A 115,343-nucleotide genomic window follows, 5' to 3' on the forward strand; every position below is an offset into this window, starting at 1 on the left:
GGGGCCATAGCTCAGCTGGGAGAGCGCCTGCCTTGCACGCAGGAGGTCAGCGGTTCGATCCCGCTTGGCTCCACCACTACTGCTTCTGAAGTTTGAAAGCTTAGAAATGAGCATTCCATTGTGATGATGGTGAATGTTGATTTCTAGTCTTTGACTAGTTCGTTCTTTAAAAATTTGGGTATGTGATAGAAAGATAGACTGAACGTTACTTTCACTGGTAACGGATCAGGCTAAGGTAAAATTTGTGAGTTCTCTTAGTTGAGAAATTCGAATTTTCGGCGAATGTCGTCTTCACAGTATAACCAGATTGCTTGGGGTTATATGGTCAAGTGAAGAAGCGCATACGGTGGATGCCTTGGCAGTCAGAGGCGATGAAAGACGTGGTAGCCTGCGAAAAGCTTCGGGGAGTCGGCAAACAGACTTTGATCCGGAGATGTCTGAATGGGGGAACCCAGCCATCATAAGATGGTTATCTTGTACTGAATACATAGGTGCAAGAGGCGAACCAGGGGAACTGAAACATCTAAGTACCCTGAGGAAAAGAAATCAACCGAGATTCCCTTAGTAGTGGCGAGCGAACGGGGACTAGCCCTTAAGTGGCTTTGAGATTAGCGGAACGCTCTGGAAAGTGCGGCCATAGTGGGTGATAGCCCTGTACGCGAAAATCTCTTGGTCATGAAATCGAGTAGGACGGAGCACGAGAAACTTTGTCTGAATATGGGGGGACCATCCTCCAAGGCTAAATACTACTGACTGACCGATAGTGAACTAGTACCGTGAGGGAAAGGCGAAAAGAACCCCGGAGAGGGGAGTGAAATAGATCCTGAAACCGTATGCGTACAAGCAGTGGGAGCAGACTTTGTTCTGTGACTGCGTACCTTTTGTATAATGGGTCAGCGACTTATTTTCAGTGGCGAGCTTAACCGAATAGGGGAGGCGTAGCGAAAGCGAGTCTTAATAGGGCGTCTAGTCGCTGGGAATAGACCCGAAACCGGGCGATCTATCCATGGGCAGGTTGAAGGTTGGGTAACACTAACTGGAGGACCGAACCGACTACCGTTGAAAAGTTAGCGGATGACCTGTGGATCGGAGTGAAAGGCTAATCAAGCTCGGAGATAGCTGGTTCTCCTCGAAAGCTATTTAGGTAGCGCCTCATGTATCACTGTAGGGGGTAGAGCACTGTTTCGGCTAGGGGGTCATCCCGACTTACCAAACCGATGCAAACTCCGAATACCTACAAGTGCCGAGCATGGGAGACACACGGCGGGTGCTAACGTCCGTCGTGAAAAGGGAAACAACCCAGACCGTCAGCTAAGGTCCCAAAGTTATGGTTAAGTGGGAAACGATGTGGGAAGGCTTAGACAGCTAGGAGGTTGGCTTAGAAGCAGCCACCCTTTAAAGAAAGCGTAATAGCTCACTAGTCGAGTCGGCCTGCGCGGAAGATGTAACGGGGCTCAAACCATACACCGAAGCTACGGGTATCATCTTCGGATGATGCGGTAGAGGAGCGTTCTGTAAGCCTGTGAAGGTGAGTTGAGAAGCTTGCTGGAGGTATCAGAAGTGCGAATGCTGACATGAGTAACGACAATGGGTGTGAAAAACACCCACGCCGAAAGACCAAGGTTTCCTGCGCAACGTTAATCGACGCAGGGTTAGTCGGTCCCTAAGGCGAGGCTGAAAAGCGTAGTCGATGGAAAACAGGTTAATATTCCTGTACTTCTGGTTATTGCGATGGAGGGACGGAGAAGGCTAGGCCAGCTTGGCGTTGGTTGTCCAAGTTTAAGGTGGTAGGCTGAGATCTTAGGTAAATCCGGGATCTTAAGGCCGAGAGCTGATGACGAGTTACCCTTTGGGTGACGAAGTGGTTGATGCCATGCTTCCAAGAAAAGCTTCTAAGCTTCAGGTAACCAGGAACCGTACCCCAAACCGACACAGGTGGTTGGGTAGAGAATACCAAGGCGCTTGAGAGAACTCGGGTGAAGGAACTAGGCAAAATGGCACCGTAACTTCGGGAGAAGGTGCGCCGGTGAGGGTGAAGGACTTGCTCCGTAAGCTCATGCCGGTCGAAGATACCAGGCCGCTGCGACTGTTTATTAAAAACACAGCACTCTGCAAACACGAAAGTGGACGTATAGGGTGTGACGCCTGCCCGGTGCCGGAAGGTTAATTGATGGGGTTAGCTAACGCGAAGCTCTTGATCGAAGCCCCGGTAAACGGCGGCCGTAACTATAACGGTCCTAAGGTAGCGAAATTCCTTGTCGGGTAAGTTCCGACCTGCACGAATGGCGTAACGATGGCGGCGCTGTCTCCACCCGAGACTCAGTGAAATTGAAATCGCTGTGAAGATGCAGTGTATCCGCGGCTAGACGGAAAGACCCCGTGAACCTTTACTATAGCTTTGCACTGGACTTTGAATTTGCTTGTGTAGGATAGGTGGGAGGCTTTGAAGCGTGGACGCCAGTTCGCGTGGAGCCATCCTTGAAATACCACCCTGGCAACTTTGAGGTTCTAACTCAGGTCCGTTATCCGGATCGAGGACAGTGTATGGTGGGTAGTTTGACTGGGGCGGTCTCCTCCTAAAGAGTAACGGAGGAGTACGAAGGTGCGCTCAGACCGGTCGGAAATCGGTCGTAGAGTATAAAGGCAAAAGCGCGCTTGACTGCGAGACAGACACGTCGAGCAGGTACGAAAGTAGGTCTTAGTGATCCGGTGGTTCTGTATGGAAGGGCCATCGCTCAACGGATAAAAGGTACTCCGGGGATAACAGGCTGATACCGCCCAAGAGTTCATATCGACGGCGGTGTTTGGCACCTCGATGTCGGCTCATCACATCCTGGGGCTGAAGCCGGTCCCAAGGGTATGGCTGTTCGCCATTTAAAGTGGTACGCGAGCTGGGTTTAGAACGTCGTGAGACAGTTCGGTCCCTATCTGCCGTGGACGTTTGAGATTTGAGAGGGGCTGCTCCTAGTACGAGAGGACCGGAGTGGACGAACCTCTGGTGTTCCGGTTGTCACGCCAGTGGCATTGCCGGGTAGCTATGTTCGGGAAAGATAACCGCTGAAAGCATCTAAGCGGGAAACTTGCCTCAAGATGAGATCTCACTGGAACCTTGAGTTCCCTGAAGGGCCGTCGAAGACTACGACGTTGATAGGTTGGGTGTGTAAGCGCTGTGAGGCGTTGAGCTAACCAATACTAATTGCCCGTGAGGCTTGACCATATAACACCCAAGCAATTTGCGCTTAAAAGCCAGATTGCGGTGTGTGAAGACGAAACGAACCGAAAGTTCGATGTTCACAAACACCGAAAGCTGTCACATACCCAATTTGCTGAAGCGAGGCCAACTGGCCACGATTCGGTACCCGAATTTCTTGACGACCATAGAGCGTTGGAACCACCTGATCCCATCCCGAACTCAGCAGTGAAACGATGCATCGCCGATGGTAGTGTGGGGTTTCCCCATGTGAGAGTAGGTCATCGTCAAGATTAAATTCCGAAACCCCAATTGCGAAAGCAGTTGGGGTTTTGTTTTGTCCGCAGGAAAGTTTTTGAGCGTTTTCGGGGCAACTCTAACCATGATTCGTTGTTGCGTCGGGGCAGCGCCAGTGTTACTCCCCAGCGGTGCCATCTGCGACATTAGCCATAGAGTCCTAAGGCCGTCCACGTGCGCGTAGCAGCGCGCCCGCGATGTGACCAGCGCAACGAGTCGCTATTCGCTCAGCAGTCCTCTTGCGAGCCTCTGTAAGGGGCTGTTCGGACAGATGCGCTTGGCGGCCCTGTGAGGGCGGCAGAAGAGTGTGTAGCGGAGCTGTGCTTGCTTGGTTGAAGCATAAGGGCGATGCCCGAGCTATTAGGCAATGTGTCTTGCTTCTCGGTTGTCTGGAGGCTTTGATTTGCGAGCGAGTGAGGTGGGCGTGACTGTGCGCTCCGGAGTCTGCAGAGCACTTGCAAAAAGAAACTGTCTTGCGAGGGGGGGGTGAAATTCCGGAAACAAAAAAGCCCGCAGTCAGCGGGCTTTAGAGGTGTTACGTAGACGCTGGTACTCGTCTATGTCTTGCAAATGGTGCCCCGAGGGAGACTCGAACTCCCACTCCTTTCGAAAACGGATTTTGAATCCGCCGCGTCTACCAATTCCGCCATCAGGGCTCAATGGCGGCGAAGTATAGAGATGAGATTACCGTTGGTCAATCACGTTTCATGGTCTATTTTCGATATTTCCGCTAAACTTTCCGGCCCTGCTAGACGAACCCCATCATGCGCGTTGCTGACTTTACTTTCGAGCTCCCTGATTCGCTGATCGCCCGCCACCCTTTGGCCGAGCGTCGCGGTAGTCGCCTGCTGACCCTTGACGGGCCGAGCGGCGCTCTCGCACACCGTCAATTCACTGATTTGCTTGAGCATTTGCGCCCGGGCGATTTGATGGTGTTCAACAATACCCGGGTGATTCCGGCGCGGCTGTTCGGGCAGAAAGCGTCCGGCGGCAAGCTGGAAATTCTCATCGAACGTGTGCTCGATACACATCGCGTATTGGCTCATGTGCGCTCCAGCAAGTCGCCAAAACCGGGTTCGAAGATCCTTATCGACGGCGGCGGTGAGGCAGAAATGCTCGCGCGTCACGATGCGCTGTTCGAACTGGCCTTCGCTGAAGAAGTGTTGCCGCTGCTCGACCGTGTCGGGCACATGCCGTTGCCTCCCTATATCGATCGCCCGGATGAAGGTTCGGATCGCGAGCGTTATCAGACCGTGTACGCCGAGCGTCTGGGCGCGGTGGCGGCGCCGACCGCCGGGCTGCATTTCGATCAGTCGCTGATGGAAGCGATTGCCGCCAAGGGCGTCGAGACCACGTTCGTCACGTTGCACGTTGGCGCGGGGACGTTTCAGCCGGTGCGTGTCGAGAAGCTTGAAGATCACCACATGCACACCGAGTGGCTGGAAGTCGGCCAAGACGTGGTCGACGCGGTCGCGGCGTGCCGTGCGCGCGGTGGCCGAGTGATTGCGGTCGGCACTACCAGCGTACGTTCGCTGGAAAGTGCCGCGCGCGATGGCGTGCTCAAGCCCTTCAGCGGTGACACCGATATCTTTATCTTCCCGGGCCGACCGTTCCATGTGGTCGATGCCCTGGTGACTAATTTCCATTTGCCGGAATCCACGCTGTTGATGCTGGTTTCGGCATTTGCCGGTTATCCCGAGACCATGGCTGCCTACAAGGCCGCCGTCGACAACGGTTACCGCTTTTTCAGCTACGGTGATGCGATGTTCATCACCCGTAATCCCGCACCGACTGCCCCTGAACAAACAGGCCCAGAGGAAACAGAATGAGTCGCGAATGTCGCATGTCCTTTGAACTTCTGGCCACCGATGGCAAGGCCCGGCGTGGTCGCCTGACCTTCCCGCGTGGCACCGTCGAGACCCCGGCGTTCATGCCGGTGGGCACTTACGGCACGGTCAAGGGCATGTTGCCGCGTGACATCGTTGCCACCGGCGCAGAAATCATTCTGGGCAATACCTTTCACCTGTGGCTGCGCCCTGGCACTCAAGTGATCAAGGAACACGGCGACCTGCACGATTTCATGCAGTGGAAAGGCCCGATCCTCACTGACTCCGGCGGTTTTCAGGTGTTCAGTCTCGGCGCGATGCGCAAGATCAAGGAGGAGGGCGTGACCTTCGCCTCCCCGGTCGACGGCGCCAAAGTGTTCATGGGGCCGGAAGAATCGATGCAGGTGCAGCGCGATCTCGGCTCCGACATCGTGATGATTTTCGACGAATGCACGCCGTATCCGGCTGACGAAGACGTCGCGCGCGTATCGATGGAGTTGTCGCTGCGCTGGGCCCAGCGTTCGAAAAATGCTCACGGTGACAACACCGCCGCATTGTTCGGCATCGTTCAGGGCGGCATGCACCAGGATCTGCGCATGCGCTCGCTCGAAGGCCTCGACAAGATCGGCTTCGATGGCCTGGCCATTGGCGGTCTGTCGGTGGGCGAACCGAAACACGAGATGATCAAGGTTCTGGATTATCTGCCAGGCATGATGCCGGCTGACAAACCTCGTTACCTTATGGGTGTTGGCAAACCGGAAGATCTGGTTGAGGGTGTGCGCCGCGGTGTGGACATGTTCGATTGCGTGATGCCAACCCGTAATGCCCGCAATGGGCATCTGTTCATTGATACCGGCGTGCTGAAGATCCGTAACGCGTTCCATCGCCATGATGAATCGCCGCTGGATCCGACCTGCGATTGCTATACCTGCCAGAACTTCTCCCGCGCTTATCTGCATCACCTGGACAAGTGCGGCGAAATGCTGGGAAGCATGCTCAATACCATCCATAACTTGCGCCATTATCAGGTGCTGATGGCTGGTTTGCGCGAGGCTATTCAACAGGGTACATTGGCCGCCTTTGTCGATGCCTTCTACGCCAAACGCGGGCTCCCCGTTCCGCCTTTGGACTGAGTTTTCTGACCCCAAGATTCAACATTTGCAACTGGAGTGCTAAATGAGCTTTTTTATCTCTAACGCCATGGCTGACGCGGCTGCACCGGCTGCTGCCGGCCCAATGGGCGGCGGTTTCGAGTGGATTTTCCTGGTCGGCTTTCTGGTCATCTTCTACCTGATGATCTGGCGTCCACAGGCCAAGCGCGCCAAAGAGCAGAAGAACCTGCTGAGCAGCCTGCAGAAGGGCGACGAAGTTGTGACCACTGGCGGTATCGCCGGCAAGATCACTAAAGTTGCCGATGACTTCGTGGTTCTGGAAGTTTCCGACACCGTGGAAATGAAGTTCCAGAAAGGCGCCATCGCCGCCACGCTGCCAAAAGGCACGCTGAAAGCGATCTGAAGCAACAACTTCTACTCAATCGACGGGGCGCGCAAGGCGCCCCGCGTTCATAACGGGCGGCGTGATGCTGAACAAATATCCTCTGTGGAAATACATTCTGATCCTGGCGGTGCTGGCGATCGGTCTGATTTATTCCGCTCCGAATCTATACCCCGATGACCCGGCCATTCAGGTCAGCGGTGCAAGCACTGCGCTGCAAGTCAATCAGGCTGATCTGGATCGTGTGAGCACTGCGCTCAAGGAGTCCGGGATCAACGTCAAAGCAGCCACGCTGGCCGCCAACGGCAAGGGCGGTCTGATCCGTCTGAGCAAGGCTGAAGACCAGTTGCCGGCCAAAGACGTTGTGCGCAAGGCGTTGGGTGATGACTACGTCGTCGCGCTGAACCTGGCACAGACCACCCCGCAATGGCTGCGCAATCTGGGCGCGCACCCGATGAAGCTGGGTCTGGACTTGTCCGGTGGTGTGCACTTCCTGCTGGAAGTGGACATGGACAAAGCCCTCGATGCACGCCTAAAAGTCTACGAAGGCGACGTCAAGAGCCTGCTGCGCAAAGAAAAACTGCGTTATCGCAGCCTGCCGCAGCTGGGCGGTGCCATTCAGTTGGGCTTCAGCGATGAAGACTCCCGCGAACAGGCCCGTGCACTGATCCGCAAGAACTTCAACGATTTCGACATTGTTCCGGCCGACCTCAACGGTCAACCGGTGCTGCGTCTGGCGATGACCCCGGCCAAGCTGGCGGAAATCCGTGAATACTCCATCAAGCAGAACTTGACCACGGTACGTAACCGCGTCAACGAGCTGGGTGTTGCCGAACCGATCGTTCAGCGTCAGGGCGCCAACCGCATCGTGGTTGAGCTGCCGGGCGTGCAGGACACTGCCGAAGCCAAGCGTATCCTCGGCAAGACGGCCAACCTTGAGTTCCGTCTGGCCGCAGAGCCGGGCGCTTCGAAAGCCACTTCGGAAACGTTCGAGTTCCGTGAAGGCAAGCGTCCGCCAGCACAGATCGAGCGTGGCCTGATCATCACCGGTGACCAGGTTACTGACGCCAAGGCCGGTTTCGGCGAGCACGGCACACCTGAAGTGAACATCCGTCTGGATGGTCACGGTGGTGAGCTGATGAGCCGCGCAACTCGTTCCAACGTCGGTCGCAGCATGGCGGTGATCTTCATCGAGCAGCGTCCGGTCACCACTTACACCAAGCAAGTGGTCGATGGCGTCGAGAAAGACGTTGCGGTGCAAACGTTCAAAGAAGAGAAGAAGATCATCAGCCTGGCGACCATTCAGTCGCCGCTGGGTGCTCAGTTCCGCATCACTGGCCTGAACGGTCAGGGTGAGTCGTCCGAACTGGCGCTGCTGCTGCGTGCCGGTGGTCTTGCCGCACCAATGTACTTCGCTGAAGAGCGCACCATCGGCCCGAGCCTGGGTGCTGACAACATCACCAAAGGTATCGATGCGTCGCTGTGGGGCATGCTGTTCGTGTCGCTGTTCATCATCGCCATCTACCGCTTCTTCGGCATCATCGCCACTGTCGCACTGGCAGTGAACATGGTGCTGCTGCTGGCCTTGATGTCGCTGCTGGGTGCAACGCTGACCCTGCCGGGTATCGCCGGTATCGTGTTGACCATGGGTATGGCGGTCGACGCCAACGTGCTGATCTTCTCGCGGATTCGTGAAGAGATCGCCGCTGGCATGACCGTGCAGCGTGCAATCAACGAAGGCTTCGGCCGGGCATTCACCGCGATTCTCGACGCCAACCTGACTACCTTGTTGGTCGGCGGGATTCTCTTTGCCATGGGCACCGGCCCGGTCAAAGGTTTCGCAGTGACCATGTCCCTCGGGATCTTTACCTCGATGTTCACGGCCATCATGGTGACCCGCGCAATGGTCAACCTGATCTTTGGCGGGCGTGACTTCAAGAAGTTGTGGATTTAAGGGGCTGCCATGTTACGTACAATCAACTTCATGGGCGTTCGCAACTTCGCGTTCGGCGTCACAGTATTCCTCACCTTGCTGGCTATGTTCAGTGTCGCTACCAAGGGCATGAACTGGGGGCTGGACTTCACCGGCGGTACGCTCATCGAGCTGACCTACGAGCGTCCGGCCGATGTCACCAAGGTGCGTGAAGAGCTGGTAACTTCCGGTTACCACGAAGCCATCGTGCAGAGCTTCGGTGCCACCACCGATCTGCTGGTGCGCATGCCGGGTGAAGACCCACAACTGGGCCATCAGGTCGCGGAAGCGCTGCAGAAGCTCGGCGGTGACAACCCGGCGACGGTCAAGCGTGTCGAGTTCGTTGGCCCGCAGGTCGGTGAAGAGCTGCGCGACCAGGGCGGCCTCGGCATGCTGCTGGCGCTCGGCGGCATCCTGATCTACCTGGCTTTCCGCTTTCAGTGGAAATTCGCAGTTGGCGCCATCGTTTCGCTGATTCACGACGTGATCGTGACCATCGGTATCCTGTCGTTCTTCCAGATCACCTTCGACCTGACGGTGCTGGCGGCGGTACTGGCGATCATCGGTTACTCGCTGAACGACACCATCGTGGTATTCGACCGGGTTCGTGAGAACTTCCGTGTCCTGCGCAAGGCTTCGCTGATCGAGAACATCAACATCTCGACCACTCAGACTCTGCTGCGGACCATGGCGACGTCGATCTCCACTTTGCTGGCGATCGCGGCACTGCTGTTCTTCGGTGGTGACAATCTGTTCGGCTTCTCGATCGCGCTGTTCATCGGTGTTCTGGCGGGTACCTACTCGTCGATCTACATCGCGAACGTGGTACTGATCTGGCTGAACCTGACTACCGAGGATCTGATTCCTCCGGCGAACACCGAGAAGGAAGTCGACGACCGTCCATAACGGCCATCGTTTTCCCGGCTGTCAGCCCAAGAAAGGCGCGAGTTGAACTCGCGCCTTTTTTTATGCTCCAAGGCTGGGAGAAGCGCGGGCGTGTCCCGCATGTGATGGTCAGGAGGTTCATGTGAACAAGTCGTTGCTGGTTGGTGCGGTATTGGGTGCTGTCGGTGTGACTGCCGGGGGCGCTGTTGCCACCTACAGCCTGGTTAAAAGCGGCCCTGAGTATGCGCAAGTGTTGGCCGTTGAACCGGTTAAAACACAGATCAAGACTCCACGTGAAGTGTGCAAGGACGTGACAGTGACTCGTCAGGCACCGGTAAAAGATCAGCACCAGATTGCCGGTACCGTCGTCGGTGCGCTGGCAGGTGGTTTGCTGGGTAATCAGATTGGCGGCGGCACCGGCAAGAAAATTGCCACGGTAGCCGGTGCGGTCGGTGGCGGTTATGCGGGTAACAAGGTGCAGGAAGGCATGCAAGAGCGTGACACTTACACCACTACACAAACCCGCTGCAACACGGTCAATGACATCAGCGACAAGGTCGTCGGTTACGACGTGCGTTACTCGCTCGATGGCAAAGAAGGCAAAGTGCGGATGGATCGCGATCCGGGCAACCAGATTCCGGTCGACAAGGAAGGCAAGCTGATTCTGTCGCAGAATGAGCCGGGTCAGTAAGGACCGACTGTTTTAACAAGAAGCACCCTGCGGGGTGCTTTTTTTGTGCCCGCCATTTAAGTCACGCAACAAATCCCTGTAGGAGTGAGCCTGCTCGCGATAGCTATTTATCATTCGATGCAGGTGGTGGCTGATACATCGCTATCGCGAGCAGGCTCACTCCTACATTGGTCCCGTGGTGTGGCGGGTGACGAATTCCAGACATAAAAAAAGCACCCCGAAGGGTGCTTTTTTCGTTTCGCGGGAAGCTTAGCGCTTCAGCGAAGCCGGCAGGTGCGGCTGGATCGCCGTCAGTACTGCCTTGAAGCATTTGGTGTTGCCGGCAACGATGTGACCTTTTTCAAGGAAGTCGTGACCGCCGGTGAAGTCGCTCACCAGGCCGCCAGCTTCTTGAATCAGCAGGGCGCCTGCAGCCATGTCCCATTCGGACAGGCCCGACTCCCAGAACGCATCGAAACGACCGGCAGCGACGTAAGCCAGGTCGAGGCTGGCGGAACCGGCGCGGCGGATGCCGGCAGTCTGGCCAACCAGGGCGCGGAACATGCCCAGGTAGTTGTCGAGGTTGTCCATCTGGTCGTCACGGAACGGGAAGCCGGTACCGAGCAGGGCGCCGTCGAGGCTGGTGCGACCGCTGACGCGCAGGCGACGACCGTTCAGTTGAGCGCCGCGACCACGGCTGGCGGTGAATTCTTCCTGGCGAACCGGATCCAGAACAACAGCGTGTTCCAGGCGACCACGGTATTTGCAGGCAATGCTGACAGCGAAGTGAGGAATGCCGCGCAGGAAGTTGGTGGTGCCGTCCAGCGGATCGATGATCCACAGGTACTCTTCGCCTTCGATGCCGGTGCCAGCGTGCAGGCCGGTCTCTTCACCGCGGATGGAGTGGTTAGGGTAAGCCTTGCGCAGCGCGTCGATGATTTTCTGTTCGGCGGCGCGATCGACCTCGGATACATAATCCTTGGCGTCTTTTTCGTCGACCTTGATGGTATCCAGGCGCTCGATGGAGCGGAAGATCAGTTCACTGGCGCTGCGGGCGGCGCGCAGCGCGATATTCAGCATGGGCTGCATGGATGTGTCACCTAAGGTTGTTAAAGAAAGCCGCGCATTCTATCAGAACTTTTCTTCAGGTGAAGGACGCTGTTCGCTTTCATAGCTTAACGGTAGGCTGTTCTGTAAGATTTGCACCCCTTTCCTGTGTCCGAGAGCGCCTCCCTTGCTGCAGAACATTCGTGTCGTCCTGGTCAATACCAGCCACCCCGGCAATATCGGCGGGGCCGCGCGCGCCATGAAAAACATGGGTCTGTCGCGATTGGTGCTGGTCGAACCGCGCCTGTTTCCGCACCACGAGGCCGATGCTCGCGCCTCCGGTGCCGGTGACATCCTTGAAAACGCGCAAGTCGTCGCTACCTTGGAAGACGCTTTGGTCGGCTGCAATCTGGTGCTTGGCACCAGCGCCCGTGACCGTCGAATCCCCTGGCCGCTGCTGGACCCTCGCGAATGCGGAACCAAAGTGGTTGAGGAGGCCGGGCAGGGCGCTGAAATTGCGCTGGTGTTTGGTCGTGAAGATTCCGGTCTGACCAATGACGAACTGCAGCGATGTCACTTTCACGTGCATATTCCCTCCGACCCTGAGTTCAGCTCGCTGAACCTCGGCGCGGCGGTGCAGGTGTTGAGCTACGAAGTGCGCATGGCCTGGCTGGCCGCACAAGGTCAGCCGAGCAAGATCGAGAAAGAAGAAGTGGCCTCGGTGAAAAGCGCCGAGCTGGCGACCATGGATGAACTGGAGCGCTTTTATGAGCATCTGGAGCAGACGCTGGTCGCCATCGAGTTCCTCGATCCGGAAAAACCACGGCACTTGATGGCGCGCCTGCGCCGGTTGTACGGACGCAGCTCGGTCAGCCGGGCGGAAATGAATATTTTGCGTGGCATCCTCACGGAAACCCAGAAAGCGGCCCGTGGTGAGCTTCTTAAGCGGAAGGACTAAATGATGTTTGAGCGTTTGCGTGAAGATATCCAGAGCGTGTTCCATCGAGACCCGGCAGCGCGTAACGCTTTTGAAGTTCTGACCTGCTACCCCGGCATGCACGCGATCTGGATTCATCGATTGGCCGGCATGCTGTGGCGCAACGAACTGAAATGGCTGGCACGGCTGGTTTCGAACTTCGGTCGCTGGTTGACCGGGATCGAGATTCATCCGGGGGCCAAAGTCGGTCGTCGTTTCTTTATCGACCACGGCATGGGCATTGTCATCGGTGAAACCGCTGAAATTGGCGATGACGTGACCATTTATCAGGGCGTGACCCTCGGCGGCACCAGTTGGAATAAAGGCAAGCGTCACCCGACGCTGGGTGATGGTGTGGTGGTCGGTGCGGGCGCCAAAGTGCTCGGTCCGTTTACGGTCGGTGCCGGTGCCAAGGTGGGTTCCAACGCCGTGGTGACCAAAGAAGTGCCGCCGGGCGCCACTGTTGTCGGTATTCCAGGTCGAATCATCGTCAAGTCCGATGAAGAGCAGGATGCCAAGCGCAAGGCCATGGCCGAGAAGATCGGTTTCGATGCCTACGGTGTCAGCGAAGACATGCCTGACCCGGTGGCGCGCGCCATCGGTCAATTGCTCGATCACCTGCAAGCGGTGGACGGGCGTCTGGAGGGTATGTGCGGCGCGCTGAAGGATCTGGGCAGTAATTACTGTGCGAAAGATCTGCCTGAGCTGCGCGAAGAAGACTTCGCCTGCGTTAAGGATAAGGATCAGAGTCAGGCTAGCTAAACCGCGCCGCTGCCTTCGCGAGCAAGCTCGCTCCCACAATGGAATGTATTGTCCTTGTGGGAGCGAGCTTGCTCGCGAAGAACGATCACGCGGTACCGCTGGCTGCATGCCGCCAGCCTTTGCTATGATGCGCGCGCTCTTTTGCGGGTAATCCTGACTAAAGTACTAGGTCTTAAAGTTGACTTAAATACTCGGGAATTGCATACTCGCCCCATTCTGAACTCCGTGGTAACTGTCCATGCGACTGACTACAAAAGGCCGATACGCCGTGACCGCCATGCTTGACCTGGCGTTGCACGCGCAGCACGGGCCCGTGTCCCTGGCCGATATCTCCGAGCGCCAAGGCATCTCCCTGTCCTACCTCGAACAGCTGTTCGCCAAGCTGCGTCGCAGCAACCTGGTTTCCAGTGTTCGCGGCCCGGGTGGTGGCTACCAGTTGTCCCGCGACATGCAGGGCATTCAGGTCGCTCAGGTGATCGATGCGGTAAACGAATCGGTCGATGCCACCAAATGCCAGGGCCAGGGCGATTGCCATTCCGGCGACACCTGCCTGACTCACCATCTGTGGTGCGACTTGAGCCTGCAGATTCACGAATTTCTAAGTGGTATCAGCTTGGCTGATCTTGTGACTCGCCGTGAGGTGCAAGAAGTAGCCCAGCGTCAGGACCAGCGCCGTTGCAACAGCAAGGCGCCACGCCTGGACAAGATTGAAGCGTCCGCCGTCGAATGACAGCCAAAGAGCTAGCGGCACGCCAGCCCTGATTTAGGAGATAGTCCATGAAATTGCCGATTTACCTTGATTACTCTGCGACCACCCCGGTTGATCCGCGTGTTGCGCAAAAAATGAGTGAATGCCTGCTGGTCGACGGAAACTTCGGTAATCCGGCGTCCCGTTCCCACGTATTCGGCTGGAAAGCTGAAGAGTCCGTCGAAAACGCCCGTCGTCAGGTGGCCGATCTGGTCAACGCCGATCCGCGCGAAATCGTCTGGACCTCGGGCGCTACCGAATCCGACAACCTGGCAATCAAGGGTGCGGCGCATTTCTACGGCTCCAAGGGCAAGCACCTGATCACCTCCAAGATCGAGCACAAGGCTGTCCTCGACACCATGCGCCAACTGGAGCGTGAAGGTTTCGAGGTCACTTACCTCGAGCCGACCGAAGACGGTCTGATCACTCCGGCCATGATTGATGCGGCACTGCGCGAAGACACCATTCTGGTCTCCGTGATGCACGTGAACAACGAAATCGGCACCGTCAACGACATCGCCGCGATCGGCGAAATGCTCCGCGCCAAGGGCGTTCTGTTCCACGTCGACGCCGCTCAGTCCACTGGCAAGGTCGAGATCGACCTGCAGAAACTGAAAGTCGACATGATGTCGTTCTCCGCCCACAAAACCTACGGCCCTAAAGGCATCGGCGCGCTGTACGTCAGCCGTAAGCCGCGTGTGCGCATCGAAGCGACCATGCACGGCGGCGGTCACGAGCGCGGCATGCGTTCCGGCACCCTGGCGACCCACCAGATCGTCGGCATGGGCGAAGCGTTCCGCGTAGCCAAAGAAGACATGGCTGCCGAAAACGTCCGTATCAAAGCCTTGAGCGACCGCTTCTACAAGCAGGTCGAGCACCTGGAAGAGCTGTACGTCAACGGCAGCCTGACCGCCCGCGTTCCGCACAACCTGAACCTGAGCTTCAACTACGTTGAAGGCGAGTCGCTGATCATGGCGCTCAAGGATCTCGCGGTATCGTCCGGTTCGGCGTGCACCTCGGCGTCGCTGGAGCCTTCGTACGTACTGCGCGCCCTGGGCCGCAACGACGAACTGGCACACAGCTCGATCCGCTTCACCTTCGGCCGTTTCACCACCGAAGAAGAAATCGACTACGCCGCGCAGAAAGTCTGCGAGGCCGTTACCAAGCTGCGCGCTTTGTCGCCGCTGTGGGACATGTACAAAGACGGCGTCGATATCTCGAAAATCGAGTGGGCGGCACACTAAATATAGAAGCCGCCAGATACAGATCCTGTAGCGACGCGGCGGTTTACGCAGCGCAGTTGCAGGGTCTCAAGAGCGGCCCTGATGAGTGAGGATTGAGAATCATGGCTTACAGCGAAAAGGTCATCGACCACTACGAAAACCCGCGCAACGTCGGCAAGATGAACGCGGAAGATCCTGATGTCGGCACCGGCATGGTCGGCGCTCCGGCGTGCGGCGATGTGATGCGTCTGCAAATCAAGGTCAACGACGCTGGCATCATCGAAGATGCCAAGTTCAAGACCTACGGCTGCGGTTCGGCTATCGCTTCCAGCTCCCTCGCCACCGAGTGGATGAAGGGCAAGACCCTGGACGAAGCAGAAACCATCAAGAACACTCAGCTGGCCGAAGAACTGGCCCTGCCGCCAGTGAAAATTCACTGCTCGGTACTGGCTGAAGACGCTATCAAAGCGGCTGTTCGCGATTACAAGCAGAAGAAAGGCTTGATCTGACTTTCTGGATTTGGCGACGAGTAAGGAGTCACCGATGGCTATCAGCATGACAGAAGCGGCTGCTCGACACGTGCGGCGCTCCCTCGACGGGCGCGGCAAAGGTGAAGGGATTCGTCTGGGTGTTCGCACCACAGGCTGTTCCGGCCTTGCCTACGTGCTGGAGTTTGTCGACGAGGTGGTTGCAGAGGATCAGGTGTTCGAAAGTCACGGCGAAAAAGTGATCATCGACCCGAAAAGCCTCGCCTACCTGGACGGCACCGAGCTCGATTTCGTCAAGGAAGGGTTGAACGAAGGCTTCAAGTTCAACAACCCCAACGTACGCGGTGAATGTGGCTGCGGCGAAAGCTTCAACATCTGAGGCTTGTCGTGGGTATTCCTTGTCATTTCGCTTTATTCGAGCTGCAACCGGGTTTCCGTTTGGATCTCGAGCAGTTGGCCACGCGCTATCGTGAGTTGGCGCGCGGCGTTCATCCTGACCGTTTTGCCGACGCTTCCGAGCGTGAGCAGCGGTCGGCACTCGAGCAGTCTGCACGGCTCAACGACGCCTATCAGACGCTCAAGAGTCCGGCCCAGCGCGCACGCTACCTGCTGACCATCAGCGGGCATGAAGTGCCGATGGAAGTCACTGTGCATGATCCCGAGTTTCTTCTGCAGCAGATGCAATGGCGCGAAGAGCTCGAAGACCTCCAGGACAGTGCCGACCTCGACGGCGTCGCCGTGTTCAAGCGGCGCTTGAAATCGGCTCAGGAAGAACTCAATGAAAGCTTCGCAGCCTGTTGGGATGACGCAGCGCAACGTGAGCAGGCCGAACGCCTGATGCGGCGCATGCAGTTCCTCGACAAGCTCACCTACGAAGTGCGCCAGTTAGAAGAGCGCCTCGACGATTAACCCAGTGCCGCTCCGGTCGCACGCCTGATATACAGATAAGTCCTGATCACGATGGCCCTACTGCAGATCGCCGAACCCGGCCAAAGTCCTCAACCGCACCAGCGTCGTCTGGCTGTGGGGATCGACTTGGGCACTACCAATTCGCTGGTCGCTGCGTTGCGCAGTGGTCTTTCCGAGCCGTTGGCCGACGCAAACGGGCAGGTCATCCTGCCGTCCGCTGTGCGTTACCACGCCGATCGCGTCGAAGTCGGCGAGTCGGCCAAGCTGGCTGCCGCTTCCGATCCTTTGAATACTGTGCTGTCGGTCAAGCGCTTGATGGGTCGTGGTCTGTCCGACGTCAAGCAATTGGGCGAACAACTGCCATACCGCTTTGTCGGTGGCGAATCGCACATGCCGTTCATCGACACCGTGCAGGGCCCGAAAAGCCCGGTCGAAGTCTCCGCTGATATCCTCAAGGTCCTGCGTCAGCGCGCCGAAGCGACCTTGGGTGGCGAACTGGTGGGTGCGGTGATTACCGTTCCGGCGTATTTCGACGATGCTCAGCGTCAAGCCACTAAAGATGCGGCGAAACTCGCGGGTCTGAACGTGCTGCGTCTGCTCAATGAGCCGACTGCGGCCGCTGTGGCGTACGGTCTGGATCAACACGCTGAAGGCCTGGTAGCCATTTATGACCTCGGCGGTGGCACCTTCGATATTTCGATTCTGCGTCTGACCGGTGGTGTTTTCGAAGTGCTGGCCACTGGCGGCGACAGCGCGCTGGGCGGCGATGACTTCGATCACGCGATTGCCGGCTGGATCATCGAGAGCGCCGGCCTGTCCGCCGATCTCGATCCGGGTGCGCAGCGCAATCTGCTGCAAACCGCCTGCGCAGCAAAAGAAGCCCTGACCGATGCGGCGAGTGTTGAAGTTGCCTACGGTGACTGGAAAGCCCAACTGACTCGCGAAGCCTTTGATGCGCTGATCGAGCCAATGGTCGCGCGCAGCCTCAAAGCCTGCCGCCGCGCCGTTCGCGATTCCGGTGTTGAGCTGGAAGACGTGCACGCCGTGGTCATGGTGGGCGGTTCGACCCGCGTTCCACGCGTTCGTGAAGCCGTTGCCGAAGCCTTCGGTCGTCAGCCTCTGACTGAAATCGATCCGGATCAAGTGGTGGCCATCGGTGCCGCGATCCAGGCAGATACCCTGGCTGGCAACAAGCGCGATGGCGGCGAACTGCTGCTGCTCGACGTGATTCCGCTGTCCCTGGGGCTGGAAACCATGGGCGGTCTGATGGAGAAGGTGATTCCACGTAACACCACCATCCCCGTCGCACGTGCGCAAGATTTCACCACTTATAAAGACGGCCAGTCGGCCATGGCGATTCACGTTTTGCAAGGTGAGCGCGAGCTGATCAGCGACTGCCGTTCCCTGGCGCGCTTCGAATTGCGCGGCATTCCAGCAATGGTCGCCGGTGCAGCGAAGATTCGCGTGACCTTCCAGGTCGACGCCGACGGTCTGCTCAGTGTTTCTGCCCGTGAACTGGGTTCGGGCGTTGAGGCGAGCATTCAGGTCAAACCGTCTTACGGTCTGACCGACGGCGAAATCGCCAAAATGCTCAAGGATTCGTTCCAGCACGCCAATGACGACAAAGTTGCCCGCGTTCTGCGTGAGCAGCAAGTCGATGCCCAGCGCCTGATCGAAGCGGTGCAGGGCGCTCTGGAGGCGGACGGCGAGCGTTTGCTCGACGCCGAAGAGCGCATGGTCATCGACCTGCAGTTGCAGGAACTGGCCGAACTGATGAAAGGTACTGATGGTTACGCCATCGAGCAACAGACCAAGCGTCTGTCGCAAGTGACCGATGCTTTTGCTGCCCGCCGCATGGATCTGACGGTGAAAGCCGCTCTGTCGGGGCGCAACCTGAATGAAATCGAGGATATCTGATGCCGCAGGTCATTTTTCTGCCCCACGAGAAGTTCTGCCCTGAAGGCATGGTGGTCGAGGCTGCGCCCGGCACATCGATTCTCGAATTGGCCCACGAACACCACATCGAGATGGAAAGCGCCTGCGGCGGCGTCTGCGCTTGCACCACCTGCCACTGCATCATCCGCGAGGGTTTTGACTCGATGGAAGAGGCTGACGAGCTGGAAGAAGACTTCCTCGATCGTGCATGGGGCCTGGAAGCGCAATCGCGTCTGGCCTGTCAGGCTATCGTTGGTGAAGAAGACATCACCGTCGAAATTCCGAAATATTCGCTTAACCATGCGGCTGAAGCGCCGCACTGACTGGTAAGACTGTCATGAGCTACGGTTGGAATGATGTTCAACGTATTGCAGAAGAATTGGCCGAGGCCAAGCCGGGTGTAGATCCGTTTTCTGTCAATTTCGTCGATCTGCAGCAATGGATCAAAGAGCTGCCGGATTTCGACAATACCTCTGGCCGTGTTGGCGAGAAGGTGTTGGAAGCGGTTCAGACGCTCTGGGCTGAAGAATTGGACTGATCGTCCTCGCAGGTTAGGCAATACCCAAGAACCCGCGTATAATTCGCGGGTTTAATTTTTCGCAAATTACCGTTTCTGGAGTTACACCATGGCTGTTCAACGCACTTTCTCCATCATCAAGCCTGACGCTGTTGCAAAAAACGTCATCGGCGAAATCACCACTCGTTTCGAAAAAGCCGGCCTGCGCGTTGTAGCTTCGAAACTGAAGCAACTGTCCAAAGCTGAAGCTGAAGGCTTCTACGCTGAGCACAGCGCTCGTGGTTTCTTCGGCGACCTGGTTGCTTTCATGATCTCCGGTCCTGTTGTTGTTCAGGTTCTGGAAGGCGAAAACGCTATCGCTCTGAACCGTGAGCTGATGGGCGCTACTAACCCTAAAGAAGCTGCTGCCGGCACCATCCGCGCTGACTTCGCTGATTCCATCGACGCCAACGCTGTTCACGGTTCGGACTCCGAAGCCGCAGCTGCTCGTGAAATCTCGTACTTCTTCGCAGCTACTGAAGTAACCACTCGCTAAGCATTGGCTTAAGAGTGAAGGTGAATCCATGACTACATCGACTGTAAAAACCAACCTGCTGGGTCTGACTCAACAGGAAATGGAAAAATTCTTCGACTCAATCGGGGAGAAGCGTTTCCGTGCCGGTCAGGTAATGAAATGGATTCACCACTTTGGCGTCGATGATTTCGACGCCATGACGAACGTCAGCAAGGCCTTGCGTGACAAGCTCAAGGCTATTGCTGAGGTCCGTGGTCCGGAAGTGGTCAGCGAGGACATCTCCAGCGACGGCACCCGTAAGTGGGTGGTGCGCGTGGCGTCCGGCAGCTGCGTCGAGACCGTATACATTCCCCAAGGCAAACGCGGCACTCTGTGCGTTTCGTCCCAGGCAGGCTGTGCCCTGGATTGCAGTTTCTGCTCCACCGGCAAGCAAGGCTTCAATAGCAACCTCACCGCCGCCGAAGTTATTGGCCAGGTGTGGATTGCCAACAAATCTTTCGGCAGTGTCCCGGCAACCGTCGACCGTGCCATCACCAACGTGGTGATGATGGGCATGGGTGAGCCGCTGCTGAACTTCGACAACGTCGTTGCCGCCATGCATCTGATGATGGATGACCTCGGCTACGGGATCTCCAAGCGCCGCGTGACCCTGTCCACCTCGGGCGTGGTGCCGATGATCGATGAGCTGGCCAAGCACATCGACGTGTCCCTGGCGTTGTCGCTGCACGCACCGAATGACGCATTGCGTAACCAATTGGTGCCGATCAACAAGAAATATCCGCTTAAGATGCTGCTCGAGTCGTGCCAGCGCTACATGTCCGCCCTTGGCGAGAAACGTGTGCTGACCATCGAGTACACCTTGCTCAAGGACATCAACGACAAGGTTGAGCACGCCGTCGAGATGATCGAGTTGCTGAAGAACATTCCGTGCAAGATCAACCTGATTCCGTTCAACCCGTTCCCGCATTCCGGGTACGAGCGGCCAAGCAACAACGCGATCCGTCGTTTCCAGGATCAGTTGCATCAGGCCGGTTTCAACGTCACTGTCCGCACCACCCGTGGTGAAGACATCGACGCCGCATGTGGTCAATTGGTAGGGCAGGTGCTGGATCGCACCCGTCGCAGCGAACGTTATATCGCCGTGCGTGAGTTGAGCGCCGACAGCGATCTGGCACAGAACGCCGCGAACACAAATTAAGAGAGGATCTCTATGTCCCTGCGCTTTGCGCTGCTGTTGCTGTTGGCCAGCCTGTGTGCTGGTTGTGTCCTGTCGGGTGACTACAACCCGATGAAGACCAGCAAGGGCCGCGATGAAGCGCGGGCTGCCTACGTGCAGTTGGGGTTGGGATACTTGCAGCAGGGCATGAGCGAGCGGGCCAAGGTGCCGCTGAAGAAGGCGCTGGAAATCGAAGGTTCCGATCCTGATGCCAACGCGGCCCTCGGTTTGGTGTTCCAGTCCGAAATGGAGCCGGAGCTGGCCGACGAACACTTCCGCAAGGCTTTGTCCTCCCGTCCCGCCGATGCGCGCATCCTCAACAATTACGGCAGTTTTCTCTACGAACAACAGCGTTATAAAGAAGCCTACGAGCGTTTTGAACAGGCTGCTGCCGATACCCTGTATCCTGAGCGTTCGCGTGTGTTCGAGAACCTCGGCATGACGGCGGCGAAGCTCGGTCAGCGTGATCTGGCGCAGCAACAGCTGGAAAAGGCACTGCGTTTGAACCGCCAACAACCACGCGCATTGCTGGAAATGGCTGAGTTGTCCTTCGAAGACAGGCATTATGTGCCCGCGCGTGACTATTACGACCGTTTCAGCCTGCTGACCGAACAAAATGCACGTAGTCTATTGCTCGGCGTTCGGCTGGCAAAAGTGTTTGAAGATCGCGACAAGGCCGCCAGTTATGGCCTGCAATTAAAACGACTCTATCCCGGTACGCCGGAATATCAGCAATACCTGTCGGAGCAATGATGAAAGCGGCGCATCCCGAAGTTGTAGCAGCGAATCGCGTTAACCCCGGTGAGACCCTGCGCCAGGCCCGCGAAAGCAATGGCTGGTCGCTGGCCGAAGTGGCCCTCAAGCTCAACCTCACCGTGACTTCCCTGAGCAATCTTGAAGCCGGCGCTTTCGACAAGCTGCCGGGGCATACCTTCGCTCGCGGTTACATTCGCGCCTATGCCAAATTGCTCGGCATGGACCAGACCGTTCTGGTTCAGCAATTCGACCAGTCCACCGGCACCGACTCCCAGGGCAGCAATGTTCACGCCCTTGGTCGTATCGAAGAGCCGGTGCGGGTTTCCCACACCATTTTGCGTATTGTCAGCCTGCTGTTGCTGATCGCGGTCATCGGCGGCGGTTTCGTCTGGTGGCAGGATCAGACTTCGCAGCGCACCAAGGACCTGACGTCTCTGGCGCCTGAGCACGTTGAAGTCGAAGGGGCTGACGGTACCACCCAGATTCACCCGATCGACGAGCCGGAAGACCAGGCTGTCGAAGAGAATCAGGCCGATACTTCTACAGCGCTGGCGCTGCCTCAGTCGGAAACCACGGCTGAGTCGACTGGTGCAGAAGGCGCTGCTCCGGCAACTGCTCCAGCAGCACCGGCTGCAACGCCGACCGCCCCGGTTCATACACCGGCGCCGGTTGTCGCTACCCCGGCTAACCCCGCGCCAACCGTGCCGACCACTCCAGCGCCGACCGTCACCGCTCCGGTTGTTCCTGCTACACCGGCAGCGACCGCAGAAGCAACCGCTCCGGTGGCTGGCGACGGTCAGGTACAACTGCAGTTCAGCGCCGATTGCTGGGCACAAGTGACCGACGGTCGTGGCAAAGTGATCTTCAGTGGTCTGAAGCATAAAGGCGATAGCGTCACCGTTTCCGGCAAGCCGCCGCTTAACGTGCGTCTGGGTGTTGCCCGCGCCGCACAGGTCAGCTACAACGGCCAACCGGTCGATATCGCTCCGTTCACCAGTGGCGAGACTGCTCGCCTGAAGTTGGGTCAATAAGTCATGCACGGCGAATCTCCAATCAAACGTCGCGTTTCGCGCAAGATCTGGGTCGGCAACGTACCGGTGGGCGGCGATGCGCCGATCGCTGTGCAGAGCATGACCAACAGCGACACCAATGACGTGGCCGCCACCGTTGCGCAAATCAACCGTCTGGAAGCCGCTGGCGTCGACATCGTTCGCGTTTCGGTGCCGGACATGGACGCCGCCGAGGCGTTCGGCAAGATCAAGCAACTGGTCAAGGTGCCGTTGGTTGCCGACATCCACTTCGACTACAAGATCGCTCTGCGCGTGGCCGAACTGGGCGTGGACTGCCTGCGTATCAACCCAGGCAACATCGGTCGTGAAGACCGTGTTCGCGCGGTGGTTGACGCAGCTCGTGATCGCGGAATTCCGATCCGCATCGGCGTCAACGCCGGTTCCCTGGAAAAAGACCTGCAAAAGAAATACGGCGAGCCGACCCCGGCTGCACTGGTCGAATCCGCCCTGCGCCACGTTGAACACCTTGAGCGCCTGAATTTCCAGGACTTCAAGGTCAGCGTGAAGGCCTCCGACGTGTTTATGGCCGTCGAAGCCTACCGCTTGCTGGCGAAAGAAATCGTTCAGCCGCTGCACCTGGGCATCACCGAAGCCGGTGGATTGCGGTCGGGCACAGTGAAATCCGCCGTGGGCCTAGGTATGCTGCTCGCCGAGGGGATTGGCGATACCATCCGCATCTCGCTGGCGGCCGACCCGGTCGAGGAAGTGAAGGTCGGTTACGACATTCTCAAGTCTTTGCATCTGCGTTCCCGTGGCATCAACTTCATCGCCTGCCCGAGCTGCTCGCGGCAGAACTTCGATGTGGTGAAAACCATGAACGAGCTGGAAGGGCGCCTTGAAGACCTGCTGGTCCCGCTGGATGTCGCGGTGATCGGCTGTGTGGTCAACGGCCCCGGCGAAGCCAAGGAAGCCCATATCGGCTTGACTGGCGGCACGCCAAACCTGATTTACATCGACGGCAAGCCGTCGCAGAAACTGACGAATGACAATCTGGTGGACGAGCTGGAAAAGCTGATCCGCCAGAAAGCGGCCGAAAAGGTCGAAGCTGACGCTGCGGTTATTGCGCGCGGCTGAGCCTGACTGAAGCGCCGAACGAATTTAAGGATTTAAAGTGAGCAAGTCTCTGCAAGCCATTCGTGGCATGAACGACATCCTGCCCGAACAGACCCCCCTGTGGCGTTATTTCGAGGGCACCGTTGCGCGTCTGCTGGATAACTACGGTTACAAGCAGATTCGCATGCCGATCGTTGAATTCACCGAGCTGTTCAAACGCTCGATTGGTGAAGTCACTGACATCGTCGAAAAAGAGATGTACACCTTCGAAGACCGCAACGGCGACTCCCTGACCTTGCGTCCGGAAGGTACCGCGGCGTGCGTGCGTGCCGTACTCGAGCACGGCATCACCGGCGGTGGCCAGGTGCAGAAACTCTGGTACATCGGCCCGATGTTCCGCCACGAGCGTCCGCAGAAAGGCCGTTATCGCCAGTTCCACCAGATCGGTCTGGAAGTGTTCAATCTCGACGGCCCGGACATCGACGCCGAGCTGATCACCATGACCTGGCGCCTGTGGGGCGAGCTAGGCATTCGTGATGCGGTCAAGCTTGAACTCAACAGCCTCGGCACCAGCGAGTCCCGTGGGCGTTATCGTGAAGCGCTGGTCGAGTACCTCTCGGCGCACCACGACAAGCTCGACGAAGACAGCCAGCGTCGCCTGAAAACCAACCCGCTGCGCGTGCTCGACACGAAAAATGCCGACACTCAAGCGGTGCTGGTCGATGCGCCGAAAATGGCCGATTACCTCGACGACGAATCCCGTGCGCACTTTGAAGGTTTGAAAGCGCGTCTGGATGCCGTTGGCATTCCTTACGTGCTCAACCCGAAACTGGTGCGCGGCCTCGATTACTACAGCAAAACCGTATTCGAATGGGTCACCGACAAACTCGGCGCCCAGGGCACCGTTTGCGCGGGCGGTCGTTACGACGGTCTGGTCGAGCAAATGGGTGGCAAGCCGACCACCGGCGTCGGTTTTGCCATGGGCATCGAACGTCTGGTGCTGATGCTGGAAACCCTTGAGCAGATCCCGGAAGAAATCTCCCGTCAGGTCGATGTCTATCTGTGCGCCTTCGGTGAAGAAGCCGAGCTGGCCGGTCTGGCTCTGGCTGAACGTGTTCGTGATCAACTTCCAAACCTGCGTCTGCAAGTCAATGCCGGCGCCGGCAGCTTCAAAAGCCAGTTCAAGAAGGCCGACAAGAGCGGTGCGCTGTACGCACTGATCCTCGGTGACGACGAAATGGCCCAGCAAGTGGTAGGTTTCAAACCCCTGCGTGGCCAGGGCGAACAACAAAGCATTGCCTGGGATGCGCTCGCCGCTCACCTGGCCACCTGCGTCGTGCAGGGTTGAAGCTGTCCAAACAGCCGATTTAGCGATTAAGGAGTATTGGGGTGTCGAGTACCGAAGACGAACAGTTGGCGGATTTGAAGGACTGGTGGACACGCAACGGCAAACCTCTGGTCACCGGCGGCCTGTTGGCGTTGGTTATCGTGTTCGGCTGGCAGGCTTATCACAAGTATCAGAGCAACCAGTCGCAAGGCGCCTCGGTGCTCTATCAGCAATTGCTGGAAACCACGCTGACGCCTGACGGCAAGCCTGATGCTGCCCGCGTGGCGGATCTGGCCGGCAAGCTCAACAGCGAATTCGGCGGTTCTGCCTACGCGCAGTACGGCAGCCTGTTCGTCGCCAAAGTGGCGGTCGACAGCGGCAAGCTGGATGACGCCGCGACCGAGCTGAAAGCCATTGTCGACAAACCGGCCAACCCGGCGCTGGGCGAAATCGCCCGTCAGCGTCTGGCGCAGGTGCTGGGTGCGCAGAACAAGGCAGAAGACGGCCTGAAACTGCTCGACGGCGATGCCGACAAAGCGTTCCTGGCCACTCGCGAAGAACTCAAGGGCGACCTGCTGGTACAGCTGGGCCGTACCGATGACGCGAACAAGGCGTATCAAAAAGCCAAGGCGGCACTGTCGGATGAAGCGGCGGTCGGTGGCCTTCAAATCAAGCTCGACGACCTGGCCAAAGGGGATGCGTGACGTGATCCGTTGGAAGCATGCAGCATTGCTGGCTCTGGCCCTTCTGGCCGCGGGTTGCAGCAGCAACAGCAAAAAAGAATTGCCACCGGCTGAACTGACCGACTTCAAAGAAGAAGTGGTTCTGCAAAAGCAGTGGAGTCGTTCGATCGGTGACGGTCAGGGCGAAACCTACAACATGCTGGTGCCGGCGATCGACGGTGACACCATCTACGCTGCCGATGTAACCGGCGTGGTGATGGCCATGGATCGCGGCAATGGCGACGTAAAATGGAAGCAGGATCTTGACCTGCCTGTCTCCGGCGCCGTTGGCGTGGGTTACGGTCTGGTGCTGATCGGTACGCTGCGTGGCGAAGTCGTCGCTCTGGACACCAGCAACGGTGAGGAGAAATGGCGTGCACGCGTCAACAGCGAAGTCCTCGCGCCACCGGCCAACAACGGTGACGTCGTAGTGGTGCAGACTCAGGACGATCGTCTGATCGGTCTGGATGCATCGACCGGTACGCAACGCTGGGTGTATGACAGCACGCCGGCCGTACTGACCCTGCGTGGCACCAGTGCACCGCTGGTCACCAACCGCCTCGCGGTGGCCGGCCTGTCGACCGGTAAAGTGGTCGCTCTGGACATTTCCAACGGCGTGCCGGTCTGGGAACAACGGATCGCGATTCCACAAGGTCGTTCGGAACTGGAGCGCGTGGTCGACATCGACGGCGGTCTGCTGCTGTCCGGCGGTACGCTGTACGTTGCCAGCTACCAGGGTCGCGTTGCGGCACTGGACCTGGAAAGCGGTCGTCAACTCTGGCAGCGCGATGCGTCGAGCTATGCCGGTATCGCTCAGGGTTTCGGCAGCGTTTACGTGAGCCTGTCCTCGGGCACCGTTGAAGGCGTCGACGAGCGTTCCACCACAGCATTGTGGAGCAACGATTCGCTGGCTCGCCGTCAACTGTCGGCTCCGGAAGTGTTCTCCAGCTATGTTGCAGTGGGTGACCTGGAAGGTTATCTGCACCTGCTGAGTCAGGTTGACGGTCGTTTCGTCGGCCGTGAGCGCATCGACAGCGACGGCCTGCGTGCCCGTCCGCTGGTGGTGGGTGACACGATTTATGTATATGGCAACAGCGGCAAACTGGAAGCCCTGACCATCAAGTAACAACTATGCTTGGGGTTAAACCCCCAGGCGGCCCCGGATTCATGGGGCTTGCAGCGCTAACAGGCGTTGCCCCGAGCACCAGCCGCTGCCTCGCAGCGGCTTTTGTATTTTCTGAAATAACGAAGTGGAGAGCCGCATGGTTCCCGTAATCGCCCTGGTGGGCCGACCGAACGTCGGCAAGTCCACCTTGTTCAACCGCCTGACCAGGACTCGTGACGCCATCGTCGGCGACTTGTCCGGTCTGACCCGTGATCGCCAGTACGGTGAGGCCAAGTGGCAAGGGCGTTCCTACATTCTGGTCGACACCGGTGGTATCTCCGGTGACGAGCATGGTATGGACGAAAAAATGGCCGAGCAGTCGCTGCTGGCCATTGAAGAAGCGGATGTTGTGCTGTTCCTGGTAGATGCCAAGGCCGGTTTCACTGCCGCCGACCAGATGATCGCCGAACACCTGCGCAAACGTAACAAGCGTTCCTACGTGGTCGCCAACAAGGTCGACAACATCGACCCGGAAATGGCCCGCGCTGAGTTCGCTCCGTTGGGCATGGGTCACGCGATCCCGATCGCCGGTGCTCACGGCCGTGGCATCACCCAGATGCTGGAAATCGCCCTCGGTGATTTCCCGAAAGACGAAGAAGAGCCGGAAGAAGGCGAAGAAGAGATCGTTGCCGAAGGCGAGGAAGCCAAGCGCATTCCTGGCCCGAGCGAAAAAGACGGGATCAAGATCGCGATCATTGGCCGGCCGAACGTCGGCAAGTCGACCCTGGTCAACCGCATGCTCGGTGAAGACCGGGTAATTGTTTACGACCAGCCAGGCACCACGCGCGACAGTATCTACATCCCGTTCGAACGCAATGAAGAGAAGTACACGCTGATCGACACCGCTGGTGTGCGCAAGCGCGGCAAGATCCACGAAGAAGTCGAAAAGTTCTCCGTGGTCAAAACCCTGCAAGCGATCAAAGACGCCAACGTGGTGATCTTCGTGATGGACGCCCGCGAAGGCGTGGTCGATCACGACCTCAACCTGCTCGGTTTTGCCATTGAGTCGGGTCGTGCGCTGGTCATCGCGATCAACAAGTGGGATGGCATGACGCCGAGCGAGCGCGACTACGTCAAAGTCGAGCTGCAACGTCGTCTGTTCTTCGTTGATTACGCCGACATTCACTTCATCTCGGCCCTGCACGGCACTGGCGTAGGCAACCTCTACGCTTCCGTACAGAACTCGTTCAAGTCGGCGGTCACCCGCTGGCCGACCAACCGTCTGACCCAGATTCTGGAAGACGCGGTTGGCGAGCACGCGCCGCCGATGGTCAACAACCGCCGGATCAAGCTGCGTTACGCTCACTTGGGTGGCGCTAACCCGCCGATCATCGTGATCCACGGTAACCAGATCGAGAAAGTGCCGAAGTCGTACGTGCGCTATCTGGAGAACACCTACCGCCGTGTGCTGAAGCTGGTCGGCACGCCGATCCGCATCGAGTTCAAGGGCGGCGAGAACCCGTACGAAGGCAATAAAACCACGCTGACCGACCGCCAGGTCAACAAGAAGCGTCGCTTGATGTCGCACCACAAGAAAGCCGACAAGAAGCGCCGCGACAAGAAGTGATTTATCACTTCGTGTAGGAGCTGCCGCAGGCTGCGATCTTTTGATTTTGCTTCAAAGACAAGATCAAAGGATCGCAGCCTGCGGCAGCTCCTACATGAGGTCGGCGATAAGAAGGGCGCTCACCAGAGCGCCCTTTTTTTATGGGCGCCGGATGGGCTATCCTCGGGCTCTCCCGCGCCGTCGTCAGAGCCGGGTGTTGAGCAGGGAACCCCCGATGATCACCAGTAAGCTGCCGAATGTCGGCATCACGATTTTCACGCAGATGTCTCAGCTCGCGGCGCAAACCGGCGCGATCAACCTGTCCCAGGGTTTTCCTGATTTTGACGGCCCGCAGTCACTGCGTGATGCAGTCGGTCGACACATCGCCAGTGGCCATAACCAGTATTCGCCGATGACCGGGCTGCCTGCGCTGCGCGAACAGATTGCGGCGAAAATCGCACGCAGCTATGGCGTGCAGGTCAATGCCGACAGCGAAGTGACCGTGACGCCGGGCGCGACCCAGGCGATCTTTTGTGCGATTCAGGCGGTTATCCACAGCGGCGACGAAGTCATCGTGTTCGATCCGTGCTACGACAGCTATGAGCCGGCGACCGAGTTGGCGGGCGGTCGTTGCGTGCATGTGCAGTTGAACCCGGACGACTTCTCCATCGATTTCGACAAACTCGCGGCGGCCTTGAGCCCGCGCACGAAAATGATCGTCATCAACACCCCACATAACCCGAGCGGCGCCCTGATCAGCCGTGCCGAGCTGGATCAACTGGCGGCGTTGATCCGTGATCGTGACATCTACCTGATCAGCGACGAAGTCTATGAACACCTGGTGTTCGACGGCGTGCCGCACGTCAGCGTGCTCGCTCACGAAGAGCTGTATCAGCGCGCCTTCGTGGTCAGCTCGTTCGGTAAGACTTACCACGTTACCGGCTGGAAAACCGGCTACGTCGTCGCACCGCCAGCGCTGACCGCCGAGCTGCGCAAGGTGCACCAGTACGTCAGTTTCTGCGGTGTCACTCCGCTGCAATATGCCCTGGCCGATTACATGGCCGAGCACCCGGAACACGTCGAAGAGCTGCCGGGTTTCTATCAGGCCAAACGTGATCTGTTCTGCGATCTGCTGGCGTCGTCGCGCTTCACCTTTACCCGAGTCACTGGCACCTACTTCCAACTGGTCGATTACTCGCAGATCCGTCCTGACCTGAATGACGTCGAGATGGCCATGTGGATGACCCGCGAACACGGCGTGGCGAGTATTCCGGTGTCGGTGTTCTACCAGAACCCACCGCAAGGCCAGCGCCTGGTGCGTCTGTGCTTTGCCAAACGCGAGGAGACGCTGCGTGAAGCGGCGGCAAAACTATGCGTGATCTGAGTGCGTTACCCGATCTCAACCTGGCGCTGATCCAGACCAGTCTGGCCTGGCACGACCGTCAGGCCAACCTCGAGCATTTCGAGCAGTTGCTGGAGCAGGCGCAGGGCGCGGATCTGATCATCCTCCCGGAAATGTTCACCACCGGATTCTCCATGGAGTCCGAAACCCTTGCCGAAGCCGAGAACGGCCCGACCAGCAAATGGCTGCGGGTTCAGGCGGCGAAGCTCAATGCAGTGATCACCGGCAGTGTGATCATTCAGGCCGCTGACGGCAGCCATCGCAATCGCCTGCTGTGGGCGCGGCCGGATGGCGAAGTGCTGCATTACGACAAACGTCACCTGTTCCGTATGGCCGGTGAGCATAACCACTACACCCCTGGCGAACGTCAGGTGCAGTTCGAACTCAAGGGCTGGCGAATCCGGCCGCTGATTTGTTACGACCTGCGTTTCCCGGTGTGGAGCCGCGACGCGCAAGACACCGATCTGTTGCTGTACACCGCCAACTGGCCAGGCGCGCGACGTCTGCACTGGAATCGCCTGTTGCCAGCGCGAGCGATCGAAAACCTTTGTTATGTGGCGGCAGTGAACCGCGTCGGCACTGATGGCAAGGGTTTCGCTTATACCGGTGATAGTCAGGTGCTGGATTTCCAGGGCGAAACCTTGCTGGCGGCGGGGGAGGCGGATGGTGTGTTCAAGGCTGTGCTGGAAGCGGCTCCGCTCGCGGTGTATCGCGAGCGCTTCCCGGCGAATCTGGATGCCGACACATTCGAGTTCACCTGAAAAGCAAAAGATCGCAGCCTTCGGCAGCTCCTACAGGGTGTACGAAATCCCAATGTAGGAGCTGCCGAAGGCTGCGATCTTTTGATCTTGAACAAAAAGGCCCCGAAGCTTTCACTTCGGGGCCTTTTGCATTTCAGCGGGGATTACGCCGCTTTCGCCTCAGGCTGGCTCAGCGAGCGGTTTAGCGCGCTGAACAGGGCCTTGAAGCTGGCCGTGGTGATATTTTCATCAATGCCCACGCCGTGCACCGCACGTTCGCCGTTCACACGCAGTTCGATGTACGCCGCTGCTTTGGCGTTGGTGCCTGCGCCGATCGCGTGTTCGTTGTAGTCCATGATCTCCACCGGAACCGGCAGGCCGGCGACCAGTGCTTCCAGCGCACCGTTGCCCTTGCCGCGCCAGTGCAGATTGGTTTCACCCTGACCCTTGCTCGCCACTTCCACTTCAACATTGCTGTTGCCGTTTTCTTCCTGCAGGCGATGGCTGACCAGCGCGTACGGGGTGTTGGCTTGCAGGTATTCGCTGATCAACAGCGAGTGGATTTGCTTGGCGGTCATCTCCAGACCGAGGCGATCGGTTTCACGCTGCACGACCTGGCTGAATTCGATCTGCATGCGACGTGGCAGGCTGATGCCGTATTCCTGCTCCAGCAAGTAAGCGATGCCGCCCTTGCCCGACTGGCTGTTGACGCGAATCACCGCCTCGTAGCTGCGGCCAATGTCGGCCGGGTCGATCGGCAAGTACGGCACTTCCCACAGTGCATCTGGCTTCTGCTGGGAGAAGCCTTTGCGGATCGCATCCTGGTGCGAACCGGAGAATGCGGTGTGGACCAGGTCGCCAACGTACGGATGACGCGGGTGAACCTGAATCTGGTTGCACTCCTCGACCACTTTGCGCACGCCGTCGATGTCGGAGAAGTCCAGCTGCGGGTCGAGACCCTGGGTGTACATGTTCAGCGCGACGGTGACGAGGTCGACGTTACCGGTACGCTCGCCGTTGCCGAACAGGCAGCCTTCGACGCGGTCCGCACCCGCCATCAGGCCCAGCTCGGTAGCCGCAACGCCAGTGCCACGGTCGTTGTGGGTGTGCAGGCTGATGATCACGCTGTCACGACGGTTGATGTTGCGACCGAACCACTCGATCTGGTCGGCGTAGATGTTCGGCGTCGCGCATTCAACGGTGGCGGGCAGGTTGAGGATCATCTTGTGCTCAGGCGTCGGGTTCCACACCTCGATCACCGCGTCACAGACTTCCTTGGCGAATTCCAGTTCGGTGGCGCTGAAGGTTTCCGGCGAGTACTCGAAGGTCCACTCGGTGTCCGGCTGCATCGCCGCATATTTGACGAACAGCTTGGCGGCGTTGACCGCGATGGCCTTGATGCCGTCCTTGTCCTGGTTGAAGACGATGCGACGGAAAGACGGCGAAGTGGCGTTGTACAGGTGAACGATGGCTTTCTTCGCACCGCGCAGGGATTCGAATGTGCGCTCGATCAAGTCTTCACGGCCCTGGGTCAGCACCTGAATGGTGGTGTCGTCCGGGATGTGGCCTTCTTCGATCAGGGTGCGTACGAAGTCGAAGTCGGTTTGCGAAGCGGCCGGGAAGGAGGCTTCGATTTCTTTTACACCGACCTGAACGAGGGTTTTCCAGAAGCGCAGCTTCTTCACCGCGTCCATCGGTTCGATCAGCGACTGGTTGCCGTCACGCAGGTCGGAGCTGCACCAGATCGGCGCGGTGTCGATGGTTTTCGATGGCCAGGTGCGATCCGGCAGGTTGATGACAGGAAACGCGCGGTATTTCGAAGACGGATCTTTGAGCATGCTCATCGGGAAATTCCTTATTGTCTGGGCCGAAAAGAGGCGGCCTGCCGGTGTTACGAATGTTCAGGGAAAAGCGTGGGACGAGGTGCCGCGATTCAGCCTGGCAGTCGTGCGCTGACGAGGCACAGGCTGCGGTGCTGGCGAAGCTGAATGAGGGTGTGAGAGGTTTTCATGCCTTCAACCCTAACCGCGAGGGGAGAGGATGGCAAGCAGTCGAAAAAAATTGAGAGGAATACTCGGAAAGCGGCTTTTTGCGGGATTTTATTGCGCTGGAGATCGCCGATTGTTGTGATACTTGCGCGAGGTTTGAATGGGGCGCAATTGGGGTTTATAGCAATTTCTGTAAGTATTGATGTGCTTTATAGGCCGCCTTCGCGAGCAAGCTCGCTCCCACAGGGATTTTTGTTGTGAACGCAATCCAAAGTGGGAGCGAGCTTGCTCGCGAAGGGGCCATCAGCCCATCGACTGTCTTAAGGTTGAAACGCGCCAATGAAAATCGCCGGATCCACCCGCGCATCATTCAGGCTGACGTTCCAGTGCATGTGCGGCCCGGTCGCGCGGCCGGTCATGCCGACCTTGCCGACCACTGCGCCACGCGCCAGTTGATCGCCGACCTTCACATCAATCTTCGACATATGGCAGAACATGCTGATAAAGCCTTGCCCATGGTCGACAAACACTGTGTTGCCGTTGAAGAAGTAATTGCCGGTGAGGATCACTTTGCCCGCCGCCGGGGTCTTGATCGGCGTGCCCGCCGGCACTGCAAAGTCGAGGCCCGCATGCGGATTGCGCTCTTCACCATTAAAGAAGCGGCGCACGCCAAACTTGCTCGACAACGGCCCGTTTACCGGTTTGTCCAACAGCAGATTGCTCGGCGTGTTCGGGCTGAAGCTGCGGTAGGCCTTGATCTGCTCGGCCAGTTCGCCTTCGATGCGCTTGAGGTTCGACTGATCCGGATTGACCTGCTGTTTGTTCTTCAGGGTGATGCGCTGTTCCGGGTACTTCTTGTTGCCCACGGTGAACGTCAGGTTACGCCCACCGCTGCTGATCTGCTGCGCACCCGGCTTCACCGTCAACGGCACGCCGACAATCGCCAGCCAGTTGTTCTGCTCTTTTACCACCAGCACCGGTTTGCCCTGATACGTGGCTTTCGGCGCCTGTGCGGCCGCGCCCAGATCAACCACCGCGACGCCGCCCGGCACCGGTTTGTTCAGCAGTCGGGTGATGTAACTGTCGGCGTGGGCATTGAAGGTCAGACACAGAAGAAACAATGGAGCGAGAAAACGCGGCATGGATCAGTCCAGTAAAGAGAGGGTGACAGGCGTCAGATGATTGTCTTCGACGCGCACTTGCAGTTCGCCTTCGCCGAGTTTGGCTTTCAGGCGCTGACCAGTATGGGTCTGCGCGGCGTTGCGGATGGCATGACCGCGCTCATCGAGCAGAATGCTGTAGCCACGACCGAGCGTTGCCAGCGGGCTGACCACGTGCAGCGTCTGCATCTGGCTGTGCAGTTGCAGACGACGGTTTTTCAGGCCTTCGCGCATGGCCCGGGGCAGACGTTCGGCGAGGCTGTCGAGGCGCTGACGCAACATCGCCAGTTGCCGTCCCGGATGTTGCCCGGCGAGACGGGTTTCCAGGCGGATCAGGCGTTCGCGACGGGTATTGAGATGGCGCTCGAACGCCCGGCGCATGCGCATGTCCAGATCGTCCAGACGCTGCGCCTGCTGGCGCAGACGTTCGCCGGGATGACGCAGGCGACGCGCCATGCCTTCGAGGCGCAGACGATCACGCATCAAGCGGTCACGCATGCGCATCACCAAGCGCCGATGCAGGCTTTCGACCTGACGGATCAGATGACTGGAATCGGGCGCGAGCAATTCGGCAGCCGCAGACGGCGTCGGTGCACGCACATCGGCGACAAAGTCGCTGATCGATACATCGGTTTCATGGCCGACAGCGCTGACAATCGGTGTCACACAGGCATCAACCGCGCGGGCCACGGCTTCTTCGTTGAAGCACCAGAGGTCTTCCAGCGAACCGCCGCCACGGGCAAGGATCAACGCGTCGAAACCACGCGCATCGGCCATTTTTAGCGCGCGGACGATTTGCGCGGTGGCTTCGCGGCCCTGCACGGCGGTCGGAATCAGCGTCAGTTGCACTTGCGGCGCACGCCGGCGGAATACGCTGATGATGTCGCGAATCACCGCGCCGGTCGGCGAGCTGATGATGCCGATGCGCTGCGGATGCGCGGGCAACGGCACTTTGCGTTCGGCACTGAACAGGCCTTCGGCGCTGAGCTTTTCTTTCAGCGCATCGAAGGCCAGACGCAGGGCGCCGTCACCGGCAGGTTCGACGGTGTCGAGAATCAACTGATAGTCGCCACGGCCCTCGAACAGCGAGACCTTGCCGCGCACTTTGACGGCGAGGCCATCCTTGAGTGCCTGACGCACACGCGCCGCGTTTTGTCGAAACAACGCGCAACGCACCTGTGCGCCGCTGTCCTTGAGGGTGAAATAGATGTGGCCGGACGCCGGACGGGCGAGGTTGGAGATTTCGCCTTCGACCCAGATGTTGCTGAACACGTCTTCAAGCAACACCCGCGCGCGGCCGTTGAGCTGGCTGACGGTCAGGACTTCACGGTCCAGGCCAAGTCTTGCAAAGGGATCTTTAATCATGGGGCGCAGTTTAAAGGCATTTGCTGATCAATCTCCATGAATCACCATAAATCCCTGTGGGAGCGAGCTTGCTCGCGAAGGCGGCGTGTCAGTCGACATCTGAATCGCCTGCAACGCCGCTTTCGCGAGCAAGCTCGCTCCCACATGGTTTTGTAAAAGTCTGGATGAAGTGTTGGATCAGTGGAGTGGGATTTTGCCGATAGGCGAGGGCGACGGTGCTTTGGCAGTCGGTATCGGCCAGCGCTACAAAACGCACGCCGGGCGGGGCGATGTCCTGCATCGATTCCGGCAGCAGGGCGATGCCGAAGCCGGCTTGAATCAGTTGTAACTGTGTCGTTTTGCGCGACATCACGCGCGCGGCTTGCGGGAAGAAACCCTGGCGCATGCACAGGTCAGCACACAGATAACTCAAGCCGCCACGCTGCGGATGCGGGATCGAGATGAACGCTTCGTCCTTCAACTGTGCCAGATCGACACGTTCAGCGTCGGCCAAGCGATGACCCATCGGTATCGCCAGTAGCAACCGTTCAGTAAACAGTGGCACGATCTGAATGCCTTCGCGCTGGCGCAACACCGGCAGGCGCAGTAGGCCGATATCGAGGCGTCCTTCGGCCAACTCTTCCAGTTGCGCCTCGGAAGACAACTTGCCGATGTCCAGCGACACACCGGGTTGTTGCTGCAGATACGCGCCGATGTGACTGAGCAAACGGCCGCTGATCGACACGGTGCTGGAGTGGCTGAGGCGTAAGGTGCCGAGTTGGCCATTGCCGACTTCCGTAGCCATGGCGCTGGCCTTGGTCAACTCATTGAGCAGATTTCTGGCGCGCGGCAAAAACGCTTCGCCTGCCGCTGTCAGGCGAGGCTGGCGCGCGGTGCGTTCGAACAGTGGCGTTTGTAGACGTGTTTCCATGTCTTTGATCTGCCGGCTCAGCGCCGATTGCGCGATAAACAACCGTTCGGCTGCTGCACTGAAGCTGCCGCTTTCGGCGATTTCCACGAAGTAACGCAATTGACGGGTTGAAAGCACCGGGTATGCCTTTTTGAGATGGCTGAGCAACTTTGAAGATATTAGTCGCAACCGTCGACGCTGGCTAAAGTCATCCCAGGCTAATTAAGGAAGCGTATCGATGAGCGTGGCGGGGTTGTTGAGCGAGTGGTCGTGGGGCGCTGGCGGCTGGGCGGTGATCGGCTTCGGCATCGCGCTGGCTTACATCGTGTTTGGCATTGCCGGGTTTGGTACGGCGCTGGTGGCGGGGCCGATTCTGATTTTGTTCCTGCCATTGTCGAAGATCGTGCCGCTGCTGGTGCTGCTGGATTTTGTCGCGGCGTTCGGCAATCTGCTGCCGTCGCGGCGGGATGTGGCCAAACCGGAATTGTTACGGCTGCTGCCGTGCATGGCGGTGGGTTGCACATTGGGGGTGATTTTCTTGCTCAACCTCAAATCCGATCTGTTGCTGTTGTTGATGGGGCTGTTTATCAGCGCTTACGCGGTTTACAGCCTGTGGGTGAAAGCGCGGCCGGCGCAATTGTCGGCGGCATGGGCGGTGCCGATGGGGGCGGTGGGCGGGTTGTTCGGGGCGCTGTTTGGCAGTGGCGGCTTTCTCTATGCGATCTATTTGAATAGTCGGCTGCCGAAAGACGCCGCGCGGGCCACGCAAAGTGCGCTGATCAGTTGCAGCACGGTGGTGCGTTTGAGCCTGTTTGCTATCGCCGGTGTGTATGCCGAGCTACCCTTGTTGATGCTGGCCTTGTGTTTGTTGCCGGCCATGGCGCTGGGGCTGTGGATCGGGCGGCGCTTGACCATGAAGTTGTCGCGCGAGGCGTTTGTGCGGTTGGTGACGTGGCTGGTGCTGGCGAGCGGGATTGCGTTGATCGGGCGCTACCTCAGCACTTGACCGGATTTCGTCAGGGATTAAGCTGCCGGCCTTTAGGGCCTCTTCGCGAGCAGGCTCGCTCCCACAGGGAACTGCATTCCATTGTGGGAGCGAGCCTGCTCGCGAAGGCGTCAGCAGCCACACCGCAGGACTCTCCATGAATTCGCAAAGCATCATCGTCCCGAAAATCTCCACCCTGCCGGTCCACGAACCCCGGGCCCGGGCGATCGTGCGCTGGCTGGTGCGCAAGAACATCATCAAGGAAGAGCTGAGCACTTGTGGCCGCACCGGCAACCGCATGGCTTACGCGATTGCCGACGGCGCGCGTGCCGTGGTCCTGCACCCGCAAGCGCTGCCGTTTGGTGAGCCAATCAACGGCCTGGAGATCGTTACCAAACGCTGCATCTACACCCCGGCCAAGGGCTTTCTCGAAGAGGCCGGTTGCGCCGAGTGCCGTCGTGAAGTTGGCGAAGCACTGTTCGAAAGCCTCGAAGAGTGGTTTCCGGGTCGCACCGACAACTTCACCTGCCCCGAATGCGGGCATGAAGATGACATCAACGGCTTTCTGTATTTGCAGGAGTGCGCGTTTTCCAACCTCGGTTTCATCTTCAACAACTGGCTGGAGGCGGGCTTCAAGCAAAGCTTTATCGATGAGTTTGCCGATTGGCTCGATCAACCTGTCTCTTGGGTCAAGGTGGAGCTGTAGGGCCGGGGATTTCCCGTACATCAGCAACATTGATATTAAGCTGAGTTTTACATTGAACAGCAGGGGGTGTCTGACTATAATGGCGCGCTTCCATTTTCCCGCTCGGGAGCCCCCGCGATGCTGCGTATCAGCCAAGAAGCTCTGACATTCGACGACATTCTCCTAGTGCCCGGTTATTCCGAGGTACTTCCTAACGAAGTCAGTCTCAAGACCCGCCTTACCCGTGGCATCGAGCTGAACATTCCTCTGGTTTCTGCCGCCATGGACACCGTTACTGAAGCCCGTCTGGCAATCGCCATGGCTCAGGAAGGTGGCATCGGCATTATCCACAAGAACATGACCATCGAGCAGCAAGCTGCCGAAGTGCGTAAGGTCAAGAAGTTCGAAGCCGGCGTCGTCAAGGATCCGATCACCATCGAGGCTGATGCCACGGTGCGTGACCTGTTCGAATTGACCCGCATGCACAACATTTCCGGCGTTCCGGTGCTGCACGATGGCGACCTGGTCGGCATCGTCACTTCCCGTGACGTGCGTTTCGAAAGCCGTCTGGAAGCCACCGTCCGTGAAGTGATGACGCCCAAAGAGCGTCTGGTCACGATCAAGGAAGGCGCGAGCAAGGACGAAGCACGCGAACTGCTGCACAAGCACCGCATCGAGCGTGTGCTGATCGTCGACGACAAATTCGCCCTCAAAGGCATGATGACCGTCAACGATATCGAAAAAGCCAAAGCCTACCCGCTGGCCAGCAAGGACGATCAAGGTCGTCTGCGCGTGGGCGCTGCGGTCGGTACCGGTAAAGACACCGGTGACCGCGTTGCCGCTCTGGTCAATGCTGGCGTGGACGTCGTGGTAGTCGATACCGCGCACGGTCACTCCAAAGGCGTGATCGACCGCGTTCGCTGGGTCAAAGAGAATTTCCCTGAAGTGCAGGTGATCGGCGGCAACATCGCCACCGGCGCCGCTGCCAAGGCTCTGGCCGAAGCAGGCGCTGACGCAGTCAAGGTCGGTATCGGCCCTGGCTCGATCTGCACCACCCGTATCGTCGCCGGTGTCGGCGTCCCGCAAATCAGTGCCATCGCCAACGTTGCTGCTGCCCTTGAAGGCACTGGCGTTCCGTTGATCGCCGACGGCGGCATCCGTTTCTCCGGTGACCTGTCCAAGGCCATCGTAGCCGGTGCCTCCTGCGTGATGATGGGCTCGATGTTCGCCGGTACTGAAGAAGCACCGGGCGAGATCGAACTGTTCCAGGGCCGTTCATACAAGGCGTATCGCGGCATGGGTTCGCTGGGCGCCATGTCCCAGGCTCAAGGTTCTTCCGACCGTTACTTCCAGGACTCCTCGGCAGGCGCCGAGAAACTCGTTCCGGAAGGCATCGAAGGCCGTGTGCCGTACAAAGGCACCCTGAGCGCGATCATTCACCAGTTGATGGGCGGTCTGCGTTCCTCGATGGGCTACACCGGTAGCGCCAACATCGAAGAAATGCGCACCAAGCCTGAGTTCGTGCGGATCACCGGCGCTGGCATGGCCGAATCCCACGTGCACGACGTGCAGATCACCAAAGAAGCGCCAAACTACCGCGTAGGTTGAGCCTTCAAGCAATAAAGTAAGCAACCGGGGCTGTTTGATTCAGCCCCGAGTTGTTTCTGAATCACGACTGTTTCTGAACGACTTAGACGAGACTGAATCATGGCCCTCGATATTCACGCTCACCGCATCCTGATCCTCGACTTCGGTTCGCAATACACCCAACTGATCGCCCGCCGTGTGCGCGAGATCGGTGTGTACTGCGAACTGCACCCGTTCGACATGGACGAAGATGCGATCCGCGAATTCGCTCCTAAAGGCGTCATCCTCGCCGGCGGCCCCGAGTCCGTGCACGTCGCCGACAGCCCGCGCTGCCCACAGGCAGTGTTCGATCTGGGCGTACCGGTTTTCGGTATCTGCTACGGCATGCAAACCATGGCCGAGCAACTGGGCGGCAAGGTTGAAGGTTCCGAACTGCGTGAGTTCGGTTACGCCCGCGTTGACGTGGTCGGCAAGAGCCGCCTGCTCGACGGCATCGAAGACCACATCGACGCCGACGGCCTGTTCGGCCTCGACGTCTGGATGAGCCACGGTGACAAGGTCACCCGGATGCCGCAAGACTTCCACATCCTCGCCAGCACCCCGAGCTGCCCGATCGCCGGTATGTTCAACGACGACCGTGGCTACTACGGCGTGCAGTTCCACCCGGAAGTGACCCACACCAAACAGGGCGGTCGCATCCTGTCGCGCTTCGTCCTCGACATCTGCGGCTGTGAAGCCCTGTGGACGCCGTCGAAGATCGCTGAAGACGCGATTGCCAACATCCGCGCACAGGTCGGCACCGACAACGTGCTGCTGGGTCTGTCCGGCGGCGTTGACTCCTCGGTGGTTGCCGCGCTGCTGCACAAGGCCATCGGCGACCAACTGACCTGTGTCTTCGTCGACAACGGTCTGCTGCGTCTGCACGAAGGCGAGCAAGTGATGGCCATGTTCGCCGAGAACATGGGCGTCAAGGTGATCCGCGCCAACGCTGAAGAGCAGTTCCTCAACAACCTGGCCGGCGAAGCCGATCCAGAGAAGAAGCGCAAGATCATCGGTCGCACCTTCATCGACGTCTTCGATGCCCAGTCGAACAAACTGGACAACATCAAGTACCTCGCTCAGGGCACCATCTACCCGGACGTGATCGAGTCGGCTGGCGCGAAAAGCGGCAAGGCTCACGTGATCAAGTCGCACCACAACGTGGGCGGCCTGCCGGAAGAGATGAACCTGAAACTGGTCGAGCCACTGCGCGAACTGTTCAAGGACGAAGTCCGTCGTCTGGGCCTGGAACTCGGCCTGCCGTACGACATGGTCTACCGTCACCCGTTCCCCGGCCCGGGCCTGGGCGTGCGCATCCTCGGTGAAGTGAAAAAGGAATACGCCGACCTGCTGCGTCGTGCTGACCACATCTTCATCGAAGAACTGCGTAAAGCCGACTGGTACCACAAGGTCAGCCAGGCCTTCGTCGTGTTCCAGCCAGTGAAATCGGTTGGCGTTGTTGGCGACGGTCGTCGTTACGCCTGGGTGGTTGCCCTGCGTGCCGTGGAAACCATCGACTTCATGACCGCACGTTGGGCACACCTGCCTTACGAACTGCTGGAAACCGTTTCCGGTCGCATCATCAATGAAATCGAAGGCATCTCTCGCGTTACTTACGACGTGTCGAGCAAGCCGCCGGCGACCATTGAGTGGGAATGATGCCCCCGGCCTCAGGGCCGATCGGCTGAAACAAAAAATGCCTGGTGCTTATGCATCAGGCATTTTTTTTGAGTTTCTCATAGTGCTCTGGAGCGAACGGCCACTCAGTGAGGCTGACTGCCATTTTTGGGTGGGAGCACCGAAGCAAGGGTCGTAGTTCTCAATCGATCGCAAACGCTGGCATACGTATCAGAGAAACCGCGATCGAATCAAATCCGTATCGAACGGCGTTATCCCTTGATCAGGTGCAAACACCGCCTCTGCCTGTTGCGATGAGATCACTCGTTCCCCCCGTGCTCGAACATGCAAGTCGAATAGGGTTTCCAGATCCGGACGTGGTGTGTGCACTAAGGCCTGCAGCATCAGCGATACCCCACTGAGGTTGTTCCCGACGTTGTTCCAGCGCGGCGATGAAGTAAGCCCCAGGTCGGCCCAAATCATGCGTCGTTCCTGCAAGTCCATCACGAAAGGCAGGCAAATTACGGTGTCGGATGCGATATCGATCCGGTCGAACACCGATCGCGGCTCGAATACTTCACCCGACATCGTGTCGGCGCGGGCCATCCAGCCCGCGAAGCATTCTGGAAGATCGCAGTACGGTTGCTCGGTGTATGAGTTGATGGACGTGACTACGTAGCGGATACCCTGTTCGATCAGGACATCAATATCGAGGTCGATAAACTCCGAAGCTCCGTCGGGCGCGTCGGTGATGTCGCCGCTGTGGCAACCGCCGAAATCCTTCAGGTTGTAGTACGCGACTGTTTGTTTGAAGACGAAGTTGGCGTCGAAAAAAGCGGCGGACAAGTCGATGTCCGTGCGTTGGCTGCCATTCTTCCACCACAGAAACAGGCGAATGAAACGTGTATCAGGCATAGGCAACCGACTGCCCCGCACCAGCGTACGTAGCGACTTCGATGCGGCACGCTGCGCCAGCGGCACTTTGTATTCGCTTAACGCGGGATCGATGAAACAGCGGCCAAGTGGCGGCAGCGACGCAAAACGCACTAGGAGAGCGTTTTCGCAGATTTGGGCTGCGTGAGCCAACACCTCGGGAGTGATGGGTTCGCGGCGATCCTTGATGCCATAGACTTTGGCGAATGAGCCTTTCGGCGTGAATGCCCGTAGCGGTAGGGGGCGCGGAGCGCGTACTTGGGCCAGCAATTGCAGCAGGACCGGTGAGGACACTTGTGCCGCCACCGCCTCGAACGCCTGGAGAACCGACTCCGGTCCCGTCGTGCGCCGCAGCGCGACGTCCAGCCGTCGTGCGAACTCACCAGGACGGCTCTGTAGTATGGGCGTAAGCGCGGCGATGTCGCGCTGGGCTAGCAGTATTTCGACACGTGAACCAAAGGTGGCTGACGCTTCGTCGCGGCGCGCTGCCGTGATGGCGGCTAGTGCTCGTGGGTACTTATCGGCGTAGTCGCCTGGATGCAGTACTTCAGCGAGACGTTTCCAGCGTTCGGCATGGCGCATCACATCTTCTGTAGCGATGGGTATTGAGTCGAGCAAGCGCAACAACAGGCGGCGCATCGAGCGCTTCATCGTTTTGAAACGTGTCGACGCTGTCGTCAGCGATACGTCTCCGCCACTCAGGGCGACCGCGAGTCGTAGCACATCCGTCGCCGTTTCGACGTTGCGCTCCAGGAATGCGTCCACCCGTGCATCGCCGGCTGCATGCAGGATAAGTGCGCCGCCCAGTTGTGCACGGATCTCTCGGAAAGGGATGTCCTCAGGCAGCAAACGGAACACATCGCGTTTGTACTCTCGGACAAACCAGAGGATATCAGCGGTTTCCTCCTCGGAGAGCGAGGTGCGCGATGACACCAGCGGTTCGAGCAGTGACTCGAACTGAGGGATGCTCCCCGGTTCGATAACCCAGGGTATGAGGTTGCCCTCAAGCAGTGGAGGTCGAGATTCTTCAGTCTTTGGTAAACGTCGAAGCGTGAGGTAATGCATGACGGCGTTTAGGTACAACTCCCCCTCTGTGGCCGTCAGAACCTGTTCTGGGAAGTCAGGATAAAACGGCCGGTGGTGCACATGAGCGCCATTCCTGCGCCGAAGCACTCCGACAATGCCACGCAACCAGTACTTGAGTTCTGTCGCTGACAACATGCCGATTTGCTCAATCAGAGGCTCTGAAAGTACGCATCGGAACGCGGCGACTTCACGGACAGCCGATGCGACCTGAGCACGCGTGGCACCGCCAGTGCCCATAGGGACGTGAACTTTGCTACGGCGACGCAGGAACAGCTCCTGATTCATGCTTGATTTTCTCCTTGGGTCGTCGTCGTGAGCGAGCTGCAGCATCGTGTCTACAGCTGATATGAAAACGCCTGCTAGAAGCAGGCGCGGTGTGGAGAGCGGAACCCCTAGTTTCATAGGGATTAGAAGGAAGGTGTTCCATAGCCACGGCGGCATTCTATGTAAGGTTTTCGCTTTTTGTCAGGTTATTGTTTCTCTCAACGGTAACAAGCTGCTTCACCAGAAAAAAACGGGGATGAGCGACAAGGCGCTTGTCTATAGCCCAGGCGAGTGGTGACGTTATTGGTCAAGTGTGCCTTCAAGGACGACGAAGTTCCCACAGAGTCAGTCAAGTTTACGTAGTATTCCAGCCAGTGAAATCGGTTGGCGTTGTTGGCGACGGTCGTCGTTACGCCTGGGTGGTTGCCCTGCGTGCCGTAGAAACCATCGACTTCATGACCGCACGTTGGGCACACCTGCCTTACGAACTGCTGGAAACCGTTTCCGGTCGCATCATCAATGAAATCGAAGGCATCTCTCGCGTTACTTACGACGTGTCGAGCAAGCCGCCGGCGACCATTGAGTGGGAATGATCCTGCCGCGCGTCGAAGCTGGTATTGAGTGAACGAAAACCCCTGGCCCAGGCCAGGGGTTTTTCGTTTCAATCGCCGCTCGAATCCTTTCAGGTGGGTAAGCGGCTTTGCAGTTTCAGGCCTATTTCTATCAGGCGCTGAGATAACGCTGCGATATCTGGAAACAATACGCCACTAATGCGCGGCATTGACTGAAGCCAGATATAAGCCTGGCCGTCCTGCGTCAGGTTCACCGGCGTTCGAACAATGCTGCCTGTACTGCCGCGCCGCACCAGCGTGTAACCGTTTTGCGATTTCTCAACGAGGTACATGCCATTGCGATGGAGCAGGCGTGCCTGCGCCGCCTCTTTCCAGATCACCGGCGGCGCGTCGATTTGCAGACGCAGGTCAGCGTAAAGGTAGTCGAACGAGTTGCGGGTCGATGCACCATTGTCGAAGGGCCCGCGAGCCACCTTGACTCCCGGGTCGATGCTGACTCCTGGCACTTCCGAAGGTGAGGATTCTTCGATACGCAAGCCGATACCGCCTCTGAGTTCGCTGATGCCTGGCAGATTTCTGAAATTATTGGTGTTCTGTGCATCGACCAAAGCTACCCATTTGCCCGGTCGATTGAGGAGTGCGTCGCCCCACATGATTCGGTTCATCTGCTGAGCGTTCATCATTTGCTCCTCAATCGAGGTGAGCGGCACTTTCATTTTGGAGATCGCCGCGCAACCAAGGCCTTGAACGCGTACGCCATTTGCCTGCGCGGTCTTGACCAGTTCGAGGATGTTGGACGTCTCGTCAGGATCGGTTCCGAGGCTGCCCAGATAAATCCGCAGATCCTCTGACATTTGCCCGGTCGTGTAGAAAGCGTTCAGGTCCATCTGGGCAAAATCGCTCAGCAGGTCCCCCACGTAGAGCGTCGTGATGTGTCGTGCAAATGCTGGCATGTTGCTGATCATGAATCGCATGCTGGTGATGCGATCGAGAGTTTCTCCCACTACCAGCCCCAGCGTTTTCTCGAAGACGCGATCAATGAGCTCATCGGTCGGCATCGTGTGACTGACTTCGGGTATTACCGGACGTGCAGGCAGATTGGTCCAGTCCAGCTCTGAGTAATGCTCTTTGGCTTCGTTCAGGAGTCGTGTGCGTTTTTGGCTGAAGAACAGCGTGAATTGTTCTTCGTCAGATGGATGGTCTGGGGAGATGTTCGCCATATCGGCAGAATCCTGTGGCAGGTTCATTGCCCACTTTTTCAGTTTGGCCACGTCCAGCTCTCCGATTTCACCGAGGGTGGTCACCAAACGTAGCGGACGGGCAGTGGATGGCACCGGTTCGACCAATGGCAGGCCTGGCGATGGGGTTGATGAGATGACCTGCGAGGTCAGTTCGATTTCTGACGCACATGGCGTGCCCACGCACTGCCCGCCGCCTCTGAGACGCAGCGCCGGCGTGCGCTCCCATTTGCCGGTTGCGCTGAAACGCACTGGCAATGAATACGCGAACTGGTTGGGGTGTTCCGGATCGACGATGGCCCAACTGCCACTGTCCCCGGAGGCGTCGAAGTACCGCACGTAGTACGCGTTGCCTTCGATCTCGATGGCATAGGGCTGAGCGTTGCCGAGTCGGTAAATGCCTTGAAACTTCCCGGACTTGGTCTCTACAGAAAAACGATCAAGCAATTCGTTGCACTGGTAGCGGGCAGGAATCTGTGGCGCGAGCGGACCGTGCAGCGTGGGGCGGGGTGATGTCTCGATGGGAATTGCGTTTGCCATCTCGTCAGTCTCCTCGTCAGTGGTCAGCAACGGCGCCTGATCCAGCGGTGGCAGAAATGGATCGTTGCCCGAGGTGAACTCAATCAGCCCGGCCATTTCTTCGGCTTCGGCAAACTCGACCTGCGGGCCCACTTCCAGATGCGCGCCGGTACCGATCAGGAACGGAACGTTGAACAGTACTTCAATGCCGTTGAGCACCGCGCCAAGGGTGCCGGCCTTGCGCTCGACAGCCGTCCTGCCGTTGACCGCCAGATCGATGTTCAACCCCATATTGGCGATCCCGGCGCCAATCACCGGCAGTGCCAGTGGCCATCCTACAGTTGCCAGCGGGCCGAATACCCTGAGACCGGCACTGAGGTAACCCATCCAGAGTTTTTTGCGCAGATCGCTGTTGGAGGTCAGCGCCATGTCTGCTTCGGCAAACATGGCGCTGCGTGTCGAATCGCTTAACCAGGTGAACGCGTCACCGCTGATGGTGACGTTGCCGTGGTTGATCATCCGGTGATCGCTATGACCCCAGGTGCTGACCAGGCGAGTCATCAGGTCGTTGAGTTTTTCGCCCATCCGGTTGCGGTCGGCCAGGGAGAAGCGGTTCATGAAGATCTTGCGCTTATCCTCCGTATTCATCTGTTCAAGCATCCACCAGTGCAGATCCGCTTGATCTTCCATCAGCCGAAAGGGTTGCACTTCGCCGGGTAAGTAAAGGGTTTGCCGACCATTGTCCTCAACGAAACGCAGCGCATGGGTGGCGACGTGCCCATCGAGATCCAGCGCGCGTACATGAGCGCCCACCGGGTGCGTGGCTTGTAGCATTTGCAGGGTGACAGGCCAGGTCACGGAGCCGATGACCGAATCGATTACGCGTTGAAAGTCTGTACCGTCAAGGTGGCCCTGTTGCAGCGCCTGTACTGCCAGGCTGAGAAAATTGCATTTGGCCAGTGTTCGGAAATGGTGCGAGGAGGTTTGCCAGTAAGTGGTCAGTCGCTGGATGTAGCGGGTGCTGAAATCGATATTCCAGAACGCCTGCAGCACATCGCTGCCCAGCAGTCGAATTTCATTATCCTGATTGAAGTTGTCGGCCTGCGGCCCGTCTGCGTAAAAGCCGCAGTACAGCCCCAGCAGATCGGCATTGTCCTGATCGGTGGCGCGAAAGCGCTGGATTACCAGTTGGGTGAGGGTCAACGATTCATAGGGCTTTTCCAGCAGATGTTCCCAGCCGGTGAAGGTCAGGTTGCTGCTCTGCGCGGCCCTGAATCGGTGGAAATAGACACGGTCCGGATCAAGGCCCGGCAGTCCTTTGTCGATCAGCAATTGAAGGGCGACCTCACGGGCCGCCTCCAGCAGGCTGGGGCAAGCCTGCACGAGTGATGTAGCGATTGCCCTGAGGCTGGCCTTGTCAGCTGCGTTCGGCAGCAGACGGCGTTCGGGAGCGTTCATGTACTTCTCCATCCATGGGGAAAACGAGAATCAAGCATGACCGAACGGCTCAAGAGCGATGCACTACATATGTATTGCCTGCTGCAAGGCCGACGGATGGCGTGATCCGGCTGAGCAACGGCTCCCGAGGGCAGGGCAGCGGCTGTCTCGGGCCAGGCTGTCAGTCCGGAAGACGGCTTTGTAATGTCAGGCCCATTTCGACCAATCGGTTAGACATTTGCTCGATGCTGGCGAACGGGACATCGTTCACTTGCGGCCATGACGGGCGGTGCAACGAAACGCCTCCGTCCGCCAGTTGACTCACGCGCGTTCGCACCAGCATGCCCTGTTTGCTGCGGTGCACCACGGTGTAGGTGTCGGCGATTTTTCTGAGCATGAACATGCCACGCCTGTGCAACAGATTCTCTAACGTCTCCTCAGTCCAGTTCACCGGTTCGGCCGGTACGCGGAGACGCAGGTCAGCGCGCAGCACATCGTTATTGCCTTGTGATGCCGAGCCGTTTGGAAATGATCCACGACGCACTTCGATACCCGGATCAGCCTCGATGTCCATGATCGCTTCCATCCCGACTTCCTCGATGCGCAACCCGATCCCACCCTTTATTTCGCTGATACCGGCAAGGCCTCTGAGCGTATTGGTGTTTTGCGCACTGATCAGCACGATCCATTTCTGGGGGCTGTTGAGGTAGGTGTCTCCCGTCATGATGTCGCTCGCCAGATAAGTACCGATCATCTGCTCGTCATAGGGCGATAGCGGGGACTTCATCTTGTAGCTCGCGGCGCAGTCAATCCCTTGGATACGAACACCGTTTTGCCTGGCAACCTTGACCAGTTCCAACGCATTGAAGCGCCCCGCCGGATCGGTGCCCAGGCCGGTCAGGTAGGTTTGCAGGTCCGTCGACAGGGTGCCGGAGGTGAAGTAGCGATTCAATTCCACTTGAGCGAAGTCACTGAGGATCCCGCGCATGTAGAGGGTTTTTGCGTGCCTGGCCAGAGCAGGCATGTTTTCAATCATGAAGCGCATGCTGGCGATGCGATCCAGGGTTTCGCCCACCACCAGCCCCGAGGCTGATTCAAAGATGCGATCCAACAGGCCGGGAATGTCCAGCGGTGCCGTGATTTCTGGCGTTGGCGGTCGCGCAGGCGAGGTAATCCATGGAAGATTGCTGAAGAATTTTCTGGCGGCGGTCTGCAACAGTTTGCGCTTGCTCACCGCGTATAGCTCAAAGGGGTCGGCCATGCTGAACGCGCCGGAGGCATCGGGCAGCAGCTGGGCATGGGTTTCGTTCAGGTTCAGCGCCCAGCCTTTTATCGAACGGCGCACCGTCGGCTCGATATCGTAGGCAGAGGGCACGATGCGGATCGGGCGAACGACTGTCGCGACTGATTCGAACTCCGGTGCGATAGCCACTTCGGGCGCTGGGGGGGCAAAGGTGTCGAGCGCGATATCCGGGGCACACGCCTTGCCCATGCACTGGCCGCCGCCCGAAAGGCCCAGCGATCGCATACGCTCCCACAGACCTTCGGCATTAAGGCGAATCGGTAATGAATGAACAAGCTGATTGGGTCGCTCTGGGTCAACGATTGCCCAATAGCCACCCCCACGCGAGTCGGTGAAGTATTTGACGTAGTAAGGATTTTCATCCAGCAGGACGGCGTAGGGAGGATCAGCATCAAGTCGAAAAATGCCTTCGAACTGTCCAGGTTCGCTTTCCGCTTGCCAACCGTCGAGCAGTTCATTGCACAAGTATTTGTGCGGAACTTGTGGCGGTGGCGCGCTGGCTGCCGGAATCAGTCTGGGGGGATCAGGTTCAGAGACGAAGGCGTCGGTAGTATTCGGAACCATGATTTGCTGCGTATCGACAGACGGCTCCGGTTCCACGACCGACGCTGAGTCGATCAGCTCCGCCATTTCCGTTGCCTCGGCCGCTTCGACCTGTACGCCTGTCTCGAGCATTGCACCGGTGCCTTTGAGGAACGGGAGATTGAACAGCGTTTCAATCCCGCTCGCCACGGCGCCAAGCACCCCGGCCTTGCGTTCGCTGGCGGTTTTGCCGTTGACCGCCTGATCGATGTTCAAGCCCATGCTGGCAATGCCGGCGCCAATCACCGGCAGCGCAACAGGCCAGCCGACAGCGGCCATCGGGCCGAACACCTTGAGGCCGGCGCTCAAATAACCGATCCACAGTTTTTTACGCAGATCGCCGTTGGACGTCAGCGACAGGCTGGCTTCGGCGAACATTGCGTTGCGGGTGGTGTCACGTAATCCACTGAACGCATCACCACTGATCGCCAGGTTGTGCTGATTGATCAGATGATGATCGGCGTGGCCCCAGGTGCTCACCAGCCGGTTCATCAGATCGGTGATGTTCTCGGTCATTTGCTGACGTTCGGCGAGTGGAAAGTGACTGAAGAAATGCTGCCGCCGAGTATCTTGATTCATCTGTTCGAGCACCCACCAGTGCATGTCCGCCGGCGTTTGCCTGACGACGAATGCCAACTCTTCACCGGGCATATAGATGATCTGCCGGCCAGTGGGGGCGACGACGCGCAGGAGATTGGTGGCGACATGTCCACTGATATCGAAAGCGCGCACGTCACCGTCCACGGTGTGGCTCGATTGCATCATTGCCAGGGTCACCGGCCAGGTGACAGGCCCGATCAGCGCGCCGACGATGCACTGGAAATCACTGTCGGTCAGTTGCTTGAGTTCAAGTGCCTGCACCGCACGGCTGAGAAAAGTGCATTTGGCCAGCGTGCGAAAATCATTGCCGTGGGTGTTCCAGAAGGCCGTCAGCTGGTTGTGGTACCGCGTGCTGAAGTCGATGTCCCAGAAGGCGTCGAGTACCTCGTTGCCGTGCAGGCGACATTCATTGCGGTGATCGAAATCTTCGGTGTCGGGGCCGTCGGTATAGAAACCGGCATAGAGATCCAGCAGGTCAGCGTTGTCCTGATCGGTGGCCCGAAAGCGATGAATCACCAGTTGTGTGAGGGTTATCGATTCGTAGGGCTTTTCGCGGATGTGCTCCCAGCCGGTAAACGAGCGGGTGCTGCTTTGCGCAGATTTGAATCGATGGAAATAGACCCGGTCCGGATCGATCCCCTTCAGGTGCTTACGCTCCAGCAACTCGCGGGCGACTTGATGCGCCTCGTCGTGAAGGCCTGGGCACATTTGAACGACTGTCGCAGCCATGGCTTTGAGAGAGGCTTTGTCTGCTGCATTCGGCAGAGGGCGCTGTTCGGGCGATGTCATGCTTTCTCCATCCTTGAGAAATGAACGCCGAGCATGGCTCAATCGCTCAAGGGGAGTGCACTACCTATGTACCGCACATTACCGTGCGAAATGTGCAGGGGTCAGCGCCGGGCCACGTCGGAGAAGTAGAACTTGTCCAGGGTGTGCCGTGACTCGGTGTATTCGAATTGCCGGCCGTCCTGCAGGAACGTCTGGTTGCTGACCACGATCACGTGGCTCTGGCCATCGAGATCCAGATGCAACTGGTCGTCCCTGCTGCGTGGCTGCGCTTCGATGGTGCGCTGGGCGTAAGCGATCTGCAGCTGCAGGGTCTGTTCGATATAGGCGTAGATCGATTGCTCGGCGATATCGAGCGACAGGCCGGGAATAACCTCGGTGACAAAATGATTGATGTCGAGGATGACCCGTTTGCCGTCAATCCGCCGTACACGTTTGACCCGGGTTATCAGGCTGCCGGGCTCGGCCTTGATGTGCTCGAGCAGACTGCCTTCGAGCGCGAACTGAGTCAGCTCGACGACGTCGGTGCTGACGTCGTTTCCCAGCCGCGGATAGGTTTCCTGAAAACTGACAATGCCACCGAGTTGAAACTCGATCGGGTTGGTCGACAGGACGAACGTACCTTTGCCATGCACCTTCTGCGCGAAACCGCGTTCCTGCAGCAGCTCGATCGCCTTGCGGACGGTGCCGCGGCTGGCCTGATAGCTGTCCATCAGTTCGGTTTCGGAGGGCAGTCGCGCGCCGCGTTCCAGGCGTTCGGTGGTAATGCTGGCCAGCAGATCGCTATAGATCTGGTTGTATTTACTCATGGAGGTGCTCGCTGCCGGCTGAACTCAAAGCTTCGAACCTTAAGGGCAGGGTAGGGCTTTGTCCATTCAGGGATTGGAATCGCCTGAAGGTGAAGTAGGAAATATCCCGGTTGATCCGGCAAAAACATACAAAAACAAACTCGTCTGTACGAGTTGTTGCATTAACTCGTACAGACGAGTACTTTTCGCTTCGGCATGCTGCCAATAACAACAATCCACAGCGGAAGAACTAGCATGAGCCACGACTATCCGAATATCGCCAGAGAGCTGTTGCAAAGCCTTGGCGGTAGCGAAAACCTCGAACAGGCCGCGCACTGCGTCACGCGTTTGCGCCTGGCGTTGAAGAATCCGGGCCTGGTCGACAGCGCCACGCTCAATCAGATCGATCTGGTCAAAGGCTCGTTCTTCACCGGTGGTTTGTACCAGGTGGTGATCGGGCCGGGCGAGGTGGAGAAAGTCTACGCCGAGCTGCGCCGTCAAACCGGTCTCGCCGCCTCGACCATCGCTGACGTCAAACAGAAAAGCGCCGAAAAGATCAACGCCATGCAGCGTCTGGTGCGGGTGTTTTCCGATGTGTTCATGCCGATCCTCCCTGCGCTGATCATTGCCGGCCTGCTGATGGGCATCAACAATCTGCTCGGTGCCAAGGGCATGTTCATCGAAGGGCAGACGCTGCTGGACGCCTACCCGAAACTCGACGGGCTTTGGAGCCTGATCAATCTGATGGCCAACACCTCCTTTGTCTTTCTGCCGGCGCTGGTGGGCTGGTCGGCGGCCAAGCGCTTTGGCGGCAGTGAAATCCTCGGCATCGTGCTGGGCCTGATGCTGGTTCACCCGGACCTGCTCAACGCCTGGAACTACGGCAAGGCCGTTGCCGGGCTCGACGGTCAGCAAATGCCGTACTTCGACATTCTCGGTTTGTTTGAAGTCGAGAAAGTCGGTTACCAGGGTCAGATCCTGCCGATATTGCTGGCCGCTTACGTCATGAGCGTCATCGAAAAATGGTTGCGCGCGCGCGTACCCAACGCCATTCAATTACTGGTGGTACCGATCACCACCATCGTCGTCACCGGCGTGCTGGCGCTGGCGGTGATCGGCCCGTTGACCCGTCACATCGGCATTTTCATCACCGAGGGCCTGGTCATGCTGTTTGACCTGGCGCCGATGGTCGGGGGCGCGATTTTCGGTCTGCTGTATGCGCCGCTGGTCATCACCGGCATGCACCACATGTTCCTCGCGGTCGACCTGCAATTGATCTCGACCCAAGGTGGCACCTTCATCTGGCCAATGATCGTCATGTCCAACCTCGCTCAAGGCAGTGCCGCCCTGGCGGTGTTCTGGATGACCCGTAGTGCACGGGACAAGAGCATGGCGTCGACCTCGGCTATTTCTGCCTACTTCGGTATCACCGAACCCGCGATGTTCGGCGTCAATCTGCGCTACAAGTTTCCGTTCTACGCCGCACTGGCCGGCTCCGCTTTGGGTTGCATTTTCCTTTCGCTGAACAAGATTCAGGCGTCGGCCATCGGCGTCGGCGGCCTGCCCGGTTTCATCTCGATCATGCCGCAGTTCATCCCGATGTTTGTGATCGGGATGCTGATTGCCATGGTTGTGCCGTTCGTTCTGACCTGTGCGCTGAGCATGAAGATTGTCCGTCCTGGTTACCGGGTTGCCTGAAGTCGCACCTGCAGGACTCGTAAATTCAAGAGGAAAATGTGCCATGCAAGACTGGCAACGTTCAGTGATCTACCAGATCTACCCGAAGAGTTTCCACAGCCACGCCGGCAATCCGACCGGCGATCTGCTCGGCATTGTCGCCAAACTCGACTACCTGCACTGGCTGGGTGTCGACTGTTTGTGGATCACGCCATTCCTGCGTTCGCCGCAACGTGACAACGGCTACGATATCAGCGATTACTACGCGATCGACCCGAGTTACGGCAGCATGGCCGACTGCGAGTTGCTGATTGCCGAAGCCGGCAAACGCGGCATCAAGTTGATGCTCGACATCGTGGTCAATCACACCTCGATCGAGCACGAATGGTTCCAGCAGGCGCGCAGCAGCCTCGACAATCCTTATCGCGACTTCTATATCTGGCGTGATCAGCCGAATAACTGGGAATCCAAGTTCGGTGGTTCCGCATGGGAGTACGAAGCCCAGACCGGCCAATACTTCCTGCATCTGTTCGACCACACCCAGGCGGACCTCAATTGGGACAATCCCAAGGTGCGCGCTGAAGTGTTCAAGATGATGCGCTTCTGGCGTGACAAGGGCGTGGGCGGCTTTCGTCTGGACGTGATCAACCTGATCTCCAAGCCTGCCGACTTCCCCGAAGATCACAGCGACGGCCGACGCTTTTACACCGACGGGCCAAACGTTCACGAATACCTGCAACAGATGCATCGCGAAGTCTTCGAAGGGCATGACCTGATCAACGTCGGCGAGATGTCATCCACCCGCCTCGAACACTGCATCCGGTACTCCAATCCGCAGTCGAAAGAACTGTCGATGACCTTCAACTTTCATCATCTGAAAGTCGATTATCCGAACCTGCAGAAATGGGTACGTGCCGATTTCGACTTCCTCCAGCTCAAGCGCATTCTGTCCGACTGGCAGACCGGCATGCAGGCTGGCGGCGGCTGGAACGCGTTGTTCTGGTGTAACCACGATCAACCGCGAGTGGTCTCGCGCTTCGGCAATGACGGCGAGTACCGCGAACTCTCGGCAAAGATGCTCGGCACCGCGCTGCACTTTTTACAGGGCACGCCGTTCGTGTATCAGGGCGAAGAGTTGGGCATGACCAATCCGGGGTTCGAGTCGATCGAGCATTATCGCGATGTCGAGACGCTGAATATCTTTCGGCTCAAGCGCGAAGCCGGCAGCAGCGATGCCGACAACATGGCGGCGATCATGCAGAAGTCCCGCGATAACGGTCGCACACCGATGCACTGGAACACCGGGCCAAACGCCGGTTTCAGCAGTGGCGAACCGTGGATCGGAGTACCCGCCAATGCCGCGCAGATCAACGTCGCCAATCAGCTCGACGACCCGGACTCGGTGCTGCATCACTACCGTCATCTGATCGCGCTGCGTCGCCGCGAGTCTTTGATCACCGAGGGGCAATACCGGCAATTGCTGCTGGAGCATCCGCAAGTCTGGGCTTATGTGCGTGAAGGTGACGCCGAGCGTTTGTTGGTGGTGAACAACTTCTACGGGACAACCTGTGAAGTGCAATTGCCATCGACGGTCATCAGCGAGTCGATGAGCCAGCGCCAGTTGATCAGCAATTACCCGGACGGCCCGTTGCGCCGTCGACAGATAACGTTGCGACCTTACGAATCATTCGTCCTGCATCTGATCGATTCCTGATCCCTGACGGCAACACCAACGTTTCCAAAAAACACGCAGAGCCCTGCGCGGGGGAGTTTTGCGCGCTGAATTCATGCAAGCACACAATAAAAACAATGGGATGGCTTAATGAAAACAACAATAAATCGCAGCCTTGCAATCGCAGGTATATGCCTCGCGTTCCCACAGTCGTCACCCGCGCTGGAGTTCGGCGGTTACCTGCGCAGTGGCTTCGGCAACTCGCTCAAGGGCGGCGGCCAGTCGTGTTTTCAATTGCCGGGGGCGCAAACCAAATACCGTCTGGGTAATGAATGCGAGCAGTACGGCGAACTGGAGTTGCGTCAGGATCTGTACACCTTCGATGACGGCTCGGTGTTCAGCGTCGACGGCATGGCCTCGTTGTACAACCGCTACAACCGCAGCCTGACGTTCAACGAAGACAACGGCTCGGTGCGCCTGCCACAGCTGTACACACAGTGGTCGAACCTGCCTGCGCTCAACGGTGGTTCACTGTGGGCCGGGCGTCGCTACTACAAACGTAATGACATCCACATTTCCGACTTCTATTACTGGAACCAGAGCGCCACGGGCGGCGGCGTCGAAGACGTACTGATCGGCGATCTGAAATACAGCTACGCCTTCTCACGCAAGGACAACCTGTACCAGAAGGACTACATCAACCGGCACGACTTCAACGTGGCCGGGTTCGATAGCAATCCAGGCGGAGCGCTTGAGTTCGGCTTGAGCTTCATCGCCAAACCCGACAGTCGCGATGCACACCGGGGCTGGGCGGTCACCACCCAGCATGTGCAGAAGGACTTTTTCGGCGGCAAGAACAAACTCGCCCTGCAATACGGGGAAGGGCCCGGCACCGGGTTGGGCTACACCGGCAACGTCAGGCTGGACGACAGCAACAAGAGTTACCGGATCGTGGAGTTTTTCGATTGGCAGGTGACACACAACTTTGGCGGGCAGTTCGAGGCGGTCTACCAGAAAGACATTCGTGCGGACGGTGCCGATCAGAACTGGATATCCCTGGGTGTGCGGCCGACTTATGCGCTCACCGAACAATTCAAACTGGTGACCGAGCTGGGCCACGATCAAGTCGAAGCAGCGGGCGGCACGCGCAAGCTGAGCAAGTTCACCGTGGCCCCAACCTGGTCCCCCAAGGGGCCGGAATTCTGGGCCCGGCCCGAGGTGCGTCTGTATTACACCTACGCCACCTGGAACGAGGCCGCGAAGCGGGCGGCCAATGAACTGGCCAAGGGCTCGGCGCTGTCGGACACCGGTGCCTTCGGCACCGCTCGCCACGGTGCGAACGTCGGATTGCAGGTCGAATACTGGTGGAAATAAGCAATGCTGGTGGGGCGTTGCGCTCCACGGGCACTTCAGAGAACAAACTGCAGGTGACGTCCATGGCCACACCCCAACAATTGCAATTGCTGGCACCTTTGTCCGGCGTGCTGATACCGCTTGATCAAGTGCCGGATCAAGTGTTCTCCAGCCGAGTGATCGGCGACGGCCTGTGCATCGACCCGACTTCGGCAACGCTGTGCGCGCCGCTGGCCGGGGTGGTCAGCACCGTGCAGGCCAGCGGGCATGCGGTGAGCATCACCGATGACAATGGCGTTCAGGTATTGATGCACATCGGTCTGGATACGGTGAATCTGGCGGGGCAGGGGTTTAGCCGACGGGTCGAGGAAGGTCAGCGGGTTGAAGCCGGGCAGGCGCTGATCGAGTTCGACGCCGATTACATCGCGCTGCACGCCCGCAGTCTGATGACCCTGATGTTGGTGGTCAGCGGTGAGCCATTCACCTGGCTGGCCGCGCCCACCGGTCTGGTCGAAATCGGCCAGCCGCTGTTGAGCCTTGCCAATCCAGAGGTGACCAGCGAAGCGTCGGTGGGGGCCGAAGGTGAAAGGCTGTTTTCGCCGTTGCTGAGACTGCCCAACCCCAATGGTCTGCACGCGCGTCCGGCGGCCGTTCTGGCGCAGGCGGCGAAGGCTTTTTCTGCGCGGATTTATTTGCACAGACAGCAGGCTGAAGCCAACGCCAAGTCATTGGTAGCGATCATGGCGTTGCAGACGGCTTGGGGGGACAGCGTGCAGGTAAGTGCGCAGGGCGAAGACGCGGAAGTCGCGGTCAACACGCTGGCCCGACTGCTGGCCGAGGGCTGCGGCGAAGCGGTGACCGCTTCGACGACGGCGGCGACAGTCGAGCCCGCCGAGCCAGAAACCCTGACGGTGTTACGCGGGGTCTGTGCTTCACCCGGTTCGGCGTTGGGGCAAGTGATGCAGATCAGCGAACCGACGCTCGAGGTGAATACGTTCGGCGTCGGTTCGCATATCGAGCGCGAAACGCTGGCAAACGCGCTGATCGAGGCCGATATGGCCTTGCAGCATCTGCGCGACATTGCCGGCAGCGATGCTCAGGCGGAAATCTTCAAGGCGCACCAGGAACTCCTCGCCGATCCAGGCCTGCTCGATCAGGCTCAGGTGATGATCGCCGAGGGCAAAAGTGCGGCGTTTGCCTGGCGCGCAGCCACCGAGTCGACAGCGGTACTTTTCCAGCAACTCGGTAGTCCGTTGCTGGCGGAAAGGGCGGCGGATCTGGCTGATGTCGGCTCGCGGGTCCTGAAACTGATCCTCGGGGTCAGCGAGCAGGCGCTGGCGCTGCCGGCCGGGACAATCCTGATCGCCGATCAACTGACGCCTTCGCAAACCGCCGGACTCGATACCGACAAGGTGTTGGGGTTCGCCACGGTGGGCGGTGGGGCAACCAGTCATGTGGCCATTCTGGCCCGAGCGTGGGGTCTGCCAGCGATCTGCGGGATGCCTGCGCAAATGCTCGCGTTAGCCAATGGCGCCCAGGTATTACTCGATGCCGACAAAGGCGAGTTGCAGTTGAATCCGGGGGCCGTGGCCATCAGTCAATGGCAGGCCCGGCATGAGCGACAACGTCTGCGCCATCAGCATGAACACGCGCAGGCGGCGCTGGCCGCCCGTACCCGCGACGGGCATCACGTCGAAGTGACAGCCAACGTCGCCTCGCTGAGCGAAACCGAGCAGGCGATGACCTTGGGCGGTGCAGGCGTGGGGCTTTTGCGTTCGGAGTTTCTGTATCTGGATCGCAATCATGCACCCACGCGCGACGAACAAGTGTCGACCTATAACGCCATCGCCCGGGCGGTAGGCCCCGCGCATAATCTGGTGGTGCGCACGCTGGATGTCGGCGGCGACAAGCCGCTGGCGTACGTGCCGATGGACAGTGAAACCAATCCGTTCCTCGGACTGCGCGGGATCCGACTGTGTCTGGCGCGACCGGACCTGTTGCGCGAGCAGTTTCGGGCGATCCTCGGCAGTGTCGGCCTGACGCGTCTGCACATCATGCTGCCGATGGTTACCCAGCTTGCGGAATTGCGTCAGGCCCGGCAGATACTGGAGGAGCAAGCCCAGGCGCTGAATCTTGGCCAACTGCCGAAGCTGGGTATCATGATCGAAGTCCCGGCGGCGGCATTGATGGCTGACCGGTTTGCGCCGCATGTGGATTTTTTTTCGATCGGCACCAACGATCTGACGCAATACACCCTGGCGATGGATCGCGATCATCCGCGTCTGGCCAGTCAGGCGGACAGCTTTCATCCCTCGGTACTGCGCCTGATTGCCATGACCGTCAACGCCGCGCACGCCCATGGCAAATGGGTGGGCGTGTGTGGTGCGATGGCCTCCGAGCGGCTCGCGGTGCCGCTACTGCTGGGGCTTGGCGTGGATGAATTGTCCGTGAGCGTGCCGCAGATTCCCGCGATCAAAGCGGCGGTGCGCGAGGTGAATCTGCTCGACTGCAAGGCCATAGCCGAACAGCTGCTGGGGCTCGAGAGTGCTGAACAAGTGCGTGAGGCGCTGCACCTGTATCACGAGGCGGCAGCCGATACTTTACCGGTTCTGGAGAACTGAACATGTTCGATAAATTGCAGAAGGCGTTCTGGAAAGCCCTGACTCCGGATCTCGTGGCCGACGTACCGAAAGTGCAGGCCGAGCCTGACGGCGGATTGAGCACAGCGATCATCGCGGCACTCGGTGGCGCGGATAACCTCAAGTCGCAGCAACCGGTGGCGTTGACTCGGGTGCGGGTGGCGTTGCGCGATTTGACGCGTATGGATCGCCAGGCGCTGAGCGATGCCGGTGTCGCGGGTGTCATGCTGCAAGAGCGTGGCGTGGTGCACTTGATTACCGGCCTGCGGCCCTGAACCCGAAGGATAAGTGCGGCCTCAGGTCGCCCTTACTGTTTCTCAACCGCAGGTGTATCGTATTCGCCTTTTACGGACCTTCAGGGGCCGTCGCTGATACGTGAGGTAGTTGAGTTCATGTCCTTTACCCGTCGCCAAATCCTCGGTGGCCTGGCCGGTCTTGTTGTCGTTGGCGTTGGAGCGGGGGGCGCGTCGCGTTACTGGCTGGGCAAAATGGCTGATGCTGACGCGGGCCATGATTACGAGCTGATCGCAGCGCCACTGGACGTTGAACTGGTCCCGGGGCACAAGACCGAGGCCTGGGCGTTCGGTCCATCGGCGCCGGGCACCGAGCTGCGTGTTCGTCAGGGTGAATGGCTGCGGGTGCGCTTCATCAACCATCTGCCGGTGGCGACCACGATTCACTGGCACGGCATTCGTCTGCCGCTGGAAATGGACGGCGTGCCGTACGTGTCGCAGCTGCCGGTGTTGCCGGGCGAGTACTTCGATTACAAGTTCCGCGTGCCGGATGCCGGTAGCTATTGGTATCACCCGCACGTCAGCAGCAGCGAAGAACTGGGGCGCGGGCTGGTCGGGCCGCTGATCATCGAAGAGCGCGAGCCGACCGGCTTCAAGTACGAAAAGACCCTGAGCCTGAAAAACTGGCACATCGATGACGAAGGCAATTTCGTCGAGTTCAGCATCCCGCGTGAAGCCGCACGTGGCGGCACGGCAGGGCGTTTGTCGACCATCAACGGCGTGCCGACCCCTGTGATCGACTTGCCGGCCGGGCAGATTACCCGCGTGCGTCTGCTTAACCTCGATAACACCCTGACGTATCGCATCAACATCCCTGGCGTCGAAGCGCAGATCTACGCGCTGGACGGCAACCCGGTCGAGCCGCGCCCACTGGGCAAGGAATACTGGCTCGGCCCGGGCATGCGCATTTGCCTGGCGATCAAGGCGCCGGCGGCGGGCGAAGAATTGTCGCTGCGCAATGGCCCGGTGCGTCTTGGCACGCTACGTTCGGTGGCCAATTCTGATGCGCCGACCGACTGGCCAAAAGCGTTGCCGGCCAACCCGGTGGCTGAGCCGGACCTGGCCAATGCCGAGAAACTCAACTTCAATTTCGAATGGGTCGGCTCAGTGTCGGTCAACGTCGAAAACGGCAAACCGCCGAGTCTGTGGCAGATCAACGGCAAAGCCTGGGATATCACCGACAAGACCTGTGCCGACCGGCCGATTGCCAGTCTGAAACTGGGGCAGAGCTACATCTTCGAATTGAAGAACATGACCCAATATCAGCACCCGATCCATCTGCACGGCATGAGCTTCAAGGTGATCGCCTCAAACCGGCACAAGATCATTCCGTACTTCACCGACACCTATCTGCTGGGCAAGAACGAGCGCGCGCAAGTGGCGTTGGTGGCCGATAATCCGGGTGTGTGGATGTTCCACTGCCACGTGATCGATCACATGGAAACCGGCCTGATGGCCGCCATCGAGGTGAAGTGATGCGCCAGATTCGCCCTGCGGCGATCATCGACCGCAGCCGTGACCAAGACTTCATGCGTGAAGCGCTGACCCTCGCTGCACAAGGCGCAGCACTGGGTGAAGTGCCGGTCGGCGCGGTGCTGGTACAGGACGGTGAGATCATCGGGCGCGGCTTCAATTGCCCGATCAGCACCAGCGACCCGAGTGCCCATGCGGAAATGGTCGCGATTCGTGCGGCCGCGCAAGCCGTGGATAACTATCGCCTGCCGGGCAGCACGCTGTATGTGACGCTGGAGCCGTGCAGTATGTGCGCCGGGTTGATCGTGCATTCGCGGGTGGCGCGGGTGGTGTATGGCGCATTGGAGCCGAAGGCGGGGATTGTGCAGAGTCAGGGGCAGTTTTTTACCCAGGGCTTTTTGAATCACCGGGTGTTGTATGAGGGTGGGGTGTTGGCGGAGGAGTGTGGCGCGGTGTTGACCGAGTTCTTCCGCGCCCGAAGAGCGAAAAGCCCCTCACCCTAACCCTCTCCCCGAGGGAGAGGGGACTGACCGAGCTGGATGGGCGAGGTTCGCCGACCTGAGATTCCGAGTCGAACTCAAGTTTTGAAAAGCCCAAGGATCGGCTCCCTCTTCCAGAGGTACAGGGGACTGACCGAGGTGATTGGCAGAAATATGGCGACCAGGATATCGAGTTGAGCCCAGATCTTCAAAAGCCCCAAGATCGGCTCCCTCTCCTTGGGGAGAGGGCTGGGGTGAGGGGTGGGCTCACCGCGGTGCTTGGGCGATTGGATTATTTACGAGCGACAATCACCGCGCGCATCGGCGCCGGCAACCCTTCGATGGTTTTGCTGTGATCTTCCGGATCAAGGAAATCACTCAGCGACTGATACTTCATCCACTCGGTACCGCGCTGTTCTTCAACCGTTGTTGTGCTCACATCCACGCAACGAATATCGGTGAACCCGGCACGACGCAGCCACAACTCCAGCGCCGGCACCGACGGCAGGAACCACACGTTACGCATCTGCGCGTAGCGATCTTCCGGCACCAGTACCTGATGCTTGTCGCCTTCGACCACCAGCGTTTCCAGCACCAGTTCGCCGCCCTTGACCAGGCAATCCTTCAGCGCCAGCAGATGCTCGATCGGCGAGCGGCGATGGTAGAACACGCCCATCGAAAACACCGTGTCGAAACCTTCCAGATTCGGCGGAAGGTCTTCAAACGGGAACGGTAAGTGCCAGGCGTTCGGCTCTGAGAGATAACGCTGCACCGCCTGGAACTGGCAGAAGAACAGCCAATTTGGATCGACACCAATTACGCTGTTCGCCCCGGCGCCGAGCATGCGCCACATGTAATAACCGTTGCCGCAGCCAACATCGAGGATGCGTTTGCCTTTCAGGTCCAGATGCGGAGCAACGCGCGACCATTTCCAGTCCGAGCGCCATTCTGTGTCGACGTGCACGCCAAACAGATCGAACGGGCCTTTGCGCCATGGCGACAGGCCCATCAGCGCAGTACGCATCTGCGCACGAGTTTCCTCGTCGCAGTCGGTGTCGAGTTTCAGACCGTTGAGCAGGTCGACTTCGCTCGGCTGGATCTTCGGCAGGGCATCCAGCGCACTTTGCCAGCGCTCCAGGTCGCCGTGACCTTTCTCCATTTTCTTGTCGAGTTGCGCCTGCAGGGTGTTGGCCCATTCGGCCAGCGGCGTGCCGGCCAATCGGCGGGCGAGGGGGGACAGATCAATCATGGCAAGGCAATCAACGAGGCAAAGTTAAGACACTGGAACCACGGCACGACTTTCGAGAACCCGGCGGCCAGCAGGCGTTCGCGGTGTTCTTCGAGGCTGTCGGGCTTCATGACGTTTTCGATGGCGCTGCGCTTCTGGGCGATTTCCAGTTCGCTGTAGCCGTTGGCGCGTTTGAAGGCGACGTGCAGATCGGTGAGCAGCGCGTGTTCTTCGGCATCGTTGAAGCGCAGCTTCTCCGAGAGAATCAGCGCGCCGCCCGGCAGCAGCGCTTGGCGAATGCGCGCGAGCAGCGCCGTACGCTGATCCGGGGCGATGAATTGCAGGGTGAAGTTCAGCGCCACCACCGAAGCAGGCTGGAAATCCAGGGCGAGAATGTCGCCTTCGATCACTTCCACCGGCAGCAACTCCTGGAACATCGAGTCCTGACCGTTGAGGTATTCGCGGCAGCGCTCGACCATCGCAGCAGAGTTATCCACAGCGATCACCCGGCAACCGTCGGTGCGCACATGGCGGCGCAACGCTTGAGTCACCGCGCCCAGGGATGAGCCGAGGTCGTAGAGCACGCTGTTCGGTTGAGCGAACTGCGCGGCGAGCACGCCGAGGTTTTCGACGATGGTCGGGTAACCCGGCACCGAGCGCTTGATCATGTCCGGGAACACCCGCACCACGTCTTCGTTGAAGGCGAAGTCAGGTACCTGGGCCAAGGGCTTGGCGAAAATGCGATCGGGTTCTTTGCTCACGGCGGTTCCGGCGGTGTCGGTGGAAAAGGCCGGCATTTTAGCCAAAAGGGCGCGGGGATGCTTGGGTTGTCTGATAAAGCGGCAAATCAAAAGATCGCAGCCTGCGGCAGCTCCTACATGGGAATGCGGTTTTCTGTAGGAGCTGCCGCAGGCTGCGATCTTTTAAAGGCTAGCGCGTTTGCTTTGGGAGAACGCGGAGGCCGCAATGCCCCACTGGCCCAGCCAGTAGCTGAGGATGATGACGTATGGCGCGGCGTGGAATGGCGAGACGAAGCGATCAATGCCGATCACGCTGTCCGAGAACACAAACGCCAGCGCACCGCCCGCCGCCAGCAACGCCGAGCGTTTCGGCACATCGGTGCCCAAACGGGCCAGCGCGCGCCAGAGCATCGCGCTGATCGCCGTGCCATAAACAATCACCGGCACCAGCAATGGCCCAAGACTGCTGGAAATCAGAAGACCCAGCAGCACCGCGCCCACTCCGAGGGCAAGCACCAGCGGCAAAATCGCCAGACGCTTGCAGTCACTCAGATAAGCCTTCAGATACGCCAGATGCGCAACCAGAAACGCGCCGAGGCCAAACACGAACAGATCGCCCGGCCAGGCCAGCAACACATCACCGAGCAGCGAGAAAATCAGGCCGAGGCTGATCCAGCGCCGATAGTCGCTGGGCGGCGCATCGTGGAGCCAGCCGAGCAGCGCCAGCACGGGTAACGGTTTGACCAACAGACACAGTAACGCCGCATGGGTGCTGACGCCGTAGAGAAACGTCACCGCGCCCATCAGCGCCAGAATCAGCCAGCCCACGATCAATTCACCGAAATGGCGCAGTCAAAGGTTTCCACTGGCAACACTTCCGGTGCCCACGGTTGTTGTGAAGTCAGGCGCAGACGCCCGGTGCCGGGGGCGAAGGCCTGGAAGCGCCAGGTCGACAGACCTGCTGCACCGACCACGCCAGCGTCTTCCGGATTGCTGTAGACCTCGGGGCTGAGTGCGCGCAACACGCCGCCAGCGGAATCCTGAATGGCCCAGCGGTAACCGGTGGTCGGGTTGCTTGGCAGCATGATGATGAGGTTTTGCCCGTTGGTGAGCCGTACGGGGCATTCGCTTTGTTTTTCCACGGTCACATTGTGTTTCGGCTGCGTGGCGCAAGCGGCCAGCAAGGCAAGGGCGAGGGGGAGAAACAGGCGAGTGGGGGACATAGGGTCAGCGGCTCCGGGGGTTCACGACGAACGGCGAGCATAACTGAAGATGAGACAAAGTGTGACAACGCCAAGCCCTCACCCTAGCCCTCTCCCAGGGGGAGAGGGGACTGACCGAGGGATATTCCAGAAGTCCACCGACCTGAAATAGATCATTGAATCCATAATCGACTCGGTGTTTCAGGTCGATGTATAGCGCAAGGCAACTCGGTCGGCTCCCTCTCCCTTTGGGAGAGGGCTGGGGTGAGGGGCTGTCTGTCAGAACAGGATCTTCGCCACATCGGCAAATTTCTTCGCGAAATGCACGGTAATCCCCTCCTTCAAATAATCCGGCAGTTCCTCAAAATTCCCCCGATTCGGTTCCGGCAGAATCAGCTCGAAAATCTTCTGCCTTCTTGCCGCAATCACCTTCTCGCGCACGCCGCCAATCGGCAGCACATGCCCGGTCAGCGTCAGTTCGCCAGTCATCGCCACGCCTTTTTTCGGCGGCTGATTACGCGCAAGCGAGAGCAGGGCGCTGGCCATGGTCACGCCGGCGCTCGGGCCGTCCTTCGGTGTTGCACCTTCCGGGACGTGCAGGTGGACGAAGGCTTCGTCGAAGAACTTCGCATCGCCGCCGAATTGTTTCAGGTGCGAGCTGACGTAGCTGTAGGCGATCTCTGCCGACTCCTTCATTACATCACCCAATTGCCCGGTGAGTTTGAAGCCACGGTTGAGCGTGTGAATCCGCGTCGCTTCGATCGGCAATGTCGCGCCGCCCATGCTGGTCCACGCCAGCCCGGTAATCACGCCGGTGCCGGACAGCACTTGCTCGTTGCGGAACACTGGGTGGCCCAGTGATGCTTCGAGGTCTTTCGGCCCGAGCTTGATCACCGCTTTCGGCTCGTCGATCAGCTTCATCACGGCTTTGCGCACCAGTTTGCCCATTTGTTTCTCGAGCTGGCGCACGCCGGCCTCACGGGCGTAACCGTCGATCAAGGCTTTCAGCGCGGTGTCGCTGATGCTCAGGCTGCCCTTGGACACGCCAGCCTTTTCCAGCAGTTTTGGCCACAGGTGACGCTTGGCGATGGCGACTTTTTCTTCGGTGATGTAACCCGACAGGCGAATCACTTCCATGCGGTCGAGCAATGGACCCGGAATCGAATCGAGGGTGTTGGCGGTGCAGACGAACAGGACTTTCGACAGGTCCATGCGCAGGTCGAGGTAGTGGTCGAGGAATTCGACGTTCTGCTCCGGGTCGAGGGTTTCCAGCAGCGCCGAGGCCGGGTCGCCCTGGTAGCTCTGGCCCATCTTGTCGATCTCGTCGAGCATGATCACCGGGTTCATCACCTCGACGTCTTTCAACGCCTGCACCAGTTTGCCCGGCTGTGCGCCGATGTAGGTGCGGCGGTGCCCTTTGATCTCGGCCTCGTCGCGCATGCCGCCGAGGCTGAAGCGGTAGAACGGCCGGCCGAGGGATTCGGCGATGGATTTGCCGACGCTGGTTTTACCCACGCCCGGCGGGCCGACCAACAGCACGATGGAGCCGCTGATCTCGCCTTTATAAGCACCGACGGCGAGGAATTCGAGGATGCGATCCTTGATGTCGTCGAGGCCGGCGTGGTGTTTGTCGAGGATTTTGCGCGCGTGCTTGAGGTCGAGCTTGTCCTCACCGTAGACACCCCACGGGACCGACGTCGCCCAGTCGAGGTAGTTGCGGGTGACCGCGTATTCCGGCGAGCCGGTTTCGAGGATCGACAGCTTGTTCATTTCCTCTTCGAGGCGCTTCTGCACCTGCGCCGGCAGGACTTTGCCTTCCAGGCGTTGTTCGAACTGTTCGAGGTCGGCGCTGCGGTCGTCCTTGGTCAGACCGAGTTCCTGCTGGATGACCTTGAGTTGCTCCTTGAGGAAGAACTCGCGCTGATGCTCGCCGATCTTGCGGTTAACTTCCGCCGAAATCTCTTTTTGCAGGCGTGCGACTTCGACTTCCTTGCGCAGCATCGGCAGGACTTTTTCCATGCGCTTGAGCATTGGCACGCAGTCGAGCACTTCTTGCAGTTCGGGGCCGGTGGCCGAGGTCAGCGCGGCGGCGAAGTCGGTCAGCGGCGACGGGTCGTTGGGGCTGAAGCGGTTGAGGTAGTTTTTCAGTTCTTCGCTGTACAGCGGGTTGAGCGGCAGCAGTTCTTTGATCGCGTTGATCAGCGCCATGCCGTAAGCCTTGACCTCGTCGGTCGGCTCGGTGGGCTGGTGCGGGTATTCGACTTCGACCAGATACGGTGGGCGGTGGTGTTTGAGCCAGGTTTTGATGCGTACGCGGCTCAGGCCTTGGGCGACGAATTGCAGTTTGCCGTTTTCGCGGCTGGCGTGGTGGACTTTGACCAGGGTGCCGTACTGCGGCAGGGCGCCGGTGTCGAAGTGGCGCGGGTCTTCCTGTGGCGTGTCCATGAAGAACAGGGCCAGGGAGTGGTGTTCGGATTTGCTGACCAGTTCGAGGGTTTCGGCCCACGGTTCTTCGTTGACGATGACTGGCAGGACTTGGGCCGGGAAGAACGGGCGGTTGTGGATCGGGATGATGTAGACCTTGTCCGGCAGGTTTTGGCCTGGCAGGGCGAGGCCTTTACCGGAGGAGGTGTGTTCGATGTGTTCGGCTTCGGTGTAGTCGTCGGGGTTTTCCGGGAATTCTTGCTGGTCGCTCATGGGGCACCTGCGCAATGGGGTATGGGTCTTAGATGGGGCAGGGCTTGGGTGGTTTCAATGGGGGGGCGGTGTTTCTGCTTGTGTGTTCAGGGTTTTGACAGGGTTCACGCTTTGGGCTTGGCGGCCTCTGGGCCGACCATGTTGGGGGTGGTTGGTGTGTATATCCGTTATTTAGGTAACGGCGGCTTAGGGTTTCGCCCTGACGGCGACTCACTTTTTTGACAAACGCCTCAAAAAAGTAAGCAAAAAAACGCTTGCTCCTACGTGCGGCCCGCTCGCTGAGGCTCGGGGTTCCTTCGCTGCGGGATTGATCCGGGCGCAGCGCCTACGGTTTGCTTCGCTGCACCTCCTCTCGCTGTGTTTGGCTGCGCCAAACGGTCGCTGCGCTCCCACGCCCGGATCAATCCCTCCACTCAGCCTTCCGATGTCGCTCGTGGATCAAGATCAAGAGCAGGCGAGCTGACACTCGGCCTATTGAGTGGTGAGAAGCACAGCGTGTTCGGCTTTGGTTTTGTGGTGGGTTCGCCCCTCACCCCAGCCCTCTCCCGAGGGAGAGGGAGCCGAATTTTGGGCTTTTCAGAATGTGAGTTCGACTCGGTATCGCAAGTCGGCGTATCTCTTCCAGCCCACGCGGTCAGTCCCCTCTCCCTCCGGGAGAGGGCTAGGGTGAGGGGCTTTTCAGAATGTGTGTTCGACTCGGTATTGCACGTCGGCGTACCTCTCCCAGACACCTCGATCAGTCCCCTCTCCCTCCGGGAGAGGGTTAGGGTGAGGGGCTTTTAGTTGTGTGGCGGAGGTTGGGGGATTTCGTGGTTATCCAACACGCGGTTCACGGCCAGTTCGGCGAGCATGATGATCTGCTGAATCGCCAGAATCGTCCGTCGCTGCGGCAGGTCGATGTAGGCGGCGATGTCGCTGGTCATGAGGCTGGCCTGGGCCAGTGATTCGCAGGCGTGGACCAGCAGGCTTTCGCTGTCCTGTTCCGGCGCGACCTGGAACATGGTGCTGGGTTTGTGGAAGCGCAGGGTCAAGGCGTTGGGTTTGAGGTAGTGGTCGAGGGCGCGTTCGGCGGCTTCGTGGAGTTTCTTGGAATCGGGGGATTCGTAAGGCGAGGTGTCGTCGGTTTCTGGCGGATTGGGTGTTGGCTTTTTCATGATGAATACTCAGTTGGTGAAAGTGGAGCTGCCTTCGATTGCCGCGACGCAATCTGAGGTGGCAGCTGTACGCGGGTTCGCGGACCGATAACTGAGGAATCGGCATACCTCCAAGGACGGTATCCCGCGCACAGCCGCCATGACACAAACAACGGGCACCGAGGTGCCGTCAGGTTGGCGATTATGCATCAGTTATCGGGCCGCGACGCCCCATCGCTGAATTTGCAGCGACCCCCCGAGCCTATCCAGCCAATTTCCGAGGCACAACCGACGCGACTTGTCGGAAAACTCCGCGCCACTTTCAACGTCTGTAGGACGAGCACATTTCCCACAGCCCAGCCCATTCCAACCTGTAGGAGCTGCCGAAGGCTGCGATCTTTTGATCTGGCTTTTAAAAACAAAGTCAAAAGATCGCAGCCTTCGGCAGCTCCTACATGGGTGTTTGGCGTGCACAAAAAAGGCGATGCCCCTTGCGGGACATCGCCTTCATTTTTACCGCCGATAAAACTTATTCCGGCAGTTTGTACGCAATCACGTAGTCACCCATCTTGGTGCCCAGCGAGCCGTGACCGCCGACAACCAGCAGCACGTATTGCTTGCCGTCCTTGCCGGTGTAGGTCATCGGGGTCGCTTGGCCGCCAGCCGGCAGACGCGATTTCCACAGCTCTTTACCGCTGTTCACGTCATACGCGCGCAGGTACTGGTCGAGGGTGCCGCTGAGGAAGCCGACGCCGCCAGCCGTGACCATCGAGCCGCCCATGCTTGGGACGCCGAGGGTGAAGCCGATCGGGATTGGCGAGCTGTCGCGGCTGGTGCCGTTTTTGCGTTTCCACACGACTTTGCCGGTGGTCAGGTCGATACCGGCAACGTAGCCCCAGGCCGGGGCTTGGCACGGTACGCCCAGTGGCGACATGAACGGGTGCATGATCACCGCGTATGGCGCGCCGGTGTTTGGCTGCACGCCAGCGGTTTCGCTTTCGCGTTTGCTGCCGGCGGCGACTTGCTCGCGTGGCACCATTTTCGAAACGAAGGCCATGTAGTTCGGGCTGGTGAACAACATTTGGCGAACCGGATCGACTGAAACGCCGCCCCAGTTGAACACGCCGACGTTACCCGGGTAGATCAGGCTGCCCTGTTCCGACGGCGGGGTGTACTGGCCTTCGTAACGCAGTTCTTTGAACTGGATGCGGCACAGCATCTGGTCGAACGGGCTCGCGCCCCACATGGCTTTTTCGGTCAGTTCCGGGGCCAGCAGGTTGAGGTCCGAACGGGCCTGGGTCGGTGCGGTGTGGTCGCCTTTGACGGCGCCTTGCGGGACCGGGATTTCCTTGATCGGGATGATCGGCGTGCCGTCACGACGGTCGAGGACATACAGGCTGCCCTGCTTGGTCGGAGCGATCAGCGCAGGTTTCACGCCGTCGGCGGTTTTCATGTCGAGCAGGGTTGGCTGGCTGCCAACGTCCATGTCCCACAGGTCGTGGTGAGTGAACTGGTAGTTCCAGCGCACTTTACCGGTGGCCAGGTCCAGGGCTACAACACCAGCGCTGAATTTCTCGGCGCCCGGGGTGCGATCAGCGCCCCACTGGTCTGGAGTCTGGTTGCCCAGTGGCAGGTAAACCATGCCGAGTTTTTCGTCGACACTGGCCAGCGACCACATGTTCGCCGAGTTGCGGCTGTAGGTTTCGCCCGGTGCCAAAGGCTCGGTGGCGTCTGGCTTGTCGCTGTCCCAGTTCCACACGAGGTGACCGTCGCGCACGTCGAAGGCGCGGATCACGCCCGATGGCTCGTTGGTCGATTCGTTGTCGGTGACGTGACCGCCCATGATCACCAGATCACGGGTAATCGCCGCCGGCGAGGTGGAGTAGTAGCCACCGGCGGTGAACGGGCCGATGCCTTGGGTCAGGTCAACCACGCCTTTGTTGCCGAAGCCTTCGCAGATCTTGCCGGTGTCGGCGTTCAGTGCGATCAGGCGAGCATCAGCGGTTGGCAGGTAGAGACGACGCGGGCAAGCCTGCGCAACGGCTTTGCCAGCCTCGGAAATCACCGCCGAGGCAGCGTTTTCAGTTTTCGCGTAAGCGGCTTCGTCGTAGTACGACACGCCACGGCAGGTCATGTGCGCGAAGCCTTTGAAGCCGACCGGGCTCTTGATCTGCGGGTCGAAGCGCCACAGTTCTTTGCCGGTGTCCGGGTCCAGGGCCAACACTTTGCTGTGCGCGGTGCAGGCGTAGATCATGCCGTTGGCTTTCAGCGGGGTGTTTTCGTTGGTCAGCTCGACCGGGTCATCCGCGGTTGGCAGGTCGCCGGTCTGAATGCGCCAGGCTTCTTGCAGCTTGCCGACGTTGGCCGGGGTAATCTGCTTCAGCGGCGAGTAACGGTCACCGAACTCGGTGCGGCCATAGGCCTGCCAGTCGCCATCGGGCATGGCTGGCGCGGTGCTGGTGGTGTCCGCAGTGTCGCGGCCCAGTTCGCCGAAGGTTTCGCCCGGGTGGGTGAACAGGCTGGCCAGAGCGGTGACGCCGGCCAGCACCACGGCGACGGTCAGACCGCCAGTGCCCATCGGCGCCGGGCCGTTAAGCAGCAGTGGACGACGGAACCACGGCAGCAACATCACGAAGCCGAGGACAAACCACAGGGCCAGACGTGGCACCAGTTGCCACCAGTCCAGACCGACTTCCCACAGCGCCCAAACGGTGCTGGCAAACAGAACGATGGCGTACAGGCCCAGCGCCGCGCGACGGCGCATCAGCAGCAGAATGCCGCTCAGCGCAATGCCGATACCGGCCAGAAGGTAGTACAGCGAGCCGCCGAGCATGCTCAGCTTGACCCCTCCGGCCAACATGGCCAGGCCCATCAGTAGAAGCAGAATGCCGAGCAGGCTCGGTAGCAAACGGCCCCGACTCGAAGCACTTTCGGTGCTCATAGTGTGATTCTCCGTGACGTTTATGTAGTCCCGCGCTGTAGTCACTTTAGATGACGATTTGGCACAGGCATGGTTCAGATAAAAACTTGTCTAGCTAACGAATTTCATCTGTAGGAGTGAGCCTGCTCGCGAAAGCGGTGTGTCAGTCACTGGAGATGTCGCCTGAAACACCGCTATCGCGAGCAGGCTCACTCCTACAATGGATTTACGTAAATCTTTAGAACGAAGACTGGATCTTGATCCCGCCGATCAGGGCGTCGTCGACGTTGTTCACGCCACCGGGGTGGCGGATGTATTGCAGGTTCGGGCGTACGGTCAGCCAGTTGGTCACGTGCACGCCGTAATAGAGTTCTGCGCTGTATTCGGTGTCTTGCGGTGGCAGAAAGGACGGATCGTCATAGTCGTAGACCGCATTCGCACGGTTGCTCGCTTCGGCGTTTTTGCGGAAGGCCGGGTTGACGTGCACGCGGGCGAGGGCGAAACCGATGTCATCCTTGGCGCGGGCATCGAACGGGCCTTTATAGGTGATGCCGGCCTGCACGTAGTTGTCGATCGCGTTGGTTTTCTTGTCGTGCATCGTGCCGTTGGCAAACACGCTCAAGCCGCGACTGTTATCGCTGGCCACGCTGGTGATCTGCTGCTGGATGCCCAGCCAAACCCCGTGTTTGCTCGACGCGCTGCGATAGGCTTCGCCGCTGAGGGCGGCCGGTTGGCCGTGGCTGTCTTTATAGACGTCGCTGGCGTTGGCGTTGCTGTAGTAGTAACCGGCGCGGTATTCGCCCGGCAGGCCGTTGAGCTTCGGCGTCCACACCAGTTCGATCGGCAGGATCGCGCCTTGGGTGCCGCTGCCGCTGAGCTTGAAACCGTTGCCGCGATCGAGGTTCGACGGGTTCTGCTCGTAGGCGCCGACCTGTGCATACAGCTCCGGGGTCAGGTGATATTTGACGCGCAGCGCCCATTGGCTGACCGGCCAGTTGTACCAGATGCCACCGACCCAGTTGCCGACCTGCGAGCCGCAGAACGCGAGGTTCTGGAAGTCGCACGGGAAGCTGTTGAAGTCTTCGCCTTCGCCGAAACGGCCGACCTTGATGTCGAGTTTCTGATCGAAGAATTTCTGCTGGTACCACATCTGCGTCAGGCGCGTGGTCTGGCCACGGCCCCAGACTTCCTGGGCTGAAGTGAAGCCGCCAACGCGCGGATCGTTGATGCGGTCGTTGCTGATGTTGTTGCCGCTGCGTTTGGTGATGGTCAGTTGAAACTCGGCGTCGTCCCAGCCGAGGATCTTTTGCAGGTCGAGGTGTGTGCCCAGGCCGAACTGATCGCTGTAACGCGCGGTGCGGTCATGATCGTAGCCACCGTGCAGGTTGCTGCCCATTTCGCCGGTGTAATCGAGTTTGAAGTCGTAGCCTTTTTCCGAGAGTTCGGTGCGCGTGCCGTTCCAGTCACCGAGCATGTACGGTGAGTCACTGTCGAACGCGGGCGCCGCTTGAACACAGGTGGCGAGGCCGAGGGCGGTGCAGCCGCCAAGGGTGCGCAGGGCTGAGATAGCGCTGTCTCGGGAGAAGGGGAAATCGGGCATGGCTAAGTCTTTTTTTGGTGTTTTCGGGGTGCGAGCTGAGTGCTTCAATAAGTCGCAGGCAGTGAAGCGATTCAGCGGAAGGGCGGCAGGATAATGATCTGTTACAAAAAGACAAAGGCCTTTTGTGAACATGCAGCGTTTCGGATTCGGTAACAGTGCGGCAAACGGGCGCATTGTGGCCCGTGTTGTGGCCTGCGATCTTCTCAGGTTGGCCTACATTTGAAGGTAGGCCTTCCACCCGATCACCCCCTCGGCTAAGGTGCGCGGCTTCTGCATTTTCACTTCGCCCAAAGGCCTGGCATGAACGAACAAACCCCCGATCCGCTGCACGGCGTGACCCTTGAACAGATCCTCAACGCCCTGGTCACTCATTACGAATGGTCGGGGCTGGCCGAGCGCATCGATATTCGCTGCTTCAAGAGTGATCCGAGCATCAAGTCGAGCCTGACATTCCTGCGCAAAACTCCATGGGCACGGGAGAAGGTCGAGCGTCTGTACGTGAAGTTGATGCGCACCAAGCGACCGCTCTGACATGGATGCCGGTTGTTGGCGTCGTCGCCTGATCACCTGCGCAGCCGTGTTGGGCTGGGCGGGGCTGGGCATTCAGCTGTACCTGATTTTTTTCGCGCGTTTGAGCGTCGGCGCCAGCCTGTTGGGCGGGCTGGTGAGCTTTTTCAGTTACTTCACGATTCTGACCAATACGCTGGTGGCGACGGTGTTGACCTGCGCGGTGACCACGCGTGAGTCTGCTGCGCGCCGCTGGTTTTTACGACCGTGGGTCAGCAGTGGGATTGCCGTGAGCATCGCTGTGGTGGGTCTCGCCTACAGCATTTTGCTGCGGCATTTGTGGCACCCGGAAGGCTGGCAATTGATCGCTGACGAGTTGCTGCACGACGTGATGCCGCTGCTGTTTCTTGGCTATTGGTGGTTGTACGTGCCCAAGGGCACTTTGCGCTGGTGGCATCTGCCGGTGTGGCTGATTTATCCGCTGGTGTATTTCATTTACGCGTTGCTGCGCGGGCATTTGCTCGGCGCGTATGCGTACCCGTTCATTGATGTGGCGGTGTTGGGTTATCCACAGGTGTTGGTCAATGCGGGGGGGATACTGGCGGGGTTTGTGCTGATTGGGTTGTTGGTCATCGGCCTCGACCGCTGGCAAGCCGTACGAAGTTAAAGTTCTATGTGGGAGCGAGCTTGCTCGCGAATTCGGTTTGTCAGTCAGTATTGAGGCGACTGATCCGCCGCATTCGCGAGCAAGCTCGCTCCCACAGGTATATCACTCTTCTTCAGATCCCTCGGCGCGCCAGTAGCCGACCGCTTTGATCAGTTGTTCATCCAGCCCATGTTCATCGATCAGCACCCGGCGAATCTGCCGCGAGACTTTCGTTTCGGTCGCGACCCAGGCATACAGATTGCCCTTGGGCACCTGCAATTGTTTCACCGTCGCCAGCAGGTTGTCCTTGCTGCCTTCGCGCAACACCCAGATAACATTGACCTGCGCCGCACTCTCCAGCACTTGCTGCTCGGCGCCGTTTTCCACTTCGATCACCACCAGCGCCTTGCGATTGGCCGCCAGGCCTTCGAGGCGGCGGGTGATGGCGGGCAGGGCGGTTTCGTCGCCGATCAGCAAATAGCTGTCGAAAATATCCGGGACGATCATCGAGCCCCGCGGGCCGCCGATGTGCAGGAATTGCCCCGGTTTGGCTTGCTCGGCCCAGGTCGACGCAGGGCCGTCACCGTGCAGGACGAAATCGATGTCCAGTTCCAGCGCATCGAGGTCATAACGACGGGGGGTGTAGTCGCGCATTTCCGGCTTCGGTCCGTCGTCCTTGCCGGCGCCGAGCACCATCGTCTCCAGCGCCGCCGCCTGTTCGGCGTTCTGCGGGAACAACAGTTTGACGTGATCGTCAGTGCCCAGGCTGATAAACCCGGCCAGCTCCGGCCCGCCGAGGGTGATGCGGCGCATGCGCGGCGTCAGGTCGACCACGCGCAGGACTTCCAGTTTGCGGCGTTTGATTTCGTGCATCACGCGGTGAATGGTTTGGGTATCGACTGCAGTCATTCGGCTTTCTCCGGAACAGGTTGAACGGCAGGGCCGTCGACGATGGCTTTGGCGGTGTCATTGAGCAGGTCGCGCACGCGCAGAATTTCTTCCGGACTCCAGCGGCCGTGGTGCATTTGCAGGGCATGGCGCAGGTTGTGCACCGCCTCGTGGATTTCCGGCGGCCGATCATGGCCGCGCAACGAGCGTTTGCTCACATCGATGCGCATGCGCACGCCATCCAGCGCCACGGCTTGTTCGCTTAAAGACAAACGACCGGCCTCGGTCACGCTGTAGCGTTTTTTGCCGCCCTCGGCGTCGCCGCTGATCATTTCGCTTTCTTCGAGAAAGGTCAGGGTCGGATAGATCACGCCGGGGCTGGGGCTGTACGCGCCGTCGAACATGCCTTCGATCTGACGGATCAGGTCATAGCCGTGGCACGGCTGTTCGGCGACCAGCGCCAGCAACAATAACTTCAGATCCCCAGGGGCAAATACCCGGGGGCCACGGCCGCCGCGTTCGCGACCGGGACGCTTTTCAAAACCGTCACGGCCGTCGGCGTGATCGCGGTGGGGGGAATGATGGTCTCTCATTTCGATCTTCTCTCGTCGTGTTTAGATACAACTTAAGATATATCTTAACGAGGGTGCAAGGCGTTTTTTCTCCGATCCTCGACCAGCAGACGAGCGGCGCTATCTTGCGCGAATGCAACAGGTCTTTTTCGGCGAATGTCTGGCGAAGAATAACTTTGAAGTTAAAGTCATCACTCTATTTATTCGAGCAAGTATTCTAAAGTTTCAACTGATCCCTTGCCGTGCAAGGGTGCAAGTGCTGTATGGTTTTTTAACTTTATCTGTATGTAGGGCAGAACTTACAGTCACTGTTTTGAATATCGATTTTTTGTTCTTTTTTCTTGCGGGTCATAGGGTTGTTGAACTACGAGCTTATAGGAAGTTACTTGCTTACTTTCCAGAGGCAACAGTCGATGATGCCCCGGCATTGAAAGTCCAAGTTGATTTGGCTCAACTCCCCTGACCGCTTCTTGAACTTTCAATGCACTCCTTCTCAATAAAGAAAACAAGGTACTGAACGATGTTCAAGAAAATCGCAATCGCTGCTCCTTTGGCACTTCTGGCGCTGGGCTCTTCGGGAGCGTTCGCCGCGGGTGAAGCCGCTCACTCGATCAGCATCGTCGCTCACGTGCCGACCAACGGCTTCTACGTGGTGCCGACCGATCCCGATCTGGTCAACAAGGATCAGGACATGAGCTACCAGCCGGGCACCGGCAGGATGGGCGAAGTCAACGGTTTCTTCGATGTGCGCAACAACAACGGTTCGGTCCATGCCAGCGTGGACAGTGCGCCAAAACTGATCTCGGGTGCCAACAGCATCGATCTCCAGGTCGCGATCAACAACAAAGCCCTCACCACCACCCCTCAGGAAGTCGTAGGCGAGTCTGAATCCGACGTTAACTTCCGCGCGCCACTGAAGATCAGTGCCATCGGTTCCAACTTTCAGCCGGGTGATTACACCGGTGTTGTAGCGCTGACCTTCGACGCCGTTCCACCGGTCGGTACGCCTTGATCGATTGATCCGGCAACAAACGCTGACGTTCTGTCAGCGTTCACCGCGGGGGCAGCACAGTCTGTCCCGGCGGACTTCCACCGTTCTAATCAGAGTGAGAGTTCATGTTCCCGATGACACCCATCGCGGCTGCGCTTGCGCTGTTGTTTTGTGCCAGCGCTGCCGTGGCTTCCAACTCTGCCGGTACTACGCCGCGCAGTCTGTTGGCCCAGGCCAAAGGCCTGCCGGCAGATTTCGAGGAGCACTTCTTTGATGTGCCTCTGGCGGTTCGGGTCGAACTCGATCATCAGCCCCTGGGCGAGGCCATGGTGGTGTTGTCCCGCGATGATCGCATCACCCTGCTCGAATTCACCGACACCAGCGAAAACCGCTACGGCCCCGCTGATCGCGAGAAATGGGCGGCTTATCTCAAGCCCGGCGTGCCACTGGGCAGCTGCACCGGTTCCTGTCCGGATCAGGTGCTGGCCGTGCATTACAACCTGGAAAGTTCTCTGGTTTCGATTCTCACCGCAAACGCTGAGCGCGACCTTGAAGCCAAACGTTATTACGAGCAGCCCGAAGGTGGCAGCCATGGCTTGATGGTGCGCAATCAACTGAACCTCAACGGCGGCCAGGATCAGGATCTGGGCGGACGCTTTGGCCTTGAGGCCAGCGGCAGCCTGGGTAACTGGAGCCAGACGCTGAACCTGCAACTGGCACGTCTTGGCGGGCCGGACGACAAGCTTTATCACGCTGTACACGAACTGCACACCCAGCGCGAACTGCAGGGCAGTTTTTTTCGCCTGGGCTATTTCACTCCCAATTCCGAGGGGCTGACCCGTCAGCCGCGCACGTTCGGCACCAGCCCGGATACGGCGGTCGGGGTCATGTACGGCAGCTCCGACAGCCTGGCCATCAACAGCCCGATGCCCAGCGTTTATCCGATTTATGTCACTGCCAACCGTCAGGGTTCGGTGGAGATCTGGCGTGACGGTCTGTTGATCAACACCCAGTCGGTGCCTGCCGGTTTGCAGACCCTCGACACCCGGCCTTTGCCCGGCGGTATTTATGAAGTGGAGGTGCGCCTGATCGAAGACGGCCAGATCACCTCGACCACCCAGGAGCTGGTGTACAAGCCCAGTAACTGGCGCAACCTCGACGAGCGCTGGCGCTACAACGTGTTTGCCGGCGAGGAAAGCAAACTGCTGAGCAACTGGGACACTCAGTCCAGTGGTAGCCCCACCGCCGGGGCGGCGCTCAATTACTTGTTGCACCCGCGGGTGATTCTCGGGTTGTCGGCGCGCCAGATCCGCGAAAAACTGCAATACGGTACGTCCATCGACTGGACGCTGGCCAATCACATGAGTCTCTACGCCAACGTCTACAAGACCGAGGATTACGGCACCGGTCTGGATCTGCAAAGCCTCTACAACTACGGATCCGGCAGTGTGGTGATCAGCCACAACCGCAGCTGGCTCGATACCACCAACACCTATGACACCTTGCCCGACGGCACCCGGGTTCGCCCGCGCAACGTGTTCATCGGCCAGACCAGCAACTCGTCGCTGGCGCTCAACCATCGCATCAACAGCAAGAACACCCTCAACGCCCGGGTGTCGCACAGCGAAGGCAATGTCGAAGGCCTGGGCATGGATCTGGGGTGGACCCAACGCACCCAACTGTTCGGCAGCGATGCCAGCTGGCGCTTGTCACTGTTTGATCGACCGGGCAGCTACAGCAGTGGCGATGCGCGCAACCGCGGGGTCGACCTGAGCGTCAATATGGCGCTCGGTGCCCCCGGCCAGCAGATTACCGGCAGCATCGGTTCGCGCACCGCTCGCGACGGCAGCCGCGACAACAACGGATCGATCGGCTGGCGCAAGGACTTCAAGGATCATGTGCTGCAAAACGTCTCGGTCACGGCGTTGACCGATACCTACGGTGTCGGCATGTCCAGCCTGGCGAATTTCCGCACCGATTCGGTCAATGGCGATGGCTTTATCCAGCGCTCGTCCTACAACGGCAATTTCACCGGTGGCCTGAACCTCGACAGCACGCTGGTGGTCGGCGGTCAGCAGATGTTGATGACCAGTCAGTACGAAATGCGCGGCGCCGGAATGATCGTCGATGTGGAGTCGGACATCGACGATATCGCCTTGCGTGCCGACGATTACAGCGGCGGCAGTGCTGCGTTGAAACCGGGGCGCAATTTCATCCCGATCACCGCGTATCAGAACAGCTCGGTGAGCTTCGATTTCGAAGGCAATCACGTACCGGCGGCGACGATCGAGCCGGCGCGCACTCGCTATCACCTGAACAAAGGCGGGGTGGAGTATCGCAAGATCCGTGTGATGAAAACCCTGACAGTGCTCGGTCGACTGATCGATGAAACAGGGCAGCCGCTCAAGGGCCATCACGTGATCAACCACGCCAGCCGTGGCGTGACCGAGGTCGACGGGTTCTTTTCAATGGAAATGAACGCCGGTTCGCCGACCCTCGAAATCCGTCGCGATAATCGGTTGCTGTGTCAGTTCCGCCTCGACGCCAACCAGTACCGCAGTGAAAACAATGTACTGATGATCGGCGATCTGCGCTGTACGCCGGACACCGTGGCTGACGTCAGTGCCACCGCACAGAAGGCGGGTTGAATCGATGAACAGATCCACGTATGGCCTGGGCCTCTGTCTGGCATTGGCGATGCCGGCCGCCGAGGCGGCGAGCCAGGAGATCCGCGCGTTGTTTCAGCCTGATCCGTCGCAGCCGAGCAAAAACGTGTTCATCAACCAAACGCCGAACAGCGGGTATTGCGAGGCTGCCCCGAGCGAGTGCGCCGATAACCGCATGTTCAGTATTCAATTTCCGATTCGTTTCGAGTCCACCCGCACTCTCCAGCCCGGTGACGCTGTGACGGTCAAGGCACCGGCCAATTGGCGGCAACTGACGGTGACCAATGCCGAGACACAGGAAACCGAAACCGTCGAAATCCGCATCATCGGCATCGGTTCGACATTTGTGTTGAGCGACACCGCGGCCAATCTGGTGGGCGTGAGCGACCCGCTTGATGGCCATCAGAAACTCTGGACCGGCAGCAGCTGGGTCTATGCTCCTGCCCCCTGTATCTATAGCGGTGTCGGTTTCTTTACGCCCAATTACTACCGGTTTTTCTGGAAAACGCCGGTGGAAACGGCCTGCACCAAGATTGCCGCGTTCACCATTCCATCGATGTACTTCAACAATCTGGATTTCGCCTACGAGTTGCGCACGCCCAATCCGTTAGGCATGTCATCGGGCCTTTACACCGGTTCGCTGGCGTATTCCATCGGCAACGGCGGCGATTTCGATCTGGGGCCGTTGATGGCGCCGGACGATGGCAGCCTGAATCTGGATTTCGTGCTCGACGTGCAGCACACCCTCAAGGTCGATCTGCCGCCGGGCGGCAACAAAGTGCTGCTCGAACCCGAGGGCGGCTGGATGCGCTGGGTCGACAATGGCCGCCCGCCGACACGCATCTTTCGCGATCAACTGTTCTACATCTCCGCCTCATCGCGCTTCAAGGTCATGATCCTGTGCGACTCCACGGGCGGCACGCGCTGCAAATTGCGCAGCCCCAGAGGCAATGTCACCGAGGTGGAAACCTATCTCACGCTGCCCGCCGGCATCGATGGGCCCATGGGGCGCACGGTGAGCCAGCTCAAGCTGCTTTACAACACGTGGGTCGGTCCTTTTCAACCGGGTTTTTATGTGGACCGCAAGGCCGGTTCATTGCGTTTCGAGATGCCCAGGGATGCCATCGACTTTCTTTTGCGGCCGGGTTTCACCGACACGCTCAGCGGCAATATCACCGTTATCTGGGACTCGGACGTGTGAACGTGCAGGCCGGGGCCTTTTTCCTTTTTTCATGGAGTTGAAGACGATGAACCGTGGTTTTTTGCTGGGCGTGCTCAGCGTGTTTTGCCTGACGGCGCAGGCCGGGCCGCAGATCAATGTCGGTACGGTGTACGACTATCTGGATGCCGATAAAAGTACCTACCTGAAACGGGTGTTCAACAGCGGTGACGCCACTGCGTTCGTCAAGGTCAACGTGCTGGAGATTGTCTACGGTGCCGACGGCACACCGACGGAAATCCCGGTTCAGAACGCTGCCGACGGCGCCTCGCGCAACGGCTTGATGGCCAGTCCGGCGCGGCTGATCGTGCCGGCTCAGGGAATGCAGGGCACCCGCTTGCTGTACATGGGCGAACGCGATCGCGAGCGTTACTTCCGCGTGCGGTTCGTGCCGGTGGTGCCGGAAAAAGAAGACGAGTTCGCAGTCAGCCAGGAAGAGCGTGAAGACTACAAAAAGGCACTCACGGCCGGGGTCAACGTGATGACCGGTTTTGGCACGGTGTTTTTTGTCCGCCCCAAGGAAGCACGCTTCGCCACGGCGATCAATGAAACCGCCAGTCGCTACGAACTGCGCAATGACGGCAATACCGTGGTGATCGTCGACGAGTTCAAAAGCTGTTCGCTGAGTAACGAAACCGACTGCGGCGCGACCACCAAACACCATGTGCTGGCGGGCAAAACCTTCGCTTTCGATAAGGAGAAGGGCCGTGCGTACCGCTTCTTTCTGATCGAGGGCAGCGAGAAGAAGAACCTGACGGTCAGCAGCCGCTAGGTCTGCTTTTCATTGAACGCTACGGGTAACCAACATGATCAAGCAATGCACCGTCGTCGCGCTGATTGCCGCGGCGGCTTTGACCAGCGACGCGGCCTGGGCGGCTCGGGAAGAACACACCTTCGAAGTGACACTGAACGTCCCCAGCCGAGCGTTCTACATCATTCCGGCGGAGCCGGACTGGATTCACCGGCCGCAGCAGCTCCACTGGAACCACCCGACCTCAAGCCTGAGCAGTGTGCGCAAATACTTTGACGTGCGCCACGACACCGGTGCGATTGAGGCGCGCCTGGAGTCCGCGCCCTACCTTTCCAACGGTCGGCCGGCGGACGATATCAGACTGCGCGTGACCTTCAACGAGGTGGAGTTGAGCGCCGAGATGGCGCCGCGCCAGGTGGTGTCACAGGCCGAGGCCGCCGCGGGCAGTCGGGTGTTGTTGCAAATCGACCCGATCAGACCGGAGGGCGGTTACCGCGCCGGTGATTACGCCGGCAACGTGCTGCTGCTGTTCAGTGCCCGAGCGCCGGGCGAGTGAACCGGCGCGTGTAGCGCTGGTATCGGTATATTTTTGGAGAACGCCCTTGAGTTTTTTTAGCGCCCCGGGCATCCGGCCATGGATTGGTTTGCTGACGTTGTTCAGCGTCGCGGCAGCGGCCGAAGTGCACAACATTGACGCGACCTTCGAGCCTGACTTTGCCAATCCGCAGAAGAATCAGTTCAAGAATCAGACACAGTCCGAGGGCTTTTGTCGCCAAGTGCCGGGCGCTTGTGAGCCGATTGGTCTGTTCAGCCTGATCGCGCGTATTCCGTTCGCGGCCAATGCACCGATTCAGGCCAATCATGCTGATCCGCGTCGGGGCGGCATGGCCAAAGTGCCGTCCAACTGGAGCACGGTTTCGGTGACGAACGCTTCCGGTGATACACACATTGTCGAGGTGAGAATTGCCGGTATTGGTCACGAAGCAGGGTTCCCGTTGTCGGTCGGTGAATTGACCGGAGGCGGCTGGTGGGATGACCTGTGGGAGGGTGGCGCCTGGGTTTATGCTCCGCCACCGTGCCTGGGGGTCGGTACCGTTACGGCGGGCCACCATGGTTACAACAGCTTCTGGAGAGTTCCGGAGGGGGCGGGTACCTGCGCCAAAAAGGCATTGTTCGATATTCCTGTTGGCATGAACTATCAGTATTTCGTCTACGCCTACGAACTGCGCACACCGGATCCGCTGAAGATGGATGCAGGCGACTACACCGGTTCCATCACCTACACCGTCGGCCCGAACATGGATTTCGACATGGGCGATGTGATGATTCCGTCCGACTCGATGCTGACCCTCAATTTCAATCTGAAGGTCACGCACACCATGAAGGTCGATATTCCTCCCGGCGGCAACCGCGTGGTGCTGGAGCCGCTCGGGGGCTGGCAATCCTGGCTGAACCAGGGGCGCAAGCCGACCCGGCTGATGCGCGATCAGACGTTCAATATCTCGGCGTCGAGCCGTTTCAGGATGAACATCGAATGCGAGTACGTCATGGGCAACAACTGCGCGCTATGGGAATCGACCGCTGGCCATGGTGTCCCGCTGGAAGTCAGCGTCACGTTGCCCAACGGCCTGACTGACAGCGCCGGGCAGCCGGTCAAGCGCCGGCGGTTGTGGCGCGATGGCAGTGGTACCGAGTTGTTTCAGCCGGGTTTCTATCTCGATCGCAAGGTTGGCACGCTGCATTTCGAGGTGGCCCGTGATGCGGTGGATGAAATGCTCAAGGACGGGTATGCCCGCAGCTATTCGGGCAATGTCACGGTGATCTGGGATTCGGAAGTGAGTTAGGCGAATTGGCGATTGTGCCGTGTTGACAGGGAAGCTTCGGATGTTCCGAGGTCATTATGGAGAACGACCATGGGTAATGTGTTCAGAAGGTGTCTGCGCCTGACAAAGCGCAGCGCGTGGAGCAGTCTGGTGCTGACGCTGGTGGCCGGTGCGGCATCGGCTGAAGTGCATGACATTGACGCCACTTTCGAACCGGACTTTGCCAACCCGCAACGAAATCAGTTCAAGAACCAGACGCCGTCCGAGGGGTTCTGTCGCCAGATCCCGCAGGCTTGTGAACCGATCGGTCTGTTCAGTCTGATCGCGCGCATTCCGTTCGCGGCCAATGCGCCGATTCTGGCCAACCATACCGATCCGCGTCAGGGCGGCATGGCGCGGATTCCGTCGGATTGGCGGGATGTGCAAGTCACCCATTCGTCAGGCGATACGCACAAATTGCAGATCAGGATTGCCGGGATCGGTCACGAACTGGCGTTGCCGCGACCGGTGAACGAATTGACCGGAGGCGGCTGGTGGGACGAGCTGTGGGAAGGCGGTGGCTGGACGTATGCTCCGCCGCCCTGCCAGGGCGTCGGATGGAACAGCGCCGGCCCCTCGGGCTACAACAGTTTCTGGAGAGTACCGGAAGGGGCCGGGACCTGTGCGAAAAAGGCGCTGTTCGACATTCCGCAGGCCATGCGCTACCTGTATTTCGGCTATGCCTACGAACTGCGCACACCGGATCCGCTGAAGATGGAATCGGGCGACTACACCGGTTCCATCACCTACACCGTCGGCCCGAACCTGGATTTCGACATGGGCGATGTGATGATCCCGTCCGACTCGATGCTGACCCTCAATTTCAATCTGAAGGTCACGCACACCATGAAGGTCGATATTCCTCCCGGCGGCAACCGCGTGGTGCTGGAGCCGCTCGGGGGCTGGCAGTCCTGGCTGAATCAGGGGCGCAAGCCGACCCGGCTGATGCGCGACCAGACGTTCACGATTTCGGCATCGAGCCGCTTCAAGATGAGCATCGAATGCCAGTACGTCATGGGCAACAACTGCGCGCTGTGGGAAGCGAACGCCGGCCATGAGGCACCGCTGGAAGTCAGCGTCAGCCTGCCCAACGGGTTGACCGATGGCGCGGGGCAGCCGGTCAATCGCCGCCGGTTGCTGCGCGATGGCAGTGGCACCGAGTTGTTTCAGCCCGGGTTCTATCTGGATCGCAAGGTCGGCACGCTGCATTTCGAAGTGGCCCGTGACGCGGTGGATGAAATGATCAAGGAGGGAACATCGCGCCGCTATTCCGGCAACGTCATGGTGATCTGGGATTCGGAGGTGGGCTGAGGTCACCAGCCCCGGGAAAGGGGCTGGCCTGGTTCGAGATTCAGAGTCCGGCCCGGCTCAGCGCCTGGCGGGTCAATTGTCGGGATAAATCGTTGCGGGCATAACCGATGTCCTTCACCAGTCTGTCGTAACGGGCCTGGCTCATTTTTTCGCCGCTGAAGACCTCAACGTGGGCAAGCTGCAATTGATCTGCCAGAAGCATTATTCGACGGGCGAGCGGGTTCAGGCGCGACAGATCACTTTCGTCGACCCATTGCGCCTGCGCCTGGCGCAATTCATCGAGCAGACTGATCTTGTTCGCGGCATGCATGTCGTTTGTCGCGTAACGATCCGGGTGGGTGTTGCGCAAATGACGCTCCCAGAAGGCATCGCCGTACAAGTCGATCATGCCGTTGACCAACCCATCGCCGGCTTCACGTTTGATGATTGCGTCGTAGGCAGCATCGATGGTCTTTTTGCTGACACCCGAGGCTGGTTGAAAAGGAATGTTTTCGGCATGCCAGGGCAATTCCAGGCGTTCGGCCAGTCCTGTCTCGAATGCGATATGCACGTTCATTTCATGCGGTGGCGGTTGCGTCGGATCCAGCCGGGTTCTTTGTGCCTGGCGGCTGACCTCCTCGTTGGCCAGGTCGCTCATTCGGTCAAGACGCGCAGCGCCATGGGCCAACCGGACCAGTTTGTCGTCCAGCACCTCGACCGATGGCGACTCGGCGTAGGCTTTGGCCACCAACACATCGATGCCCATGGCGTTGAAAAGCTGGGCGCCGGCATTGTTGATGTCTTGTGGCGAGGTGATTTCGCTGAACAGTTTTGCGCGCAGTCGCGAATCAACGGCGACTGCATCGATCATTTCCCAGACCCGCCTGGTCAGGTAGGGACGTGACGCTGCGTTCTGGTAGAACCCGTTTTTTTTCTGGTAGGCGATGACAGCAAAAAAACCTTCGGAGCCGGGCTCTGCCCACACGTCATGCCAGGACTCCTCGCGGTACTTTGCGAGTTGCGCCGAGGGGCTGAACCCATGGTCTTTGGGCAGATCTCGCCAATAGGAAAGCTCATTGCCGGCTGCGGGTGATATCACTTGCTGTGCGGTCAAACCCGTGGACTCACGGTAGTCGCCGTAACGGATCCGGTCGAGAGGGGCAAGCCTGCCCGGATCGAATCGCGCCCGGCTGAGGATGAACGCCTGGTCGGAGCCGGGCGTGACCTGCGGCAGGGTATCGATCGGCGCCTGGCGCATGTCCAGCATGAAACTGCGCAGACGCGGTGTGTCCATATCACCGACCTTGAACAGACCTTGGGGCCAGGTCTGGATATCGGTGTTGGCCAGACTCAGCTCATTCAACCGATCCATCCGCCCGATATCGGGTGGATGGCGCAAGGGGTTGCCGTTCAGGTTCAACGTTTGCAGCTGTGTCAGCTCACCGAACGGCTCGTCGGAAGGGCTGGTCAGGCTGATTTTGTTATCGGCCAGATCCAGCTCCCGAAGCTGACGCATCCTGCCAATCGCCGGTATCACTTGAGTCAGCCCGCACTGGCGAGCGCTCAGTTGATTCAGATGCGGGAAGCTGCTCAGCAAGCCATCGGCGGCTTTGGAAAAGTTTGCGTTGTCGAGGTTCAGGGCTCTGATCCGGGCCAGGTGCAGGTCGATGCCCGGTTGCTGGCGCAGCGCCCGCCACCATTTTTCAAGGTCGGGGCCGGAAAAATCGGCGGACAAGTCCAGGGCGTAGCCCTGTTCCGGATGGTTGCGGCGTTCACCGAATATCTCGCTTTGGCGTTCGAAACACTGGAGCAAGCGCTCCTCGAGATACCGTCCGCCATTGTGCAGGTATTCTCCGGGTGGTCCTGGAATGGTTTCTCCGTAACTGTCGGTGTCCTGACGATAGCTGTCACGCCACCGCTGCAAGATGTCTTTCAGTGACTTGCGATCGTTCTCCAGTCGCTGGATGGCCTCTTCGTGACCGCCGTTGCGCTTGAGCACCTTGATGAACGTCTCGACCTGCCTTTCGTTCATCTTTGGGTACAGCTTTTTGATCCTCTGCTCTGGCGTTAGCTCACCGAAGAATGTCGGCCAGCCGCGCACCAGCGTTTCTGTTTCAACTGTCGCTACCCGGCGAATGGGCGGTTCGGCCAACAAGGTTCTGCGCTCGCTCGGCGCTGCGGTGGTTTCCATGATCCACGACTTGAACCGGCCAGCATCGGCGCCTTTTTCGCCCAGTGCCGTGCGTTTGCCCTCGGGCAGGGCATCGAGCGTGGCCTGATAAAAATCACTGGGTTCATGAAGGGCGCGGTTGTTGCCATCCAGCACCTCGTACTGGCCGTGTTCATTGCGGACGAGCCGGCGTACAAGGGTGGCGTCATCCGCCCCCGCGCTGCAACGCAACGGACCATCATGGACGCCATCGCGCACTTCAATGCGCAGATCGGCGAAGGTATCGGTGTGCACCTTGAGTGCGTTGAGTGCCAGCCGTTCGGTGTCGGGCACCACGCTGTCGTCGCGATAAAAACCCTCATAGGCACGAGCAGTGGAGGCTTCGAAATTCAGTTCCCGGGCTTGAGCCTTGATCCGCAGCGGCAAGCGGTTGTCATCGACGATACGCTGCACTTCAGCAGGACTGGCCTGGGTCAGGAGTTTTTCCGCCAGCGTCAGCGGCATTTGAGGGAATGTCTGTTGCACCACGCGGATATCGGCCTTGTTCGACCGCTCGCCAGCCTGGTACAGGCGCTCGGCCACCTCGCCCCGACGGGCCAGCACCGCCTCGGCCAAAAGATCGCGCAGGGCCTGGGGACGTTGCGCAGCCGCCACGTCACGACCGAGCAGGGCCTTGCACTCGGCATCATCGAGAAAGCCTGCGAGGCGTTCGGGCAATTCGCCGTTGTTAAGCTCTGCGTGGCTGATGTTCAGGGTGTTCGCCTCCGTCGCGGCGGGGTTGCCGTATTGGCGTGAGTGCCCGCGCAAATCGGCATGTTCATACACTCGCAACGCCCGCTCGCGAGGCCATCCGGGCAAGCCGGTGGTAATGGGTTCAAACCAGACGGCGTCGGGGGCAAGCGGCTGGCCGTCGCGAATGTGGGTGCTTGATCGCTGGACGTCGTCATACGTGCCAAAGCGCTTGATGGTGTCGGCCAGCAAGGGTGGCGGCGGGCTGTTTTGGTCATGCATCTGGCGCAACGCATCGGTGGCGGTGCCGCTGCTGATGCGGATCTGCTCAAGCTCAGTGGGCGTGAACCGTTCGACGTTGTGGCCCAGGCGCTGCATCAGGGTCTGATCCGCCCAGTCGTGCGGACTTTCGGCTTCGTGCAGCCAGGCACCATGCTCGTTGTGCTCGATCTTCGGCCGGTAGGCGTTGGGGCGTGACGGGTGTTTGATCCGGTGCGTTTTCGAGGTCGGTTGTGTCGAGGCTTTTTCGACGCTGTAGAGTTTGCCTTCCAATGGCAGCAGGGTTTCGCGGCCCATCTGATGCAGGCCATGCCCGTCGGGTTTCGAAGCGGCCGGCAGCATCAGTTTCGTTTGTTCGTAAGGCGCCAGATCCGGGTGCCACAGCGCCGGTTTGCCATTGGGCAGTTTCACCGGTTTCATGCCTTCGACCAGCGGTGACAGCTTCAACTTGAAAGCGTCGCCGATCTGGCTGCCGGCGCCGAATGCCGCCAGTTGAATGACGTTGGTGACCACACTGATGATGTGTTCGCCCATTTCCTGCCAGAGCCCCTGCGCGAGGTCGACCAACCCTTCGATGACGTCGGTGGTGAGCTGGTAAGCCGTGTAAACCATCATCAACTCGCCCAGCCCCGGCACGAACGGTGTGGCGATCAACAGTGCGGCATTGAAGATGTCCGAGACGATCTTCTTGAAGTTGTCCCACCAGGCCCAGCGTGCCTTGCTGTCGGCATCGGCGGTGGACACGGCCAGTTCGCGGGCATCGTTGAGGATCTTGTCGAGTTTCTTCTGGTAGGCGTGTGTCCAGTAGTCGGGTGCCAGCGGCACGTGCTGCAACCGCAGTTGCGGCTTGGCCACATCGTCCTTGCGCCATGCCGGGCGGCTGTCGTCGGGATACTCTTTCTGGTGATACCTGACGATAAACAGGCGTTGCTCAAGTTCGGCAAAAAAGTGTCCGCGCTGCTGCTGGTCGACAAACTGGCTGAAGTACTGCTGGTAGCTTTGCCTGGTCACGGCGCTGACTTTGTTTTCGCGCAACTGGCGCGCCAGCTCGGCCTGGAAAGCCTGCGGCGACGGATATTCCTTGAGCGGATGATCGGGGTCGTTGGGCAGGTAGGCAATCAATCGATTGATCCCGCGGCTGTCGCGCACCGCCGGGATCAGCAGCAGGATGCCGGTCAGGCGCGTACCGAGCATCGACAGGTCGCAGCATTGCTGCCGTCGGCCGTTGAGCATCAGCCGGGTCTGCCCCTCGGCCAGCGCGAGCAGCGTTTTGTAGGCGTCGTACTCGATGTCGTGGGTGAGCAACGCAATGTGCGCGGCGACCGCCAGGGCATCTTTCTGGCTTTGCGTCACTTTGTGTTGCAGCACCGCCTTCGCGACCGGTTCATCAGGCAGCAGGTAGCTTTCGAGGTGCTTTTTGTACTGTGCGCCGATGTCCAGTTCCCGGCACAGCGCCTGGAACTGACGGATGCTCATCGTCTGTCTGATCGGCAGCACATCAAAGTTGCCGAGTTTGTCGGGTTTGCTGATGAAGTCCGAACCGTCCGCGACCTGCTCGTTGCTGGCGAAGTTGTGCAGGGCGGCTTGCAGCAGCGATACCTGCCGGGCGGTGACGCCGTCGGAGAGGTTGAACGCATACCAGGGATTGCTTTTTGGCATGTACAGGCGCAGCCACGTTCGCTCGATGTCGCTATCGCTGTCGGTGTCGCTGGTCAATTCAATGCCGTAGCGTTCCTTGAGCATGGCCTGCAGCAATGGGGTGGCGAAGGCGGTCAGGTCGATCCTGGCCAGCAAGCGGTCGACCTCGTTCTGCGAACCCCAGGCTTTGATATTGGCGACTCTGAGCTTTTCCAGATAGGCAGTTGGTGCGTTGGCGTACCAGGCTTGGGCGTTCAGTGGCGTCGCCGCCAGTGCCTCGCCTCGAGCGACCGTGGCGGTCTTGAAGTTGTCATCGATTGCGCTGGCGATAAAGTCGTAGTGCCGCCCTTTGTCCGGTGTTGCTGCAGGCACGGGGGAATCAGACATGGCCAATCATCCTTGATTGTTGGAGGAATGATCAGCCTACCTGCGAGGGGGTAAAACAAAAGTTCAAAGATCAGCGGGCAAGTGGCGATACGGGGCGCTAACCCGACGAAAATTCGAATCTGAAAAATACATGGATACCACCCGCGAGCGAGAAAAAACGTCACCCTGAATCAGAAATACCTGACACGAATTGTTACCTCGCTAACGGCTGCAACGGGCCGGTCATGGCTACGCGGGGTGCCTCCACCGGACGGCATTGCGAGTCGCTGCCCGGTTGCAGGTAAGGCGTCAGAATCGGCGCCATGCCCTTGAGCACCTGCACCGGCAGGGCCGAGGTGAATTTGAAGTTCTCCGCCGAGCGTCCCGGAACGAACGCGGTGAGGGTGCCGAAATGGTGATCGCCGATGTAGAACACAAAGGTCGCGGTGCGGTTGATCGACTTCGAACTGAGGATACGTCCACCCGAACCGATGGCTTCGATCCGGTTGTCGCCGGTGCCGGTCTTGCCACCCATGGCCAGCGGACTGCCATCGGCCAGTTTGAAACTGCCGGAAACACGTTTCGCCGTACCGGCGTCCACCACCTGCGACAGTGCTTCGCGCATGGCATTGGCGACTTCCGATGGCATTACCCGTTTGCCGACATGCGGGTCATTCACCAGACGGGTTTCGTACGGTGTGTCGGCAGCGAAGTGCAGGCTGTCGATGCGCAGGGTCGGCATGCGCACGCCGTCGTTGAGGATGGTGCCGATCAGCTCGGCGAGTGCGGCCGGACGGTCGCCGGAGCTGCCGATGGCGGTGGCCAGCGAAGGCACCAGATGATCGAACGGGTAGCCAACTTGCTGCCAGCGCTGATGGATTTCCAGAAATGCCTCGATCTCGAGCATGGTGCGGATGCGGCTGTCGCGAGCACCCTTGTGTTTGCTCTTGAACAGCCAGCTGTAGACTTCCTGACGTTCGAAGTGACTGGCCTTGACGATCTGCGTGAACGTCGCGTCCGGGTTGCTCAGCAGATAGCCCATCAGCCACAGGTCGAGCGGGTGCACCTTGGCGATGAAGCCCTGATCCGGCAAGTCGTAGGTACCCGGGCCGTAGGCGTCGTAGAGCCTGATCAGGCGGTCGTCGGTCAGCTTCTCGGTGAGCTTGGCGCCTTTTAGGTGCGAGCGCACGAAACTGTTGAAGTCTTCCTGGCTGGCATTGGGCAGCAGGTAGCGGTGTACGGCGGCCATGCGGATCGGCGTCGGGCGCATGCTGTCGAGGAAGGTTTCGAGACGCGCCTGGGTGTCTTTGTTTTTGTACTTTTTCCAGAATTTGAGCAGGAATGAGGTGCCTTCGCGGTCGGCGAAATTCGCCAGGTATTCCTGACGCCGCGGGTCGCGGTCGTCCTTGAGCAGTTCGGCGCTGCTGTTGGGGCCGGAATAGGTGACGTAGCGCACGACATCGCGCATCAGGCGAATGAACGGCAGGTTGATCGACTCACGCAGGGCATCACGCAGGGTCGGCAGGCGGCCGTTGTCTTCCTTGCGAAAGTTGTGGAATACGTGCAGCCCGCCGCCGGTAAAAAACGCCTCGCCGGGGCTGGCCGAGTATTTGCGGTCCAGTGCGGCGCCGAGCATCTTCGACAGGTCGTGATCCTTGTTCTGGATCAGGTAATCGATGACCCATTGGCTGAGGCGGTCCTGATCCGGTACATCGACTTTTTTCAGTTCCGGCACGCTCATGGCGCCGTACTTGTCGTGCAACTCGGCGATGATTTGCAGGTAAGTGGTGAGCACGCGCATCTTTGCCGTGGAGCCCAGTTCGAGCTTGCTGCCTTCGTTGATATCGAAGGGCTGATCGGTACTGTCGGTCTGCACCCGCACGCGCGAGCCGTCCGGGGTCAGTTCGAACAGGGTGAAGCTGTAACGAACCTGAGTGGTGCTGGTGGGTGTCAGCAGGCGTTCACCGAGCAGACCGATTTCGCCAGCGTAGGCCGGGTCGGCGAGTTTTTTCAGGTAGGCGGTGGCCTGGGTTTGCAGGTCACCTTGCAGGGTGCTGGTGGCCGAAAGATCGAGGCGATCGAGGTCGTACAGCGGGCGGTTGAGCATGCTTGCCAGACGACTGCGGGCAACACTGATGCCTTTGTTGGTTTCAATTGGCTGGAGGGTCGGCTGGGTCTGCCAGTCGCGATAGCTGACGGTGCTGGCCAGGGCGGCATCGGCGAGGGCTGTGTCGATCACGCCGTTCTGCTTGAGCAGGCGCAAGTGGCTGTCGGTGAGGTCGACGAGTTCTTCGCGGCCCTTGGTCAGGTAATGCGACGGCCGACGCTGGGCGATCATCAGCGAGAGCATTTCGCGCAAGGCCAGGCCTTTCTCCGCCATGGTTTTCGGGTCGCTCGCCGGGCTGTTCAGCTGTTCGTTGGCTTTATTGAAGTCGGTGCCGTACCAGACGCGCAAGCCTTCGGCCATGCCATGCACTTCACCGTGACCCGGCACTGCCGACAGCGGCACGCTGTTGAGGTAGTCACGAATGATGTTTTGCCGTGCACCGAGGGTTTGCGGGCCAGGTTGATAAGCGCGAACGCTGGCGGAAATCATCTGGCGAATCTTCTCGGCACCGGACACGGTCAGGCCATCCGGTGAATGCCGATATTTCTCCAGCTGTGTCGCCAGAGTACTGCCGCCGGCCGACTGCCCCGGCAGGTGCAGCAACTTGGCCACTTGCGACCACGCGGCCATACCGAACCGCGGCCAGTCCACGGCCGGGTTGGCCAACGGCTGTTTGGTGTCGAGCAGAAAGCGGTTTTCGATGAACAACAGGCTACTGACCACCACCGGCGGGATGGCCGCGAAATTCGAATACAGTTGTTGCGGATAGTTGTACTTGTACAGCGGCGCGGCGCGGCAATCGGTGATCGACAGTCCGGCCTGGATCTTCTCCGAATACGGCACGAACAGGCCTTTGTCGGTGTAGCTGAGCAGGGCGGGCGAAAAACGCGTCTGCTCGGTCACGACATAGTTGCGCTTGAGCAGACGCGGCAAAAATTCATCGAGAGCGCTGTAACCCAGGCGCATATCGAACGGCCCGTTACCCGGATAACGGATCGCTTCGCTGGGCCCCGGCTCAAGCTTGTAAGTCAGGGACGCCGCATACTGGCTGAGTTCGCGGGACTGGAAACGAGAGGTACGCATCTCCTTGGCAGCCGCCAGCCCTACCACGATTGCGATAATCAGCAGCAATAACCAGAAAGCCTTCCACCCGTGCCGGCTGCGGCGAGGTTTTTCAGGGACAGGCGCTTGATCATCCACACGTTCAGTCGGAACCACGGCTTTACTCGAATCGGTTTGCCACAAAGCGCCCATAGTCGATTGATCCATTCACGCAGATTGATCGGACTTGTCTGAAGCTTAGACGGTGGTTGGCGCTGGTGAAAAAAATGTGCGGTCGCGGGCGGCCGGGAGGTACGGCACGGAACATGCGATGCGATGTGGGCGGGTCGAGAGACTTCGCATCAAAAAAACACACGTGTAACTTTTTAGCAGCGGTTATTTTTATGTATTCAAGTTGCTAAAGTCTGGTAGTACTCGAGAACTTCGGCTGTTGAATGTTTTGGTGTTAACTCGGCGCTCAATTTTATTTGTCTGGGATGACGCCATGTTTGAATTTCGTGGTCAGGTTTTTAGTATTGCCGAACATGTTGATATTGTTGCCGCCGCAACGCCTTCACCACTGTTGAAAATGTCAAAAGAAAATCTGGAGATGTTAAAAGGTTTTGATGCCAATGCACCGCAATGGTTAAAGAGTGCGTCGCCGAAACAACGCGAAGAAGCTCAACGCCTGATAGAAGAAAGTGTGACGGCGCACACGTTGCTGAATAACGCCATGGCATCGGTGAAAACACCTCATGAATTCGCCGCACCATTGCTGACAAGGGCCATCAAGGAAAGGTCCGGCCTGGATCTGGACGTCAATCGGGTGCAGGTGGATTTGTCCGGTAAAAGTGATTTTCACACCTCGCAAGTTGCGCCCGCTTCGCTGCTTGACGCCGCCCTGCATAACTGTCCGGCTGAAAAAAAGGCAATGTTCTTCTTCAAGCCGAATTGCTATATGACGGCGTCTGGAAGGGGGACTGTCGAGGTCGGACTTGGTGTTCATGAGTTTATTGAGTTGTGCAGGCTGCTTGATATCGGCAAACAGTATCAGGCCCATTTGCATACTGCACTGCGCTGGGATGACAGCAGTGCTCGGGACAAGCTGAATAAACTGTTCGTCAACTACCAGAAAGCAGCGCTGAAGGCAGCGAGTTACATTGCTTTATGTAAGGGTGATATTCGCCGGGAACATTTTGAAGCGTTGATGTCGAGTGTCGAAGGGAAGGAACCCGTTCACGTAGACGGTAAGACGCTGTGGTATCGCAGCTTGAGTTTCAATGAGTTGCCCGTGCACAGCTGTATCATTTTCGAGATCGCCGACCCGGACGATGAAAGCATTCTGGACGACCTGCTGCCGACCGTTGACGGTTACGCCAATAACGGTTTCATCGCTTACATTCCTGACGATCCCGATCATCCCGTCAAGCACTACGCAACAGTGACGGCACTCAAGGCCCGTTTGATCGAACAGTTCGTGCGTCGCGCTGAAAGTGACTCGCCCAAAGCGCCAACGGCCTATCAACAGTTCTTCAGCCGGTTCATGCGTTACAAGGATCGTTCGACGTTCTACTACAGCTTTACCGAAGAGGTTCCAACGGCGTCAGGCAAGCCACGGCTGTGGGATCACGAAACCCGTCGGCAAAAACATCAGCCCGATTTTCTTTTGCAGCTCAGGGTGATGGACCCATCGGGTGATCCATGGGCCCAGCACTATGACATCTGGACAACATTGCAGCGCGAGTTCAACCAGCGGATTTTCAGCGATGCCCGCGATGCTGCTGTGTCCAATGCCGATGCCGACGTGCGGGATGAGCAGTCCTTGCTCTCGGTATTCCTCGAAGTCGGCCTGGCCGCACTCAATGTGCTGTCTTTTGCCGTCCCGCCATTGGGGTTGGTCATGCTCGGGGTGTCGGCCGTGCAAATGATGGACGAAGTACTGGAAGGGCTTGAGGAACTCAGCAAGGGCGATAAGGAAGCCGGTTGGCAACACATCACCGACGTGCTGGAAAATATCGGTATTGGTGTGGCGTCTCTTCCGTTGTTGGCCGGCGTTCATTCGGAGTTCACGCCGATTGAAACGCCTGCTGGACAGAAGCGTTTGTGGAAGCCTGACCTGGCACCTTATCGAAGCGACGTCTCGTTGGCAGACGTGAAACCTGATCCACAGAATCAATTTGCGCTCGGCACCAAGCACTATGTGAAGGTCGAGGACGGCGTCTTCGAGACAGTCATCGAACCGGCCACCGGGCAATCGAGAATTCTTCATCCGCACAAACCGCGGGCTTACCAACCGCTGGTTGAGCAAGACGGGGCTGGCGAATGGCAACATGCGTTGCCATCTCCTTCGACAAAAGTTGAACCGACACCTGCCGGGTTCGGTAACAGGCAGTTTCGTCGCTATGCCGTCAGGCCGTCCGAAGTGTCCCGCCTCAGCCCGGCAGGCAAAGGGATCTTGCAAAGTGCTGACGGACAGCGCCGCTATATTCGCAATATCGATGAACGTGGCAAGGTCGCGGTGTACCGCATCAAGAATGATTTCACCCTTAACGCCGAGGTTGTCGACGTGATCCTTGTCGATTCCGCTTTCAACGAACTAGCGGCTCGCCGGTATCGGCAAGTGGCGCCGGATCAATGGCAACCGCAGTCGCTGTTCGGCGGCAATATCACCGGTGATCCGCATGAGACGGACATCGCCGGCGAACCGCTGCCAGGTACCTCTGGCAGGCCGGTCTGGGTGCGCCCGCCTTTCCAGCGCGAGCGTTTGCCCAACGGTCTGTGGGAGCCTCGGATCGAAGTGGTCACGCTCAACGATGTTCGCCATCTTTCCTACGACTGGGGGCCGTTTGAATTTGTCCCTTTCACCAGCAGGCCGACGAATATTCATCAGGCACTGGCGGCCCCGCAATTCGATAATCTTTCTATCAGCACTGATCTTTTCAAGTCCCAGTTCTGGTCGGATATCCGCAAGATAGATCCGCAAATGACCCATGCCGAAGGAGGAGGGCAGATGATTTTTTCCATGCAAAGGATGACAACTTCCGGCGTGGTTGAAGGCGAATTCAACGCTATCAGCGTGTGGAGCACTCCTGACGAACTGCCACATCAGACCAATGCGTTATCGGGGTATTGGGCGCCTCAGGGAGGATATGTCGACATTCCCGTTCACCCTCGATGGGGTGAGCCCGATCATGTGTTTACACCTGGGTTCAGCGGCTGCTCTTTTATCGTCGATCAGATGGGGGAAAACGTCCTGCGCGTAAGACACGTGGAAGCTGGCAAAGAAGCTGCTCAATACAACGATCTGCCCGGCCACGAACATGGTTGGGGATTGAGTGCCGCCATGGAGTTTCCGGATTACGGCATGCGTAATGATGAAAACGGCAACGCGTACATGATTCTGACGGGGTTTGCTTACATGAAATATGAGCGGACTACGGGTGAATGGGTGCTTCACTACCAAGCCCAGTATGGTGCCCCGACCATTGCACAATATTCCGTTAAAGATCCCGGTTTCTTTGACAAGCCAACCCGAGTGGCCAAGGCTTTTTTTCAGGATAAGGTCATCAGAACCGGTTCCAAAGTCGTGAAAACCGTGGTCACCCCGACACGGCAAAGTAACGCAGCTTGATGGCAGATTCCTGGGGATAAAAACGCGCGATGAAAAGACGACGCACCAAGGTTGTGCAATACTCGCCGCCGTTTTTAGTGGCGAGTTTTCCTATAGCTACCAGTTGATCTTCCCGACCAGCTTGCGCATTTGTGGCAACTCCCGCTGAATCTTGTGGTTTATAGAGTGAAAAGACCTGCAACAAGGTTTTTATACTGCACGTCCCGCTGATCTTGCAGGTTGTCTTGCAAGACGCGTTTGCCCACGAAGCTGACGCGGTTTCACAGCAGCCAAGGCCTACCGGCCGACGCTTCGACACTCGGTGGTCATATCCAATAACAAGACGAGGTTGCACCCCCTATGCCAGTCGGCAATCAACTGCCTCACGGCGACACCGCTCAGGGCGGTCCGCTCAAACGCGAACTCGGCGAACGGCATATTCGCCTGATGGCGCTCGGTGCCTGTATCGGCGTCGGTCTGTTTTTAGGTTCGGCCAAGGCCATCGAAATGGCCGGCCCGGCAATCATGCTGTCGTACATCCTGGGCGGTCTGGCGATCCTGGTAATCATGCGCGCGCTCGGCGAAATGGCCGTGCACAATCCGGTGGCTGGTTCGTTCAGCCGTTACGCGCAAGACTACCTCGGCCCATTGGCAGGCTTTCTCACGGGCTGGAACTACTGGTTCCTGTGGCTGGTGACCTGCGTCGCGGAAATCACCGCGGTGGCCGTCTACATGGGCATCTGGTTTCCCGATGTGCCGCGCTGGATCTGGGCCCTCGCGGCGCTGATCAGCATGGGCTCGATCAACCTGATCGCGGTGAAGGCCTTCGGTGAATTCGAATTCTGGTTTGCCCTGATCAAGATCGTCACGATTATCGCCATGGTCATCGGCGGCGTCGGCATCATCGCGTTCGGTTTCGGTAATGACGGAGTGGCGCTGGGGATTTCCAACCTGTGGGCCCACGGCGGTTTTATGCCCAACGGTGTAACCGGTGTGTTGATGTCGCTGCAAATGGTCATGTTCGCCTACCTTGGCGTCGAGATGATCGGCCTCACCGCTGGTGAAGCGAAGAACCCGCAGAAGACCATTCCCGATGCGATCGGCTCGGTGTTCTGGCGGATTCTGCTGTTCTACGTCGGTGCGCTGTTCGTGATTCTGTCGATCTACCCGTGGAACGAAATCGGCACCCAGGGCAGCCCGTTCGTGATGACCTTCGAGCGTCTGGGCATCAAGACCGCCGCCGGCATCATCAACTTCGTGGTGATCACCGCCGCGCTGTCGTCGTGCAACGGCGGCATCTTCAGCACCGGGCGCATGCTCTACAGCCTGGCGCAGAACGGCCAGGCACCGGCCGGTTTTGCCAAAACCTCGAATAACGGTGTACCGCGTCGAGCGCTGTTGCTGTCGATTGCGGTGTTGCTCTTGGGCGTCATGCTCAACTATCTGGTGCCGGAGAAAGTCTTCGTCTGGGTGACCTCGATTGCTACCTTCGGTGCGATCTGGACCTGGGTGATGATCCTGCTGGCCCAGCTGAAATTCCGCAAAGGCCTGAGCGCCAGCGAACGTGCGGCACTGAAATACAAGATGTGGCTGTACCCGGTCAGCTCGTATTTTGCGCTGGCGTTTCTGGTGCTGGTGGTCGGCCTGATGGCGTACTTCCCCGACACCCGCGTGGCGCTGTATGTGGGGCCGGCGTTCCTGGTGCTACTGACGGTGTTGTTCTACGTGTTCAAGTTGCAACCGACCAACGCATCACAAGGTGCGGTGCGTTCGGCGTCGTAAGTGGTAGCTGCGCAAACAGCGAAGCCCCGGTCGAGAGATCGGGGCTTTTTATTATCCGTGCCACTGATCGCCTGGCAAGGCTGTGCGGGACATCACCGCCGGTCTGAAAGAGCGATACAACGCCTGCGAGAAGGTTCAAAGCTCTAGTGCTTTCCAATCCCGCGCGGCAGTGAACAGAGGCGCAGCAATGAGGACTGGCGAATGTCTCGAACGAGAACTCAGTCGACGTCAAATCGTGCTGTTTTTTCTGCTCGCGACCTCGGTGTATGTACTGCCGCTGATCCTCGCCGACTTTCCATACATCGACGATAACTGGCGCACGCTGGCGGCCGGTAATGCCTGGGCTGGCCAAGGGCGGTTGTTCAGCGACTGGTTGTATCAAGCGCTGAGCTTCACCGCTGCGGCACCGAACATCTTTCCGTTGCCGTTGTTGCTGGCCAACGTGGTCATGAGTCTGGCGCTGACACGCCTGACCTTTCACTACTTCGGCGAGCCGACGCTGGCCTGTTGTCTGGTGTCGTTGCCGCTCTGGTACAACCCTTTCCTGCTGCAGAACCTGTCTTATCAATACGACGGCCCGGTCATGGCGTTGAGCCTGGTCGCGATGATTTATGCGACCACCTTTCGCAGTCCTTCACGGGCGCAGCGCTGGGTGGTGCCGGCGGTTTTGCTGGCGTTGGCCCTCGGCTTGTATCAGATCAGCGTCAACGTGTTTCTCGGTCTGTGTTGCGTCGAAGGGCTCAGGGCGATTCATCATCGAATGCCCGCGATGGACATTCTCCGAATGTTTGGCAGCAAGCTGGCGCAACTGGGGCTTGGCGTGGCGATCTACGCGGTCACTGCGTATCCGTTCATGGACGTTGGCAGAGCCGGATTGCTCAAGTGGCAGGCCGGGCCGTTGCTGCAAGCAGGCATCAATGTTGGCCGGGTGCTGGAAAAAGTCGCTTTGTTGTTCCATGGGGGATACACGTGGGTATTCGGCGCATTGCTGCTCTGCGCACTGGCAGGTTGCGTGCGTTTGGTCAGGCATCACCACGTGCGCAAACGGATGTTGGCGGTGTCGCTGCTGATCATTGCGCTGGTGCTGCTCGTACCGGGTATCACCCTCATATTCCGCGATTTCAATGAAGGCGCCCGCACGCTGATGGGCTTCGGCGTATTGCTGGTTTTTCTGTTCTATCTCGCCCATCTCGCACTCGCGCCCCACGGTCAACGATGGCCTGCGCTGCTGATCATCCCGCTGCTGGCGACGCTGTCACTGTCGTTTGCCTATGGTCGGGTGCTGACCCTGCAGAAAACCTTCGCCACGAGTGCCTTGTACAGCCTCGGCCACGACATCGCAGCCCATCGAGAACTGCGCCAGGCCAAGCGGATTTACCTGGCAATCAACTATTCCGATCGCTGGCTCGCCAGTGCCGAAGGCACCTACAGGCAACTGCCGGTGCTGCGCTATTTGCTCAACGTCGATTACTACATGCTTGCGGAAAACTTGCCGTCAGTCGGTATCACCAACGTGATCGCCGAACGCGAGCGACGCAATGCCACGCATGTCGGGTATCTGGGCTATCCGCCGTTGGTAGAGAGCCTGAATTACCGCATCTATCTGATTGGCGATTACGGCTTCATCGTCATGAAAGAACCGCCACACGGTCGCTTGCTGCAGTGGTAGCGCGAAGACCACTCGTCGGATGAAGCCCTGTACCTGTAATTTCTGACAGTAGACCGAACACCGTCCATGCCCTAGGTTGAAAACTCGCCAAATGAGGCAAGGACGAGGCACCGGTATGAAGGGATTCTCAGCTTTGACCGTCATCGCAATCGCCGATGGATTGATCCATTGGCAGATTTTCTTCGTCCTGTGCACCGCCGTGGGGCTGACCCAGGCCGCCAGCAATTTTGCTGCTTTCTGCGTTGCGGCCGCGTTCTCGTTTTACGTGAACATGCTGTACACCTTCGACAGCCGAACATCGGTGCTCGGCTATCTGCTGTTTATCGCGGTGATGGGCGCGCTCAGTTTTGCCATCGGTGCGTTCGCCGATGCACGTGACCTGCCGGGATTGCTGACGGTGGTGGTGTTTACCCTGGTCAATCTGTTGTTGGGGTACTGTTTTTTTCGTTTTTTTCTGCTGCATGAGCGTGAAAGTTGAAGCGTCGATCTGATGCAAAGACTGACGCTTCATTCAGGTTCAGGCTGCGGCCACTTCCTGCGGCTCAAAACTGTCCGCCCGCGCCATCTGCCACATCCGCGAATAGAACTCGCCATTCACTTCCCCGGTGAGCAATTCCCCCGGTTTCAAGAACACGTGCAACTGCGAAAACAACTTGATCTCGGTCGCCGACATGCGCCGCACCAAATGCTTGGCCGACAGTTGCGAGGGGTGATCGAGGCCGGCGGCGGCGAGCATTTCCGCCAGCGCCTTCAAGGTATTGCGGTGGAAGTTGAACACGCGCTGCGCCTTGTCCGGCACCACCAGTGCACGTTGGCGCAGAGCATCCTGCGTGGCCACGCCGGTCGGGCATTTGTTGGTGTGGCAGCTTTGCGACTGGATGCAGCCGATGGCGAACATGAAGCCGCGTGCGGAGTTGGCCCAGTCGGCGCCGATGGCCAGCACGCTGGCGATGTCGAAGGCGCTGACGATCTTGCCGCTGGCACCGAGTTTGATCTTGTCACGCAGGTTCAGGCCGACCAGGGTGTTGTGGACAAACAGCAGGCCTTCGCGCATCGGCACGCCGATGTGGTCGGTGAACTCGACCGGTGCTGCGCCGGTGCCACCTTCCTTGCCATCGACGACGATGAAGTCCGGGAGGATGCCGGTTTCCAGCATGGCTTTGGCGATGCCCATGAATTCCCACGGGTGGCCGAGGCAGAACTTGAAACCCACCGGTTTGCCGCCGGACAGTTCACGCAATTGCTGAATGAAATGCATCATTTCCAGCGGCGTGGAAAACGCGCTGTGGCGCGACGGTGACACGCAGTCTTCGCCCATCAGGATGCCGCGGGTTTCGGCGATTTCCCTGGTGACTTTGTGCTTGGGCAGGATCCCGCCGTGGCCGGGTTTGGCGCCTTGGCTCATCTTGATTTCGATCATCCGCACTTGCGGGTTCTGTGCCTGGACAGCGAAGCGTTCCGGGTCGAAACGGCCATCGCTGGTGCGGCAACCGAAGTAGCCACTGCCCAGCTCCCAGGTCAGGTCGCCGCCGTGTTCGCGGTGATACGGGCTGATGCTGCCTTCACCGGTGTCGTGGGCGAAGTTGCCGAGTTTCGCGCCTTGGTTGAGTGCGCGAATGGCATTGGCGCTGAGCGAGCCGAAGCTCATCGCCGAGATGTTGAACACCGAGGCCGAGTACGGCTGACTGCACTGCGGGCCGCCGACGGTGACGCGGAAACTGCTCGGGTCGCTCAGGGGGGCCGGGCGCATCGAGTGGCCGATAAATTCGAAGCCCGATTGATAGACATCGATCAGTGTGCCGAACGGTTTGTCGGCGGTTTCGTTTTTCGCTCGCGAATAGACCAGCGAACGTTGCGCGCGGGAGAAGGGCAGGGCGTCGCTGTCGGATTCCAGCAGGTACTGGCGGATCTCCGGGCGGATGCCTTCGACCAGATAGCGGATGTTGCCGAGGATCGGGTAATTGCGGCGCACCGCGTGCGGGCTCTGCAGCAGGTCGAACAGACCGATCAGGCTCAATACGCCGGTGACGGCGGTGATCGGCCACAACCAGTCATGTTCGAGGAAAGGCAGGCTGGCGAGGGTGAAAATCACGCAGACGGCAAAGAAGGCGTAGCGGCTCAGGAGTGACAGGCTCATACGGTTTCCTTGGTTCGGACTCGGAATAATCAGCGAAGATTCAGGGATAAACACATTCCCCTGTAGGAGTGAGCCTGCTCGCGATAGCGGTATATCAGCTACAAATGATTTGACTGACCCGACGCCATCGCGAGCAGGCTCACTCCCACAAAAAGCCACTTCACCAAACGATCAGGCGTTTTGTGCCTGAAGAAAAATCGAAAACAGCTCGGACTGGGATTTGATTCCCAGCTTGCTGTACATGTGTTTCTTATGGACTTTCACGGTTTCTACGGAGATTTCCAGCTTACGGGCGATTTCTTTGCTGGAGCAACCGCTGAGCATCAAACGCCCTACATCCAGCTCCCGGGCCGTTAGTTGTGCGCCCTTGAGTTGTTGCACCGACGCCTCCAGTTGCACGCGCCAATCGGCTTGTGCGGGGGCGGCGGCGAGGGCCACGGTTTCGTTGATTTCATAGGGTAGTCGTTGGCGCAGCAGGCCCAGCACCCAAGGCTGGATCAATGACAGCAGAGCGATATGTTCGCCAGTGAAACGTTTTTCACTGCCCAATGACAGACACAGCGTGCGGTCACCTTCGAGCTGACAATTGAACTGGATTTCGTCGGCCACGACATTCAGACGAAAGTATCGCTGGTAATACTCGGTAAGCTCGAAATGCTCCGGCGCGACCTCGGACAAGCGATACAGACCGGTGCGCGTTTGCTCGCGACAGGCGATGTAGAACGGGTCGAGCAGGTACAGGCCGCGCAGATAATCCTGAAACAACGGGTCAGGGCTGCCGTCTTCGCCGGGGCATTCGGCGAAGACTTGCGGGTGTTGATCGGCGCTGAACAGCAGCACCACCCAGCTATCGAACGGTACGTACTGGTCGAGCAAACGCACCATTTGCGCCCAGAAGTTCGGCTTGTCCAGCGCGTCGATCAATTGCCCGACGGCGCGGTGCCAGGTGATGTCGTCAAACGAAAGTGTCATCGATCTACCCCTATCGGGTTACCCCGGCCGCGTGATTCCCTGGCCGCTCGCTTGCTGCGCATACTGGCCCACAGACAGCCACCGGGCAATCTTTCAGCGCCCGATGCTCATAACAAGGGAATCCCCATGAAAGTCGAACTCGCCCAACTGGCGGGCCGTGACAATGCCACGGCATATAACCTCGAACGCGCACTTGCAGCGATTGCCGCGTGCGCTGCCGACACGCAACTGATCGTGTTCCCGGAAACCCACCTGATGGGCTTTCCGACGGCCGAAACCGTCGCGCACACCGCAGAACCGCTGGATGGTCCGACCGTCAGCGCCGTGCTGGCCGCCGCGCGCGAACGCAACATCGCCGTGGTGATCGGCATGGCCGAGAACGACAACGGTCGCTTCTACAACACCACGCTGCTGATCACCCCGGCAGGCATCGCCCTGAAATACCGCAAGACGCATTTGTGGGCGTCGGATCGCGGCGTGTTCGAGGCCGGCGACTGTTACGCCACGTGCGAGTGGAACGGTGTGCGTGTTGGCCTGCTGATTTGTTACGACATCGAGTTTCCCGAGTCCGCCCGTGCCTTGGCGCAACTCGGTGCCGAGTTGCTGATCGTGACCAACGGCAACATGGACCCGTACGCGTCGACTCACCGCATCGCGATCATGGCCCGTGCCCAAGAGAATCAGGCGTTTGCGTTGATGGTCAATCGCGTCGAGGCGGGGGATGACGGTTTGATGTTCGCCGGTGGCAGTGCGCTGGTGGATCCACTGGGTACGCTGCTGTTCGAGGCCGGACGCGAAGAAGGGACGTTCAGCGTTGAGCTGGATTTCGACCGGTTAGAGATTGCGCGCAAGGATTACCGCTATCTGGATGACCAGCGGTTGAAGTTGCCGGGGGAGGTGGTGGAGCACGGCGATGGTGTTCGTGAATTGTTGATTCCATGCCGTTAACCGCTGCCCTCACCCTAGCCCTCTCCCGGAGGGAGAGGGGACTGACCGAGTTGATTGTTCGAGGTAAGCCGACCTGAAATACCGAGTCGCACTCAGGATTTGAAACTGCGAATTCAAGTCGAACTCAGGATTTGAAAGCCATGGAGATCTGCTCCCTTTCCCCTCTCCCCCTTGGGGGAGAGGGCTGGGGTGAGGGGGAAAAGATTTCAAGCCGAACAAAAAACTCAAGCCACACCAGAACAACAAAACCAAGCCGAAAACATTCGCCGAACTCGGCTCTGCCATAAATCCAATAAAATTCGGAGTAAGTCGCCCATGGCTCGTTTGCAACGCACCCTTTCATTAGGGTCGGTGGTGCTGTTCGGCATCGCCTACATGACGCCGATCATTGTCCTCGGCACCTTCGGCATCCTCGCCCAATCCACCGCCGGCATGGTCCCCGCCGCGTATCTGGCGGCACTGATCGCGATGTTCTTTACCGCGATGAGCTACGGGCGCATGGCCGCCGCATTCCCGGTCGCCGGTTCCGCCTACAGCTACGTGCGCAAGGCGATCAGCCCCAAGCTCGGTTTCATCGCCGGTTGGGCGGTGCTGCTCGATTACCTGTTTCTGCCGATGGCGATCTGGCTGATCGGCGCGGCTTATCTGGCCTCGGCGTTCCCGTCGATCCCGCAATGGATCTGGGTGCTGGCGTTCATCGGCATCACCAGCGCGATCAATATCATTGGCCTGAAACTGGCCAACGGCATCAATGCCTTGCTGATGCTGGTGCAATTCCTCGTGCTGATCGCTTTCGTCGCGCTGTGCGTGCACTACATCGGCGGCGATGCGAGCACGCCGTTGTGGTCGGTCAAACCGTTCTTCAACGGCGACATGCACATGCCGCTGATCATGAGCGGCGCGGCGATTGCCTGCTATTCGTTCCTTGGCTTCGATGCAGTCAGCACCTTGACCGAAGAAACCCGCGATCCACGCCGCACCATCCCACGGGCAATCATGCTGATCACCTTGATCGGCGGGGCGATCTTCGTCGGCGTTTCCTATTTTGTGCAGATCGCGCACCCGTCGTTCCAGTTCGACAGCGTCGATTCGGCGGCTTATGAAATCGCCCGCAACATCGGCGGTGATCTGTTCGTCTCGATCTTCCTCATCGGTCTGATTGTCGGCCAGTTCGCTTCGGGGCTGTCGGCACAGGCCAGTGGCTCGCGACTGCTGTTCGCCATGGGCCGTGACGGCGTTCTGCCAAAGTCGTTTTTCGGCACGCTGCACGCGCGCTTCGGCACACCGGTCAACAGCATCCTGCTCTGCGCCGTGGTGGCATTGCTGGCGCTGAAACTCGATGTCACCACTTCAACGTCGTTCATCAACTTCGGCGCGTTCCTGGCATTCAGTCTGGTCAACCTCTCGGTGATCTTCCATTACTGGATCGGCGGCGAGAAAAAAGGCCTGCGTGAACTGGTGCTGTTTCTGCTCTTTCCATTTATTGGTCTGGTCGCGGATTTGTGGCTGATGGTCAGCCTCGATCATCTGGCGATTTATCTGGGCTTGAGCTGGCTGGCGGTGGGTGTGGTTTACCTCGCGGTGCTCACCGGTGGCTTCCGTCGGCAGCCGCCGGAAATGGATTTCCAGGAAGCGACCTGAGGCGCCTTCACGCAGCGGGCCGGCTCTGACGCATCGGTAACTCGACGCGAAAGGTCGTGCCTACCCCCGGTTCGCTGCGTACCGAAATATCGCCACCGTGCTTTTTCACAATGCCGTACGACAGGGACAGGCCAAGCCCGGTGCCTTGGCCGATCGGTTTGGTGGTGAAAAACGGATCGAAGATTTTCTGCAGGATCTCCGGCGCAATCCCCGCGCCGGTGTCGGCGACTTCCACCCAGGCTGTGTCTTGTTGTTGCCCGGTGCGCAAGGTGATGGTGCCGCGTTCGGGGCCCATGGCCTGCGCCGCATTGACCACCAGGTTCATGATCACCTGATTGATCTGCGACGGCAGGCATTCGATGTCCGGCAGGGGCTGATACTCCTTGATCAGGTCGGCCTTGTACTTGAGTTCGCTGGCGACGATGTTCAGGGTCGACTCGATGCCTTGTTGCAGATTGGCCCACTGCCATTGCTGATGGCTATCGACCCGGGAGAAGTCTTTCAGGTCCTTGACGATCTGCCCGACGCGGCCAATGCCTTCCTTGGATTCGCGGATCAGCACCGGGATGTCTTCGAGGAGAAAATCCAGCTCGGCGTCTTTGCGCAATTGCTCAAGCTGTGCCACGGACTCGGGGGCTGGCGTGGGCCCAAGCGTCTGCCAGGCATCGAGTACGCTGAGCAATTGTTTGAAATAGCCGTCGAGGGTGCCGAGATTGGAAGAGATAAAGCCGATCGGGTTATTGATCTCATGGGCCACGCCCGCCGCCATTTGCCCCAGTGACGCAAGTTTTTCCGACTGCACCAACTGACTTTCCAGTTGCTTGCGCTCATCGATTTCCCGTTGCAGTTCTTCACTGGCCTGCTTGAACTGGGCGGTGCGTTGATCGACCAGATGTTCCAGGTGATGCATCTGCAATGACGCGCGTTCGGTCATCTGCCACTTGGTCAGCAGGGTGTTGGCCATCTGCTGCACTTCGATGTTGTCGAACGGCTTTTTCAGAATCAGCAAGCGGTCATGCGCCTGCAGACGCTCCAACAGTTCATCCCAGGAATAATCCGAATAGGCAGTACAGACCACCACTTGCAACTGCGGATCCTGCTGCCACAGATGTTCGATGGTTTTCGCGCCGTCCCAGCCGTCGGGCATGCGCATGTCGACAAAGGCCAGCGCGTAGGGGCGTTGTTCCGCCAAGGCCCGGACCAGCTTGCCCAGACCTTCCTCGCCGCCGTAGGCCGAGTCCAGCTCGAACGGCGGACGTTCGGCGCGCAGCTGAGCGCCAAACAGTGCCGCTTCCATCTCGTCCAGTTCCACCGACTGCGCCGCCGGTGGCGCGAGAATCTTGCGAAAGTCTTCATGGATCGACGGCATGTCGTCGATCAGCAGAATGCGGCGGTTCGACAGCTCGCTCATGCGTTCTCCGTGACGCTGATCAGGGGGATCTGCAAGGTGAACAACGCACCTTGGCCGGGGCCGTCGCTGTGCGCCGTGAGGTGGCCGCTCATCTCGATGGCCGCCAGGGCGCAGCTGTGCAGACCGAAGCCGTGGCCTTCCTTGCGGGTGGTGAAACCGTGGGCAAAGATCCGCGTCATGTTTTCCGGGGCGATGCCTTCGCCGTCATCCTTGACGCTGATTTCAAGGAAATTGTCATCGACAATTTTGACCGCCAGGGTCATGGTCCGGGGGCGGTTGCTGAGGTCGGACATGGCGTATTTGGCGTTGCTGATCAGGTTGATCAGGATCAGCAGCAACCGGTGTTTGTCGCCCATCACCTGCGGCACGTCGGCGTATTCCCGGACCACCGTGACGTGGTGCCGGGTCAGGGCGCCGGCGTTCATGCGCAACGCGTCTTCGAGCAGTTCGTTGATGAAAAGCGGTTCGGTCATGCTATTGGCGCCGGCATAGGATTGCTGGGTGGCGACGATGTCCTTGATGTGGTCGACGCTTTTATTCATCTGGTGCAACTCGTCGAGCATTTCCTGCTGTTCCTGGGCAATCGCGACCACCAGTTGGTTGAGGTAGCCGGGGAGCAATTTGCCTTTGGCGTCTTCGCTGAGGAACCCGCCGAGGTCATCCGGGTGTTCGTTGAACAGTTGCATGGCCTTGCCCAGCCCCTGGGCCTTGCTGCTGCGCAGCTTGCGCGTGATCAGGTCGCTGGAGATGTTTACGCTGTTGAGCACGTTGCCAACGTTGTGCAGCACATTGGTGGCGATTTCCGCCATGCCCGCCTGACGTGCCGCGTCGAGCAGTTCGCTCTGGGCGTCCCGCAGTTCCCGGGTGCGTTCTTCGACTCTTTGTTCCAGCGCATCGTTGGCCGTTTGCAGGGCGTTATTGACCCGGTTGATCTCGGCGAAACTGCCGATCAAACGGATGGCCAGCCACACCAGCGACAACATCAGCAGCACCGAAAACAGCAGCAGGTAGAAGTGGTACTGCCGGTCGACCTCATCGGCGCGCTGCTGATCGCGATCGAGCATGGTGGTGATGTTGTCGAGGCTGTCGGCCACGGGAATGCCTTCGATGCTTTCGAGCAACTGATTGACCACTGGCTGCTCGCGCGCAATCAGTGAGATATGGCTGCTCATGATTTTGATCGGGGTCTGAAACACCGGTGGCAGGCGTTGCGCGTTGACCTTCAGCTTGTTCAGGCCGACCTCGATGTCGGCGGCCCGGTCCTCGGAGGTGACCTGGGCGAATTCGAGGGCGCTGAGCAGCAGGTCGTAGGTGTCGGTGGTGATGTTTTGCAGCTGCAATTTATCGAAGTCCGACAGGCTGGCCAGTTGCTGTTGGATGTCGTCTTCAGCGGTGGGCAAGAAGGCCAGAGAGTTGCGCAACAGCGCGTTGTGCGATTTGAACTGCTCGACCAGACGGGTCTTTTCCTGCATCGCCTGCAGGAAACTTTCGTGAGCCTCGTTCCATTGCGCCGAGTTGTTGCGCCCATGCCCGGACTCGATCGCGTCGAAGCGCGCCCAGAGCCGGTTCATCTCGTTCATCGGTGATACCAGCGGATCGTAGTTGTGGGTGAGCGCCACTCGCGCCTTGAGGAGCTCGTTTTCCCACAGCGAGTTCTGCTGTTTGATCTGCCGGATCAGATCCCGCGATTCGGTGTAGGTCATGGTTTGGTCGGAGCTGGATTTGATGTACAGGAACAGCAGGATCGACGCCAGCACCAGGGCGACCAGGGTCAGCAACAGCAGGCTGCGTCGCCGCGAGATGTTGATCATGGCTTGTCTTCCCGTTGGCCGGTCAGGGTTGTCAGAAACAGCATGATCAGCCGCTTGTCCTCAGCGCTTGGCATGCGCCCCAACTGGTACTGGAACATCACATCCACGGCGCGTTCGAGGGTGGGTGCCGAACCGTCGTGAAAGTACGGCGCGGTGATCGCGACGTTGCGCAGGCTCGGCACCTTGAACACGGCCCGGTCCGCTTCGTCACCGGTCACGTTGAAGCGGCCCTGGTCGGCCACGGTCGGGTTGCCGCGATCGGCAATGTAATCGCCGAACACACCGAACTTCTGGAACATATTGCCGCCGATGTTCACCCCCTGATGGCAGGCAATGCAGCCGTACTCCTTGAAGCGCTGGTAACCGTACTTTTCTTCCAGGGTGAGGATGTCGGTATTGCCCTGCAGGTATTGATCGAAGCGCGAATCGGGCGTCAACAGGGTACGTTCAAAACTGGCCAGCGCCTGCTGGACATTGGCCTGGGTCACGCCGTCCGGGTAGGCAGCGGCGAAATCGCGACGGTAGTCGGGGTCGTTGCCGATGCGTTCGATCACGGTGTGCCAGTCGCTGCCCATTTCATGGGGGCTGGTGATGACGACGGCGCTTTGTTCCACCAGCGTTTCGACGCGGCCATCCCAGAACTGGCGGAAGTTGAGGGCCGCGTTGAACACGGTCGGTGTGTTGACGGCCACCGGTTTACCGTCGAAGCCCAAGGACAAGGCGCGGCTGTCGGCACCGTTCTTGTCCAGTTGGTGGCAGCTGGCGCAGGACAGCGTGTTGTTGATCGACAAGCGTGGCTCGTGGAATAGCCGTCGACCGAGTTCCACGTGCCGGGCATCCTGCGGCGGCACTGCGGGCAACGGTTTCAGCGGCTCGTCCAGCGGCTCGGCACTGGCCCCGACACAGAGTCCGCACAGCAGCAACGTCATCGTGTGGTGAATAAGGCTCATCGGCAATTGTCTCCCTGACTCAAGGCCGCTTTCACAGTGCTCATCCAATCGTCCAGGGCGTGGGGTGCGTACCGGCGAGCAAACGCGCAAACGTGTCTGCCGGCAGCGCTTTGCTGAAAAAGTAACCTTGGCCTTCTTCGCAGTGATGGGCCTTGAGAAACGCCAGTTGTTCGGCGGTTTCGATGCCCTCGGCGATGACGTCCAGGCCCAGGCTCTTGCCCAGGTTGATGATCGCGCTGACCAGCGCGGCATCGCTGCGGTCGTTGCACAGGTTGCGAATGAACGATTGGTCGATCTTCAGCACGTCGATAGGAAATCGCCGCAGGTAGCTCAGGCTGGAATAGCCGGTGCCGAAGTCGTCGATGGCCAGACGCGTGCCCAGCGTCTTCAGGCGATTGAGCGCCGTCATCGTCGCCTCGACGTTTTGCATCAGTACGCCCTCGGTGATTTCCAGTTCCAGCCACTCGGGGGCCAGACCTGTCTGTTCCAGCACACGTTCGATGCCGGCGACGAAATCACGCTGGCGTAAGTCGATCGGCGAGGTGTTGACCGACATGCGGATCGGCGGCAGTCCGGCCAGTTGCCAGGTGCGGGTCTGCCGACAGGCCTCAGCCAGCACCCATTTGCTCAACGGCACGATCAGGCCACTGTCCTCGGCCACCGGGATGAAGTCCGCCGGATAGACCCAGCCATGCCCCGGTTTTTGCCAGCGCACCAGTGCTTCGGCACCCACTACGGCGGCCGTGCGCAGGTCGATTTTCGGCTGATAGTGCAGGACGAATTCATGTTCCTGCAGGGCGTGGCGAATGCCCGACTCGATGCTGTGCTGTTCGCGGGCGTGCTGGTTCATGGCTTCGATGAAGAAGCCGATGCTGTCGGGGCCCTGTTCCTTGACGTTGCGCATCGCGGTCTCGGCCTTCTTGATCAGCTCGGTGGCTTCGAGGCCGTCATCGGGGTAGACGCTGATGCCAAGGCTGGCGGTGACGCTGACGTCGTGGCCGGCAATCATCTGCGGCAGGCGAATGGCGGCGAGGAGTTTTTCCGCGATGCCGTGGGTTTGCTGAGGGTGGTTGATGTCGCCGAGGATCACTACGAACTCGTCGGAGCCGTAACGAAACACCGAGTCCGAATCGCGCACGCCGGACAACAGTTGCCGGGCGACCCGTTTGAGCATCTCGTCACCCGCCGGATGGCCCAGCGCATTGTTGATGCGCTTGAAGCGATCGAGGCCGAGAAACATCACCACCAGTTGTTTGTCATGCCGGCGGCACACCGCCATGGCCTGGCTCAGGCGATCACCGAGCAGGGTGCTGTTGGGCAGTTCCGTGAGGCTGTCGTATTGCAGCAGGTGCGAGACCTTGAGCAGTTCGTGCACCCGCGCCTCGATGGTCCGCTCAAGACTGAGCATCTTCAGCGCCGCGTCCTGCGCCAGTTGCCATTTCCAGGTCAGGGCGTTGGCCATCTGACGGATTTCCAGACTGTCGAACGGCTTTTTCAGGATCAGCAACTGATCGCCGAACTCCAGCCGTTCGGCCATCGCTTCCCAGCTGTAGTCGCTGTACGCCGTGCACAGGGCGATTTGCAGGTTCGGGTCGACCCGCCACAGTTGCTCGATGGTTTCCAGGCCATCCCAGCCGGGCGGCATGCGCATGTCGATAAAGGCGAGGGCGTAGGGATTGCCACTGGCCAGTGCGCGATTGACCAGTGCCAAGGCTTCCTGGCCCTGATAGGCGGAGTCGAGCTGGAAGCTCAGGCGCGGCGTCTGCTGGCTGCCGAACAGCGTCTGTTCCAGTTGATGCAAATCGACGGCGTCCGCCACCTGCGGGGCGAGGATCTTGCGAAAGTCCTCGTGGATCGCCGGCGTGTCGTCGATGATCAGGATGCGCCGGTTGGTCTGGGGAAAAGGCGTTTTCATGCCTCGTCCTCCTTTAGTGTCAGACGGGCACTGTCCTTGAGCAAATGCCCGGCCTGTTCGGCGCTGACCGCTGCACTGAAATACATGCCCCGGGTGCTCGGCAGCGGGGGCGCGGCGGGTGGTGTGCAAGGCTGATCCGACGACGGCTGGCCTTCAGCGATGATGCCGATGTCCAGGTCCCGGGCGAAGTTGACGATCGCGCGCAGGGCATTGGCACCGGCGACATCGTGGGCGGCACTGTTGACAAAACTCTGCGCCAGTTTGAGGTGATTGACCCGGTAGGTTTTCAGGTAGTCGAACGAGGAATATTCGGTGCCGAAATCATCGATGGCGATGCTCACGCCCAGTTCACGCAGGCGCGGCAACGCGTCGTTGTGTGTCCACTTGGTCTGGGCCAGTGTGGCCTCGGTGACATCGAAGCGCAGGTCCCAGGGCGCGAGTTCCCAGCGGGCGGTGGTGCGCAGCACGTTGTAGATCAGCTCGGGGCCGCTCTTGAGTTGGGCCAGCGAGAGTTTGATCGCCATCACCGGCGGCGCGACGCCTTCGTTACGCCACAGATGCATCTGGTGGCAGGCGTGATCCAGCACCCAGCGCCCGAGCGGAATGATCGCGCCGGTTTTCTCCGCGATCGGCACGAAGTCGGCGGCCGGCAGCAGGCCGCGACGGGGATGCTGCCAGAGGACTTGTGCCTCCATGCCGAGAATCCTGCCGCTGTGCAGTTCAACCTCCGGCGCATAACGCAGCATCAGCTCATTGCCCTCGAGGGCGGTCATCAATTCACCGACAAGGGTCATGCGTTCGGCCACTTCCCGGGAGATTTCCTCGGAATGGAAGTGGTACTGGTTGCGGCCCATTTCCTTGGCGCGGTACAGCGCCATGTCGGCTTGCCCGAGCAGCGTGTCGGCATCGAGGCTGAGGTCGCTGTAACTGCTGATGCCGATGCTCACCGAAATATGCAGCGCATTACCGGCCAGGTTATAGGGCGCCAGCAGCGTGTCGCGGATGTTGGCAGCCATCGTGGCCGATTGGGTCGGATCGCTGACGTCCAGTTGCAGGATCGCAAATTCGTCGCCGCCCAGGCGCGCCACCACGTCGCTTTCCCGTACGCCGCACTTGATGCGCCGGGCGACTTCCTGCAGCAGCAGATCGCCCACCGGGTGGCCCAGGGTGTCATTGATCCGCTTGAAGTGGTCGAGATCCAGATAGAACACCGCGAACGGCATGGCCCCCCGCCGCGCGGCGGCGAATGCCTGATGCAGGCGTTCGATCAGTGTGGCGCGATTGGCCAGGCCCGTCAGGCCGTCGGAGCGCGCGAGCAAGGCCAGTTTTTCTTCGGCCAGACGACGTTCGGTGATGTCGAGAATGATGCCTTCGACTTCCAGCAGACGGCCGTCCTGATCGCGCACCGGGATGTAGCGGTTCTCCACCCAGCGCCAGGTGCCTTGACCTGTGCGCATGCGGAATTCGATCGAAGCGCCCGACGCATGCCGATCCAGCACCCGGGCCATGGCCGCATCGACGTTCGCCTGATCGTCCGGATGAATCAGTGCCTGTGCCCAGTCGGGCGACCCCACCAGGTCGGCGGCGGCATGGCCGTAACGGGTGATGTTGTGGGAGATGTACATCAGCGCAAACGAGGGTTCGCCGCGCAAGCGGTAAAGAATGGTCGGGCTGTTCTGCACGATCACGTTGGCGTCCGACAGCTCCCGGGTGCGTTCCTGCACCGCTTGCTCGAGCAGGTTCATCTTGAGTTCGGCGTCTTCGGTCATCTGCCATTTGACCGTGAGGGCGCTGGCCATCTGGCGGATCTCGATGGCGTCGAAGGGCTTTTTCAGAATCAGTAACCGGTCGTTCAGTGCCAGACGCCGGTCGATGTCTTCCCAGGAATAATCGGAATAGGCCGTGCACAGCGCAACTTGCAGCTTGGGATCGACCTGCCACAGCCGTTCAATGGTCTCCAGGCCATCCCAGCCCGGCGGCATGCGCATGTCGATGAAGGCCATGGCGTAAGGGCGGTTTTGCGCCAGCGCGGCCTCGAGTTTTTCCAGGGCTTCGCGGCCCTGAAACGCCGAATCCAGTTCAAAGTGCTGGGATTGCCGGGCGGACGGGGTGCCGAACAGCAGGCTCTCGGTTTCGCCCAAGCCATCATCACCGGGGATGACCGGGCTGAGAATCTTGGCGAAATCGCCATGGATCGCCGGGCTGTCGTCAACGATCAGCACGCGGCGATTGATGTGCACGGTTGGCGCTGTCATGCCGCGCCACCCGTGGGGAGGCATGCTGTGGTGATCCGGGGCATCCTTTTCCCTCGCCATTTGCCTGTTTGTATCAGCCGATGGAGTCTTGCGCTGTCTTCAGCATAGTCGGCTCGCCGGTACTGCGCTTTCGGCCCCGGACAAAGATCGGCGTGAAGGCCGGCCAAAATCATCTAGCCTTGGACTCAGGCGCGGACCGGCGAAGTGTTGGGTCGGTGCGTCGTTATTTCCCTGTTTGCTTGAGGCCATGCCATGGAAGAGCTATCCGCGCCGACGCCGGCGCATCGACCCACAGTGCTGCTGGTCGATGACGAGGAATCGATCCTCAACAGCCTGCGTCGTCTGTTACGCGGCCAACCCTACGATCTTCTGTTGGCCACCAGCGGCGCCCAGGCGCTGGAGATCCTCGCGCAGCAGCCGGTGAATCTGGTGGTGAGCGATGCGCGCATGCCGGGCATGGACGGTGCGTCGTTGCTGGCGCATGTCCGTGAGCGCTATCCGGCGACTGCGCGGATCATGCTCACTGGTTATGCCGACCCGGCGGCGATCATCAAAGCCATCAATGACGGGCAGATTCACCGTTACATCAGCAAACCGTGGAATGACGAAGAGTTGCAGCTGATTCTGCGCCAGTCCCTCGAACACCAGCACTCCGAGCAGGAGCGCGAGCGTCTGGAACGCTTGAACCAGGTGCAGAACGAGCAGCTCAAACTGCTCAACAGCACCCTGGAAAAGCATGTCGCGGCGCGCACCGCCGAACTGCAGCAAACCGCCGACATGCTCGATCTGGCGTACGAAGAGCTCAAACACAGCTATGTCACCGGCACCGAAGTGTTTTCGCTGCTGGCCAATCTGCGCTTACCACCTGCCAAACAGACCAACCGGCAGATCATCGAACTGGTGCGCAGCTACTGCAGACAGCACGGGCTGGACGAGGCCACCAGCCGCGACCTGACCATGGCGGCGGCGCTGTACAACGTCGGCAAGCTGAGCTGGACCGACGCGATGATGACCACGCCCTCGGATCTGCTGCGCCATACCGAACGCGAGCGCTATCGCGGTTATCCGAAGCAGAGCGAATCGTTGCTCATGACCCTGGACCCGATGAAGGATGCGGCGCGTCTGATCCTGCATCATCAGGAGCGCTGGGACGGCAGCGGCTTTCCCGACCGGCTCAAGGGCGAGGGCATTCCGTTCGGCTCACGCTTGCTGAAACTGGCGGTGGATTTCGTCGAGTTGCAGCGCGGGCTGATCCTCGAGCGGCAGATGAACAGCGATGAAGCGCTGTTGTACCTGCGCCAGTACGCCGGGCGTTTATACGATCCCGATCTGGTCGAAGACTTCATTCTGGTGTGCGCGGCGTTCCTCAGCGACGTGACGCTGGCCGATCCGTCGGTCAAGGTGCTCTCCACTCGGGATCTGGCGGCGGGGATGATTCTGGCGCGCAACCTCAATGCCGATAACGGCATGCTACTGCTCAACGCCGGCAAGGTGCTCAGTGCGCTGCTGGTGGAAAAACTGATTGCGTTCGAAGCCATGGAGGGTGGCAAGTACACGATTTTCGTCAAGGTGCCGGAGGAGGTTGAAGCCACGCTCAAGGCGCTGGGTGAATGATCGGTGAGGTGACGTCATTGGGCCGGGCATGGGATCCTTGCGGTTTTTCCAGGCCGGTGGCTGACCCATGACCTCTGCATCCGTTGTCTCTGCAAACCTCATTCGTATCGCCGCCGCGCTGGTGCTCGATCCCGCAGGCCAGACCCTGTTGGTGCGCAAGCGCGGCACCACGGCGTTCATGCAACCGGGCGGCAAGATCGAAGCGCACGAGTTGCCGGTGCACGCACTGGCGCGTGAGCTGGAAGAAGAGCTGGGTTTGCAGATCGACCCGGCGCAGGCTGCATTTCTCGGGCAGTTCTCGGCGCCTGCCGCCAACGAACCGGGGTTTGTCGTTCAGGCGCAGATCTTTCAACTGACGATCGATACTGAAGTCATGCCGGCAGCGGAAATCGAAGAGGTGATCTGGGTCGATCCTGCCACTGATCCAGTCGTCGAGCTGGCGCCATTGACACGCGACCTGATCCTGCCGTTTTATCGCCAGTCATTGACGGCCATCGCCTGATCATCCACGCAAAGGACTTTGCCATGATCCCGCTTCAAGACTTGCTGATCTTCGCCGCTGCAGCCTTGTTGATGGTGCTGACACCGGGGCCGAACATGATCTACCTGATCTCGCGTTCGATCTGTCAGGGACGCAAGGCCGGGATCATCTCGTTATTGGGCGTGGTCGCTGGTTTCTTTGTGCATATGTTTGCCGCGGCGGCCGGGTTGACCGCGGTGTTTCTCGCGGTGCCGATGGCCTATGAAGTGTTGAAATGGGCCGGTGCGCTGTACCTGCTGTGGCTGGCCTGGCAAGCGGTAAAACCTGGCGCGCGCTCGCCGTTCGAGGCGCAGCAATTGCCGCCGGACTCGTCGCGCAAGCTGATCACCATGGGCTTTCTCACCAGCGCACTGAACCCAAAAATTGCGGTGTTTTACCTCTCGGTG

Annotated in this window: 85 protein-coding genes, 2 tRNA genes, 2 rRNA genes and 1 pseudogene (1 of these 90 only partly in view); 60 read left to right on the plus strand and 30 right to left on the minus strand. The window is 59.1% G+C overall.

The annotated features are described in order from the left end of the window. The 3 genes from HUW52_RS07125 to rrf all read left to right on the plus strand — a co-directional run bounded on the left by HUW52_RS07125 (nucleotide 1) and on the right by rrf (nucleotide 3,483). A tRNA-Ala gene (locus HUW52_RS07125) sits at nucleotides 1-76 on the plus strand. Between the two features lie 247 nt (nucleotides 77-323). Beyond that, a 23S ribosomal RNA gene (locus tag HUW52_RS07130) occupies nucleotides 324-3,217 on the plus strand. Nucleotides 3,218-3,367: 150 nt separating this feature from the next. Further along, nucleotides 3,368-3,483 (plus strand): 5S ribosomal RNA (gene rrf / locus HUW52_RS07135). A gap of 575 nt (nucleotides 3,484-4,058) precedes the next feature. Here the strand turns inward: rrf and HUW52_RS07140 are convergent. Then, nucleotides 4,059-4,143: transfer RNA gene (locus HUW52_RS07140), tRNA-Leu, on the minus strand. Between the two features lie 108 nt (nucleotides 4,144-4,251). Between HUW52_RS07140 and queA the strand changes: the two genes are divergently transcribed. The 6 genes from queA to HUW52_RS07170 all read left to right on the plus strand — a co-directional run bounded on the left by queA (nucleotide 4,252) and on the right by HUW52_RS07170 (nucleotide 10,355). Beyond that, on the plus strand, nucleotides 4,252-5,316 hold the full coding sequence (gene queA / locus HUW52_RS07145; protein WP_016984383.1) for a tRNA preQ1(34) S-adenosylmethionine ribosyltransferase-isomerase QueA: 1,065 nt from the start codon (nucleotides 4,252-4,254) through the stop codon (nucleotides 5,314-5,316). 14 nt (nucleotides 5,317-5,330) lie between these two features. Then, nucleotides 5,331-6,446 carry a tRNA guanosine(34) transglycosylase Tgt gene (gene tgt / locus HUW52_RS07150; protein ID WP_162130185.1) on the plus strand — a complete coding sequence of 372 codons (1,116 nt, stop codon included), beginning with the start codon at nucleotides 5,331-5,333 and terminating at the stop codon, nucleotides 6,444-6,446. A 43-nt stretch (nucleotides 6,447-6,489) separates the two neighbouring features. Further along, entirely contained in the window at nucleotides 6,490-6,828 is a 339-nt protein-coding gene (gene yajC, locus HUW52_RS07155; protein ID WP_007916913.1) for a preprotein translocase subunit YajC, read from the plus strand. 64 nt (nucleotides 6,829-6,892) lie between these two features. Then, nucleotides 6,893-8,761, plus strand: a complete 1,869-nt coding sequence (gene secD, locus HUW52_RS07160; protein ID WP_175553266.1) for a protein translocase subunit SecD — start codon at nucleotides 6,893-6,895, stop codon at nucleotides 8,759-8,761. Nucleotides 8,762-8,770: 9 nt separating this feature from the next. Beyond that, entirely contained in the window at nucleotides 8,771-9,685 is a 915-nt protein-coding gene (gene secF / locus HUW52_RS07165; protein ID WP_175553267.1) for a protein translocase subunit SecF, read from the plus strand. A gap of 121 nt (nucleotides 9,686-9,806) precedes the next feature. Beyond that, nucleotides 9,807-10,355, plus strand: coding sequence for a glycine zipper 2TM domain-containing protein (locus HUW52_RS07170; RefSeq protein ID WP_007956693.1), 549 nt, complete (start codon nucleotides 9,807-9,809; stop codon nucleotides 10,353-10,355). A 249-nt stretch (nucleotides 10,356-10,604) separates the two neighbouring features. Here the strand turns inward: HUW52_RS07170 and suhB are convergent, their stop codons facing one another. Beyond that, complete coding sequence (suhB, locus tag HUW52_RS07175; protein WP_016984379.1) at nucleotides 10,605-11,423, minus strand: inositol-phosphate phosphatase; 819 nt, start codon at nucleotides 11,421-11,423, stop codon at nucleotides 10,605-10,607. A gap of 145 nt (nucleotides 11,424-11,568) precedes the next feature. Here suhB and trmJ point away from each other — a divergent pair, with 145 nt between their 5' ends. The 21 genes from trmJ (at nucleotide 11,569) to HUW52_RS07280 (ending at nucleotide 30,471) form a co-directional block, all read left to right on the plus strand. Continuing rightward, on the plus strand, nucleotides 11,569-12,339 hold the full coding sequence (gene trmJ, locus HUW52_RS07180) for a tRNA (cytosine(32)/uridine(32)-2'-O)-methyltransferase TrmJ (RefSeq protein WP_008084663.1): 771 nt from the start codon (nucleotides 11,569-11,571) through the stop codon (nucleotides 12,337-12,339). A 3-nt stretch (nucleotides 12,340-12,342) separates the two neighbouring features. Beyond that, complete coding sequence (cysE, locus tag HUW52_RS07185; protein WP_026000547.1) at nucleotides 12,343-13,119, plus strand: serine O-acetyltransferase; 777 nt, start codon at nucleotides 12,343-12,345, stop codon at nucleotides 13,117-13,119. 238 nt (nucleotides 13,120-13,357) lie between these two features. After that, nucleotides 13,358-13,849, plus strand: coding sequence for a Fe-S cluster assembly transcriptional regulator IscR (gene iscR, locus HUW52_RS07190; RefSeq protein ID WP_003227911.1), 492 nt, complete (start codon nucleotides 13,358-13,360; stop codon nucleotides 13,847-13,849). 47 nt (nucleotides 13,850-13,896) lie between these two features. Beyond that, nucleotides 13,897-15,111: an IscS subfamily cysteine desulfurase gene (locus HUW52_RS07195; RefSeq protein ID WP_150730736.1), complete on the plus strand. Its 1,215-nt coding sequence runs from the start codon at nucleotides 13,897-13,899 to the stop codon at nucleotides 15,109-15,111. Between the two features lie 101 nt (nucleotides 15,112-15,212). Next, entirely contained in the window at nucleotides 15,213-15,599 is a 387-nt protein-coding gene (iscU, locus tag HUW52_RS07200; protein WP_007916892.1) for a Fe-S cluster assembly scaffold IscU, read from the plus strand. Nucleotides 15,600-15,633: 34 nt separating this feature from the next. After that, nucleotides 15,634-15,957, plus strand: coding sequence for an iron-sulfur cluster assembly protein IscA (gene iscA, locus HUW52_RS07205; protein ID WP_003227904.1), 324 nt, complete (start codon nucleotides 15,634-15,636; stop codon nucleotides 15,955-15,957). An 8-nt stretch (nucleotides 15,958-15,965) separates the two neighbouring features. After that, nucleotides 15,966-16,487, plus strand: coding sequence for a co-chaperone HscB (gene hscB / locus HUW52_RS07210; RefSeq protein WP_175553268.1), 522 nt, complete (start codon nucleotides 15,966-15,968; stop codon nucleotides 16,485-16,487). 51 nt (nucleotides 16,488-16,538) lie between these two features. After that, nucleotides 16,539-18,404, plus strand: a complete 1,866-nt coding sequence (gene hscA, locus HUW52_RS07215; RefSeq protein WP_175553269.1) for a Fe-S protein assembly chaperone HscA — start codon at nucleotides 16,539-16,541, stop codon at nucleotides 18,402-18,404. Next, complete coding sequence (fdx, locus tag HUW52_RS07220; protein WP_007916885.1) at nucleotides 18,404-18,745, plus strand: ISC system 2Fe-2S type ferredoxin; 342 nt, start codon at nucleotides 18,404-18,406, stop codon at nucleotides 18,743-18,745. The genes hscA and fdx overlap by 1 nt, the downstream gene beginning before the upstream one ends. A 14-nt stretch (nucleotides 18,746-18,759) precedes the next feature. Beyond that, entirely contained in the window at nucleotides 18,760-18,960 is a 201-nt protein-coding gene (gene iscX, locus HUW52_RS07225) for a Fe-S cluster assembly protein IscX (protein ID WP_008084655.1), read from the plus strand. 88 nt (nucleotides 18,961-19,048) lie between these two features. Further along, nucleotides 19,049-19,474, plus strand: a complete 426-nt coding sequence (gene ndk, locus HUW52_RS07230; RefSeq protein ID WP_007916882.1) for a nucleoside-diphosphate kinase — start codon at nucleotides 19,049-19,051, stop codon at nucleotides 19,472-19,474. A 28-nt stretch (nucleotides 19,475-19,502) separates the two neighbouring features. Further along, nucleotides 19,503-20,651 (plus strand): 23S rRNA (adenine(2503)-C(2))-methyltransferase RlmN, encoded by a 1,149-nt coding sequence (gene rlmN, locus HUW52_RS07235; RefSeq protein WP_016984373.1) that lies wholly within the window; start codon nucleotides 19,503-19,505, stop codon nucleotides 20,649-20,651. Between the two features lie 12 nt (nucleotides 20,652-20,663). Next, nucleotides 20,664-21,422 (plus strand): type IV pilus biogenesis/stability protein PilW, encoded by a 759-nt coding sequence (pilW, locus tag HUW52_RS07240; RefSeq protein WP_175553270.1) that lies wholly within the window; start codon nucleotides 20,664-20,666, stop codon nucleotides 21,420-21,422. Further along, nucleotides 21,422-22,456: a RodZ family helix-turn-helix domain-containing protein gene (locus HUW52_RS07245; RefSeq protein WP_175553271.1), complete on the plus strand. Its 1,035-nt coding sequence runs from the start codon at nucleotides 21,422-21,424 to the stop codon at nucleotides 22,454-22,456. The genes pilW and HUW52_RS07245 overlap by 1 nt, the downstream gene beginning before the upstream one ends. Before the next feature lie 3 nt (nucleotides 22,457-22,459). After that, nucleotides 22,460-23,569: a flavodoxin-dependent (E)-4-hydroxy-3-methylbut-2-enyl-diphosphate synthase gene (gene ispG, locus HUW52_RS07250; RefSeq protein WP_003227888.1), complete on the plus strand. Its 1,110-nt coding sequence runs from the start codon at nucleotides 22,460-22,462 to the stop codon at nucleotides 23,567-23,569. A 37-nt stretch (nucleotides 23,570-23,606) separates the two neighbouring features. Then, the gene (gene hisS, locus HUW52_RS07255; RefSeq protein WP_016984369.1) at nucleotides 23,607-24,896 is read left to right on the plus strand and encodes a histidine--tRNA ligase; all 1,290 of its coding nucleotides are present in this window, start codon (nucleotides 23,607-23,609) and stop codon (nucleotides 24,894-24,896) included. 41 nt (nucleotides 24,897-24,937) lie between these two features. Then, a complete protein-coding gene (locus HUW52_RS07260) occupies nucleotides 24,938-25,579 on the plus strand; it encodes a tetratricopeptide repeat protein (protein ID WP_007916865.1) in 642 nt (213 codons plus the stop codon). Next, nucleotides 25,572-26,723 (plus strand): outer membrane protein assembly factor BamB, encoded by a 1,152-nt coding sequence (gene bamB / locus HUW52_RS07265; RefSeq protein ID WP_016984368.1) that lies wholly within the window; start codon nucleotides 25,572-25,574, stop codon nucleotides 26,721-26,723. The genes HUW52_RS07260 and bamB overlap by 8 nt, the downstream gene beginning before the upstream one ends. A 136-nt stretch (nucleotides 26,724-26,859) precedes the next feature. Then, nucleotides 26,860-28,329, plus strand: a complete 1,470-nt coding sequence (gene der / locus HUW52_RS07270; RefSeq protein WP_016984367.1) for a ribosome biogenesis GTPase Der — start codon at nucleotides 26,860-26,862, stop codon at nucleotides 28,327-28,329. A gap of 214 nt (nucleotides 28,330-28,543) precedes the next feature. Then, complete coding sequence (locus HUW52_RS07275) at nucleotides 28,544-29,692, plus strand: pyridoxal phosphate-dependent aminotransferase (protein WP_016984366.1); 1,149 nt, start codon at nucleotides 28,544-28,546, stop codon at nucleotides 29,690-29,692. Further along, entirely contained in the window at nucleotides 29,680-30,471 is a 792-nt protein-coding gene (locus HUW52_RS07280; protein WP_175553272.1) for an amidohydrolase, read from the plus strand. Before HUW52_RS07275 ends, HUW52_RS07280 begins: the two co-directional genes overlap by 13 nt. A 143-nt stretch (nucleotides 30,472-30,614) precedes the next feature. On the opposite strand, the gene leuA is transcribed toward HUW52_RS07280, so the two are convergent. From leuA to HUW52_RS07300, 4 genes are all read right to left on the minus strand, one after another. Then, on the minus strand, nucleotides 30,615-32,294 hold the full coding sequence (leuA, locus tag HUW52_RS07285) for a 2-isopropylmalate synthase (RefSeq protein ID WP_008082522.1): 1,680 nt from the start codon (nucleotides 32,292-32,294) through the stop codon (nucleotides 30,615-30,617). Between the two features lie 464 nt (nucleotides 32,295-32,758). Then, entirely contained in the window at nucleotides 32,759-33,580 is an 822-nt protein-coding gene (locus HUW52_RS07290; protein ID WP_175553273.1) for a M23 family metallopeptidase, read from the minus strand. Nucleotides 33,581-33,583: 3 nt separating this feature from the next. Next, a complete protein-coding gene (gene xseA, locus HUW52_RS07295) occupies nucleotides 33,584-34,963 on the minus strand; it encodes an exodeoxyribonuclease VII large subunit (RefSeq protein WP_016984362.1) in 1,380 nt (459 codons plus the stop codon). Between the two features lie 88 nt (nucleotides 34,964-35,051). Further along, complete coding sequence (locus tag HUW52_RS07300; RefSeq protein ID WP_175553274.1) at nucleotides 35,052-35,990, minus strand: LysR family transcriptional regulator; 939 nt, start codon at nucleotides 35,988-35,990, stop codon at nucleotides 35,052-35,054. A gap of 100 nt (nucleotides 35,991-36,090) precedes the next feature. Between HUW52_RS07300 and HUW52_RS07305 the strand changes: the two genes are divergently transcribed. The 4 genes from HUW52_RS07305 (at nucleotide 36,091) to guaA (ending at nucleotide 40,807) form a co-directional block, all read left to right on the plus strand. Then, entirely contained in the window at nucleotides 36,091-36,858 is a 768-nt protein-coding gene (locus HUW52_RS07305) for a sulfite exporter TauE/SafE family protein (RefSeq protein ID WP_175553275.1), read from the plus strand. A 136-nt stretch (nucleotides 36,859-36,994) separates the two neighbouring features. Continuing rightward, the gene (locus HUW52_RS07310; RefSeq protein ID WP_016984359.1) at nucleotides 36,995-37,543 is read left to right on the plus strand and encodes a sugar ABC transporter ATPase; all 549 of its coding nucleotides are present in this window, start codon (nucleotides 36,995-36,997) and stop codon (nucleotides 37,541-37,543) included. 117 nt (nucleotides 37,544-37,660) lie between these two features. Further along, the gene (gene guaB, locus HUW52_RS07315) at nucleotides 37,661-39,130 is read left to right on the plus strand and encodes an IMP dehydrogenase (protein WP_007916845.1); all 1,470 of its coding nucleotides are present in this window, start codon (nucleotides 37,661-37,663) and stop codon (nucleotides 39,128-39,130) included. 99 nt (nucleotides 39,131-39,229) lie between these two features. Further along, nucleotides 39,230-40,807, plus strand: coding sequence for a glutamine-hydrolyzing GMP synthase (guaA, locus tag HUW52_RS07320; RefSeq protein WP_175553276.1), 1,578 nt, complete (start codon nucleotides 39,230-39,232; stop codon nucleotides 40,805-40,807). Nucleotides 40,808-40,996: 189 nt separating this feature from the next. Here the strand turns inward: guaA and HUW52_RS07325 are convergent, their stop codons facing one another. Continuing rightward, complete coding sequence (locus HUW52_RS07325; protein WP_175553277.1) at nucleotides 40,997-43,069, minus strand: TerD family protein; 2,073 nt, start codon at nucleotides 43,067-43,069, stop codon at nucleotides 40,997-40,999. A gap of 317 nt (nucleotides 43,070-43,386) precedes the next feature. On the opposite strand from HUW52_RS07325, the pseudogene HUW52_RS07330 reads away from it, so the two are divergent. Then, nucleotides 43,387-43,641, plus strand: a pseudogene (locus HUW52_RS07330) (GMP synthase (glutamine-hydrolyzing)); the annotation flags it as partial. 89 nt (nucleotides 43,642-43,730) lie between these two features. On the opposite strand, the gene HUW52_RS07335 reads toward HUW52_RS07330, so the two are convergent. The 3 genes from HUW52_RS07335 to treR form a co-directional block, all read right to left on the minus strand. Beyond that, complete coding sequence (locus HUW52_RS07335; RefSeq protein ID WP_175553278.1) at nucleotides 43,731-46,835, minus strand: membrane-targeted effector domain-containing toxin; 3,105 nt, start codon at nucleotides 46,833-46,835, stop codon at nucleotides 43,731-43,733. 160 nt (nucleotides 46,836-46,995) lie between these two features. Then, a complete protein-coding gene (locus HUW52_RS07340; protein ID WP_175553279.1) occupies nucleotides 46,996-50,088 on the minus strand; it encodes a membrane-targeted effector domain-containing toxin in 3,093 nt (1,030 codons plus the stop codon). 101 nt (nucleotides 50,089-50,189) lie between these two features. Continuing rightward, complete coding sequence (gene treR / locus HUW52_RS07345; RefSeq protein ID WP_016984355.1) at nucleotides 50,190-50,894, minus strand: trehalose operon repressor; 705 nt, start codon at nucleotides 50,892-50,894, stop codon at nucleotides 50,190-50,192. A 234-nt stretch (nucleotides 50,895-51,128) separates the two neighbouring features. Here treR and treP point away from each other — a divergent pair, with 234 nt between their 5' ends. The 7 genes from treP (at nucleotide 51,129) to tadA (ending at nucleotide 60,483) form a co-directional block, all read left to right on the plus strand. Continuing rightward, a complete protein-coding gene (gene treP, locus HUW52_RS07350) occupies nucleotides 51,129-52,571 on the plus strand; it encodes a PTS system trehalose-specific EIIBC component (RefSeq protein WP_016984354.1) in 1,443 nt (480 codons plus the stop codon). Nucleotides 52,572-52,614: 43 nt separating this feature from the next. Further along, nucleotides 52,615-54,264 (plus strand): alpha,alpha-phosphotrehalase, encoded by a 1,650-nt coding sequence (gene treC, locus HUW52_RS07355; RefSeq protein ID WP_016984353.1) that lies wholly within the window; start codon nucleotides 52,615-52,617, stop codon nucleotides 54,262-54,264. Nucleotides 54,265-54,372: 108 nt separating this feature from the next. Further along, nucleotides 54,373-55,596 (plus strand): carbohydrate porin, encoded by a 1,224-nt coding sequence (locus tag HUW52_RS07360; protein ID WP_175553280.1) that lies wholly within the window; start codon nucleotides 54,373-54,375, stop codon nucleotides 55,594-55,596. 62 nt (nucleotides 55,597-55,658) lie between these two features. Beyond that, complete coding sequence (gene ptsP, locus HUW52_RS07365; RefSeq protein WP_016984351.1) at nucleotides 55,659-58,196, plus strand: phosphoenolpyruvate--protein phosphotransferase; 2,538 nt, start codon at nucleotides 55,659-55,661, stop codon at nucleotides 58,194-58,196. 2 nt (nucleotides 58,197-58,198) lie between these two features. Then, nucleotides 58,199-58,489 carry a PTS transporter subunit EIIB gene (locus tag HUW52_RS07370; protein WP_016984350.1) on the plus strand — a complete coding sequence of 97 codons (291 nt, stop codon included), beginning with the start codon at nucleotides 58,199-58,201 and terminating at the stop codon, nucleotides 58,487-58,489. 117 nt (nucleotides 58,490-58,606) lie between these two features. Further along, on the plus strand, nucleotides 58,607-59,983 hold the full coding sequence (locus HUW52_RS07375; RefSeq protein WP_016984349.1) for a multicopper oxidase family protein: 1,377 nt from the start codon (nucleotides 58,607-58,609) through the stop codon (nucleotides 59,981-59,983). After that, complete coding sequence (gene tadA / locus HUW52_RS07380; RefSeq protein WP_007916815.1) at nucleotides 59,983-60,483, plus strand: tRNA adenosine(34) deaminase TadA; 501 nt, start codon at nucleotides 59,983-59,985, stop codon at nucleotides 60,481-60,483. Before HUW52_RS07375 ends, tadA begins: the two co-directional genes overlap by 1 nt. A 268-nt stretch (nucleotides 60,484-60,751) precedes the next feature. Here the strand turns inward: tadA and cmoB are convergent, their stop codons facing one another. The 8 genes from cmoB to HUW52_RS07420 form a co-directional block, all read right to left on the minus strand. Beyond that, a complete protein-coding gene (gene cmoB / locus HUW52_RS07385; protein ID WP_016983665.1) occupies nucleotides 60,752-61,708 on the minus strand; it encodes a tRNA 5-methoxyuridine(34)/uridine 5-oxyacetic acid(34) synthase CmoB in 957 nt (318 codons plus the stop codon). Beyond that, nucleotides 61,705-62,484, minus strand: coding sequence for a carboxy-S-adenosyl-L-methionine synthase CmoA (gene cmoA, locus HUW52_RS07390; protein ID WP_016983666.1), 780 nt, complete (start codon nucleotides 62,482-62,484; stop codon nucleotides 61,705-61,707). The genes cmoB and cmoA overlap by 4 nt, the downstream gene beginning before the upstream one ends. 126 nt (nucleotides 62,485-62,610) lie before the next feature. Beyond that, complete coding sequence (locus HUW52_RS07395) at nucleotides 62,611-63,255, minus strand: lysoplasmalogenase (protein ID WP_175553281.1); 645 nt, start codon at nucleotides 63,253-63,255, stop codon at nucleotides 62,611-62,613. 2 nt (nucleotides 63,256-63,257) lie between these two features. Then, entirely contained in the window at nucleotides 63,258-63,650 is a 393-nt protein-coding gene (locus tag HUW52_RS07400; protein WP_175553282.1) for a protease inhibitor I42 family protein, read from the minus strand. Nucleotides 63,651-63,908: 258 nt separating this feature from the next. Continuing rightward, entirely contained in the window at nucleotides 63,909-66,326 is a 2,418-nt protein-coding gene (gene lon / locus HUW52_RS07405) for an endopeptidase La (protein WP_093430625.1), read from the minus strand. 779 nt (nucleotides 66,327-67,105) lie between these two features. Beyond that, the gene (locus tag HUW52_RS07410) at nucleotides 67,106-67,480 is read right to left on the minus strand and encodes a DUF6124 family protein (protein WP_175553283.1); all 375 of its coding nucleotides are present in this window, start codon (nucleotides 67,478-67,480) and stop codon (nucleotides 67,106-67,108) included. Between the two features lie 508 nt (nucleotides 67,481-67,988). Further along, nucleotides 67,989-70,400 (minus strand): glucose/quinate/shikimate family membrane-bound PQQ-dependent dehydrogenase, encoded by a 2,412-nt coding sequence (locus tag HUW52_RS07415; protein ID WP_016987540.1) that lies wholly within the window; start codon nucleotides 70,398-70,400, stop codon nucleotides 67,989-67,991. A gap of 217 nt (nucleotides 70,401-70,617) precedes the next feature. Next, the gene (locus tag HUW52_RS07420; protein ID WP_175553284.1) at nucleotides 70,618-71,979 is read right to left on the minus strand and encodes a carbohydrate porin; all 1,362 of its coding nucleotides are present in this window, start codon (nucleotides 71,977-71,979) and stop codon (nucleotides 70,618-70,620) included. Nucleotides 71,980-72,279: 300 nt separating this feature from the next. On the opposite strand from HUW52_RS07420, the gene HUW52_RS07425 reads away from it, so the two are divergent. Together HUW52_RS07425 and HUW52_RS07430 are read left to right on the plus strand one after the other, a co-directional pair. Then, a complete protein-coding gene (locus HUW52_RS07425; protein ID WP_016987543.1) occupies nucleotides 72,280-72,510 on the plus strand; it encodes a VF530 family DNA-binding protein in 231 nt (76 codons plus the stop codon). A 1-nt stretch (nucleotide 72,511) separates the two neighbouring features. Then, nucleotides 72,512-73,153: a Pr6Pr family membrane protein gene (locus tag HUW52_RS07430; protein ID WP_175553285.1), complete on the plus strand. Its 642-nt coding sequence runs from the start codon at nucleotides 72,512-72,514 to the stop codon at nucleotides 73,151-73,153. A 102-nt stretch (nucleotides 73,154-73,255) separates the two neighbouring features. Here the strand turns inward: HUW52_RS07430 and HUW52_RS07435 are convergent, their stop codons facing one another. The 3 genes from HUW52_RS07435 to HUW52_RS30150 form a co-directional block, all read right to left on the minus strand. Further along, on the minus strand, nucleotides 73,256-74,041 hold the full coding sequence (locus HUW52_RS07435; protein ID WP_175553286.1) for a siderophore-interacting protein: 786 nt from the start codon (nucleotides 74,039-74,041) through the stop codon (nucleotides 73,256-73,258). Beyond that, nucleotides 74,038-74,613 (minus strand): PadR family transcriptional regulator, encoded by a 576-nt coding sequence (locus tag HUW52_RS07440; protein WP_175553287.1) that lies wholly within the window; start codon nucleotides 74,611-74,613, stop codon nucleotides 74,038-74,040. The genes HUW52_RS07435 and HUW52_RS07440 overlap by 4 nt, the downstream gene beginning before the upstream one ends. A 284-nt stretch (nucleotides 74,614-74,897) precedes the next feature. Continuing rightward, nucleotides 74,898-75,074 carry a hypothetical protein gene (locus HUW52_RS30150; protein ID WP_218586340.1) on the minus strand — a complete coding sequence of 59 codons (177 nt, stop codon included), beginning with the start codon at nucleotides 75,072-75,074 and terminating at the stop codon, nucleotides 74,898-74,900. A 38-nt stretch (nucleotides 75,075-75,112) separates the two neighbouring features. Between HUW52_RS30150 and HUW52_RS07450 the strand changes: the two genes are divergently transcribed. The 7 genes from HUW52_RS07450 (at nucleotide 75,113) to HUW52_RS07480 (ending at nucleotide 83,392) form a co-directional block, all read left to right on the plus strand. Beyond that, nucleotides 75,113-75,604 (plus strand): CS1 type fimbrial major subunit, encoded by a 492-nt coding sequence (locus HUW52_RS07450; protein ID WP_095122442.1) that lies wholly within the window; start codon nucleotides 75,113-75,115, stop codon nucleotides 75,602-75,604. A 104-nt stretch (nucleotides 75,605-75,708) separates the two neighbouring features. Continuing rightward, on the plus strand, nucleotides 75,709-78,231 hold the full coding sequence (locus tag HUW52_RS07455) for a TcfC E-set like domain-containing protein (RefSeq protein WP_175553288.1): 2,523 nt from the start codon (nucleotides 75,709-75,711) through the stop codon (nucleotides 78,229-78,231). Between the two features lie 4 nt (nucleotides 78,232-78,235). Further along, complete coding sequence (locus HUW52_RS07460) at nucleotides 78,236-79,450, plus strand: hypothetical protein (protein ID WP_175553289.1); 1,215 nt, start codon at nucleotides 78,236-78,238, stop codon at nucleotides 79,448-79,450. 46 nt (nucleotides 79,451-79,496) lie between these two features. Further along, nucleotides 79,497-80,240 (plus strand): p pilus assembly chaperone, encoded by a 744-nt coding sequence (locus tag HUW52_RS07465; RefSeq protein WP_016987550.1) that lies wholly within the window; start codon nucleotides 79,497-79,499, stop codon nucleotides 80,238-80,240. A 34-nt stretch (nucleotides 80,241-80,274) separates the two neighbouring features. Beyond that, complete coding sequence (locus HUW52_RS07470) at nucleotides 80,275-80,775, plus strand: fimbrial assembly protein (protein ID WP_095122434.1); 501 nt, start codon at nucleotides 80,275-80,277, stop codon at nucleotides 80,773-80,775. Between the two features lie 46 nt (nucleotides 80,776-80,821). Then, nucleotides 80,822-82,063, plus strand: coding sequence for a hypothetical protein (locus HUW52_RS07475; RefSeq protein WP_175553290.1), 1,242 nt, complete (start codon nucleotides 80,822-80,824; stop codon nucleotides 82,061-82,063). A 69-nt stretch (nucleotides 82,064-82,132) separates the two neighbouring features. Beyond that, on the plus strand, nucleotides 82,133-83,392 hold the full coding sequence (locus HUW52_RS07480) for a hypothetical protein (protein ID WP_175553291.1): 1,260 nt from the start codon (nucleotides 82,133-82,135) through the stop codon (nucleotides 83,390-83,392). A gap of 40 nt (nucleotides 83,393-83,432) precedes the next feature. Here HUW52_RS07480 and HUW52_RS07485 read toward each other — a convergent pair whose 3' ends face one another. Continuing rightward, complete coding sequence (locus HUW52_RS07485) at nucleotides 83,433-88,574, minus strand: dermonecrotic toxin domain-containing protein (protein ID WP_175553292.1); 5,142 nt, start codon at nucleotides 88,572-88,574, stop codon at nucleotides 83,433-83,435. Nucleotides 88,575-88,767: 193 nt separating this feature from the next. Then, a complete protein-coding gene (locus HUW52_RS07490; RefSeq protein WP_175553293.1) occupies nucleotides 88,768-91,914 on the minus strand; it encodes a transglycosylase domain-containing protein in 3,147 nt (1,048 codons plus the stop codon). A gap of 292 nt (nucleotides 91,915-92,206) precedes the next feature. On the opposite strand from HUW52_RS07490, the gene HUW52_RS07495 reads away from it, so the two are divergent. The 4 genes from HUW52_RS07495 to HUW52_RS07510 all read left to right on the plus strand — a co-directional run bounded on the left by HUW52_RS07495 (nucleotide 92,207) and on the right by HUW52_RS07510 (nucleotide 99,240). Continuing rightward, nucleotides 92,207-95,332: a dermonecrotic toxin domain-containing protein gene (locus tag HUW52_RS07495; protein ID WP_175553294.1), complete on the plus strand. Its 3,126-nt coding sequence runs from the start codon at nucleotides 92,207-92,209 to the stop codon at nucleotides 95,330-95,332. A 339-nt stretch (nucleotides 95,333-95,671) separates the two neighbouring features. After that, entirely contained in the window at nucleotides 95,672-97,093 is a 1,422-nt protein-coding gene (locus tag HUW52_RS07500; protein ID WP_175553295.1) for an amino acid permease, read from the plus strand. A gap of 187 nt (nucleotides 97,094-97,280) precedes the next feature. Then, nucleotides 97,281-98,762 carry a glucosyltransferase domain-containing protein gene (locus HUW52_RS07505; protein WP_175553296.1) on the plus strand — a complete coding sequence of 494 codons (1,482 nt, stop codon included), beginning with the start codon at nucleotides 97,281-97,283 and terminating at the stop codon, nucleotides 98,760-98,762. 115 nt (nucleotides 98,763-98,877) lie between these two features. Beyond that, on the plus strand, nucleotides 98,878-99,240 hold the full coding sequence (locus HUW52_RS07510) for a GtrA family protein (protein WP_175553297.1): 363 nt from the start codon (nucleotides 98,878-98,880) through the stop codon (nucleotides 99,238-99,240). 39 nt (nucleotides 99,241-99,279) lie between these two features. On the opposite strand, the gene HUW52_RS07515 is transcribed toward HUW52_RS07510, so the two are convergent. Both HUW52_RS07515 and HUW52_RS07520 read right to left on the minus strand, forming a co-directional pair. Further along, on the minus strand, nucleotides 99,280-100,899 hold the full coding sequence (locus HUW52_RS07515) for an FMN-binding glutamate synthase family protein (RefSeq protein ID WP_175553298.1): 1,620 nt from the start codon (nucleotides 100,897-100,899) through the stop codon (nucleotides 99,280-99,282). Nucleotides 100,900-101,070: 171 nt separating this feature from the next. Further along, nucleotides 101,071-101,871, minus strand: coding sequence for a LuxR C-terminal-related transcriptional regulator (locus tag HUW52_RS07520; RefSeq protein ID WP_175553299.1), 801 nt, complete (start codon nucleotides 101,869-101,871; stop codon nucleotides 101,071-101,073). Nucleotides 101,872-101,997: 126 nt separating this feature from the next. Between HUW52_RS07520 and HUW52_RS07525 the strand changes: the two genes are divergently transcribed. Both HUW52_RS07525 and HUW52_RS07530 read left to right on the plus strand, forming a co-directional pair. After that, complete coding sequence (locus HUW52_RS07525; RefSeq protein ID WP_175553300.1) at nucleotides 101,998-102,819, plus strand: carbon-nitrogen hydrolase family protein; 822 nt, start codon at nucleotides 101,998-102,000, stop codon at nucleotides 102,817-102,819. A gap of 315 nt (nucleotides 102,820-103,134) precedes the next feature. After that, nucleotides 103,135-104,460, plus strand: a complete 1,326-nt coding sequence (locus tag HUW52_RS07530) for an APC family permease (RefSeq protein ID WP_175553301.1) — start codon at nucleotides 103,135-103,137, stop codon at nucleotides 104,458-104,460. 7 nt (nucleotides 104,461-104,467) lie between these two features. Here the strand turns inward: HUW52_RS07530 and HUW52_RS07535 are convergent, their stop codons facing one another. From HUW52_RS07535 to HUW52_RS07555, 5 genes are read right to left on the minus strand one after another with little or no spacing between them, the layout of a single operon-like run. After that, nucleotides 104,468-105,871 (minus strand): ATP-binding protein, encoded by a 1,404-nt coding sequence (locus HUW52_RS07535; protein WP_175553302.1) that lies wholly within the window; start codon nucleotides 105,869-105,871, stop codon nucleotides 104,468-104,470. After that, nucleotides 105,868-107,682 (minus strand): DAHL domain-containing protein, encoded by a 1,815-nt coding sequence (locus HUW52_RS07540; RefSeq protein ID WP_175553303.1) that lies wholly within the window; start codon nucleotides 107,680-107,682, stop codon nucleotides 105,868-105,870. Before HUW52_RS07540 ends, HUW52_RS07535 begins: the two co-directional genes overlap by 4 nt. Continuing rightward, nucleotides 107,679-108,632, minus strand: coding sequence for a cytochrome-c peroxidase (locus HUW52_RS07545; RefSeq protein WP_026000580.1), 954 nt, complete (start codon nucleotides 108,630-108,632; stop codon nucleotides 107,679-107,681). The genes HUW52_RS07540 and HUW52_RS07545 overlap by 4 nt, the downstream gene beginning before the upstream one ends. Nucleotides 108,633-108,672: 40 nt before the next feature. Further along, nucleotides 108,673-110,547, minus strand: coding sequence for a bifunctional diguanylate cyclase/phosphodiesterase (locus tag HUW52_RS07550; RefSeq protein ID WP_175553304.1), 1,875 nt, complete (start codon nucleotides 110,545-110,547; stop codon nucleotides 108,673-108,675). After that, on the minus strand, nucleotides 110,544-112,802 hold the full coding sequence (locus HUW52_RS07555; protein ID WP_175553305.1) for an EAL domain-containing protein: 2,259 nt from the start codon (nucleotides 112,800-112,802) through the stop codon (nucleotides 110,544-110,546). The genes HUW52_RS07550 and HUW52_RS07555 overlap by 4 nt, the downstream gene beginning before the upstream one ends. 252 nt (nucleotides 112,803-113,054) lie before the next feature. On the opposite strand from HUW52_RS07555, the gene HUW52_RS07560 reads away from it, so the two are divergent. The 3 genes from HUW52_RS07560 to HUW52_RS07570 all read left to right on the plus strand — a co-directional run. After that, a complete protein-coding gene (locus HUW52_RS07560) occupies nucleotides 113,055-114,416 on the plus strand; it encodes an HD domain-containing phosphohydrolase (protein WP_175553306.1) in 1,362 nt (453 codons plus the stop codon). A 67-nt stretch (nucleotides 114,417-114,483) separates the two neighbouring features. Beyond that, nucleotides 114,484-114,918 (plus strand): NUDIX domain-containing protein, encoded by a 435-nt coding sequence (locus HUW52_RS07565; protein ID WP_016984732.1) that lies wholly within the window; start codon nucleotides 114,484-114,486, stop codon nucleotides 114,916-114,918. A 23-nt stretch (nucleotides 114,919-114,941) separates the two neighbouring features. Then, on the plus strand, nucleotides 114,942-115,343 hold the 5' portion of the coding sequence (locus HUW52_RS07570; RefSeq protein ID WP_175553307.1) for a LysE family translocator. 237 nt of this gene lie beyond the right edge of the window; the window shows 402 of its 639 coding nt (coding positions 1-402); it begins with the start codon at nucleotides 114,942-114,944; its stop codon lies off the right edge, out of view.

This window comes from Pseudomonas sp. 43A (assembly GCF_013363935.1).
Lineage (GTDB): Bacteria > Pseudomonadota > Gammaproteobacteria > Pseudomonadales > Pseudomonadaceae > Aquipseudomonas > Aquipseudomonas crudilactis.

What these genes read in the sequence shown, in the direction of transcription:
- secF (WP_175553267.1), top strand. Translation starts at nt 8,771, where the DNA reads ATGTTACGTACAATCAACTTCATGGGCGTTCGCAACTTCGCGTTCGGC.
- HUW52_RS07415 (WP_016987540.1), bottom strand. Translation starts at nt 70,400, where the DNA reads ATGAGCACCGAAAGTGCTTCGAGTCGGGGCCGTTTGCTACCGAGCCTG.
- der (WP_016984367.1), top strand. Translation starts at nt 26,860, where the DNA reads ATGGTTCCCGTAATCGCCCTGGTGGGCCGACCGAACGTCGGCAAGTCC.
- HUW52_RS07490 (WP_175553293.1), bottom strand. Translation starts at nt 91,914, where the DNA reads ATGGGCGCTTTGTGGCAAACCGATTCGAGTAAAGCCGTGGTTCCGACT.
- HUW52_RS07505 (WP_175553296.1), top strand. Translation starts at nt 97,281, where the DNA reads ATGAGGACTGGCGAATGTCTCGAACGAGAACTCAGTCGACGTCAAATC.
- fdx (WP_007916885.1), top strand. Translation starts at nt 18,404, where the DNA reads ATGCCGCAGGTCATTTTTCTGCCCCACGAGAAGTTCTGCCCTGAAGGC.
- HUW52_RS07420 (WP_175553284.1), bottom strand. Translation starts at nt 71,979, where the DNA reads ATGCCCGATTTCCCCTTCTCCCGAGACAGCGCTATCTCAGCCCTGCGC.
- treP (WP_016984354.1), top strand. Translation starts at nt 51,129, where the DNA reads ATGAGCCACGACTATCCGAATATCGCCAGAGAGCTGTTGCAAAGCCTT.
- HUW52_RS07370 (WP_016984350.1), top strand. Translation starts at nt 58,199, where the DNA reads ATGTTCGATAAATTGCAGAAGGCGTTCTGGAAAGCCCTGACTCCGGAT.
- HUW52_RS07305 (WP_175553275.1), top strand. Translation starts at nt 36,091, where the DNA reads ATGAGCGTGGCGGGGTTGTTGAGCGAGTGGTCGTGGGGCGCTGGCGGC.
- HUW52_RS07455 (WP_175553288.1), top strand. Translation starts at nt 75,709, where the DNA reads ATGTTCCCGATGACACCCATCGCGGCTGCGCTTGCGCTGTTGTTTTGT.
- HUW52_RS07195 (WP_150730736.1), top strand. Translation starts at nt 13,897, where the DNA reads ATGAAATTGCCGATTTACCTTGATTACTCTGCGACCACCCCGGTTGAT.
- HUW52_RS07480 (WP_175553291.1), top strand. Translation starts at nt 82,133, where the DNA reads ATGGGTAATGTGTTCAGAAGGTGTCTGCGCCTGACAAAGCGCAGCGCG.
- iscU (WP_007916892.1), top strand. Translation starts at nt 15,213, where the DNA reads ATGGCTTACAGCGAAAAGGTCATCGACCACTACGAAAACCCGCGCAAC.
- HUW52_RS07525 (WP_175553300.1), top strand. Translation starts at nt 101,998, where the DNA reads ATGAAAGTCGAACTCGCCCAACTGGCGGGCCGTGACAATGCCACGGCA.
- cmoA (WP_016983666.1), bottom strand. Translation starts at nt 62,484, where the DNA reads ATGCCGGCCTTTTCCACCGACACCGCCGGAACCGCCGTGAGCAAAGAA.
- HUW52_RS07555 (WP_175553305.1), bottom strand. Translation starts at nt 112,802, where the DNA reads ATGACAGCGCCAACCGTGCACATCAATCGCCGCGTGCTGATCGTTGAC.
- HUW52_RS07460 (WP_175553289.1), top strand. Translation starts at nt 78,236, where the DNA reads ATGAACAGATCCACGTATGGCCTGGGCCTCTGTCTGGCATTGGCGATG.
- secD (WP_175553266.1), top strand. Translation starts at nt 6,893, where the DNA reads ATGCTGAACAAATATCCTCTGTGGAAATACATTCTGATCCTGGCGGTG.
- HUW52_RS07510 (WP_175553297.1), top strand. Translation starts at nt 98,878, where the DNA reads ATGAAGGGATTCTCAGCTTTGACCGTCATCGCAATCGCCGATGGATTG.
- HUW52_RS07335 (WP_175553278.1), bottom strand. Translation starts at nt 46,835, where the DNA reads ATGAACGCTCCCGAACGCCGTCTGCTGCCGAACGCAGCTGACAAGGCC.
- HUW52_RS07360 (WP_175553280.1), top strand. Translation starts at nt 54,373, where the DNA reads ATGAAAACAACAATAAATCGCAGCCTTGCAATCGCAGGTATATGCCTC.
- ptsP (WP_016984351.1), top strand. Translation starts at nt 55,659, where the DNA reads ATGGCCACACCCCAACAATTGCAATTGCTGGCACCTTTGTCCGGCGTG.
- treC (WP_016984353.1), top strand. Translation starts at nt 52,615, where the DNA reads ATGCAAGACTGGCAACGTTCAGTGATCTACCAGATCTACCCGAAGAGT.
- leuA (WP_008082522.1), bottom strand. Translation starts at nt 32,294, where the DNA reads ATGAGCATGCTCAAAGATCCGTCTTCGAAATACCGCGCGTTTCCTGTC.
- bamB (WP_016984368.1), top strand. Translation starts at nt 25,572, where the DNA reads ATGCGTGACGTGATCCGTTGGAAGCATGCAGCATTGCTGGCTCTGGCC.
- HUW52_RS07560 (WP_175553306.1), top strand. Translation starts at nt 113,055, where the DNA reads ATGGAAGAGCTATCCGCGCCGACGCCGGCGCATCGACCCACAGTGCTG.
- HUW52_RS07530 (WP_175553301.1), top strand. Translation starts at nt 103,135, where the DNA reads ATGGCTCGTTTGCAACGCACCCTTTCATTAGGGTCGGTGGTGCTGTTC.
- HUW52_RS07495 (WP_175553294.1), top strand. Translation starts at nt 92,207, where the DNA reads ATGTTTGAATTTCGTGGTCAGGTTTTTAGTATTGCCGAACATGTTGAT.
- queA (WP_016984383.1), top strand. Translation starts at nt 4,252, where the DNA reads ATGCGCGTTGCTGACTTTACTTTCGAGCTCCCTGATTCGCTGATCGCC.
- HUW52_RS07520 (WP_175553299.1), bottom strand. Translation starts at nt 101,871, where the DNA reads ATGACACTTTCGTTTGACGACATCACCTGGCACCGCGCCGTCGGGCAA.
- HUW52_RS07325 (WP_175553277.1), bottom strand. Translation starts at nt 43,069, where the DNA reads ATGAATCAGGAGCTGTTCCTGCGTCGCCGTAGCAAAGTTCACGTCCCT.
- HUW52_RS07280 (WP_175553272.1), top strand. Translation starts at nt 29,680, where the DNA reads ATGCGTGATCTGAGTGCGTTACCCGATCTCAACCTGGCGCTGATCCAG.
- lon (WP_093430625.1), bottom strand. Translation starts at nt 66,326, where the DNA reads ATGAGCGACCAGCAAGAATTCCCGGAAAACCCCGACGACTACACCGAA.
- suhB (WP_016984379.1), bottom strand. Translation starts at nt 11,423, where the DNA reads ATGCAGCCCATGCTGAATATCGCGCTGCGCGCCGCCCGCAGCGCCAGT.
- HUW52_RS07375 (WP_016984349.1), top strand. Translation starts at nt 58,607, where the DNA reads ATGTCCTTTACCCGTCGCCAAATCCTCGGTGGCCTGGCCGGTCTTGTT.
- HUW52_RS07565 (WP_016984732.1), top strand. Translation starts at nt 114,484, where the DNA reads ATGACCTCTGCATCCGTTGTCTCTGCAAACCTCATTCGTATCGCCGCC.
- xseA (WP_016984362.1), bottom strand. Translation starts at nt 34,963, where the DNA reads ATGATTAAAGATCCCTTTGCAAGACTTGGCCTGGACCGTGAAGTCCTG.
- hscA (WP_175553269.1), top strand. Translation starts at nt 16,539, where the DNA reads ATGGCCCTACTGCAGATCGCCGAACCCGGCCAAAGTCCTCAACCGCAC.
- HUW52_RS07430 (WP_175553285.1), top strand. Translation starts at nt 72,512, where the DNA reads ATGGATGCCGGTTGTTGGCGTCGTCGCCTGATCACCTGCGCAGCCGTG.
- guaB (WP_007916845.1), top strand. Translation starts at nt 37,661, where the DNA reads ATGCTGCGTATCAGCCAAGAAGCTCTGACATTCGACGACATTCTCCTA.
- HUW52_RS07470 (WP_095122434.1), top strand. Translation starts at nt 80,275, where the DNA reads ATGATCAAGCAATGCACCGTCGTCGCGCTGATTGCCGCGGCGGCTTTG.
- cysE (WP_026000547.1), top strand. Translation starts at nt 12,343, where the DNA reads ATGTTTGAGCGTTTGCGTGAAGATATCCAGAGCGTGTTCCATCGAGAC.
- HUW52_RS07550 (WP_175553304.1), bottom strand. Translation starts at nt 110,547, where the DNA reads ATGAAAACGCCTTTTCCCCAGACCAACCGGCGCATCCTGATCATCGAC.
- HUW52_RS07545 (WP_026000580.1), bottom strand. Translation starts at nt 108,632, where the DNA reads ATGAGCCTTATTCACCACACGATGACGTTGCTGCTGTGCGGACTCTGT.
- HUW52_RS07310 (WP_016984359.1), top strand. Translation starts at nt 36,995, where the DNA reads ATGAATTCGCAAAGCATCATCGTCCCGAAAATCTCCACCCTGCCGGTC.
- cmoB (WP_016983665.1), bottom strand. Translation starts at nt 61,708, where the DNA reads ATGATTGATCTGTCCCCCCTCGCCCGCCGATTGGCCGGCACGCCGCTG.
- HUW52_RS07435 (WP_175553286.1), bottom strand. Translation starts at nt 74,041, where the DNA reads ATGACTGCAGTCGATACCCAAACCATTCACCGCGTGATGCACGAAATC.
- guaA (WP_175553276.1), top strand. Translation starts at nt 39,230, where the DNA reads ATGGCCCTCGATATTCACGCTCACCGCATCCTGATCCTCGACTTCGGT.
- HUW52_RS07535 (WP_175553302.1), bottom strand. Translation starts at nt 105,871, where the DNA reads ATGAGCGAGCTGTCGAACCGCCGCATTCTGCTGATCGACGACATGCCG.
- pilW (WP_175553270.1), top strand. Translation starts at nt 20,664, where the DNA reads ATGTCCCTGCGCTTTGCGCTGCTGTTGCTGTTGGCCAGCCTGTGTGCT.
- HUW52_RS07290 (WP_175553273.1), bottom strand. Translation starts at nt 33,580, where the DNA reads ATGCCGCGTTTTCTCGCTCCATTGTTTCTTCTGTGTCTGACCTTCAAT.
- HUW52_RS07400 (WP_175553282.1), bottom strand. Translation starts at nt 63,650, where the DNA reads ATGTCCCCCACTCGCCTGTTTCTCCCCCTCGCCCTTGCCTTGCTGGCC.
- rlmN (WP_016984373.1), top strand. Translation starts at nt 19,503, where the DNA reads ATGACTACATCGACTGTAAAAACCAACCTGCTGGGTCTGACTCAACAG.
- HUW52_RS07515 (WP_175553298.1), bottom strand. Translation starts at nt 100,899, where the DNA reads ATGAGCCTGTCACTCCTGAGCCGCTACGCCTTCTTTGCCGTCTGCGTG.
- treR (WP_016984355.1), bottom strand. Translation starts at nt 50,894, where the DNA reads ATGAGTAAATACAACCAGATCTATAGCGATCTGCTGGCCAGCATTACC.
- iscX (WP_008084655.1), top strand. Translation starts at nt 18,760, where the DNA reads ATGAGCTACGGTTGGAATGATGTTCAACGTATTGCAGAAGAATTGGCC.
- HUW52_RS07245 (WP_175553271.1), top strand. Translation starts at nt 21,422, where the DNA reads ATGAAAGCGGCGCATCCCGAAGTTGTAGCAGCGAATCGCGTTAACCCC.
- tgt (WP_162130185.1), top strand. Translation starts at nt 5,331, where the DNA reads ATGTCCTTTGAACTTCTGGCCACCGATGGCAAGGCCCGGCGTGGTCGC.
- ispG (WP_003227888.1), top strand. Translation starts at nt 22,460, where the DNA reads ATGCACGGCGAATCTCCAATCAAACGTCGCGTTTCGCGCAAGATCTGG.
- HUW52_RS07275 (WP_016984366.1), top strand. Translation starts at nt 28,544, where the DNA reads ATGATCACCAGTAAGCTGCCGAATGTCGGCATCACGATTTTCACGCAG.
- HUW52_RS07540 (WP_175553303.1), bottom strand. Translation starts at nt 107,682, where the DNA reads ATGATCAACATCTCGCGGCGACGCAGCCTGCTGTTGCTGACCCTGGTC.
- HUW52_RS07485 (WP_175553292.1), bottom strand. Translation starts at nt 88,574, where the DNA reads ATGTCTGATTCCCCCGTGCCTGCAGCAACACCGGACAAAGGGCGGCAC.
- HUW52_RS07440 (WP_175553287.1), bottom strand. Translation starts at nt 74,613, where the DNA reads ATGAGAGACCATCATTCCCCCCACCGCGATCACGCCGACGGCCGTGAC.
- HUW52_RS07500 (WP_175553295.1), top strand. Translation starts at nt 95,672, where the DNA reads ATGCCAGTCGGCAATCAACTGCCTCACGGCGACACCGCTCAGGGCGGT.
- iscA (WP_003227904.1), top strand. Translation starts at nt 15,634, where the DNA reads ATGGCTATCAGCATGACAGAAGCGGCTGCTCGACACGTGCGGCGCTCC.
- HUW52_RS07465 (WP_016987550.1), top strand. Translation starts at nt 79,497, where the DNA reads ATGAACCGTGGTTTTTTGCTGGGCGTGCTCAGCGTGTTTTGCCTGACG.
- tadA (WP_007916815.1), top strand. Translation starts at nt 59,983, where the DNA reads ATGCGCCAGATTCGCCCTGCGGCGATCATCGACCGCAGCCGTGACCAA.
- ndk (WP_007916882.1), top strand. Translation starts at nt 19,049, where the DNA reads ATGGCTGTTCAACGCACTTTCTCCATCATCAAGCCTGACGCTGTTGCA.
- HUW52_RS07450 (WP_095122442.1), top strand. Translation starts at nt 75,113, where the DNA reads ATGTTCAAGAAAATCGCAATCGCTGCTCCTTTGGCACTTCTGGCGCTG.
- HUW52_RS07410 (WP_175553283.1), bottom strand. Translation starts at nt 67,480, where the DNA reads ATGAAAAAGCCAACACCCAATCCGCCAGAAACCGACGACACCTCGCCT.
- yajC (WP_007916913.1), top strand. Translation starts at nt 6,490, where the DNA reads ATGAGCTTTTTTATCTCTAACGCCATGGCTGACGCGGCTGCACCGGCT.
- iscR (WP_003227911.1), top strand. Translation starts at nt 13,358, where the DNA reads ATGCGACTGACTACAAAAGGCCGATACGCCGTGACCGCCATGCTTGAC.
- HUW52_RS07340 (WP_175553279.1), bottom strand. Translation starts at nt 50,088, where the DNA reads ATGACATCGCCCGAACAGCGCCCTCTGCCGAATGCAGCAGACAAAGCC.
- HUW52_RS07425 (WP_016987543.1), top strand. Translation starts at nt 72,280, where the DNA reads ATGAACGAACAAACCCCCGATCCGCTGCACGGCGTGACCCTTGAACAG.